Below are 111,702 nucleotides of genomic sequence, written 5' to 3' on the forward strand. Positions count from 1 at the left end.
TGTTCGCGCTGATCTTCTCGATCGGCATCCTGGTCGATGATGCAATTGTCGTCGTCGAGAATATTCACCGCTGGCAGGCCCTGTATCCGGAAAAGACCCTGCTCGAAATCATTCCCGGCGCGGTCGATGAAGTCGGCGGGCCGACCATCCTGGCGACGCTGACCGTCATCGCCGCGCTGCTGCCGATGGCCTTCGTCTCCGGGCTGATGGGGCCGTACATGAGCCCGATCCCGATCAACTCGTCGATGGGCATGGCCATTTCGCTGGCCATCGCCTTCGTCGTCACGCCCTGGCTGGCGGTGCGGCTGATGAAATCGCACGGCGCCGGTCATGGTGCGGCGCCGGTGTCGAAGCTGGATGCAAAACTCGACAGCACTTTCCGCAAGTTGCTGACGCCCTTCCTCGATCCGCTCAAGGGCGCCGCGGCGCGGGTGAAACTGGCCATCGTTGTCGTTCTGCTGATCCTCGGTTCGGTGTCGCTGGCGTATTTTCAGCTCGTTGTACTGAAGATGCTGCCGTTCGACAACAAGAGCGAATTCCAGATCATCGTCGACATGCCGGTCGGCACACCGGTAGAAGAAACGGCGCGAGTGCTGCAGGAAATCGGCGCCGAGCTGGCCAGGGTCGAGGAGGTGACGAATTACCAGGCCTACGCCGGCACTGCCAGTCCGATCAATTTCAACGGTCTGGTCCGCCAGTATTACCTGCGGGCCGCCCCGGAAAAGGGCGACATCCAGGTCAATCTGGTCGACAAGGCCCATCGTTCACGGAAAAGTCATGAAATCGCCGCCGGCGTGCGCGCGGCGGTCGAAGCCGTGGGCCAGCGCAACGGCGGCGTCGCCAAGGTCGTCGAAGTGCCGCCCGGGCCGCCGGTGATGTCGCCCATCGTCGCCGAGATCTACGGCCCCGACTACGCCGGCCAGATCGCCGTCGGCAAACAGGTGCGCCAGGCGTTTACAGAAACCGACGACATCGTCGCCATCGATGATTACATCGACGCCGATTCACGCAAGTTCGTGCTCCATGTGCTGCAGTCCAAGGCCGCGCAACTGGGTGTGGCGCAGAGCGACATCGTCGAGGTGGTCGGCATGGGCCTGGCCGGCATGGACGTGACGCCGGTACGCAATGCCGATTCCAAGTTCGCTGTGCCGGTGCGCGTGCTGCTGCCGGCCGAGCAGAAATCGACCCTCGATGCCCTGCTCAAGCTGCGCGTGCGCTCGCGCGACGGGGCGCTGGTGCCGGTCTCGGAACTGGTCGAGGTGCGCGACACGGCGCGCGAGAAGACGATTTACCACAAGGACCTGCTGCCGGTGGTCTATGTCGTCGGCGACATGGGCGGCAAGCTCGATTCGCCGCTCTACGGCATGTTCGACATCCGCTCGAAGATCAACGGTATGGCACTCAAGGAAGGTGGCACGCTTGGCGAATGGTTCATCCGCCAGCCGACCGATCCCTACGCCGGCTACAGCGTCAAATGGGACGGCGAGTGGCAGGTCACCTACGAAACTTTCCGCGACATGGGCCTGGCCTACGCGGTCGGGCTGATATTGATTTATCTGCTGGTGGTCGCTCACTTCGGCAGCTATCTCGTGCCACTGATCATCATGGCCCCGATCCCGCTGACCATCATCGGCGTGATGCCCGGCCACGCCTTGTTTGGCGCGCAATTCACGGCGACTTCGATGATCGGCATGATCGCGCTGGCCGGCATCATCGTCCGCAACTCGATCCTGCTCGTCGATTTCATCAAGCAGCAGGTCGCCGCCGGCATGGATTTCCACGACGCGGTGATCCAGTCGGCGGCGGTGCGCGCCAAGCCGATTGCGCTGACTGCATTGGCTGCCATGCTCGGCGCCATGTTTATCCTCGACGACCCGATCTTCAACGGCCTGGCGCTGGCGCTGATCTTCGGCATCCTGGTGTCCACGCTGCTGACCCTGGTCGTCATCCCCGTGCTGTATTACGCCGCTTTCAGAAAGGAACACGCATGACCATCGAACGCATCATCCGCATCATGGCCGGCTTCTTCGTCATGCTCTCGCTGGCGCTCGGCTGGCAGGGCAGCCCGGTCTTCGTCTCTGAATGGTTCCTGGCATTCACCGCCTTCGTCGGCTTCAACCTGTTCCAGAGCGGCTTCACCGGCTTCTGCCCGCCGGAGAAGCTGCTAAAGAAGCTTGGCGTCAAATCCAGCGGTGGTTCCTGCGGGGGGTGAGGCGGCGCTTCAGTGCGCCGTGTATTCAGCCTCGAAACCGGCATCGACGATAGCCTGGAGAATTTCTTCCGGGCTGACGAAATTGCCGTGCTCGACATCGACTTCGCTGTTTCCCGCTGAAATATCGATGTGCGTGACACTGGGCAGGTCCTGGATGGCATTGGCGAGCGCGCGCACGCATTGGGCATCGTTCAGGCCACTGATCTTGAATAGTTGTCTGTGCATGATCTGACCTCCTTTGTTTACTGCATGATCATTGGTCAGCATGTTGCCCGGGAAGTTTCGCTGAAATTCGCCTGTCGGTTGTCAAATCGAGGCGGCGTTGCTCGTTGGCGGGTAATATCCCCCCTTTCCCGCCACCGAGAAGCCGTTGCATGCAAACTGAAGTCAAAGAGAAGCCCGTTTACGCCGTCGTTGCCGCCGTGCAGTTGCCCAGTGTCAGCGACATCGAGTTCGAGGCATCGCTGACGGAGTTGCGCGAACTGGCCAAGACCCTGGGTTTCCAGGTGGTTGAAACCTTCATCCAGAAACGTGCCGGTTTCGATACGACCGCTTATCTCGGGGTCGGCAAGCGGCAGGAAATCCATGATTTCGTCAGCCACATCGCCGACGAGGAAATCGGTGTCATCCTCGTCGATCATGAGATTTCGCCATCGCAGGCGCGCAATCTGGAAAAGGAAACCGGCTGCGAGGTGATGGACCGGACCATGGTCATCCTCGAGATTTTCCATCGCAATGCCCGTTCGCGCGCGGCCAGGGCGCAGGTCGAAATCGCCCGTCTCGGCTACATGGCGCCGCGTTTGCGCGAGGCCGCCAAGCTGGCCGGGCCGCAGGGGCGGCAGCGCAGTGGCGTCGGTGGTCGCGGTGCCGGTGAATCGCATACCGAACTGGACCGGCGCAAGATCCGCGACCGGATCGCCGAACTGCAACTGGAAATCGTTGCCATGGAGGCCGAGCGCCGCACCCAGCGGGCGCGCCGTCAGGAGCGCCAGGGGCTGGCCAGCGTCGCGCTGGTTGGCTACACCAACGCCGGCAAATCGACGCTGATGCGGGCGCTGACCGGCAGCGAAGTGCTGGTCGCCAACAAGCTGTTTGCCACGCTCGACACGACGGTGCGCACGCTTTATCCGGAAAGCGTGCCGCGCGTGCTGGTCAGCGATACCGTCGGTTTCATCAAGAACCTGCCGCACGGCCTGGTCGCGTCGTTCAAGTCGACCCTCGACGAAGCACTCGACGCGTCGCTGTTGCTGCATGTCATCGACGCCAGCGATCCCGGTTTCGAACGCCAGCTGGCGGTGACCGATCACGTGCTGGCCGAAATCAACGCCGATACCGTGCCGCGCCTGCGCATCTTCAACAAGATCGACCATGTCGGCGACGAGGCGGCGCAGGCGGAATGCACGGCCAGATTGCGCGAACAGTATCCGGATTGCGTGGTGATGAGCGCCCGTCGGCCGGATGATGTGGCGCGCCTGCACCAGACCATCGTCGGGTTTTTCCAGGCGGCGCTGGTCGAGGCCGAACTGTTTCTGCCCTGGTCGGCGCAGCAGTTGCGCGGCGAGCTTTTTGCCACCTGCCAGGTACTGGCCGAGCGGGCGGACGAGAACGGCGCCTTTTTCAGCATCCGTGGCGAGCAGGCGGCAATCGAAAGCTTGCGCGAGCGTTTGTCGCCGGCTGGCTGAAAATGGGTGAATTCTGCGGTCGACCGCAGAATTCACCCAAATTTCAAACGCTGGTGCCGCGCATCGCCTGGTAGGCGGCCAGCGCCCGGGCGACTTCGCCGCTCGGGCGGGCGGTGTCGCCGAGGCCGAACTCCATTTGCAGCGATGCCTTGTTGGTGTCGATGTAATCGATGACACGGGCCAGGTTGTTCATCCGGTTGGGAATGAAATTGCCTTCCGAATTGAGCAGCTCGGCCGATTTGGCGAAGTTGCCGCTGAACTCCTGGATCGCATTGACTGCGCCGTTCATGTTGCCGGCCAGCACCGCGTCCAGGCGGGTCGTATCGATACTCGCCATGTTCGTCACCGGGTCGATTTCCAGACCCAGCGCACCCATGCCGCGGACGCCGCTGCCGGCGCCGTTGAAAATGCTCTCGATGCTCTTTTCCAGTTCCCACTGCGATACGGTTGCGGCGTGCGTGCCGGCAAGCAGGCCGCCGTTGGCCAGCACCTCGTCGAAGCGGTCGATCCAGCCGTTATAGGCATCGGCAAAGGCCTGCAGGCGGCTGCGGATGTCGTCGGCGCTGCTGCTGTCGTCGATCGTGCCCAGTTTTCCGGCTTCCTGCTGCATCGCCGCGACGTATTCCTTCATGTCCGTCATCTCGGCAAACTCGGCCTTGTAGAGCACATCCTTGCGGTTGATGTCGGTCATCATCGAATAGGCCGACTCCGGATCGAACAAGGCCGTATTGCGCCCGCCGGCAGACAGGCCGGCATTCGCCAGCAAGGCGTCGAATGTCCCGGATGTATTGTTGCCCTTGCCGAACAGCGACGAAATATCTGATCCGCCAGTGCCGCTCGTGCCGTTCAGCAGGACATCCATGGCCTGCGACTTGAAGTCGGCCAGGCGCTCTTTCAGGAATGACAGGAAATCACCGCCCAGTGCCTGCGTCGAAAACGCTTGCCCGGTCTTGATACCCGACAGCGTGGAAAAATCAAAACCTGTACTGTTGACGCCATTGATCGACATGTTGCCTCCAACCGGTAACGACGGCTGATTGCCGTCCTGTTGCCCTTGCCTCATTCATCGCAACAAGCGTGCCTGTTGTTTGGCGAAATTTCGTCATCCGGCCTGTCGGCTTGCCGCACAAGCCATTCCGGAAATCGGCGGGAGCGCGGGAGGGGCGGGCGGCAAGCCTGCCCGCGCTGCGGCGGCAAATTTCGCCGCGGCCCGCCGGTTGTCATTCCTCCGCGTGGTGTTTGCCGCCGAGCTTGTCCATGACGGCGAACAGCACGCCGGAAACGACGAACGTCATGTGGATGCCGACTTTCCACGCCAACTGTTCGTTGGTGTAGATCTCGACGTGCATGAAGGCCTTCAGCAGCTCGATGCCGGAGATGGCCACGATCGAGCCGATCAGTTTCATCTTGAGGTCGGCGAAGCCGACATGGCCCATCCAGGATGGACGATCTTCACTTTCGCCGGTGTTGATCTTCGAGACAAAGTTCTCGTAGCCGGCAAAAATGATGATGATCAGGAGGTTGGCGATCATCACGACATCGATCAGCGTCAGGATGCCGATGATGATCTCGCTGCCATCGGCTGTGAATGCTTTTGCTGCCAGCACGACAAATTCCTTGGCGAACTTGATCAGCAGGATGACGATGCCGAGGATCAGGCCGACATAGAACGGTGCCAGCAGCCAGCGGCTGTTGAACATCAGCCGTTCGAGTTTGTGCTCCAGTGATTTCATGCGGTGACTCCATTGGGTTGGTCGCATTATTGTGCAGTGCGCAAAAGCAAAAAACCATCTGCCTGAACGCCATCAGGCCTCTCCGGACAGAGAAATATCCGCTAGAAAACATCGGATAAATCGAAGGATGTTCAGTTCTGATTCAGTTGAAACCTGTTGGAAACCTTGCCGGGCCGGCCTTTTGCCGCTTTTCGGGCCGGACGGGTGGCGATGCCCGGCGGCAGGCCCAGCGGTGACAAGGCAGGCGGCTTCATGCATCATCGCGGCCATCTCCATTGATGAAAGGCCAAGCGGGGTTTGCTGCCCCGCCATATGAACGACCGCCATTGCTTGCCAGCCACCGACAAACCGGCACCGTCCGCTGTCGAATTTCCTATCCACGCTTCCGCTACGGTGAGCTGATATGGAAATACTTGTTCTTGTTGCCCTGATTGTCATCAATGGTCTGTTTGCCATGTCCGAAATCGCGCTGGTTACCGCGCGCCGGGCACGCCTCGCCAAACTGGCCGAGGATGGCGATGGTTCCGCAGCGGTTGCCATGACCCTGGGCGAAGATCCCACCCGTTTCCTGTCGACGATACAGATCGGCATAACCTCCATCGGCATCCTCAACGGTATCGTCGGCGAGGCCGCGCTGGCCGGGCCGCTGGCCGAGTGGTTGCAAGGCTACGGCATGGAGCAGGGGGTCAGCGAAATCGGTGCAACGGTATTGGTCGTCGTGGTCATCACCTACGTTTCCATCGTCGTTGGGGAACTGGTTCCCAAACGGATAGGCCAGATCAATCCGGAAGGTATTGCCCGCCTCGTCGCCCGGCCGATGAACATGCTGTCGATTGCCTCCCGTCCTTTCGTTCATCTGCTGTCGAGTTCGACGATGCTGATCCTGCGCCTGATGGGGCAGCGCGAGAGCAGGGGACCGAGCGTCACCGAGGAAGAAATTCACGCGATGCTGGTGGAAGGTTCCGAAGCCGGGGTCATCGAGAAGAACGAACACGACATGGTGCGCAATGTCTTCCGGCTGGATGACCGGCAGATCTCCTCGCTGATGGTGCCGCGTTCGGAAATCGTCTGGCTGGACGTCGCCCGGCCGCTGGAAGAAAACCTGGTGCTGATGACCGAGTCCGAACATGCCCGGTTTCCGGTGTGCAGTGCTGGTCTCGAGGAAATCATCGGCGTTCTCAACGCTCGCCAGTTGCTCGGCAAGACCTTGCGCGGTGCCGAGCCCAGCCTGACCGACAAATTGCAGCCGGCGGTTTACGTGCCGGAGTCGCTGACCGGCATGGAACTGCTGAACCAGTTCCGGACGACCGGAACCCAGGTGGTTTTCGTTGTCGACGAGTACGGTGAAGTCCAGGGCATGGTGACGCTGCAGGATCTGATCGAATCGGTGACCGGCGAATTCCTGCCGAAAAACAAGGAAGACGCCTGGACGGTTCAGCGCGAAGACGGCTCCTGGCTGCTCGATGGCCTGATTCCGCTGCTCGAACTGAAGGACACGCTCTGTCTGAAGTCCGTGCCGGAAGAGGAAAAGGGTCGCTATCACACGCTTTCCGGCATGGTCATGCTGCTGCTGGGGCGCCTGGCAAACACCGGTGACAAGGTAAGTTGGGAAGGCTGGTCGCTGGAAGTCGTCGATCTCGACGGCAAGCGCATCGACAAGGTGCTGGCGAGCCGGCTGCCGGAACTGGAAACCGTGGCGGCAACGACGGATGCGGAGAGGCCGGCATGAGTGAAATCGCCGCAGCCATTCCCGCCAGCAAGGAACCAGGTTTTTTCCGCCAGCGCTGGCAGGGCCAGGTGGCCCTGCACCAGCTTTTCTGGTGGGATCTGCTGGCGGTCGGAACGCTGGTCAACGCGGGGTTCGTGGTTTTTTCCCTGATCCTGCTGGCGCAGGGAATGGCCGGCGGATTCTGGTTCACGCTGCAAGCCCTGATCCTGCCCTACAACCTTTTCCTGGTGGCGGCCGTCTGGCGCCATCGCCACACCACCCTCCTGCAGCGTTCGCTGGCGGTGGTCTGGCTGGGTATTTTCCTGTTGCTCTGACGCCTCACTCGTGGCGCAGCGCCTCGATCGGGTCGAGGCGCGCTGCCCGGCGGGCCGGGAAATAGCCGAAGACGACACCGATCGCCGCCGAGAACGCGAAAGCGGTCAGGTTGATGCCGGGGTTGAACAGGAAGGGCATGCCCAGCAGCGCCGACAGGCCGAGGCAGGCGAGCAGCGCCAGGACGACGCCGACGATGCCGCCGAAACCGGACAGCACCACCGCTTCGATCAGGAACTGCAGCAGCACCTCCTTTTCCAGCGCGCCGATGGCCAGCCGGATGCCGATCTCGCGGGTCCGTTCGGTGACCGAAACGAGCATGATGTTCATGATGCCGATGCCGCCGACGAGCAGGCTGACCGCCGCCACTGCGCCGAGCAGCGCGGTCATCGTGCCGATTGTTCCGGACAGCGTTTCGGCGATCTGCTTGGTGTCCATCACATTGAAGTTGTCGTCGGCGTTCTCGGCCAGCTTGCGCCGTTCGCGCAGCAGGCTGCGCAGTTGCCCGACGACCGTTGCCGTGTCGGCGCCATCGCGCATCGAGACCATGATACTGCCGATGTCGAGGCTGCCGGTCAGTCGCCGCTGCACGGTATTGAGCGGCATCAGCACGCTGTCGTCCTGATCCTGGCCCATGCCGCCCTGACCCTTGGCGGCGAGCAGGCCGATCACTTCGCAGTCGAATGACTTGACGCGGATGCTGTTGCCGAGCGGGCTGGCGCTGCCGAACAGTTCCTTGCGCACGGTCTGGCCGATGATGCAGACAGCCTTGCCGGCTTGCTCCTCGTCGTCGGCGAAGCGCCGGCCGGCGGCCAGCGTCCAGTTGCCGGTGGTGAAATATTCGTTGCTGGTGCCGTTGACCGTAGATGACCAGTTCTGCGTCCCGGCGACCAGCGTCACCGCGCTGCCGATAACCGGCGCCACCGCCTGCAGGCCGCCGACCTGCTGGCGGATGGCCTCGATGTCGGCGATCCGGAATTTCGGCGCGCCGGCACTGTCGCGGCCGGGGCCAAGGCGCTGGCCGGGCATCACCATCAGCAGGTTGCTGCCGAGGCTGGCGATCTGGTCGGCGACCATCCGCGTCGCGCCGTTGCCCAGCGTCACCATGGTGATCACCGCGGCGACGCCGATGACGATCCCGAGCACGGTCAGGAAGGAGCGTAGCAGGTTGCGGCGGATTTCGCGCAGGGCGAGCAGCAGGGCGTTCAGCAGCATGGTGTCTGACTCGTGTCGTGGTCGACGCGGCCGTCGACGAAATGTACGTTGCGGCTGGCATAGGCCGCCATGTCGGCTTCGTGGGTGACCATGACGATGGTGATGCCCTGTTCGCGGTTGAGCGCCACCAGCAGTTCCATGATCTCGTGGCTGCGCTGGCTGTCGAGGTTGCCGGTCGGTTCGTCGGCGAGCAGCAGCAGCGGGTTGGTGACGATGGCGCGGGCGATCGCCACACGCTGCTGCTGGCCGCCCGACAGCTCGGCCGGCGTGTGGTGCTCGCGCCCGGCCAGGCCGACCCGCTGCAGCGCCGCCTGCGCCGCTGCGTGGCGCTCGGCAGCCGGGGTGCCGCGATAGAGCAGCGGCAGCTCGACGTTTTCCAGCGCAGTGGTGCGGGCGAGCAGGTTGAAGCCCTGGAAGACGAAGCCCAGGCAGGTCCGGCGCAGCAGTGTGCGCTGGTTGCGGTCAAGGTCTTCGACCGCGATGCCCTGGAAGCGGTAGGAGCCGCTGGTCGGCGTGTCGAGGCAGCCGAGCAGGTTCATCGCCGTCGATTTGCCGGAGCCGCTCGGGCCCATCACCGCAACAAATTCGCCGGCGTTGATGTCGAGGTCGATGCCGCTCAGCGCCTGAAAGGCGATGTCGCCCTGACCGTAGGTCCGGGTGATGCCGCGCAGTTCGATCAGCGGCGTGGTACTCACGGCTTGATCGCCTGGTACTCGGTGATCACCGCCATGCCGGCTTGCAGTTCGCCGCCGGTGATCTCGGTGAAGCGGCCGTTGCTGACGCCGGTGACGACGTCCACGGCGCGGGGGGCACCGTTGTCGAGTACCCAGACCTGTTGCGATTTGCCGTTGGCTGCTGCCGCTGTCGGGCGAGTTTTCGGCTGGTCGGGCGGGCGCGGCACCAGGCGGCTGAGCAGGCTGCCGCCAGTGGTCGGCGCGGTTTCGGCCGGGGTGTAGCGCAGCGCGGCGTTGGCGACCAGCAATGCGTCGCTGCGTTCGGCGGTGACGATGGTGGCGGTCGCTGTCATGCCCGGGCGCAGCGCCAGATCGTCGTTGGTGACGTCGAGCACGGTCTTGTAAGTGACGACATTGTCGGTCGTCGTCGCGCCCAGGCCGACGCGCCGGATGTTCGCCGGGAACTTGCGCCCCGGCCAGGCCGAGACGGTGAAGCTGGCCGGCTGGCCGGGCTTGACGGCGGCGACATCGGCTTCATCGACCTTGACCTGCAGTTCCATCCGGGTCAGGTCTTCGGCCAGCACGAACAGCACCGGCGTCGTCATCTGCGCGGCGACCGTCTGCCCGGGTTCGACCTTGCGCGTCAGCACGACACCGTCGACCGGCGAACGGACCGTTGCCTTGGTCAGGTTGGTTTCGTTGGTCTTCAGCGTGGCCTGGGCCTGCGTCACTTTCGCCTGGGCGCTGGCCTCGGCGGCTTCGGCGCGCAGTACGGCGGCCTCGGCGGCTTCGAGTTCGGTGCGCGCCGGCACCTTGCCGCCGGAGAGTTCGGCGACGCGCTGCATGCGCGCCAGCGCCGCCCGGTTTTCGGCTTGCGTCGCCCGCGCCTCGGCGACGCCGGCCGTCGCGGCGGCGACCGCGGCACGCGATTCGATGACTGCGTCCTCGAGCTTGGCGGTGTCGAGTCGGGCCAGTACCTGGCCTTTCTTGACGAGGTCGTTTTCCTGGACAAGGACCTCGGCCAATGTGCCCGACAGTTCGCTGCCGACATCGACCGACTTGGTCGGCTGCAGCGTGCCGCTGGCGCTGGCGCTGACGAGCAGCGCGCCGCGGGCGGCCGTTTCGGTCAGGTAGCGGCCGGTGGGGGCCGTGCTGCCGCCGAGAAATAGCGCTGCGGCGATCAGCACGAGCGCAACGCCGGCGATGATGTACCAGCGCCGGTATCCGGCCGGGGCGGTGGCGTGGCGGGCACCGTCGAGCAATTGGCGCAGGCTGTCGGTGGCTGGGGGGATTTTTGTCGTCATCAGTTTTCCGTTCCGGTGTTGTTCCAGCCGCCGCCGAGGGCCTTGTAAAGTTTGATCAGCGAACTCAACTGGGTGGCCTCGGCCAGGGCCTGGTTGTCTTCGGCCGACAGCCGGGTGCGTTCGGTGTCGAGCACGTCGCGGAAATCGCTGAGCCCGGATTCGTAGAGTTGCCGGGACAGCAGCGCCGCATTACGGGCAGCAGTCGCCGCCAGGCGCCGGGCGGCCAGCCGGTCGCGGGCGGCGGCATGGGCGAAGAGCGCGTTCTCGACTTCCTCGATCGCCGTCAGCACGCTGCCTTCATAGGCCGCCAGTGCTTCTTCCTGGACTGCCTGCTGGGCATCGACGGCGGCGCGCAGCCGGCCGCCGTCGAACAGCGTTGCCGCCAGCGTGCCGCCGAGCACACGCAGCAGGGTATCGCTGCCGCCGAGGGCGGCGAGGCTGTAGGCCTGCCAGCCGAAACTGGCGTTCAGCGTCAGGCTGGGAAAACGCGCCGCCAGTTTCTGGCCGGTGCGGGCGGTTTCCGCAGCGAGCTTGCGTTCGGCGGCGATCAGGTCGGGGCGCCGGGTCAGCACCTGCGCCGGGATGCCGGTTGCCAGATCGGCCGGTACGTCGGGCAGTGGCGCTGCTTCGGCCAGCGCCGCGGCGACTGTTCCGGGCATATCGCCGCTGAGTACTGCCAGCCGGTTGCGGGCCGCGGCCAGCCCGATTTCCAGGTCGGGCAGGCTGGCGCGCGTCTGTTCGCGGCTGCTGATTGCCTGCTCGACATCGCTGCTGCCGCCGAGCCCGGCCTGCAGTCGCCATTCGGCAATCTGTGCGGTTTCGCTCTGGGTTTCCAGATTGTCGTGGGCGATCGCCAGACGTTGCTGGTAGCTGCGCAGCTCGACGTAGTTCTGCGCGACCTCGGCGAGCAGCGAAACGCGGGTGTTTTCCAGTTGGGCAGCGACCGTCGCCGCATCGGCGTCGGCCGCTTCCAGGCCACGGCGGGTGCCGCCGAACAGGTCGATTTCCCAGGTTGCGTCGAAGCCGGCGTCGTACAGCGTCTGCGTGCTGTCGGCGGTGCGCTGGCGGTTGGCGCCGGTGCCTGCCGTCAGGCTCGGGAAGAAGGCGCCGACGGCCTGTCTGCGCGCCGCCCGCGCCTGGCGCAGACGGGCTTCGGCCTGTTTCAGATCGTGGTTGGCAGCGAGCGTCCGGGCGATCAGGCGGTCGAGTTCGGCATCGTCGAGCTGTTGCCACCAGGTGCGCAGCGTCGTCTGCTCGTCGTTCGCCGCCGGTGGCGCCGACTGCCAGGCGGTCGGCAGTGAAAATGGCGGCACCCGGTAGGCCGGGCCGATCGATGGTAGCGAGGTACAACTGGCGAGCACGGCACAGGCCAGCGCGGCGAGACCGCGGCTGAACCCGGGGGCGGTGGAATGGTTGGTCATGGGTGGGTGGTGATCCTGGCGTACGGCATGCCGGATGATCGCCCGCTGCTTCGTTAAGTGCGGTTAAGAAGCTGTATTTGTTTGCATCGCTGCGGCCAACGCCGACGTGGCGGTGATTGTGGAACTTCTGCTGGCGCCGACGATCATCTGTCTAGCGAGGGGGCACGGACAAGGAGGCGACAATGAGCACTGGTAACGGGGAAACCGGGCAACTGCTGCTGTTGGTGGCGACACGCAAGGGGGCCTGGATCTATCACGGCGATGGCGAGCGCCAGTCCTGGCGGGTCGATGGCCCGCATTTTCTTGGTCACATCATCCATCACCTGGTACTCGACCCGCGCGACGGGCGCACGCTGCTCGCAGCGGCATCGACCGGGCACCTCGGGCCGACCATTTTTCGCTCGACCGATTTCGGCCGGACCTGGCAGGAGGCCGCGCGGCCGCCGGCTTTCGGGCCGGCGATCAACGGGCTGCCAGCACGCGCCGTCGATCACACCTTCTGGCTGACGCCGGGTCATGTCGAGCAGCCGGGCGTCTGGTACGCCGGCACTTCGCCACAGGGCCTGTTCCGTTCCGAGGATGGCGGCACCAACTGGGCACCGTTCTCGTGCATCAACGACGATGCGCAGTACCGCCAGTGGTTCGGCACGGTGCAGGACGGCACGCCGGACGGGCCGAAGCTGCATTCGATCATCGTCGATCCACGCGATGCGCAGCACCTGTATTTCGCCATGTCGGGCGGTGGCGTCCATGAGTCGCTGGATGGTGGTCGGACTTTTGCGCCGCTGGTCGACGGCATGGAAGTGGTCGAAGGCTTCGCCGTGGGTGATGTGACTTTCCACGATCCGCACTGCCTGCGCCTGTGCCCGTCGAACCCGGACCGGCTGTACCAGCAGAATCACTGCGGCATCTACCGGCTGGACCGGCCGGGGCGGCGCTGGCAGCGGATCGGCCGCAACATGCCGGCGGCAGTTGGCGACGTCGGCTTCCCGCTGGTCCTGCATCCGCGCGACGACAAGCGGCTGTGGGTGTTGCCGATGGACGGTTCCGACGTCTGGCCGCGTACCAGTCCGGGCGGTCAGCCGGCCGTCTATGGTTCGGGCGATGGTGGCGCCAGCTGGCAACGCTACGACAGCGGCCTGCCGGCCAGCCAGGCATGGTGGACGGTGAAGCGCCAGGCGATGAGCGGCGACCGAGAGGAGAGCGTCGGCCTCTATTTCGGCACGACCAGCGGTGAGTTGTGGCACAGCCGCGACGAAGGCCGGCAATGGGCGTGCCTGGCACGCCATTTGCCGGAAGTCTACGCGGTCGAAACGGCTTATCCGACGTAGCGCAGGCCCGCACCATGCGCGTGCTGATTCCGAGTGCCTTACAGTCCTACACCGGTCGGCCCTGGGTTGAGGCTGAGGGCGCCAGTGTCGATCAGGTGTTGCTTGATCTCGACCGGCAGTTTCCCGGCATCCGCTTCCGCATGCTCGACGAGCAGCGGCGCATCCGCCGGCACATCCGGCTGTTCTTCGCTGGCGAGATGTTGTTCGACCCGGATCAGCCGCTGCCGGCCGATGGCGAACTGCATATCGTCCAGGCGCTGAGCGGCGGTTAGCGCATCGGCGTGTGTGCGCGCGCTGGCAGGGCGGCGGCAAGCGGTTAAAATCGCCGCTTACCTCTTGAGGAGTCGGACATGAAGATCGGATTTATCGGCCTCGGCATCATGGGGCGCCCGATGGCGCTGAATTTGTTGAAAGGCGGCCATCAGGTCAGCGTCTGGGCGCGCCGCGCCGAATCGATGCAGCCGCTGCTTGATGCTGGTGCGACCGGTGCCGCGTCGCCGGCCGATGTCGCGCGCGGCCAGGATCTGGTGATCTCGATGGTTGCCGATGCGCCCGACGTCGCCGAGGTGATGCGCGGCGTTGGCAGCGCCGGCGTGCCGGGACTGGTGGCTGTCGACATGAGCACCATCGCGCCGGCGGCGGCACGGGCGATTCACGCCGACCTGGCAGCGGCCGGTGTCGATTTTGTCGATGCGCCGGTGTCCGGTGGCGAGGTCGGCGCGATTGCCGGCACGCTGTCGATCATGGCCGGCGGCTCCGACGCCGCCTTTGCCCGCGCCCAGCCGGCGTTCGAATGCATGGGCAAGAACATCGTCCACGTCGGTGGGCCGGGTGCCGGTCAGGTGACCAAGTCAGCGAACCAGATCGTCACCGGCATGGGCGTGCTGGCGGTCGCCGAGGCGATGGCTTTTGCGTCGAAAAACGGTGTCGACCGTAGCAAGGTGCGCGAGGCGCTGCTCGGTGGTTTCGCTTACTCGAAGATCCTGGAAAATCACGGTCAACGCATGCTCGACCGCAATTTCAAGCCGGGCTTCAAGAGCTGGATGCACGAAAAGGATCTGAACATCGTCATGCAGACGGCGCATGAACTCGGGCTGTGCTTGCCCGGTTCGGCAGCGACGGCGCAGATGTTCAATGCGATGGTCGGGTCGGGCATGGGCGAAGAGGATTCGATTGCCGTGCTGAAGCTGCTGGAAAGCTTGTCGGGGCAAGAATGAAAATTGGTTTCATCGGCCTGGGCGCGATGGGGCGCCCAATGGCCCTGCATCTGCAGGCAGCCGGTCACGAATTGCACGTCTGGGCGCGTCGACCGCAAAGTTGTGCCGGCTTGCCGGCGACGGTGCACGCAACGCCGGCCGAACTCGGCGCCGTCTGCTCGGTGGTGTTTACGATCATTACCTCAAGCGCCGACGTCGAAGGCGTCGCCCTCGGCGAGCAGGGTTTGATCCACGGCATGGCGGCAGATTCGGTGCTGGTCGATTGCTCGACCATTGCGCCCGATGTCGCCCGCCGGATCGCCGGCAAACTCGCGGAAAAGGGTATCCACATGCTCGACGCACCGGTGTCCGGTGGCGAGCAGGGCGCGATCAGCGCCACACTGGCGATCATGGCCGGCGGTGACGCAGCGGTACTGGAGCGAGTGCGGCCCTTGCTGGAAAAGCTCGGCCAGCGCATCGTTCATGTCGGCCCGAACGGCGCCGGGCAGGTGGCCAAGGCCTGCAACCAGATGATCATGGTTGCGGCGATCCAGGCGGTGGCCGAGGCGCTGCGTCTGGCTGACGCTGCCGGCGTCGATCCGGCCAAGGTGAAACAGGCGCTGGCTGGCGGTTCGGCGGCGTCGCGCGTGCTGGAAATCATGGGCCAACGGATGGTCGACCGCAACTTTTCGGCCGGCATCGAAGCCCGGTTGCATCACAAGGATTTCGGCCTGGTGCTCGAAGCGGCGCGCAAAAGTGGCGTGCCGGTGGCGTTGACCGCAAGCGTTGCGCAGCAACTGAATGCACTGATGGCGCTGGGCATGGGGCGCGATGACACTTCGTCGCTGCTGCGTGTTCTGGAGGCCCGGTGAGCCAGATCGCCCAGCTTTCGGAAGCGGAGATCGAGGAGCGTTTCCATATCGCCGGAACCCGTGCCATCGCCTTCACGCTGGCCGGCCTGGCGCGCGAGGGCGACCAGTTTTCCGTGCATTTCGCTGACACGCTGTTCCTGACCACGCTGCTTGCCGCGAATCCGGAATCCGGGACGCTGATTTTTGACTGCAGCGGTGCCGAAGCGCTGAACCGGCGCCTGCTGATGATCGGTCAGTGCAGTTTCGCCGGCCGGCCGGAAGGGGTGCATGTGCAGTTTTCCTGCACCCGGGTACGCGAAACGAAGTTTGCCGGCCGGCCGGCTTTCGTCGCCGATCTGCCGAAGTACATCGTCCGCCTGCAGCGGCGCGAGAGTTTCCGGATCGAAACGCCGCGCGGGCGTCCGCTGGAATTTGCCGGCCGTCAGGCCGACGGCAGCCTGTTGCAGATGCCGGTGCATGACATCTCGGTCGATGGCATCGGCCTGACCGCGACACAGCTGCCGGACGGGCTGGCCCGGGGCGAGCGCCTGCATCTCTGTCATTTTCATCTGGCCGACGAGGCGCACGAACTTTCCTGCAGCGCCGACGCATGTCACGTCACCGAACTGACCGGGCGCAGCGGCCAGCGTCTGTGGCGTATCGGCCTGCGCTTCGACGACCTGCCGCCGGCCGGGCAGAACTATGTCCAGCGCTACATCATCCGCGTCGAACGCGAGCGTAATGGCCTGATCTGAATCAGGCCGCCGCGCACTGCGGGCAAATGGCGCTGATCTCGACTTCCGGGCTGTCCAGGCGGTGGCCGGTGGCGGCGAGGCTGGCGTAGAGGCTGCTGACCACGGCGGCATCTTCCAGTTCGGTGACGCCGTTGCATTTCGGGCAGACGAGGAAGAGGCTGGGCGCCGAATGCTTGCCGTGGCGACAGGCGACGAACAGGTTCATGCGGCCGATCCGGTGCGCCAGACCTTGCTCGATCAGGAAGTCGAGGGCGCGATAGACCGTTGGTGGTGAAGCGTTGCCGCGCGTATGGCGGATCTGCTCGAGCAGGTCGTAGGCCTTGATGCCCTTCGGTGCGCGATGGAGCAGTGCGAGCACTTCGCGCCGGATCGCCGTCAGGCTGGCACCGCGTTGCCGGCAACTGGCTTCGGCGCGGTCCAGCACCGCAGTTTCATCGCAAGAGTCGGGAATCATCAATGTCGACTTGGTGGAGGAAATGCGATGTTATAACATGGCCGCCTTGTGATCGATACCGCCACGCTTTGGCGCGCACCGCCATGCCGGTGATTGCCCCGTGCCGGCTTCCTTCATGCCGCATTTGACCCATGACGAACAAGGAACGATCGATGACCCGATCCACCAAATCCGCCGCCTTGCTCAGCGAAGCTGAAATCCTGGCAGCGTCGCCCGATGAATACATGTCGCCGGCCCAGCTGGCGTTTTTCCGTCAGCGTCTGCTCGACGAGGAAAAGGCCCTGCGCGGCGCTGCTGAGGAAACCACGCACCATCTGCAGGACAACGCTGCCGAACCCGATCCCAACGACCGCGCCAGCGCCGAGGAAGAGCACACGCTGGAACTGCGCGTGCGCGACCGCGAGCGCAAGCTGCTGAAGAAGATCGGTCAGTCGCTGCAGCGCATCGAGGATGGCAGCTATGGCTGGTGCGAGGACACCGGCGAACCGATCGGCATTCCGCGCCTGCTGGCCAGGCCGACCGCCAGTCTGTGCCTGGAAGCCCAGGAGCGTCACGAGCAGAAGCGTCGCCAGTTCGGCGGCTGAGTTGATGAGCGCAGTTCCCGACTTGCCCGACGACGACCGGCGGATTCCGGTCATCATCCTCACCGGCTTTCTCGGCGCGGGCAAGACGACGCTGCTCAATCATCTGCTGCGGCAAACGGAGATGGCCGAAACGGCCGTGCTCATCAACGAATTCGGCTCGGTTGCGGTCGACCATCACCTGGTCGAGAAAATCGACGACGACGTGATCCTGCTCGACTCCGGCTGCATCTGCTGCACCGTCCGCGGCGACCTGACGCGCAGCCTGACCGACCTGTTCATGCGCTGCCTGCGCCGCGAGATCAAGCCGATCCGCCGCGTTGTCATCGAAACCACCGGGCTGGCCGATCCATCGCCGGTGATCTATACGCTGATGGAAGACTTCTTCCTCGCTGAACGTTACCGCATCGACGGCGTCGTCACTGCCGTTGACGCGACGCACGGCGAAGGCCAGCTGGCGGTGCATGGCGAGGCGATCAAGCAGGTGGCGATGGCCGACCGTCTGTTGCTGACCAAGACCGACCTGGCATCGGCGGAGCAACTGGCCTCGCTGTCGGCACGGCTGACGGCGATGAACCCGTCGGCGCCGCAGATCCGCATCGAGCGCGGTGAAATGCCGGCGACGGCGATCCTCGGTTGCGGCCTCTACGATCCGGCCGGCAAGTCGCCGGATGTCGCCGGCTGGCTGGCCGAGGAAAAGGTCCGCGACGAACGGCGCAAGGCACACGGCCATCACCATCATCATGATGTCGACCGGCACGATGCCCACGTTTACAGCTTCGCGTTGACCTTCACCGAACCGCTGCAGTGGCCGAGCTTTGCCGACGCCGTCGGCGTCCTGCTGGAAAGCATGGGCGAGCGCATCCTGCGCATCAAGGGCCTGCTCAACGTCGTCGGCGACCACAAGCCGCGCGTCGTCCAGTGCGTCCAGCACGTCCTCTATCCCTACACCCGGCTCGACGACTGGCCGGCGCAAGCGCCGTACAACGACCAGCGCAGCCGGCTGGTTTTCATTGTTCGCGATATCGACCAGTCGCTGGTCGAGCAGGCCTTCGCGATGTTCTGTGGCGCGCGTGACCAATGCTGATCCGTAAACTGTTCAAATTCGAGAATGCCCACATCGTCCGCGGCTGCAGCACGCGCCGCTGCTCGCATTCGATCCATGGCCATTCGTACAAGGTCGAGCTGATCCTCGAGGCGCACGCCTTCGACAACGGCCAGATGCTCTACGATTTCGGCCTGCTCAAGGGCGGCCCGCGCGACCTGATCGATGCCTTCGATCACGCCGTCGCCATCTGGGACGGCGACGACGCCGACTACGTCGCCGCCTGCAAGCGCTTTTCCGAACGCTGGATCAGCCTGCCGGTGTCGCCCAGCGCCGAGCAGTTCTCGCGCCTGTTCTTCCGCCTGGTCGATACCCTGCTGGGCCTGACCGACACCGTCAACGGCGAGCAGGACGTGCGCCTGCACTCGGTCATCGTGCACGAGACCGAGACCGGCTACGCCCAGTGCTTCCGCGAGGACGCCGACAACCCGCGCATGGGGCTGATTGCGCTCGATCGCATCGTCTTTTCCGACGCCATCACGCAAGCCTGGCGCGACCCGCAACTGTTCGAGAAGCTCAAGCGCGGCGAGCGCCTGAGCAATCCCGCCAGCGTCTGAGCACTGCGGCCGCCCGCTGGCCCCGATGCGTCGCGTGTTCAATTGTCATAAATGGAGATCGCCATGAAAAAACTGCCCGTTTTGCTGCTTGCCCTGTTGCCGGCTGTAGTTCCGGCTCACGCCCAGCACGCCCACAGCCACGGCGCCGGTCAGCTCGGCATTGTGGTTGAAGGCGCGCAATTGACCCTGCTGCTGGAACTGCCGCAGCAGGACGTGGTCGGTTTCGAGCGGGCGCCGAAGAGCGCGCGCGAACAGGTCACGGTGCAGGCGGCGCTGGAAAAGCTGAAGGCGCCGGCGAAGCTGTTTGCGCCGACCGCGGCCGCCCAGTGTGAACTGAGCGAGCACAAGATCGACGCACCGCTGCTCGAAGGCACCAAGGGCGATCATGGGCACGGCGATGTCGAGGCGCGCTATGTTTACCGCTGCACCAGGCCGGAAGCCCTGAATGACCTGAAGTCGATGGTCTCGGCCGAGTTCCCGCGCGTGCGTTCGCTCAGCGTCAGTTTCGCCGGGCCGAAGGGACAGAAGGCCGGCAAGGTCGATGCGAAGAATCCGACCTTTGCCTGGTAAGCGATGAACGCAGCGGCCATCCGCATCGATGATCTGGCGTTTCGCTGGCGGCCCGACGGCCCGCTGTGCCTGACGCTCGATCATCTTGCGGTCGACGCCGGCAAAAGCCTGTTTTTGCACGGCCCGAGCGGCGCCGGCAAAAGTACCTTGCTGAACCTGATCGGCGGCGTGCTGTTGCCCGAACGTGGCCGCATCGAAGTCTTCGGTCAGCCGCTGGGTCAGTTGTCGGGCGCCGGGCGCGATGCTTTTCGCGCCGATCATCTCGGCTTCGTCTTTCAGCAGTTCAATCTGTTGCCCTGGCTGTCGGTGCTCGACAACGTCCTGCTGCCGTGCCGTTTTTCCCGGCGCCGTGCCGACCGGGCCGGTGATCCGGCGGTTGCGGCGAAGCGTCTGCTGGCCGCGCTCGACCTCGACGCGACGCTTGCCGGCGTGCCTGCCGCCGAACTGTCGGTTGGTCAGCAGCAGCGCGTGGCGGCGGCGCGGGCGCTGATCGGCCGGCCGGAAATCCTGATTGCCGACGAGCCGACTTCGGCGCTCGACACGGCCCGTCAGGACGCCTTCATCGACCTGCTGCTGGCCGAGGCGAAAGCCGCCGGCAGCACGGTTGTTTTCGTCAGTCACGATGAGCGGCTGGCGGTGCATTTTGACCAGAAATTCGCGTTGACCGCAGGAGTCCAGCCATGAGCGCGCTGCTGCGCCTGGCCCTGGCCAGCGCCTGGAACCGGCGTCTCAGCCTCGGCCTGACGCTGCTGGCGGTGATGCTGGCGGCAACGCTGCTGCTGTCGGTCGAGCGCGTGCGTCAGGCGGCACGCGACGGTTTCGCGCAATCGGTGTCGGGCAGCGACCTGATCGTCGGTGCGCGGACCAGCCCGGTGCAACTGGTGCTGTATTCGGTTTTCCGCCTCGGCGAAGCGACCAACAACCTCGGCTGGGACAGTTATCAGAAAATCGCCGCCGACCCGGCGATCGCCTGGAGCGTGCCGCTGTCGCTCGGCGATTCGCATCGGGGTTATCCGGTACTCGGGACGACGCCCGGGTATTTCGTTCATTTCCACTACGGCGACCGCCAGCCGCTGCGCTTTGCCGCCGGCACCGCCTTCGCCGGCATTTTCGACGCCGTGCTCGGCGCCGAGGTCGCGCAGCGTCTCGGCTACCGCGTCGGCGACAAGATCACGCTGAGCCATGGCGACGGCGGCCTGCCCGGCATGGAACACGAAGACAAGCCGTTCACCGTCACCGGCGTTCTGGCGCCGACCGGCACGCCGGTCGACCGCACCGTGCATGTCGGCCTCGCCGCCATCGAGGCGATTCACCTGGACTGGATCGGCGGCGCGCCGGTGCCCGGGTTTGCCATCGGCGCCGAGGTCGTGCAGAAATTCGACCTGACGCCGAAAACGATCACCGCCTTCATGGTCGGCCTGCACCAGCGTGGCGAAGTCTTCCGCATTCAGCGCCGGATCAACCAGTTTGCCGACGAGCCGCTGCTGGCGGTGCTCCCCGGCGTTGCGCTGGACCAGTTGTGGCAGACCGTCGGCGTCGTCGAGCAGGCCTTGCAGACGGTCTCCTGGCTGGTGCTGGCGGTCGGCCTGGCCGGGCTGATGGCGACGATGCTCGCCGGCCTCAACGAGCGCCGGCGCGAGATGGCCATCCTGCGCTCGCTCGGCGCCGGGCCGCGCCACATCCTGTTTCTGCTGATGCTGGAGAGCGGCGTCATCAGCCTGCTCGGCTGCCTGCTCGGGCTGGCGACGGTGACGTTGTTTGCTGCCTTCGGCGGTGGTCTGCTCGCCGACTTCGGGCTGGCTGCGCTGCCGCTTGCGGTCGACGCCGCAGAAATGAAACTTCTCGGCGGCGTGCTGGTCTGCGGGCTGCTGGTCAGCCTGCTGCCGGCCTGGCGCGCCTATCGCCTGTCGCTGGCCGACGGGCTGATTCCCCGTTCATGAAGGAAGAAACATGTTGAGACGATGCCTGCTGTTGCTCGCGCTGCTCGTGCCGCTGGTCGTGACCGCCGCCAAGGGCTACAGGGAAATCCAGTGGGACGACCTGATGCCCAAGGGCTGGGACCCGATGGCCGCGTTCAAGGGCGTCGACCTCAACCGTCTCCAGGACAGTGACCCGAAGGCCGCCGAATTGCTCGCCAAGGTCCGCATCGAGTGGGACAAGGCGCCGGTCGAACCAGCGATCAACGGGCAGCGGGTGAAGATTCCCGGCTTTGTCGTGCCGCTTGAACGCAAGGGCGACGAGGTCATCGAGTTCCTGCTGGTGCCGTATTTCGGCGCCTGCGTGCATGTGCCGCCGCCGCCGTCGAACCAGGTCATCCATGTCGTCCCGAGTAAACCGGTAAAGGGCATGCGCACCATGGAAACCTTCTGGATCAGCGGTACGCTGACGCTGCAGGGCGGCGACAGCGGCATGGGCGTTTACGCCTACCGGATGAACGCCGAGCGCGTCGAACCCTACGAAGTGAAACAAGGAAAGAAACGATGAGTACCTTGAGCATGATCCTGCTGGCCTGTTTGGCTGGCGGATTGATCAGCATGGCCGCAGCGGCGGCGGTGGTTTTCCGGTTTTCCCGGCAGTCGACCGCAATATTGGTCGCCTTTGCCGCCGGGGTGATGCTGTCGTCGGCTTTCCTGCACATCCTGCCGGAAGCCTTCAACTCGCTGCCGCCGGTCGACATCCACGCCGGTCACGACCATGGACCGGACGACCAGGCGGCGATTGCCGCCGAGGAAGATGCGCATGCCGGCCACAACCACGGCGGCCCGGCGGCGACGCTGTTTGCCGTGATGCTGACTACCTTGTTCGTCTTCTTCGCTCTCGAGCGCCTGGCGCTGTGGCGCCACTCGCATGGCGATTGCAGCGCCCACGACGGGCATCACGCGACGGTGACGGCGCCGCCGTTGATCCTGATCGGCGACGCCTTCCACAATTTCGTCGACGGCGTGCTGATTGCCGCTGCCTTCATCGCCGATCCGATGCTTGGCATGACGACGACGGTGGCGATCATCGCCCACGAAGTGCCGCAGGAAATGGGCGATTTCGTGCTGCTGCGCAACGCCGGCTGGAGCAACAGCAAGGCTTTCATCGCCAACGCCGGCTCCAGCCTGAGTTCGCTGCTCGGCGGCGCGCTCGGCTTCTTCGCGCTGTCCACGGCCGATTTCGTGCTCCCCTACGTGCTGGTGATCGCGGCATCCAGCTTCATCTACGTCGCCCTGGCCGATATCTTTCCGTTGCTGCACAAGCAGGGCGACAGCTTCGTCCGGCAGAGCCTGCTGATCGCCGCAGGCGTCGCCGTGGTGCCGGTGGTGGGGTGGTTCACGCACTGAGCGGCGGCATTTCCAGCAACAGCAGATCGCCTGAGTTGCCGGCACAGATCAGCCGGCGATCGCCAAGCAGCGTGACGAAGGGCCGGACCGGTTCCGGCAGTTTCAAGTCGGCCAGCGCGCGACCGTCGTCGCGCGCCAGCACGTGCAGCACATTGTTCAGGTCGAGGGCGTGGACTTCCTTGTCGTTGCTGACCAGCTCGGCCATCAGGGCGCCCCAGTTGTGGACGCCGCCGCGATAGTCGTTGGTGCGATGCCGCCAGCGGATTTTTCCGGAAGCCGTATCAATGGCGTAAACCCAGCCGGTCGGTGACCAGAGGCAGGCGAGGCCGTTGGCCACATGCTGCGAATTGATGAAGTTGCCGGCACTGAATTCCCAGCGCTGCTGCCCGTTGCCGGTGTCGAGGCCATACAGCTTTTCTTTGTAGCTGCCGGCGACCAGTGTTGTGCCGTCAACGTGCAACTGGCGCAGGTATTGCCATTCCTGCATGCGATCCACGTGCCAGCGCAGCTGGCCGTCGGCGAGCGAAAGTGCGTACAGGCGTCCGTCACCGGGGCCGACGAAAAGCGTGTCGCCCGCGACGACCGGGGCATAGCTGATACGGGTATCGGCGATGGCGGCGAAATACCACAGAATCCTGCCGCTTTCGAGGTCGACCGCAAGCAGCTTGTGGCCGTCGCCAAAACAGGCCAGCCGTCCGGCAAGGCAAGGCGTACCGATCTGATCGACTGCCCGGTAGCGCCACAGCGCCTGCTGTTCGCCGGGGCGCCAGGCGGCAATTTCAGTCCGCCCGCCGCAGAGAACGATGCCGTCGTGCCCGCGTGGCCGGAATCTGGCGCCACCGGCAATACTATGGGCCACTTGCCAGGGCAGGGTCGATGCTGCCGGATCGAGCAGGCCGAGCGTCCGTTCGCCGGCAAACAGCAGCTTGCCTTCACTCAGGCTGACCGGCACCAGATTCCGGTCGCCACTGGCCCAGCGGGCCAGCGTGGTGAGTTGCCCGGGGGCCTTGCCAGCGGCCAGCGCCCGCGGCGCCAGTCCAAGCGCCAGCGCGCCGGCTAGCAGTTGGCGGCGGGCCGGGTTCAATTGCAGCGCGCGCCCTGTTCGATCCAGCGCAGCAGGATGCGCGTGTTCGGGTGATCGCGGTCCTCGGTCGGCGAAATGCCAGGCGGCATGCGGTCTTCGACCAGGTGCTGGAACAGGCTGCTGGCATCCGGATTGCCGGGAATGACGATCTTGGTCGCATTGTTCACGCCCTTGGCTACCGAGTCGGCGCCGAGCATGATGCCCTCGTAGGTGCTCAGGTCCAGCTCGTGGAAGCTTGGCGGCTCCTGGTTCGACATGTGGCAGGTCGTGCAGGCGGGGGTGTCGGGGGCGAAGGCGCCATCCCTGGCAAACAGCGGCAGGACGTTTTTCCGGAAATGAGCGCTGTTGACCGCACCATCGGCAATCCACCGGCGAACCGTGGCGTAAGCCGGGTTGTCGCCGGAAATCGAGAAGGAAACGCCGAGCGGCATGCGGTTGTTGCGCAGGCGACGGCCGAGAATGTGCTTCGAACCTTTCTCGCCGGGCTGGAAGATGGGCCGTGAAGGCGCCTCGCGCGAGCCGGCGCGGATGCCTTCGCAAGTCGACAGGTTGAGGCCGCGATAGCTGTGCGCCGGATTGCCCGACGAATGGCAGACGATGCATGCAGGCCCCTGGCCGAAAGCGTTCGGCGTGCGCATCAGCGTGGCGACGTAATCGTAGGGAATCGGAATGTCGCGGCCGAGAATCAGTGCGCCGACCGCCGCGTGGTCGCCCTCCAGCTTCACCTTGCCGTCGCGCAGATCTTGCAGCCATTTGTGATTGAGCGTAGTCGGCAGCGTCGTGTCCGCCAAGGCCAGCATGCTGCCCAGAGCGAGCAGGCCGGCCAGCAGTGTTCGGGTACAGCGTGAAAGGATTGCAGTGTTCATGATGAGTCCCCCTGATTGAATTCCGTATCCTTGCCCGCCGGCAGCCAGAGGCGGGCGCGCAGGCCGCCGAGCGGCGAGTCGAGCAATTCCAGGTGACCACCATACAGGCTGGCGAGTTCGTCGACAATCGACAGGCCGAGGCCGGAGCCGGCCACTTTCTCGTCGCCGCGCCGGCCGCGTTGCAAAAGGTTCGGCCGATCTTCCGGGGCGATTCCCGCGCCGTCGTCGTCAATGTCGATACGCAGCCGGGTGTCTTCCCGGACGGCGCTGACGTGGATGCGTGAGCCGGCCCATTTGCAGGCGTTGTCGAGCAGGTTGCCGAGCATTTCCTGGAGGTCCTGCGCCTCGCCGCGAAAAACCAGCGGCTCGCTGCCGTCGGCCAGCGTCAGCGTAAGGTCGCGCTCGGCGTGAACCCGCTGCATGACCCGGAGCAAACCTTCGGTCGCCGGGCGGACCGCACACAGCCGGCCCTGGACCTGGGCGGCAGCGGCGCTGCGCGCGCGCGCCAGGTGATGGTCGATCTGCTGGCGGGCGATGGCGACCTGGCTGCCGACCAGTTCGGCCAGCTCGCCGGTTTCGCTGGCGGCAGCGTTGGCCATCACCGCCAGCGGCGTCTTCACGGCGTGGGCCAGGTTGCCGGCCTGGCCACGGGCGCGTTCGACAAATTCCGCATTGCGCGCCAGCAGCGAGTTGAGTTCATCGACCAATGGCTGAATTTCGGCTGGATGCCGGCCGGCCAGCGTTGCCTGTTCGCCGTCGCGCAGCCGGGTCAGTTCATCGCGCAGGCGATTGAGCGGACGCAGCCCGGCCACCACCTGGACCACGGCGGCCAGGGCCAGGCCGCCGGCGAGCAGCCCGAGCGCCGCCAGCAGCAGGCCGCGGAAACGCGCCAGGGGCTCTGCCAGCAGGGTTTCGTCGGCAGCGACGATCAGGCGCAGCGTCAATCCAGGCTGTTCTGCCGGGTGCATGACCTGTTCGATCATGCGCAGCGATTCCCCTTTCGGTCCGCTGACGCGATGCTCGTGGCGCTCGCCATCGGCCAGTCGGTCGCGGGGCACGACCAGTTCGCCGTCCCACAGCGAGCGTGAGCGCAGCAGCGCGACCTGTGCCGTTCCGTCGCCGGTCGTCATGCGGTCGACCTGCCAGTACAGGCCGGAATAGGGGCGCTCCAGCCGGGGATCGCTGAGGATATGGCTGATTTCCGGCTCGCCGGCTGCGTTCAGCTCCAGGTTGGCGGCCAGCTGGTTGAGATGGGTGGCCAGTTCGGCATGGAACTGACGCGACAGATGCTGCTCGAACATCGCCTGCAGCATCCAGCCGGCGATGCCGACGGTCGCCACGATCCACACCAGCGTACCGGCCAGCAGCCGGAAGCGTAGCGAGGTGCCGCCGTCTTTCATGACGGACAGCACATGCGGTAGCCGAAGCCGCGCACGGTTTCGATCAGGCCGGCGGGCAGTTTCTTGCGCAGGCGACCGACGAAGACCTCGATGGTGTTCGAGTCGCGGTCGCCGTCCTGCGGGTAGATGTGCTCGGACAGTTCGCTGCGCGAAACGACCTCGCCGCGCCGCTGCAGCAGGTAGGTCAAGACCTTGAATTCGTGACTGGTCAGCGTCAGCGTCTGGCCGTCGACGCTCGCCTGGGCGCGGCGGATATCCACGCGCAGCGGGCCGCAGGCCAGTTCGTTGCCGGCCTGGCCGGCACTGCGCCGGATCAGCGCGCGCAACCTGGCCAGCAGTTCTTCCATGTGGAAAGGCTTGACCAGGTAATCGTCGGCACCGGCATCGATGCCGGCCACCCGCTCATGCCAGTCGCCACGGGCAGTCAGGATCAGCACCGGCATGCCGCGGCCGGCGGCCCGCCAGCGGGTCAGTACCGACAGCCCGTCGAGCAGCGGCAGGCCGAGATCGAGGACAACCGCGTCGAAATCGGTTTCCATGCCCAGATGCAAGGCATCCTGGCCATTCACCGCCACTTCAACGACATGGCCTTCGGCGCGCAGCTTGCGGGCGATTTGCAGGTTCAGCGTCGGTTCGTCTTCAACCAGCAATATGCGCATCAGTCCGTCCTCCCGCGCCGGCCGCCATGGCGACCCTTGATTTCGAGCACGCGACCATCGCGCGCATCGATCAGCAACTTGTTGATGCCGCCATCCCGGCGCAGCATTTTCACTTCGTAGAGCCAGCGGCTGTCTTCGTGTTCCAGTTCAACCTCCAGCACCTCGCCGCGATGCTCGCGCTCGATCCGTTCCAGGACCTGGCGCAATGGCAGGATTTCCCCGGCCATCAGCGCCTGGCGGGCGACTTCATGATCCTGGCGGCCGTCGGCCTGCACCGGTGACAGGCCGATGCAGGCGAGCAGCAATACTGCGCTCAGGAGGTGTTGGCGGTAACGCATCAGCAACTTATTGACGACCGCGGCCGCCACCCATGCCTTGGCCCTGGCCCATACCCATACCCTGACCACCGCCGCTCATGCCGGGGCCCATGCCGCGTCGCGGCGGCTGTTCCGGCGGTACGGCCGGTAGCGTGACGCCACGCTCCTTGGCGCGCAGCACCATCTGTTCGTGATGATTGGCACGCACCGTGGCGCGCTCTTCGTCGGTACGGGCCGCACGCATGGCGTTGCGGTGTTCGACGCGTTCCTGTTCGGTCATCAACTGGCTGCCGAAAATCGGCTCCGCCGGGGTGTCGACCGCAAAAGCGCTGCCACTGGCCAGGATCAGGCCGGCGGTGACGAAGCTGAGCAACAGATTACGTTGGGACATGATGGACTCCTTCTCAAATTGAATGATGTCACAGGCTTGTTCATTCCCCGATTCCTGTTTTACGCCGGTCAACATGAACGGCACCTGAATTCCTGCCGCTTCGATTTCGTGCATAAGCTCAGCAGTTTTTCTCGCTTCGTTGCGGCCGGGGCGGCGGCTAAATTTCTTCCACTGCCAAACAACTTGAGGAAACGATCATGAATTTTCAACCCCTTCGCCGCCTGCTGGCGCTGGCCCTGTTTTCCACCATCACCGGCGTCCACGCCCAATCCGGCGAGATTTCGCTGCTCAACGTGTCCTACGATCCGACGCGTGAGCTCTATCAGGCCTTCAATCCCGAGTTCTCGCGTTACTGGAAGGAAAAGACCGGTCAGGTGGTCAGTGTCAAACAGTCGCATGGCGGCGCCGGCAAGCAGGCGCGGGCGGTCATCGATGGTCTGGAGGCCGATGTCGTCACGCTGGCCCTGGCCTACGACATCGATGCGATCGCCGAAAAATCCGGGAAGCTGCCGGCAGACTGGCAGAAGCGCCTGCCGCACAATGCTTCGCCCTATACGTCGACCATCGTCTTCCTGGTGCGCAAGGGCAATCCGAAGGCGATCCGGGATTGGGGTGATCTGGTCAAGCCGGGCGTCGAGGTCATCACGCCGAATCCGAAGACTTCCGGCGGCGCCCGCTGGAACTACCTGGCGGCCTGGGGTTATGCGCTGAAACAGGGCGGAGGCGAGGCGGCGGCCCGCGATTTCGTCGGTCGGCTGCTGAAGAACGTGCCGGTGCTCGACACCGGCGCCCGCGGGGCGACCAACACCTTTGTCCAGCGTGGCATCGGTGACGTGCTGCTGGCCTGGGAGAACGAGGCTTTCCTGTCGATCAACGAACTCGGGCCGGACAAGTTCGAAATCGTCGTCCCGTCGGTCTCGATCCTGGCCGAACCGCCGGTTGCCGTGGTCGACGCCGTGGCGAAAAAGCACGGGACCGAGCAGGTCGCCAGGGCCTATCTGGAATACCTGTATTCGCCGGTCGGCCAGCAACTTGCCGCGCGCCACTACTATCGTCCGATCAAGCCGGAACTGGCCGATCCACGCGATGTGGCGCGTTTTCCCAAGGTGAATTTCATCCGCATCGATGATCTGGGCGGCTGGCAGGCGGCGCAGAAGAAGCATTTTGCCGATGGCGGCACCTTCGATCACCTGAACCGCCGCTGAACCATGAAGCAGCCTGTCCTGATCGTGCCCGGTTACCTCGGCAGCGGCCCGGCGCACTGGCAAAGCTGGCTGGAGCGGCAATTGCCGGAAGCCCGGCGGGTTGCCGGCATCGACTGGCAGCGTCCCGAACTGGGGCGCTGGGCCGGTCTGGTCGGCGAGGCCATTGACCGGGCCGATGCGCCGGTCTGGCTGGTCGCCCACAGTTTCGGCTGCCTGGCCGGGATCATCGCGGCATCGATTCGTCCCGAACGGGTCGCCGGTGCGCTGCTGGTTGCCCCGGCCGATCCCGAGCGCTTTGCCGACGAGGGCTTTCGTCGTCGCGATGAAGGCAGTGTTGCCCGCTGGTTCCATGACATCCGTTTGCCGTGTCCCAGCCTGCTGCTCGCCAGTACCAACGATCCATGGATGAACTTCGCCAGCGCAGCCTATTGGGCCGAGCGCTGGGGCAGTCGTCTGCACTGTCTGGGGGCCGCCGGGCACGTCAATGTCGATTCCGGCTTTGGCCCGTGGCCTGACGGTCTGGCCATGCTGCGGGCGATGCAGGCGGCGCAGGGCAGTTTCCTGGTCGGCGAACTGGGTAGTCCGATTTAGCTGTTTCGGGAATATCAAAATCGTTTTTAATTGGTTTGGATGCTAAAGGCGCTTGCCTACACTGCGTCATCCACTCAATCGGGAGATTTGCATGTCGAATTCCAACGCACCCGGCGCGATCCTGCGCCGTACCTTCGCCGCACTGTCCTTCCTCGCGGCCGGCACGGCCTTTGCCCAGAGCACCCTCCTCAACGTCTCCTACGACGTCTCGCGCGAGCTGTACAAGGAAATCAATCCGGCCTTCGTTGCCGCCTGGAAGAAGCAGGGCGGGGCCGACATCACCGTCAACCAGTCGCACGGCGGCTCGTCGAAGCAGGCCGGTTCGGTGATCGGCGGACTGGAAGCCGATGTGATCACGATGAACCAGTCGCCGGACATCGACATCCTGGTCGAGCGCGGTGGCCTGGTGGCTGCCAACTGGCGCAAGCAGTTCCCGCATGACGCGACGCCGTACACGACCACCACCGTGTTCCTCGTGCGCAAAGGCAATCCGAAGAACATCAAGGACTGGGACGACCTGGTCAAGCCGGGTTACCAGGTCATCGTGCCGAACCCGAAGACTTCGGGCAACGGCCGCTACACCTATATTGCTGCCTGGGGCTTCGCCCTCGACAAGACCGGTTCCGAGGCCGGCGCCAAGGACTTCGTCACCCGGCTGTTCGCCAACGTGCCGGTGCTCGACGGCGGCGGTCGCGGCGCGACGACGACCTTCACCCAGCGCGATGTCGGCGACGTGCTGGTGACCTTCGAGAACGAAGCCATCCTGATCGCCCAGGAACTGGGTAGCAGCAAGTTCGACATTGTCTATCCGTCGCTGTCGATCGAAGCCGCCGCGCCGGTGGCCGTGGTCCAGAAGGTTGCCGCCAAGCGCGGCACGGAGAAGGTCGCCAAGGCCTACCTCGACTTCCTGTACACCCCGGCCGGCCAGGAAATCATCGCCAAGCATGATTTCCGTCCGCGTGACCCGGCGGTGCTGAAGAAGCATGCCGCCAAGTACCCGAACATCCGCACTTTCACCGTCGAACAGAAACTCGGTGGCTGGGCGGCGGTGCAGAAGGCGCACTTCGCCGACGGCGCCCTGTATGACCAGATCGTCGCGAGGAAGTAATGACCGCAACAAGAACCTTCCGCGTGTTGCCGGGCTTCAATCTGACGCTCGGTTACACGCTGGGCTACCTGTCGCTGCTGATCCTGATCCCGCTGTCGGCGGTCTTCCTGAAGACCTTCGAAATGGATTGGGCGCGCTTCGTCGAGGTGGTCACGGCGCCGCAGGTCGTCGCCACCTACAAGCTGTCGTTCGGCGCCTCCCTGCTGGCGGCAGCCATCAACGCGGTGTTCGGCCTGATGCTGGCGTGGGCGCTGGTGCGTTACAGCTTTCCCGGCAAGAAGATCGTCGATGCCCTGGTCGATCTGCCGTTCGCCTTGCCCACGGCAGTCGCCGGTATCGCACTGACCGCGCTGTATGCCAAGAACGGCTGGCTCGGTCAGTATCTCGAACCGCTCGGCATCAAGGTCGCCTTCACGCCGCTTGGTGTTTTGGTCGCGCTGGTCTTCATCGGCCTGCCGTTTGTCGTGCGTACCGTGCAGCCGATCCTGGAAGATCTCGATACCGAACTCGAAGAGGCCGCCGCCAGTCTCGGCGCGCAACGCTGGCAGACCTTCCGCCACGTCATCTTCCCGATCCTGCTGCCGGCGCTGATGACCGGTTTCGCGCTGGCCTTTGCCCGCGCGGTCGGTGAGTACGGCTCGGTCATCTTCATCGCCGGCAACCTGCCTTTCGTCTCCGAAATCACGCCGCTGATGATCATCACCAAGCTCGAACAGTACGACTACCAGGGGGCGACGGCCATTGCCTCGGTGATGCTGATCTTCTCCTTCATCCTGCTGCTGATCATCAACGGCCTGCAGGCTTGGACCGCCAAACGCACCGGGAGGGATCGGTAATGGCCGGCGCAACTACCATGCACCTGGGCGGCCAGGGTTTTGCCAACGACAGCGCTGCCCGCTTCGAGAACAAGGCAGCGACCAGCGAAACGCCGCTGGTCAAATGGACCATCCTGGCCATTGCCCTGACCTTCTTCACCATCTTCCTGCTGATGCCGTTGATCGCGGTGTTTGTTGAAGCCTTCCGCAAGGGCTGGGAAACCTACGTCACCGCGCTGGTCGATCCGGACGCCCTGTCGGCGATCAAGCTGACCCTGCTGGCGGCGGCCGTTTCGGTGCCGCTCAACCTGGTCTTCGGTGTCGCGGCAGCCTGGGCGATCGCCAAGTTCGAGTTCCGCGGCAAGCAGTTCCTGATCACCCTGATCGACCTGCCATTCTCGGTCTCGCCGGTCATCGCCGGTCTGGTCTTCGTGCTGATCTTCGGCGCGCAGGGCTGGTTCGGTAGCTGGCTGATCGACAACGACATCAAGATCATCTTTGCCGTGCCGGGCATCGTGCTGGCCACCGTCTTCGTCACCTTCCCCTTCATCGCCCGCGAACTGATCCCGCTGATGCAGGCGCAAGGCAAGGAAGAGGAAGAGGCGGCCGTGGTCCTCGGCGCCAAAGGCTGGCAGGTGTTCTGGCATGTCACGCTGCCCAACATCAAGTGGGGCCTGATGTATGGCGTGATCCTGACCAACGCCCGGGCGATGGGCGAATTCGGCGCGGTCAGCGTCGTTTCCGGCCACATCCGCGGGCAGACCAACACGCTGCCGTTGCACGTCGAAATCCTCTACAACGAATACATGTTCTCGGCGGCCTTCGCCGTGGCCTCGCTGCTGGCCTTGCTGGCACTGGTCACGCTGGTCATCAAGAACTGGGTCGAGCATCAGGCGGCCCGCTCCTATCGAGACACCCAGGAATCCGCATCATGAGCATCCAGGTCAAGAACATCCACAAGCAGTTCGGCGCTTTCACCGCGCTGGACGACATCACCCTCGACTTCCCGACCGGCGAGTTGGTCGCCCTGCTGGGGCCTTCGGGCTGCGGCAAGACCACGCTGCTGCGCATCATCGCCGGGCTGGAACAGGCCGATTCCGGCCAGGTCCTGCTCGACGGCGACGATGCTTCCAGCACCCATGCGCGCGAGCGCCAGGTCGGTTTCGTCTTCCAGCACTACGCCTTGTTCAAGCACATGACCGTGTTCGACAACGTCGCCTTCGGCATGCGCATGAAACCGCGCGGTCAACGGCCGTCGGAAGCAAAAATCCGCGACAAGGTGCATGAACTGCTCAATCTCGTCCAGCTCGACTGGCTGGCCGACCGCTTCCCGTCGCAGTTGTCCGGCGGCCAGCGCCAGCGTATTGCCCTGGCCCGGGCGCTGGCGGTCGAACCGCGGGTGCTGCTGCTCGACGAACCGTTCGGCGCACTCGACGCCAAGGTGCGCAAGGAACTGCGCCGCTGGCTGCGCAAACTACACGACGAGCTGCACATCACCTCGATCTTCGTCACCCACGACCAGGAAGAAGCGCTCGAAGTCGCCGACCGCGTGGTGCTGATGGACCACGGCAAGGTCGAGCAGATCGGCTCGCCGGAAGAGGTTTACCGTCATCCGGCGACGCCCTTCGTCTATGGTTTCCTCGGCTCGGTCAATTTTTTCCATGGCCGGGTCGATGGTGAGTCGGTTCTGGTGGGCGAGGATACGCTGCAGCACGAAGCGCATGATTTCGAACACGGTGCCGAGGTGGTCGCCTTTGCCCGGCCGCATGAGCTGGAAATCGACACAAATCCGGCGTCGACCGCAGGAATTTCCGCCCGCATCAACCGCATCCTCGCCTTCGGCGTCACCGCGCGGGTCGAGCTCGACGGCATCAACGGCTCAACCGGCCAGCATTTCGAAGTCGAGATCACGCGTGAACGCGTGCTCGAACTGGCTTTGCAGGACGGACAGGCGGTCCGTCTCGTACCATCCCGCCTGAAGGTATTTGAACGCCAAGGAGCGTCCGCATGAATTTCCAGCAACTGCGCATCATCCGCGAGACGGTGCGTCGCAACTTCAACCTGACTGAGGTCGGCAATGCGCTGTTCACGTCGCAGTCGGGCGTCTCCAAGCACATCAAGGATCTCGAGGATGAACTCGGCGTCGAGCTCTTCGTGCGCAAGGGCAAGCGTCTGCTCGGCCTGACTGACCCCGGCAAGGACCTGCTGGTGCTGGTCGAGCGCATGCTGCATGACGCGCGCAACATCAAGACGCTGGCTGAGCAATACAGCCAACGCGATGTCGGCCAGCTGACCGTGGCCGCAACGCATACCCAGGCCCGCTATGCGCTGCCGCGGGTGATCGCCGAGTTCAAGAAGGCTTTCCCGCGCGTGCATCTGAAATTGCACCAGGGCAGCCCGCAGGAAATTGTCGATCTGCTGCTTGAGGGCGAAGCCGACATCGGCATCGCCACCGAGGCCGTCGCCGAGCATCCGGAACTGGCGTCGTTTCCGTTCTATCGCTGGCACCACGCGCTGGTTGTGCCGAGCGGGCATCCGCTGCTCGCCGGCGGCCGACCGACGCTGGAAGCCATCGGCGAACATCCGGTGATTACCTACCACGAGGGGTTTACCGGTCGTGCCCGCCTCGACCGCGTCTTCGCCGATGCCGGTGTGGCGCCGGATGTCGTGATGTCGGCCCTCGATGCCGACGTGATCAAGACTTACGTCGAACTCGGTCTTGGCATCGGCATCGTCGCTTCGATGGCTTTCCATCCGAAGCGCGATGCCGGTCTGGAACTGATCGACTGCCGCCACCTGTTTCCGGAAAACACCACGCACATCGGCGTGCGCAAGGGCCATTACCTGCGTGGTTACGCCTATCGCTTCATCGAGTTGTGCTCGGTCGAACTGGGTGAGAGCGTGGTACGCGCCGCGACCAGTCCGGGGCGCGGCGGTGAGGAGCTTTGAGATGATGAACCGGCGAGGCGGCAGGAACATGCGGTCCGATTTGTTCAATCAATCGTCATCCTCCTCGTGATGTTCACGTTCGCGCCGCGGTTCGTGCGGTGCCGGCGGGCGCTCACCGAAAGCTGCCCGATAGGCTTCCGGGGTAGTGAAGGCGCAGTCGCTGCGGGCGCCGATCTTCTTCAGCAGTTCGGTGTCAGGTTTTTCCAGGGGGCCGGTTTGGGCCTGAATCTGTTCCCTGATCTGCGCACAGGATTGCCTGGCCGGTTCCTGTGCCTGAGCCTGCATGGCCAGCGCGGCGAGTAGCCCCAACAACAGTGGCGGTCTGATATTCATGGTGTTCTCCGGGTGAGTGATGGCGGCCATGCTGGCGGTGTGTCGATGAATCAGGCCTGAATACGCCCTTCAGGTTCTGTTCAGGCAGCTGGCGGCATAGTTCGCTCCATTGCTTAATCGATGGATGAACGCCATGAAATTCCGCCTCGCTTTTTCCCTTGTCTTTGCCTCGCTGCATTCACTTGCTGCCAGTGCCGGTCCGCTTGAGGATCAACTGGCCCGTTACGCCACAGCCGCCAAGGCTGCGAGCCCCGCCTTCGCCGGTTTCTCCGCCGCCCGTGGCGAGAAGCTGCATGTCACCAGCTTTGCCCTTGGCAAGCCGGATACCCCGGCGTGCACCAGTTGCCATGGCCTGGACCCGAAAGCGGCGGGCAAGACCTTGACCGGCAAGCGTATCGAGCCGGTGGCCCTGTCGGTATCGCCGACGCGTTACGCCGATCCGGCGAAGGTGGAGAAGTGGTTCAAGCGCAATTGCAATGAAGTGCTTGGCCGCGAATGTACCGCCCTGGAAAAGGGTGACTGGCTGACTTTTGTCAGCAGCCGCTGAAATCCGCAGAAGGAAAACCCATGAAATTCCCGACCCGACCCGTCACCCTCGGCCTGCTGGCGCTGGCCTTTTCCGCCCTGGTCTTCAGCCGTGCCCAGGCCGGTGGCGGCCATTACTATCCGCCGGTTGCCGATCCGGTGGTCAAGGAAGAATGCGGCAGTTGTCACCTGGCCTTTCCGGCGTCGATGCTGCCGGCCTCGTCGTGGAAACGCATGATGGGCGAGCTCGACAATCACTTTGGCGACAATGCTGCGGTCGACCCCGCCGTGGCGAAAAAAATCACCGCCTATCTGGTCGCCAATGCCGGCGATGCCGCCGGTCAGCGCTACAGCGCGAAATTGCTGCGCGGAGTTGATCCAGCGACGGCGCCGCAGCGCATCACTGCGTTGCCGAAATGGGTACGCGAACACCGCGAGGTCCCGGATTGGGAGTGGCGGCACAAGGACGTGCGCAGCAAGGCCAATTGCACCGCCTGCCATGCCGATGCCGAACTCGGTTACTACGAAGACTGAGGCTGCCGATCCATGCTTGAACGATCTGAACAAAATCAAGGAGTTGTTGCCATGCGTCTGTCGACCCGGATGTTTTCTGCCGCATTGCTCGCCGGCCTGCTGGCCACTGCGTTGATGCTTTCCCAACCGGCCCGCGCCGATGATGACCGTGGCGGCTCGTGGCTGCCGATTCCGCGCCTGATCGACAAGCTGGAGGCGGCCGGTTATCGCAACATCGAAAAGATCGAGCGCGAACACGGGCGCTACGAGGTGCGCGCGACCAACCGCCAGGGGGCTCGCAGCAAGTTGCTGCTGGATGCCCGTACCGGCGAGTTTGTCGGTGAGCAGCGCTCGTATGAGCGGCGGGATGTGCGGGAGGGGCGAAACGACCGGAACGCGGGTAATGGCGCCGAGTGCAACAAGCGCCGCTGCCGTGATGACATGCCGGCCGCCCCGGCTGCGCCGGCAGGGAGTCGCTGATGGTCAAGGTCGTACTTGCCTTTGTCGCGGTTGCGCTCGGTCTGGCCTGGGGTTTGGATGTGCTGCAGGCGCCGCCGTTGGCACCTGAATCGCCGGTGCATCCGCTATGGCTTGCCCGTCAGGAAGCGATGTACCTGAGCGGTCTGCTGTCGATCGGCCTGATGTCGCTGGCGATGTACCTGGCGACGCGCCCGGCCTGGCTGGAAACGCCGCTCGGCGGCATGGACCGCGTTTATCGCACGCACAAGTGGGCGGGCATTCTCGGCGGCAGTTTCGCGATCATGCACTGGCTGGTCGAGATGTCCGACGACATCCTAAAATCGACCATCGGTCGCGCCGGTCGCCTGCCCAAGGAAAAGGCCACCGGCCTGCTCGACAGCATGCAGGACCTGGCCGAGGATTTCGGCGAATGGGGTTTCTACATCCTGCTGGTGCTGCTGGCGATCACGCTGTGGCAGCGTTTTCCCTATCGTCCGTGGCGCTTCCTGCACCGCGCGATGCCGGTCATCTACCTGCTGCTGGCTTTTCATGCGGCGCTGCTGTCACCGCTCGATTACTGGTTGCAGCCGGTGGGCTGGTTGCTCGGCCTGCTCATCGCAGCTGGCGTCTATGGCGCGCTGCGGGCCTTGCTCGGCAATATCGGGCAGGCGCGCCGGTCGACCGGAGAAATCCTTGCCGTGACCCAGCCGGCCGCCGATATTGTCGCCGTGCGCTGCCGGCTGACCGGCAGCTGGCCAGGGCACCGGCCGGGGCAGTTTGCGCTGGTGACCTTCGATGCTGACGAGGGCGCGCACCCCTTCACCATCGCCAGTGCCGATCAGGGCGACCGGACCATCGAGTTCCGCATCAAGGCGCTCGGCGATCATACCCGGCAACTGGCCGGACTGTTGCAGGTCGGCCAGTCGGTCGACATCGAAGGGCCTTACGGACGCTTCGACATCGCCCGCATCAATCGTCGGGCGCGGCAGTTGTGGGTGGCCGGCGGCATCGGCGTGACGCCTTTCCTGGCCTGGCTGGGGTCGCTGCAGGGTAAGGCGGCGAACCTGCCCGAGGCCGACCTGCATTACTGCACGCGGGATCGCGACAACGACCCGTTTGTCGACGAACTGACCCGTCTGTGCGCGGCGCTGCCGGCGATCCGCCTGCATGTGCATGGCGCGCAGCAGGGCGAAAAACTCGATGCGGCAAGGTTGCTCAAGGATGTGCCGGCGGGACAGGCGGCCGAAGTCTGGTTCTGCGGTCCCGGCGGGCTGGCGCAGGCCTTGCGCGGCGGTCTCGACAAACTGGGCTGGCGGCGCCTGCGCTTCCATCAGGAAGCCTTCGTCATGCGCTGAATTCCGGCGTTTTTTGCGAATTCCTGCGGTCGACCGCAGGAATTCGTCATTTTTCATTTTCATCCTGTACCCTGATATTCCATGCGTCTGCTGATCATTGAAGACAATCCCGACATCCTCGCCAACATCGTCGATTATTTCGAGGCTGCCGGCCATGTCGTCGATTGCGCCCGCAACGGCCCGGGCGGCCTGCATCTGGCGCTGACCGAGCGCTTCGACCTGATCGTTCTGGATATCATGCTGCCCGGCATGGACGGCTACCAGTTGTGCGCCAGCCTGCGCGGCGCCGGCAATATCGTGCCGATCATCATGCTGACCGCCCGCGATGCGCTGGACGATCGCTTGCAGGGACTGCGCGCCGGTGCCGACGATTACCTGGTCAAGCCGTTCGCGCTGGCCGAACTGCAGGCCCGTATCGATGCCATCCTGCGGCGTACGCAGGGTCGGCAGCAACAGCGTCTGCAGGTCGGCGACCTGGTCTTCGACCTCGATGATTTCACGGTCTCCCGTGCCGGCCAGCCGCTGCGCCTCAATCCGGCCTGCCTCAAACTGCTCGAAGTGCTGATGCGCAAGAGTCCGGCGGTGGTCCGCCGCGAAGTCCTTGAAGAAGCACTGTGGGGCGACGACCCACCGGCCAGCGACGGCTTGCGCAGCCACCTGCACCTGCTGCGCCAGGTCATCGATAAGCCCTTCGCCCATCCCCTGCTGCAGACCATCCATGGTGTCGGCTATCGCCTGAGCGAGGTTGAGCATGCTTGAAAAACAGCCGCTGGCACGGCGTATCGTGCTCTCCTTTGCGCTGCTGACCGCGCTGACCTGCGGCATCTTCGCCTGGGGCGTCATTGCCGTCGTGCATCTGGTCGAGGATGACCTGATCGGTGAAGAACTGCGGGCGGAAATGGCCGAGGTCGAGACGGTTTTCGTCAAGGAGGGGCGGGTGCCCGATCTGGCCGGTGGCAGCACGCTGTACGTGCCGTCGCTGCAGGCGCGTGCTTTGCCGCCGGCGCTGGCCGGGGTGCATGCCGGTTATCAGGAAGTTACCGGCGAGGCCGGGGCGTGGTACGTCCTGGTCAGCGAGATCGCCGGCCAGCGCTTCATCCTGGCACGTAACCAGGATGCCTTCGAAGCGCGCGAACAATTGCTGTACCGGGTGGTCATTGCCGGCTTTTTCCTCGCCGTTGCGCTGGCGCTGCTGATCGGCCGGCTGACGGCGCGCCGGGTGATCGACCCGGTGGTCCGGCTGGCCAGCCAGGTGCGCAACCGCAACCAGTTGCTGCCGCTGGCCCCATCGCTTGCCTCCGATTACGGCGACGACGAACTCGGCCAGCTGGCCCGTGCCTTTGATCAAGCAATGGACCAGTTGCGGGCAGCGGTCGAGCGCGAGCGCTTGTTCACCAGCGATGTCAGCCACGAGTTGCGGACACCGCTGATGATCATCGGCACCTCCGGCGAACTGCTGGCCCGCGCCGAACTCGGGCCGCGCGAACGGCGCCAGGTTGAACGCATTGGCAAGGCGGCCGACGACATGCGCGGTCTGGTCGATACCTTCCTGCAACTGGCGCGCGCCCAGTCGGCCGGCGGCAACGCCGGTGAGGCGGTGACGCTGGCTGAAGTGGCTGCCGAGCAGGCGGCCTACTGGGGCGAGGAAATCCGCAACCGCGGCCTGGCGTTCCACTGGCAGGTCGATGGCGAAAGCCAGCGCTGCTGGCATCCGACGCTGTTGCGCGTGGTCATGGGCAACCTGCTGCGTAACGCCCTGCATTACACCGAGCATGGAGAAATCCGCCTGATCGTCGAGGCCGACGGTTTTCGCGTCGAGGACACCGGCCCGGGCATTCCGGAAACCGAGCGGGAGACGCTGTTCCAGCCGTTCGTGCGGGGCAGCCGGGCGCGCGGTGAAGGGCTCGGCCTCGGCCTGTCGCTGGTCAAGCGGGTGTGCGAGCAGCAGGGCTGGACGATCAGTGCGAGCAATCTGACGAGCGGTGGCAGTCGCTTCGAGATCCTTCTCGGGCAATGATTTGACGAATTTTTGACAGGCTTTTGACGGGCTGTTGACGGCCGGTTGGCTATCGTTGCGGACATGCTTTCCAGAAAGGTCCGCAATGTCCGCTCAACAATCAATTCAGCTTGAATTCTCGCGCAAGTACGACAGCGCGCACGCCTGGCAGTATTTCCGCAAACACCAGGACGGAATCGCCCGCCGCCTGTCCAATCTGCGCGACCAGCAGCTTGCCCGGCGGGCGCTGGCCATCGCCGGCGAACCTGGCCTGGTGCTCGATCTACCCTGCGGTGCCGGCCGTTTCTGGCCGCTGCTGGCGGAAAAGGCGAACCGGGTCATTCTCGCCGCCGACAATTCACCGCACATGATCGATGTCGCCAGACGCTCGCAACCGCCTGAAGTCGTTGCCCGCGTTCATGCCTTTCAGGCTTCGGCGTTCAACATTGATCTTGGCGATGCTGCGGTCGACAGCATTTTCTGCATGCGTTTGCTGCATCACATCGCCGAGCCGGCACATCGTCTGGCCATGTTGCGCGAATTCCATCGCGTCACCCGCGACACCCTGATCGTTTCGCTGTGGGTTGATGGCAATTTCAAGTCGTGGCGGCGCAAGCGCCTGGAAACGCAGCGCGCCGCACGTGGCGGCAGCAGCGCCAATCAGAACCGTTTCGTCGTTGCCCGTAGCGTGATCGAAGGCGAATTCGCCGAAGCCGGTTTCAACATCATCGGTGCCCAGGATTTCCTGCCCGGATACGCCATGTGGCGGGTTTGCACCTTGCGCAAAGCATCATGATCCTGTCGAATCGCGGCGTTCTGCAACGCTATTTCGTTCTCCTGTATCTCGCGCTGTTCGCCATGATCGGCCTGTTCTGGCCGCTGGTCTCCTTCGACGGCAGTGCCGCCTGGGGATTTGCTGCACTGGCCAGCGCCGCCTATGCCGGTTTGTACCTGTTGCCGGTGGTGCTCGTCAGCGCCCTGACGGCCTTCCTCTTGCCGAAAGACTGGGCGCCCCGTCATGCGCTGGTCGCCACGCTGGCTTTCATCGGCGGCAGCCTGGCGCTGCTGGCGGTCTATGCCGACTACCGGCTGTACGCGCTGTATCAATACCATTTCAATGGTTTCGTCTGGAACCTGCTGACCACCCCCGGCGGGATTTCAGCGCTGGGCGCGACCGCCGAGACCGAGCGGACGATTGCCATCCAGGTGGCGATGTTCGTTGCCGGCAATGCGGCGGTGCTGCTGTCGCTGCATCATTTCCGGGCGCACGGTCCGGTTTTCCGGCGGCGTGCCGTGGCCTTCGCGATGGTGGCCATGGTCGGTCTGCTGACGGTCGAGGAAGGTGTCTATGCCTACAGTGTGCATACCGGTCAGGAGGCCTTGCTCGAGGCCGCCGATGTCGTCCCTTTCCATCTGCGTAGCGGCGCCAAGCGGCTGCTGACCCGTCTCGGCGTCGAGCGGCGGGCGCTGCAGGAACTGCGTCTGGCCGGCGGCACCGTCGATTACCCGGGCGGCACCCTGACGACCGGGCAGGTCAAGCAGGACATGAACGTCATCGTGCTGGTTGCCGAATCCTTTCGCTGGGATCTGCTCGACCCGGAAATCACGCCGAACCTGTGGAAATTTTCGCAGCGGGCGACGCGTTACGAAAACCACTACAGCGGTGGCAACCGGACGCGGATGGGGCTGTTCTCGATGTTCTACGGCATCTATGCGCCGTACTGGTACAGCTTCGAGCAACAGCGCGTGGCGCCGGCGCTGATGAACTACATGCGCCAGCACGATTACCAGCTGGCGCTGCACACCAGCCAGAGCTTCGACTACCCGGAACTGCGCAATACGCTGTTTGCCGGCGTGCCGGAAGCCAACATGCAGGAACTGCGGACCGGCGAACCCTGGCAGCGCGACATCCAGAACATCGACGACCTGAAGGTCAAACTGGACCAGCGAGCGCACGACAAGCCCTTTTTCGGCTTCATGTTCTTCGAATCCACGCATGCGCCGTACACCTTTCCCGAGGAGACGGCGCTGCGCAGCGACTACCTGCGCGAGCTGAACTACGTGAAGCTCAATCTGCGCGACAACATCGAGGGTATCCACGCCCGCTACATCAACGCCGCCCACCATGTTGACAGCCAGGTCGGGCGCCTGATCGAACACCTGGAAAGCACCGGCATGCTCGACAAGACCGTCGTCTTGTTCAGCGGCGATCACGGTGAGGAGTTCATGGAAAAGGGCCACTGGGGCCACGGCCACAGCAACACCTTCCCCGAAGAGCAGGTCCGTGTGCCGCTGGTGCTCTGGCTGCCGGGCCAGGCGCCGGCTGTGGTCACGCATCGCACTTCGCACCTGCAGATCGCGCCGACGCTGCTCACTTACCTTGGCGTGACGCAGCCGGCCCGCAGCTACAGCTCGGCCGATACCCTGGATCAGACCATGCCCTACTTCGTCTTCGGCGAATACGACCACATGGGCATTTTCGACGGTGCGCACAAGATCACCTTCCCTTACACCGGCAGCGATTTTTTCCGCTACAGCGTGTTCGACGCCGCCGACCAGCCGCTTCCCCGGATGGAGCGCGAGGCGGTGCTGGCAGGCGCGACCGGGCTGATCGACGAAGTCACCCGGGAAAGCCGGCGCTTTGTCCGCTGAACCCCGGTCAACCTGCATTACGGATCACTTTTTCATGCTTCCCCAGTTCATCCGGCGGCATTTGCCGCACCATGCCCAGAGCCGTTATCTGGCGCTTCTCCTCGCCAGCTGGTGGCTGGTGTTCACCCTGACCCGGGGCGCACTGCTGCTGAAAAGCGGCAGCACCGCCGGCATCACGCCGCTGCTGGCGCTGGAGGTCTTTGCCACCGGGCTGCTCTACGACCTGGCTTTCCTTGTTTATGCCGCAGTGGTCCTGGGCTGCCTCCTGCTCATCGTTCCCTGGCGCTGGCGCGAGCGCCGCTGGCATGGCGTCGGGCGGCAGGTCGTGCTGGTCGGCAGCCTCTTTGCGATGTTGTTCGTGGCTGTTGCCGAGTGGCTGTTCTGGGACGAGTTCGGGGTGCGCTTCAACTTTATTGCGGTCGACTACCTGATTTACTCAAAAGAGGTCATCGACAACATCCTCCAGTCCTATCCCGTTTTTTCAATACTTGGCGTCATTGCCGTGCTGGCGCTGGCTGCTGGTGCGCTGGCAGCGCCGGCGCTGGAAGCGGTGCAGCGAGCGCCGCTGGCCAGCCGCAAGCGCTCGGCCGGGCTGCTGGTGTCGTTGTTGCTGGTGGCGGTGGTGGTCATGTTGCTGCTCGGCCAGGACGGACCGGGACGCAACAGCGGCAACGCCTGGCAACGGGAGCTGGCCGGCAACGGCCCGTACCAGTTCTTTGCTGCCTTCCGCAACAACGAAATCGCCTACGGGCAGTTTTATGCCGAACTGCCGGCGGAGGAAGTCGGCCGTCTGGTGCGCGCCGAACTCGCCGAACCGAATGCCCGTTTCATCGGCCGGCAAGCGCAGGACATCCGCCGCGTCATCGACAATCCGGGGGCGCCGCGCCGCCTGAACGTCGTCCTGGTGACCATCGAAAGCCTGAGCGCGAAATATCTCGGCAGCTTCGGCGATACCCGCGGGCTGACACCGAATCTTGATCGCCTGCGCAGCGAAAGCCTGTTCTTCAGCAATTTTTACGCGACCGGCACGCGCACCGACCGTGGCCTGGAGGCGATCACCCTGTCGATTCCGCCGACGCCGGGGCGCTCCATCGTCAAGCGCATCGGCCGGGAAAGCGGTTATGCCAGCCTGGGCTACCAGTTCCGCCGCCAGGGTTACGACACGGTCTTTGTTTATGGCGGTCGCGGCTATTTCGACAACATGAATGCCTTTTTCTCCGGCAACGGCTACCGGATTGTCGATCAGGCCCGGGTGCCCAAGTCCGAAATGGCCTTCGAGAACGCCTGGGGCATGGCCGACGAGGATCTTTACCGGCAGGCACTGAAGCTTGCCGATGCCGATCATGCGACAGGCCAGCCGTTTTTCCTGCAACTGATGACGACCTCCAACCATCGACCCTACACCTACCCGGATGGCCGCATCGACATACCTTCCGGCAGCGGTCGCGAGGGCGCGGTCAAATACACCGATTACGCGATCGGGAAGTTTCTCGCCGAGGCGCGGCAAAAACCGTGGTTTGCGCAGACTGTCTTCGTCTTCGTCGCCGATCATAACGCCGGCAGTGCCGGTCAGCAGGATCTGCCAACGGAAAACTACCGGATTCCGCTGTTCATCCATTCGCCGGGCAACGTGCCGGCGCGCGAGGTGGCGACGCTGGCCAGCCAGATCGACCTGGCGCCGACGCTGCTCGGTCTGCTCAATATCGATTACACCTCGTCGTTCTTCGGTCGCAACCTGCTGCTCGATCCGGCGCGGCCCGGGCGGGCGTTGATCGGCAACTACCAGCATCTCGGGCTGTTCGACGGTGAGCAGCTTGGCATTCTCAGCCCGCGCCGCGTGTTGCGCCTGGCCGGGGGCGACGGCGAGCAGCCAGCAGCCGGGGACGAGCCGCTGATCCGTCGTGCCGTGGCCTATTACCAGGCCGCCAGCCACCTCTTTGGCGAGCACCTGCTCGGGCCGCCGGCGTGGGAAATCAGTCGCTGACCAGCGGCAATTCGAGGTCGACGCGGAAGCCGCCGTCGGCCAGGTTTTTTGCCCTGATCGTGCCGTCGACCGCAGTCATTACCCGACGGGCGATGGCCAGGCCGAGGCCGTGACCGTTGCCGATGGCGTTGCTGGTGCGGCGGAAGGGTTCGAAGATGAACGGCAGTTCGTCTTCCGGCACGCCGGGGCCGTGGTCGAGGACGCTGATCCGGCAGCGCCGGTCGGGCGTGATGGCGCTGACGATGCGAACCCTGCCGCCGGCCGGGGAATGCTTGAGGGCGTTGCGTACGACATTTTCGACCGCCCGGTGCAGCAGCTCGGGATTGGCGCGGACGCGCAGGCCGGGGGTTTCGTCGATATCGATGATGAGGTGACGGGGGGCCGCTTCCAGACGGGCGTCTTCCAGCAGGTCGGCGATCAGTTCGTCCAGTTCGATGGTCTCGATGGCGCCGCCGACGCCGGCTTCCAGCCGCGACAGCGTCAGCAGTTCGCCGACCAGGTGGTTCATCCGCTCGCCTTCACGTTCGAGGCGGTTCATCGTTTCGTCGAAGCGTTCCGGTTCCTGGCGTGCCAGGCCAATGGCCGCATGCAGGCGGGCCAGCGGCGAGCGCAGTTCATGCGAGACATCGTGAAGCAGCCGGGTTTGTGCGTCGAGCAGGCTGCGCAGGCGTTCGCTCATGCGGTCGAAGTCGTGGCCAAGATCGGCCAGTTCGTCGCGGCGACGCCCCATCGCCGGGGCGATGCGCAGGCTCAGGTCGCCCTCGGCGGCGGCAGCGAAGGCAGCCTTGAGCCGGCGCACCGGGCGGGCGACGTACCACGCGATGGCGCCGGCTGCGGCCAGGCTGGCGAGCAGGCCGGTCAGGATCGGCAACAGCGGCAGCGGCGGCGGTTTGCCGGGAAATCCCGGTGGTGGTGGACGCATCTCGTCGTTCGCTGCCCGGGGTGGTGGTGGTCGGTGTTGCTCGAAACGGCTCCGCAGCTCGTCGCGTTCGATCCAGAAAATCGCCGCCGTGCCGAGGATTGCGCTCAGTTGCGCCAGCCAGACGATGAGGAAGAACTTCCAGAACAGGCGTCCCATGTTCAGCCCGGAATCATCTGGTAGCCCTGGCGGAACACCGTCTGGATCGGCGAGCGGCCGTCGTCGAGCAGGCCGAGCTTCTGGCGGATGCTCGACAGGTGCACGTCGATGCTGCGATCGTAGCGGGCCAGCGGTCGGCCGAGTGCCTGGGCGGACAGTTCATCCTTGCCGACGATGTGGCCGGCGTTGCGGGCCAGCACTTCGAGCAGGTTGAATTCGGTGCTGGTCAGTTCGAGCAGTTGTCCCCGCCATTCTGCCCGGCGCTGCGCGGCATGCAGGCGCAGCGGGCCGACGGCCAGTTCGCCGTTGTCCTGCGGTGCGCTGGCACTGCGCCGCAGGATGGCGCGCAGGCGGGCGGCCAGCTCGCGCGGCAGGCAGGGTTTGGGGACATAGTCGTCGGCACCGAGTTCGAGGCCGACGATGCGATCCATGTCGTCGCCGCGCGCCGTCAGCATCAGCACCGGCATCCGGCTGCCGGCGCGGATGCGGCGCAACGCTTCGATGCCGGAAATCCCCGGCATCATCACGTCGAGCACGGCGATGGCGAAATTGCCGGACAGCGCCGCCTGCACGCCGCTTTCACCGTCGTGCGCGAGATCGACGGCAAAGCCGTCGCGCCTGAGGTAATCGGCAAGCATGCCGGCCAGTTCCACATCGTCGTCGATCAGCAGCACGGCTGCCATGTCCTGCACTCCATCATTTCCGGATTCAAGTCGGCATCATAGCCAAGGGGGCGCCGCCAGAGCGCTGTTTTTACAGACTTTTACCCCGGCGTGCCGGTGGGGCGGCAATTTTGGCCGCAGGCAGGTTTTGCCGGTTTGTCCGTCGTTTTTCGCTGTTTTTTGCGGTCGACCGCAGTAATTAACCGATTTCTTGACGAGTTTTTACTCCGTTTAACGTCGATCGCCGCCAATTATTGGGCCAAATGGCCGATAACTTGCTCAGAAGGCGATGCCGGAACGTATTTCCGGGTTTTTTACCGTTAAAAGGAGTCGATCATGATCAGTGGTGTCGGTAGTTCGTCACAAATGAGCCAGCTGTTTTCCCGGCTGGACAGCAAGAGCCAGGGTTACCTGGAAAAAAGCGACCTGGTGTCGGCTTTCAGTGCCATTTCCGGGACCGAAGACAGTGCCGCCGAAGAGCTGTTCGCGGCGCTGGATGCTGACAGCGATGGCAAGGTCACGGAAAGCGAGTTTGCCTCGACGCTGAGCAAGCTGCAGGAGGAACTCGACAGCCAGTTCGCCCAGATGCGCATGCAGGGCATGGCCGGGCAGGGCCCGCAAGGCATGGGTGGCATGCCGCCGCCGCCACCACCAAACGATGAGGGTTTCACGCAGGAAGAACTGGAAGCGCAACTGACGGAAATCGGCGATTCGGATAGCGAACGCAGCAGCCTGATTACCGACATCGTCTCCAACTTCGAGGCGGCCGACAGCGATGGCGACGGCAAGGTCAGCTTCCAGGAAGCGATGGCCTACAAGGATGAGCAGCAGTCAGCCAGTGGTACCGAGGAAAGTTCGACGACACAGGCCAGCAGCAGCGAATCGCAGGTGTTGAAGCAGATCATGCAGTTGATGCACGCCTATGGCCGTCCGGACCAGGATGAGGCCACCAGCCTGCTGTCGACGCTGGCCTGATTCAGGGGTCAGGCCGGGGCCGGGCACTCGTCGCAGCGGTGAATCTCCACGGTGACGTGGACGATTTCCTCGTGGATGGCGAGTGCTTGGCGTACGGCCAGTGGTGTCAGCGCCGGGTCGTGCGTCAGCAGCGAGACGGCGCAGGCATAGGCGCCGTTGCCGACGCGCCAGACATGCAGGTCGGTGATTTGGGTGCCGGGCGGCAGTTCGCCGATGACCTCGCGGATTTCCGCGACCACGGGATGATCCATCTCGCGGTCGAGCAGCACGCGGCCGGTGTCGCGCAGCAGGTTCTTCGCCCATAGCGCAACCAGCACGGCGCCGACCAGCGCGCACGCCGGATCGAGCCAGTCCCAGCCGTAAAACCAGCCGCCGGCCAGCGCGCCGATGGCCAGCACCGAGGTCAGCGCATCGGTGATGACGTGGATGTAGGCGGCCTTCAGGTTGAGGTCGTCGTGCTGATGGCCGTGACCATGATCGTGGCCGTGGTGATGGTCGTCACCGCCGGCGCGGTGCAAAATTGCCGCGCAACCGAGGTTGACCGCAAGACCGAGGACGGCGACGACCAGGGCTTCGGCGTAGCGGATCGGCTGCGGTTCGAGCAGCCGGTCGACGGCGCCGAGCACCATCAGCGCGGCGACGGCGATCAGGAACAGCGCGCTGGTATAGCCGCCGAGCACTTCGATCTTCCAGGTGCCGAAGGCGAAACGCGGGTCGTTGGCGTACTTGCGGGCGGCAGCGTAGGCAAACACCGAGAGGCCGATGGCCAGCGCGTGCGAACTCATGTGCCAGCCGTCGGCGAGCACGGCCATCGAGTTGAACCACCAGCCGGCGGTGATTTCGACGACCATCGTCACCAGCGTGATCCACAGCACGATCCGCGTGCCTTTTTCGGCGCGGGTGTTGCCGGTGCCGAAATCGTGAGTCTGTTCCCAGCGGGAAATGTCGTGATGGGCGTTCATTGCTGGCCGTAACTCCCGAATTTTTCGCTGACAGCGGCCATTTCGTCGGCGCTCAGCAATACCGGCTGGCCGAGCTGGCAGGCGCGCCAGTATTGTTCGCACAGTTCCTCGAGTTCGATCGCCAGCGCCAGTGCCTCGTCCAGATCGCGGCCGGCGACCAGCAGGCCGTGGTTGGCGAGCAGGCAGGCCTTGCGCTTTTCCATCGCCGCCAATGCTGCGGTCGACAGTGCCTGCGAGCCAAAAATGGCGTAGTCGGCGCAACGGACGGTATCGCCACCGAAGCGCGCGATCATGTAATGGAAGGGCGGGATGTCCAGACGCAGGCAGGCCAGGCTGACGGCGAACGGCGAATGGGCGTGCAGCACGGCGCCGACGTCCGGCCGGGCGGCATAGAGGTCGCGGTGGAAACGCCATTCCGACGAAGGCTTGCGCCGGCCGATGGCGGCGCCGTCGAGCGTCATGTGCGGGATGTCGTCGGGCGTCAGCGTTTCGTAGGCCATGCCGGTCGGCGTGATCAGGAAGCCGGCGCCGTCGCGCACGCTGACGTTGCCGGCGGTGCCACGGTTCAGTCCGGCCGGACGCATGGCGCGGGCGGTGGCGATCAGGGCGGCGCGCGGATCAGTCATCGGCTTCTTCCGGGTACAGGCCGAGCAGGCCGTCGCGGCTGGCCGGGCAGGCGCCGCGTTCGGTGATGATGGCCTTGACCAGCCAGTTCGGCGTGACGTCGAAGGCCGGATTGGCGACATCCTCGTCGGCCGGCAACTGGCGCAGCGCGGCCGGCTGGGCATGGTGGTCGAGGCCATGCACGAAGCGGAATTCGTCGCCGTCGCGTTCCTCGATGGGAATGTCGGCGCCTTCGCTGCAGGCGAAATCCAGCGTCGAGCGCGGCGCGGCGACGTAGAAGGGCACGCCGTTGTCGGCGCAGGCCAGCGCCTTCAGGTAAGTGCCCACTTTGTTGGCAACGTCGCCGTTGGCGGCAATGCGGTCGGCGCCGACGATCACCGCATCGACCTTGCCCTGGCGCAGCAGCAGGCCGGCGGCGTTGTCCGCGATCAGCGTATGCGGCACGCCGTGCTGCGCCAGTTCCCAGGCGGTGAGCAGACCCTGGTTGCGCGGCCGGGTTTCCGACACCCACACATGCACCGGCACGCCGGCGTCGTGCGCGGCATAGACCGGCGACAGCGCCGTGCCATGATCGACGGTGGCCAGCCAGCCGGCGTTGCAGTGGGTCATGATGTTCAGCACCTGGCCGTCGGCGACGATCAGGTCCTGCCAAAGCTTGAGGCCATGCTGGCCGATGGCGGCGTTCTGCACGACATCTTCCTCGGCGATCGCCGCGGCCTCGGCCCAGGCGGCAGCGCAGCGTGCTGCGGTCGACAGCGGCTGCAGGACATTTTCCATGCGCGCCAGCGCCCAGTGCAGATTGACTGCCGTTGGCCGCGTCGACCGCAACAGAGCGGCGGCTTCGCTCAGCCGGGCGTCGCTGGCGTCGTCGCCGAGCGCGATGGCCAGCCCGTAAGCGGCAGTGGCGCCGATCAGCGGCGCGCCGCGTACCTGCATGGCGCGGATCGCGTGTGCCGCTTCCGTCAGCGTGGCGACGCGGACCCAGTGCAGCGCATGTGGCAGCCGGGTCTGGTCGATGATGTCGATAAGGCGCTGCTCCGGATGGGCGCGCAGGGTGCGAGTGGGGATGCCGTCGATGTTCATGGCGACATTGTGGCATAGTGACCCGCTTCCGAACCACCCGCCATTGCCATGGAAACGCCTGTCCGCATCGATTCCCGCTTCCCGAACATGGGCACCACGATCTTCACCGTGATGTCGAAACTGGCCGCCGAGTGCGGCGCCGTCAACCTGTCGCAGGGCTTTCCCGATTTCCAGGCCGAACCGGCGCTGTTCGACGCCATGCACCGCCACATGCTGGCCGGGCGCAACCAGTACGCGCCGATGGCCGGACTGCCGGAACTGCGCCAGGCCATCGTCGACAAGGTCGCGGCGCTGTACGGCGCGACCTACGACGTCGAGTCGGAGGTGACCGTCACCGCCGGCGCGACGCAGGCGATATTCACTGCGATTGCCGCCTTCGTCCGGCCTGGCGACGAGGTGCTGGTCTTCGAGCCGGTGTACGACAGTTATGTGCCGGCGATCGAGACGGTCGGCGGCACGGCGGTCTTTGCACAATTGAAGTTCCCGGATTACGCGCCGGACTGGGAACAGGTGAAAAAGCTGATTTCGCCGAAGACGCGGATGATCGTCGTCAATTCGCCGCACAACCCGACCGGCAGCCTGCTTTCTGCGGTCGACCTGGAAAAACTGGCGGAAATGGTTCGCGGCACCGACATCGTCATCCTGTCCGACGAGGTCTACGAGCACATCCTGTTCGACGGCGAACAGCATGCCAGCCTGTCCGGCCATCCGGAACTGGCGGCGCGCAGCATCGTCGTTTCCAGCTTCGGCAAGACCTACCACATCACCGGCTGGAAGATCGGTTACGTGGTCGGCCCGGCGGCGCTGATGGCCGAATTCCGCAAAGTGCATCAATTCAACGTGTTCACCGTGCACGCGCCGTCGCAACTGGCCATTGCCGAGTACATGCAGGACGCTTCGCGCCACCTCGGCCTGGCTGCCTTCTACCAGGAAAAGCGCGATTTCTTCCGCGAACTGATGGCGCCGACGCCGTTCCGCCTGTTGCCCTGCCGCGGTACCTATTTTCAGCTGGCCAGCTATGCCGGCCTGTCCGAGCTCGGCGACCGCGCCTTTGCCGAGTGGCTGACGCGCGAAGTCGGCGTCGCCGTGATCCCGGTCTCGGTGTTCAATGCCGACGGTCGCGACGACAAGGTCGTCCGCTTCTGTTTCGCCAAGCGCGAGGAAACGCTGGTGGCGGCCAGCCAGCGCTTGCTCAAGGCGTTTGTAAAGAGCGCTTGACGCGATTTCGCGCCAGCCAGAATAATTCGTTCGTCAAACAACTTTCAGAGAGGGAATGCACATGGGAATGCTCCAGGAATTCAGGGAATTCGCCGTCAAGGGCAACGCGATGGACCTCGCGGTCGGCGTCATCATCGGCGCTGCCTTTGGCAAGATTGTTGATTCCATCGTTGCCGACCTGATCATGCCGCTGGTGGGCAAGGTTGTCGGCAATCTGGATTTTTCCAACCTGTTCTTCGTCCTTGGCGACAACCCGGACAATCTGACGACGCTGGCCGAACTGAAGAAAGCCGGCATCTCGGTTTTTGCCTACGGTAATTTCCTGACCATTCTGGTGAATTTCATCATCCTGGCCTTCATCATCTTCATGATGGTCAAGCAGATGAACCGTCTGCGCAAGGAAGAAGCTGCGCCGGCACCGGCGGAGCCGCCGCCGACCCCGGAAGATGTCGTGCTGCTGCGTGAGATCCGCGATGCGCTGAAGCGCTGAGCGTTTTCCTCACCGCCTCGGGCCGCCTGCGGGCGGCTTTTTTCATGGCTGTTCGTCAGCCAGTTGCAAGCATTCGTAACAAGTCGTGAAACCGGTCGGCCGCTTGTCCTGGCGGGGCGTTACTCGCTCACCACAACGGAGAGAGAAGGAACGACCATGAACAAGAAACTGCTGATCATTACCCTGTTGAGCGCCGCGCTCAGCGCCTGTGTCGTCGTGCCACCGACGACACATCATGGCCGGACGGTGATCGTTACGCCGCATCGACAGGCGCACGACCACCATGCCGAACGCCGGTACGAATCCCGTCACCATGAATCACGGCAGGAAAGTCGGCGTGACAGCCGGCGTGACAGGTACGACGACGACCGTCGCGACCCGTACCGCCGTTGAGGTTCAGTCTCGACTGCCGAAAACTGCCGTCCAGAGCGTGTTGACCGCAAGAATGTGACGCTCGACCTCGTCGCGTGGGACCGGTGCCTTGGGCGTCGCCGACAGGCGTTTCGCGTGCTGCAGGCGCCGGTATTCGCGGTAGGCGTTGCCGGCGGCGACCGCCTGCTGCGGGTCGATCAGGCCGAGTTCGCCAGCGATGCGCAGCAGCGCTATGTTGCCGAGGTTGCCGGTGAGTTCGGGGTGGCGGTGAGCGTGGCCGAGGACCAGGTACTGGACGATGAATTCGACGTCGACGATGCCGCCCGGATCGTGTTTCAGACCGAACACCGTGTCGCTGTTCGAGGCGTGCGCGTCGGTCATCTTCTTGCGCATGGCGACGACCTCGTCGCGCAGCTTGGTCAGGTCGCGCTGCTGGCACAGGATTTCGCAACGGATGGCTTCGAAGCGAGCGCCCACTTTTGCGTCGCCGGCGCAGAACCTGGCCCGGGTCAGTGCCTGATGTTCCCAGACCCAGGCATGGTTCAGCTGGTAGTCGCGGAAGGCGTCGACGGTCACTGCCAGCAGTCCGGCGTCGCCGTTCGGGCGCAGGCGCAGGTCGGTCTCGAACAGGATGCCGGCCGGCGTCTGACTGGACAGCCAGGTGTTCAGGCGCTGACTGAGTCGGGTGTAGTTTTCCTGGGCGTCCTGGTCCTCGTCGTCGTAGAGATAGACCATGTCGAGGTCCGAGGCGTAGCCGAGTTCCTTGCCACCCATCTTGCCGTAGCCGATGACGGCAAATTTCGGTGTTTCGCAGTGACGTTTCTTGATCTTGCTCCAGACCAGCGGCAGGGTTTCCTGGACGATGCTGTCGGCCAGTTCGGTCAGGTGGTCGGACAGGCTCTCGATCGTCTGCAGCCCGGCCAGATCCTGTGCCAGCAGGCGGAAAACCTGGCCGTGGTGCATTTCGCGCAGGATGTCCATCTCGCGCTCGGTGTCGTCGGCGTGATCGGCCAGGTTGCGCCGCAGCTGCTCGCGGAAGCCGTTCCAGTCGGTGGCGATTTCGTAGAGTCGAGGGTCGAGCAGTTCGTCGAGCAACAGCGGGTGGCGGTTCAGGTAGTCGGTCGCCCAGGTCGAGGCGCAGACCATGTCGGCGACGCGTTTCAGCGCCATCGGGTATTGCTGCAGCAAGGCCAGGTAGGCGCCGCGGCGGGCGATGCTTTCGAGGAAGGCAATGCCGCGCACCAGCGTCGTGTCCGGGTCCGGCGTCGCACCGGCGGCTTCGATCAGGCGCGGGCCAACGGCGTCGAGGCGCTGCCGGTTGGTCGCCGGCAACTGCTGGTAGCGGCTGGAGGCGCGCAGTTCGGCGAGGCGGGCGATGGCGTCCTTCGGGCGGCGGAAGCCGAGATTGCCGAAGGCTTCGATCGCGGTGTCCTCGTCGAGCTGGTTCATCCACAGACCGGTCAGCGGGTGTTCGCCGGCCTCCGGGTCGGAGAAGACGGCGTCGAAGTGCCGGCTGACCTTGCCGCGATGTTCGTCGAGCACGGCCAGCATTGCCGGCCAGTCGGCGAAGTCCATGCTGCGGGCGATTTTTGCCCGTTCTGCGGCGTCGACCGGAAGCATGTGCGTCTGCTTGTCCTCGACGTACTGCAGCCGGTGTTCGAGGCGACGCAGGAAAACGTAGGCTTCGCGCAATTCGCGCTCGCCGTCGGCCGGGATCAGCTGGCGTTCGGCCAGCAGCTTCAGTACCGACAGCGTCGGCCGGATCTGCAGCGCCGGATCGCGGCCGCCGCGGATCAGCTGGAACACCTGGGCCATGAACTCGATTTCGCGGATGCCGCCGGGGCCGAGCTTGACGTGGTCGGCCATGTCCTTGCGCGCGACCTCGCGGCGGATCTGCGCGTGCAGGTCGCGCATCGCGTTGATCGCGCCGAAGTCGAGGTACTTGCGGAAGACGAAGGGGCGGGAGGTCTTGCGCAGGGCATCCATCCACTGCCCGATGGCGGCGCCGTCGGCATTCGGGCCGGTGTTCATGACGCGGGCCTTGATCCAGGCGTAACGCTCCCACTCGCGGCCCTGGGTGATGAAATAGTTTTCCAGCGAATCGAGCGAGCAGACCAGCGGTCCGGAATCGCCGTTCGGGCGCAGCCGCATGTCGACGCGGAACACCTGGCCGTCGGCGGTCAGGTCACCGAGCGCCTGGATCACGCGTTTGCCGACGCGGGTGAAGAAATCGTAGTTCTCGATCGACTTCGGTCCGGCGGTGTCACCTTCTTCCGGGTAGATGAAGATGTAATCGACGTCGGACGAAACGTTCAGTTCGCGGCCGCCGAGCTTGCCCATGCCGATGATCAGCAGGCGCTGCGGCTGGCCGTTGGCATCCAGCGGTTCGCCATAGGTCGCGGCCAGTTGTCGGTGATAGTGGTCGAGGGCGAAGTTGGTCGTGACGTCGGCCAGCATGGTCATGCTTTCGACCACTTCGGCCAGCGGCGCCAGGCCGCACAGGTCACGCAGCGCGATGTGCGCCATCGCCCGGTGGCGCAACCGGCGCAATGCCGATTTCAAGGCGTCGTCGTCGGTGAAGGGCTGGCGCAGCGGGTTGAGCAGCAGGTCTTCGCTCAACGGCTGAAGCCAGGTGGCGGCCAGTTCCGGTATCAACCCGGGGTGGGCCTGCAGCAAATTGTTCAGGTAGCGGCTGTGGTCCAGCGCCGATTGCCAGCGGGGGTCGATCTTGGTGTCCATGAGATTCTGTCGGCTCCCGGCCGAAGGGGTAAAATACGCACTTGATTTTCAGTTCCCCGATTGTAGTGACCTCAGACCGTATCTGGCAAAGCGACGCGACGCTTGAGTAATCCGTCCGGCCACCATTCCCCCGAAATTTCCCAGGAAGTTCACCGGGCCCTTTACTACCGGCTGCATGGCTTGCGCGCCCTGCTGGGCCGGCCTTTTGTCGCCTCCGCATTGCGTTTTGCCGGCTGGGCCGCATTCGCCGGCTGGCTGCTTTTTGTCGCGCTGGTGCTGGTGTTGCGTTTTGCCATGTTGCCGGCGATTGCCGACTACCGCGACGAGATCGAGACGGCGGCGAGCAAGGCGATTGGCCAGGAAGTGCGGATCGGGCGCATCGAGGCCTACTGGCGTGGCCTGAATCCGGAGCTGGTGCTGGATGATATTTCCCTGCTCGATGCCGCCGGACAGCCCGCGTTCACGTTGTCCCGGGTCGATGCCGTGCTTTCGTGGCACAGCCTGTGGCGCCTGCGCCCGGTGCTGGCGCTGCTGTCCTTCGAGCAGCCGGTGCTGCACATCCGGCGCGGTACCGACGGGCGCTTCAGCATCGCCGGCATGCGTTCAAGCGATGACAGCGACCCGGCTTTCAGCGAATGGGTACTGGAGCAGAAGCGCATCCGCATTCACGATGCCACCATTGTCTGGGAAGACGAACTCCGGCAGGCGCCGCCGCTGATTCTCGAAGATCTGCAATTGGCGCTGGACAACAGCGGCCGGCGGCATCGCTTCGGGCTGTCGGCTGTGCCGCCGGCCGAACTGGCGGCGCGTATCGAATTGCGTGGCGAAGTGCACGGCGATCTGAACGACGCACTCGACAGTTTTTCCGGCCAACTCTATGTCGAACTGGACTACGCCGATCTTGCCGGCTGGAAGCCCTGGATCGATTACCCGGTCGATCTGCCGCGCGGTCGTGGTGCGCTGCGCCTGTGGGGTGATCTCGAGGACGGCGCCGGGCGTCTGACCACCGATCTGGCGCTGGAGGCACTGCGCATCCGCCTTGGCGACAAGTTGCCGGCGCTCGATCTGACCAGCCTGCGCGGCCGTCTCAGCGGTGAGTACAAGGCCGATGCCTGGACGCTGGCAGCACGTCAGCTCGAATTGCTGACCACTGACGGCATTCGCCTGGTGCCGACTGATTTCCAGCTGGACTGGCGGCAGGCGGATGCTGCGGTCAACGGCAATGTCCGGGCAAATCTGCTCGATCTCGACGTGCTCGCCCGGCTGGCCGCCCATCTGCCGCTCGATGCGCGCAGCCGGCAGTTGCTGCAGGCCTACGCGCCGCAGGGACAGATTGCCGAGCTGAAAGCCAGTTGGGGTCTGCAGGGTGAAGCGCTGTCACGTTATGCCCTGGCGGCGAAATTTTCCGGGCTTGGTGTCCGGGCCGAAAGTTATTTTCCCGGCGCCAGCGGCCTGGCCGGCAGCATCGACCTGAGCGAGAAGGGCGGGCGCCTGCTGATCGATGCCGGCGCGTCGGGTCTGTCGCTGCCCGCCGTCTTTCCCGAGCCGGACATCGCCTTCGATGCGCTCAAGGCCAGCATCGGCTGGACCAGCAGCAGTGAAGGTGTCGACATCGCGATCGAACGTGTCGGCTTTTCCGGCCCCGATGCCACCGGTCAGGCGCACGGCAGCTATCGCTATACCGGTGACGGCCCGGGCGTGATCGACTTGCAGGCGAGCATCGAGCGGGCCAACGGCAATGCCGTCTGGCGCTACATGCCGCACGCCGTGAATGCCGACGCACGGGACTGGCTGAGGCGCGGCATCACCGGCGGCACGGCGCATGAAGGAAAACTGGTGCTCAAGGGCAACCTGCGCGATTTTCCCTTCCGCGACCCGTCGACCGGAAAATTTCTGGTCACCGCCAAGGCGCGCGACGCCCGGGTGGATTATGCCGCCGGCTGGCCGACCATCGAGGGGATCGCCGCCGACATGAGTTTTGACTACGGCATGCGGATCAAGGCCAGCGCCGGTACCATCCTGGGCGCCAGCATCAAGGATGTGTCGGTGGTCATTCCCGATTTCGACGTCAATGACGAAATGTTGCTGGTGCGTGGTGCTGCCGAAGGGCCGACCGGCGAATTCCTGAGTTTCATCGAGCGCAGCCCGGTGGCCGAGACGATCGATCACTTCACCGAAGGCATGCGCGCAGTCGGCAACGGCCGGCTTGACCTGGAACTGGATATCCCGCTGCGTCGTCCGCTGGAAACGCGGATGCGCGGCAATTACCATTTCCGCGACAACCAGCTGCACCTGGTGGACGGTCTGCCGATGATCGCCCAGGTCAACGGCCGGCTTGATCTGACCGACACCTCGGTGGCCGCCAGCGACATCACCGGTCGTGGTTTTGGCGGGCCCTTGCGGGTCAAGGTCGGCAGTGCCGGCGGCAAGGTTGCCGTCACGGCGACCGGGACGGCCAGCATTGCCGAAGTCAGCCGGCATTTCGGCTGGCCGCTGGTCAATCATCTGACCGGTTCGACGCCGTGGAAGGCCGATATCGCCATCCAGAAACGCAATGCTGATGTTGTCGTGACCTCCGATCTCCTCGGCATCACTTCGCCCTTGCCTGACGTGCTCAACAAGTCAGCGACCAGCCGCCTGCCGTTGCGGGTGGAACGTTCGGCCCCGGCGGCCGGTACGGAGCAGTACCGGATCACGCTGGGCAACGTGGCGCGCGGGCTGGTCCTGCGGCGCGACGGCAAGTGGTCGCAAGGCGTGTTTGCCGTCGGCGATGCGGATGCAAGCCTGCCGGACAAGGGGCTGGTCGTCCGGGTCGCGATGCCGCGCATCGACGCCGATGCCTGGCGCAACTATCTGCCGGGTGAGGCGCAGGGGGCGCCGGGCGTGGCGGCCGAAAGCGATGGCCTGGCGCTGACCCAGGTCCAGTTGAAGACACCGGTGCTGCATCTGTTCGGTCGCGACTATAGCGAGGTCGAGGTGGTCCTGGCACCGCAGGCCGCCGACTGGCAGATTGCGCTGAAAACGCGCGAGGCCGATGGTGAGTTGTTGTGGCGTGGCGCCGACGACGGCTGGATCGAGGGGCGCTTCCGGCGTCTGCATCTGACGCAGGCCGCTGCCGCCGGTCAGGCTTCGAGTTCGGTGATCGACAGTCTGCCGGGGATGAGCCTGGTGGTTGATGATCTGTGGCTGGACAAGAAGGCACTGGGGCGCCTCGAATTGCGGGCGCGCAACCTGCGGGGTTCCTGGTTGCTGGAGAAGCTGAATCTGCGCAATTCCGATGGCGAGTTGTCCGGCAGCGGCCGCTGGACGCGCGGGGCACGGCAGCGCACCGATCTGGATTTCGAACTGCTTGCCAGGGACAGCGGCAAGTTGCTGACGCGGCTCGGCTACGATGACGCGGTGCGTCAGGGGAAAGCCCGGCTGGCCGGCAGTTTGCGCTGGAACGGACCGTTGACCGAAATCCACTACCCGTCGCTGACGGGGGAACTGGCGGTCAAAGCGGAAAAGGGCCAGTTCAACAAACTGGAACCCGGCGTCGGTCGCCTGCTTGGCCTGATTTCGCTGCAGTCGCTGCCACGTCGGCTGACGCTGGATTTTCGTGACCTGTTCAGTGACGGCCTGGCCTTCGACAGCATCGAAGGCAAACTGTCGGTTGAAGGTGGAATCATGAAGACGCTTTCCGGTCTCACCATCAATGGTCCGGCGGTGCAGGTGGTGATCGACGGTCAGACCGATCTGCAGCAGGAAACTCAGGATCTGATGGTCGCCGTCCGTCCGGAGGTCAGCAGCCTGGCCATCGGCGCGGCGGCCCTGGTCAATCCGGTGGCCGGTGCGGCGGCCTTGGTCGCCAACACGGTTCTGAAGAGTCCGCTGAACCAGATTTTCAGCTACCGCTATCATGTGACCGGCAGCTGGGCCGACCCGATGGTCGCCAAGGCCGGGAAAGACGAAGAAAAGCCGCCGCAAGACAAGGATGGAGCGAAATGACGAACAAGCAGAACTGCCGCATGGCGGCATTGCAGATGGTGTCCGGACCGCGGGTCGCCGACAACCTCGCGGAAGCCGGGCGGCTGGTTGCCGAGGCCGTCGATCAGGGGGCCCAGCTGGTTGTCCTGCCTGAATATTTCCCCATCATCGGCGCCGCCGATGCCGATCGGGTGCGTGCCCGCGAAACCTTTGGCAACGGCCCGGTTCAGGACTGGCTGGCGGCTACGGCGGCACGCCACGACGTCTGGCTGGTCGCCGGGTCGATTCCGCTGGCTACTGCCATGCCGCACCAGATGCGCAACAGCTGCCTGGTCTTCAACGACGGTGGTGATTGCGTTGCCCGCTACGACAAGATCCACCTGTTCGGTTTCAGGAAGGGTGAGGAATCGTACGACGAAGCTGCCTTCATCGAGCCCGGCGATGTGCCGGTCGCCGTCGATACGCCGTTTGGCCGGATTGCGCTGTCGATCTGCTACGACCTGCGTTTTCCCGAACTTTACCGCTCGCTGGCGCCGGTCGATCTGATCCTGGTGCCGGCCGCCTTCACCGAAACGACTGGTCGGGCACACTGGGAAATCCTGCTGCGCGCCCGCGCCATCGAGAACCAGTGCTACCTGCTCGCGGTTGGTCAGGGTGGCAGGCATGAAAACGGGCGCCTGACGCACGGCAACAGCATGATCGTCGATCCCTGGGGGGAAATCCTCGACCGCAAGCTGAAGGGGCCGGGCGTCGTCATCGCCGATCTTGACCATCAACGCATTGCCGAAATTCGCGAGAGCCTGCCGGCGCTCGCCCACAGAAAACTCTAAGGACGTTCCATGACCCCATCTGGCGCACTGGCGCAAGCCGAATCCCTGTTGCTGGCCCCCTTCTCGCTGAGCGAGCGCGACCTGTCGCGGATCTTCGGCCAGATCATGACGCACCAGGTCGATTACGCCGACCTCTATTTCCAGTATTCGCGCTCCGAAGCCTGGAGCCTGGACGAGGGCATCGTCAAATCCGGCAGCTTCAACATCGATCAGGGTGTTGGTGTACGCGCTATCTCCGGCGAGAAGACTGCCTTCGCCTATTCCGACGACATCAGTGCCCAGGCGCTGGGCGATGCCGCCGCCGCCGTGCGCGCCATCGCCGCCGTCGGCCAGAACGGCATTTTGCCGGCTTTGCAGGCGTCGACCGCAACACGCGCGTTGTACCTGCCGAACGATCCGCTGGCGTCGCTGCCGGCCGATGCCAAGGTCCGGCTGCTGGAGCGTTTCGAAGGCTTCGCCCGGGCCATCGATCCGCGCGTGCTGCAGGTCAATGCGTCGCTGGCCGGCGAGTATGAAGTGATCCTGGTCGCCGGTTCCGACGGCCGTCTGGCTGCTGACATCCGGCCGCTGGTGCGCTGTTCGATCTCGGTCATCGTCGAGGAAAACGGCAAGCGCGAGCAGGGCGCTTCGGGTGGCGGCGGTCGTTTCGATTTCGCCTACTTCACCGACGAGGTACTGCAGCGCTACGCCAGCGAAGCCGTCCATCAGGCCGTCACCAACCTCCACGCCGAAGCCGCACCGGCCGGTCAGATGACCGTCGTGCTCGGCGCCGGCTGGCCCGGCATCCTGCTGCACGAAGCGGTCGGGCACGGGCTGGAAGGCGATTTCAACCGTAAAGGCAGCTCGGCATTCTCCGGGCGGATCGGCGAGCGCGTCGCCGCCAAGGGCGTCACCGTCATCGACGACGGCACGATCAGCGACCGGCGCGGTTCGCTGAACATTGACGACGAAGGCAATCCGACCCAGCGCAACGTGCTGATCGAGGACGGCATTCTCAAGGGCTACATGCAGGACAGCCTGAACGCCCGCCTGAGCGGTGTCGCGCCGACCGGCAACGGCCGCCGCGAATCGTTCGCCCACCTGCCGCTGCCGCGCATGACCAACACCATGATGCTGGCCGGCGAGCACGATCCGCAGGAAATCATCCAGTCGGTGAAGAAGGGCATCTACGCCGCCAATTTCGGTGGCGGCCAGGTCGACATCACCAGCGGCAAGTTCGTCTTCTCGATGAGCGAGGCTTACCTGATCGAGGACGGCAAGGTGACGCGACCGATCAAGGGGGCGACGCTGATCGGCAACGGCCCGGACGCGCTGACCCGGGTGTCGATGATCGGCAACGACCTGAAACTCGATCCCGGTGTCGGGACCTGCGGCAAGGAAGGGCAGAGCGTGCCGGTCGGCGTCGGTCAACCCACCTTGCGTATCGATGGACTGACGGTGGGCGGAACGGCATAATTCCATATTGCTAATTTTCGGAGCCAAGTCATGCGCGCTTTCCTGTTTCTGGCCGGTCTTCTGGCAAGTACCCAGGTGTTTGCCCAGTCGGTCGCCCATGAGCGCATGAAGGCCTTGCAGGCCGACCCGGTGACCTTGCAGGCAGCGGTCGATGCCGGCAGGAAGGCCAGCTTTTTCTGCGCCAATTGTCATGGCGAAGGCGGCGTTGCCAAGACCAGCGATGTCCCCAATCTGGCCGGCCAGCATCCGGCCTACCTGCTCGAACAGATCCGCAAGTTCGGCGCCGGCGAGCGCAAGGACCAGTTCATGCAGGGGCTGATCAAGGTGCTGAATGACGAGGAGCGCGCACAGATCGCGTTGTATTACGCCAGCGTCAAGGTTCCGCCGTCGAAGGCGGATGCCGCCCAGGTCGCCCACGGCAAGGTCATGTTCGACAAGCTGTGTGCCCGTTGCCACGGTGCGAACGCGCGTGGCAACGAACTCTATCCGCGGCTGGCGGGGCAGCAGCAGCCGTATCTGAAAAAATCCATCACCCACTATCGCGACGGAACCGGGGTGCGCAACAACCAGTTGATGTCCATCGCTACGGCGCCGCTGAAGAACGAGGATATCGTTTCGCTGTCCCATTATCTGGCGCAACTGCCCTGATCGTGGCAGGCGCTGGAGCGGAATCTGCTGCCGGCTTCCGGTAGAATGACCGGTTTTCGGCAATCACTGAATGGTTCTGGACATGGCAGCGAACAGCACGGCAGCAGGTAAACCGGTCACCGACGACGTACGGATCAGGGAAATCAAGGAATTGGTGCCACCGGCCCACGTCTTTCGCGAATATCCGGCATCCAGCCGGGCTGCGCAGACCACCTATGTTGCCCGCCAGGCCATTCACCGAGTGCTGCACGGTGCCGACGACCGACTGCTGGTGGTCATCGGTCCCTGCTCGATCCATGATTACGATGCCGCGATGGAGTACGCCAGGCGTCTCGCCCGCGAGGCCGACAAGCATGCCGACGATCTCATTGTCGTCATGCGCGTCTATTTCGAAAAACCGCGGACGACGGTCGGCTGGAAAGGCCTGATCAACGATCCGCGCATGGACAACACCTTCCGCATCAACGAAGGCATCCGTCTGGCCCGGCGCATCCTGCTCGAGATCAACGAACTCGGCCTGCCTTGCGCGACTGAATTCCTCGACACGATAACGCCGCAATACACCGCCGACCTGATCGCCTGGGGCGCCATCGGCGCCCGCACCACCGAATCGCAGGTGCACCGCGAGCTGGCTTCCGGGCTGTCCTGCCCGGTCGGTTTCAAGAATGGTACCGATGGCAACATGCGTATTGCGGTCGACGCCATCCGTTCGGCAAATTCGCCGCACCATTTCCTGTCGGTGACCAAGTCCGGTCACACCGCCATCGTATCGACGATGGGCAACGAGGATTGTCACGTCATCCTGCGCGGTGGCAAGGAACCCAATTTCGATGCGCCGAGCGTTGACGCGGCCAGCCAGGAAATCGCCAAGGCTGGCCTGGCGGCGCGGCTGATGGTCGATTTCTCGCACGGCAACAGCCGCAAGCAGTACAAGCTGCAGATGGAAGTCTGCGACAGCGTTGCCGGGCAGTTGACTGCCGGTGAGGAACGCATCATGGGCGTCATGGTCGAGTCGCATCTGGTCGAAGGCCGTCAGGACCTGTCGCCGGACCAGCCCCTGACCTATGGTCAGAGCGTCACCGATGCCTGCATCAACTGGGACGACAGCCTGCTCGTTCTCGAACGCCTGGCCGCCGCCGTGCGTGCCCGGCGTCTGGCGGAAGCCGTCAAGTAAGCTAGAGTTTCAGGAAATCGCCGACTTCGCTGGAACGTGCCAGCGTGTCGGCGTAGCCGAGATCGATCAGCTTGCGCGTGAACGGCTTTTCGAACAGCAGGTAGCTGGTCAGCGCGCCGCCATGGCGGTTCATCGCGCCGATGCCGCCGAGCAGCAGCTTGATCGCCCACGGCAGCGCGTCCGCATGTTCGGCGGCGATCCGGTCGATGCGCTCGGAAGGCGAGATCACCAGGGTTTCGATCGGGCGCAGCTTGATGCCCGATTCCTGGCGCAACTCTTCCGGAATTGCCGAGACCGTCTTGTTGATGCGCTGGATGCGCTCGATATCTACGGCCAGTCCGTCAAGGAAGATGCTCGACAGCGCATGGCCGGCGATCTGGGCAAGCGACGGGTAGTCGTCGACCTGCGTCCGTTCGTTGCGCTCGTAGCGTCGTGGTGCGCCGACGACAAGCAGGCGTTCGGCACCGAGATGAATGGCCGGCGACAGCGGCGCCACCTGGCGCATCGAACCATCGCCGAAATACTCGCGATTGATCCGGGTAGCCGGAAAAATGAACGGGATGGCGCTTGATGCCAGCAGGTGGTCGACCGACAGTTCGGTGCGCATGCCGATACGCTGGAAACGATGCCAGGGCTGCGCATCCGGATGGGCCTGAAAGAAATTGATGTTCTCGCCCGATTCGTAGCCGGAAGCCGAGATGCTGATGGCGTGCAGCGCCCCCTTGGTGATCGAACGCTCGATCCCGGCAAAGTCCATGTTCCTGCTCAGCAGTGACTGCAGTGGTGCATTGTCGAGCAGGGAACGTGGCGGCTGGCCGACCAGCCAGCCCAGCGCCAGCGCGGACAGCCAGCGGGCGCCGGAAGCGCCGACACCGAGTGGATCGGAACGATAGATGTCGGCGGCCCGCATGTTGCGCCAGAAGCTGGCCAGGATGCTGACCGCCTTGCCGAAATTGTCCGCCTGGCAAGCCAGTCCGACGGCATTGATGGCGCCGGCCGAAGTGCCGCAGATGATCGGGAAGGGGTTGTGTCGCCGTTTGCCCGACAGTTTGGCAATCGCGATCAGGACGCCGACCTGGTAAGCGGCACGGGCACCGCCGCCGGTCAGGACAAGGGCTGTCCCGACCTGTCTTTCGGCTGTCGGCGCTACTGTCATTCGTGGCGCTGCCGGTTGTTGCGGTAAGCCGCTTCCAGACGGGAAAAAGCCAGGCGGCAGGTGGTGGGCATGTCGGGAATCATTCGCCAGGACGGTGGCTGATTATACAATGCAGCCATGCTTCGAACCGACGATCACAGCCGCGACAGTGCCGGCCTCCGCTACGTTTATCCGGTCATATCCCGTCGGGCTGGTGGGGTTTCGGTCGGCATCAACCTGAATCCCAACAATGCCTGCAACTGGGCCTGCGTTTATTGCCAGGTCGAGGGGCTGACCCGGGGTGGCCCGCCGCCCATCGACCTCGTCTTGCTGGAAAGCGAGTTGACCGGATTTCTCCATGACGTTGTTGACGGCGATTTCATGCAGCGCCATGTTCCGACCGCAGCGCGCCAGCTGATGGATGTCGCCTTTTCCGGTAATGGCGAGCCGACTTCCGCGGCCGAGTTTCCTGCTGCAGTGGCCTGTGTCGGTCGTGTGCTGGCCCGTTTCGATCTTGCCCTGCCGCTGCGCCTGATCACCAATGGCAGCCTGATGCACCGTCCGGATGTCCAGGGCGGCATACGTCACCTGGCCGAACTGGGCGGCGAAGTCTGGTTCAAGATGGATCGGGCGACAAATGAAGATGTTGCTGAAATCAACGGTGTTCCCTGGTCGACCGACAAGGCAGTACGCAATCTGGCGATCTGCGCCGGACTCGCCACGACCTGGGTACAGACCTGCTGGTTCGCACTGGATGGGAAAGCGCCTTCCCCCACAGCGGTGGCGGCCTATTGTGATGCACTGCGGCCGCTGGTGTCGCAGTTGGCCGGGGTTCATCTGTACGGACTGGCGCGCCCGTCAATGCAACCTGCCGCGCCGCGCCTGACTGCGCTGCCTGCCGAGGAAATGCAGCGTTTCGCTGCCCATCTTGCCAATGAAACGGGCCTCAAGGTGATCGTCTCACCCTGAGGCCCGCTGGTGTGTTGCTGTTGTCGCCCCGTGTGGGGCAAGCAATCAGGCTGCCTTCTTGGCGTGGTTGCGTGCCGACTTCTTCAGCGACTTGAACAGTTCCGGTTCCTGTTGCTTCAGGTACTCGACCACTTCCATGTCTTCGCGCTTGATGGTCTTGATGTCGAGTTGCTCGACATGCACCAGACGCAGCAGTTCGCGAACCGGCTTCGGCATGTTGCGGCCGCTTTCGTAACGGGAGCCGCCGCTCTGGGTCACGCCAAGAGCGGACCAGAATTGTTGCTGGTTCAGGCCGAGCTTGCGGCGGATTTCACGAGCGTCGAATTTTTCGATGGTTTTGACCGATGTCATGGTTAATCTCTCCTATGCAATAAATGTATTCGTATCTGACTGTCTTAAGAGTTTATTACTTAAGTCATATGCCAAAGTCTATATGCAACTATGACGTTCGGCAAGTGGCAAAGCCATAAATTTTGTTAAAGACGCCGATAGTGTGTTTCTTTTGGCATCCGTTCTTGTTGCTGCGGAAATGACCCGGTTGAGCGTCATGTCTGCCGGGTCTTTGCGAATCCGTCGGCTTAATCTAAGATCACCCGGACAATGACAATGCTGCATCAAGGAGAGAAACATGCTGGTCAAGGAAATACTGCGCGTGAAAGGCGGTGCGCTCTACACGGCAGCGCCGGGGCAGTCGCTGGCTTCGGCCATTGCGACTATGGCTGATCTCGATGTCGGCTCGCTGGTTGTCATGGACGAAGGAAAGATGGCCGGCATCGTCACCTTCCGCGAGGTTCTCAAGGCGCTCAAGGCGGCCGGGGGCAAGGGTACTGATCTGCTGATCGGCGAGGTCATGGTGGCCAATCCGGTGATCGCCTACCCCGACATGGAGGCCAACGACCTGCGTCGCCTGATGATCGAGAAACACTCGCGCTATCTGCCGGTGGTGGAAGATGGTCAACTGCTCGGTGTGATTTCCTTCCTCGATGTGGCCAAGGCGGTGCTTGAAGAGCAAAGCCTGGAAAATGCGTTGCTGAAAAACTACATCAAGAACTGGCCCGAGGAGTCGGCTGCCTGAATCTGCAGCGGAGCGAGGCGGGGGCTGCATGATAAACTCCGCCCTCCTCAAATCGGTGTGATCTCATGTCCGGCAATACCTTTGGCACCCTGTTTACGGTTACTTCGTTCGGCGAGTCGCACGGTCCGGCGATCGGTTGTGTGGTTGATGGTTGCCCGCCTGGGCTGGCACTGAGCGAGGCCGACATCCAGGCCGAACTGGACCGGCGCAAGCCGGGTACCTCGCGTCACGTGACTCAGCGCCGGGAGCCGGATACCGTTGAAATCCTGTCCGGTGTCTTCGAGGGGCGAACCACCGGTACGCCGATCGCGTTGCTGATCCGCAATCAGGATCAGCGCAGCAAGGATTACGGCAACATCGCGACGACCTTCCGTCCCGGTCATGCCGATTACACCTATACCCAGAAATACGGTTTCCGCGACTATCGCGGCGGCGGTCGTTCGTCGGCGCGCGAAACGGCGGTGCGGGTGGCTGCCGGTGCGATCGCCCGGAAGTGGCTGCATGAACGTTATGGTGTGAGCATTCGTGGCTGGATGAGCGCTCTCGGGCCGATCGAAATCCCCTTCGTGTCGGTTGATGACATCGATGGCAACGCGTTCTTTGCGCCCAATGCCGCGATCGTTCCCGAGTTGGAAAGCTACATGGACGACCTGCGCAAGTCGCTTGATTCTGTCGGGGCGAAGATCACGGTCACGGCCAATGGTGTTCCGCCGGGCTGGGGCGAGCCGGTGTTCGATCGCCTGGATGCGGAAATTGCCTATGCAATGATGAGCATCAACGCCGTCAAGGGTGTCGAGATCGGCGCCGGGTTTGCTTCGGTTGCCCAGAAAGGCAGTGAACACGGCGATGAAATGACGCCGCAGGGCTTTGCCAGCAACCATGCAGGCGGGATTCTGGGTGGGATTTCCTCGGGCCAGGAGATCGTCGTCAACATGGCAATCAAGCCGACCTCGTCGATCGCCCAGGCGCGGCGTTCGGTCGATGTGGACGGGCAGGCGGTCGAAGTGGCGACCCAGGGCCGTCACGATCCGTGTGTCGGCATCCGGGCGACGCCGATTGCCGAGGCCATGCTGGCGCTGGTGCTGATCGATCACGCGCTGCGTCACCGGGCTCAGTGTGCTGATGTTGATTGCGCGACGCCGCGCATCCCGGGCGCGATTGCCTGATATTTTCAGCTGTCCGTCGCCTTGGCGGCAGCAAGTTTACAAGGGAGAAAAACATGCAAGTTGATCATCACGATCTGCACCACGAGTTTCCGGAGCTGAAAGACGCCATTGATGTACTGAAGGCCGGCAATACCCATTTTTCGCGGCTGTACGACAGTTATCACCGTCTTACCGGCAAGGTCGAGAATCTGGAGGAGCACGACATGCCGGTGGCTGATTTCACGCTGGAAGACATGAAGAAGCAGCGCGTCAAGCTCAAGGATGAGCTGTATCACATGCTGCTGGCCTACCGGGCCGGTCAGCAGGCTGCCAGGTAAGGTGTTGCCTGCCCGGCGGCGTCGGCGTCAGGATTTCTGAATGCATCGCCTGCCGCACTGGCGCCTGTCGGGCTATTACTTCTTTTATTTCGCCTTCATTGGTGCGTTTTCACCGTATTTCGGCCTATATCTCCAGTCGCTGAGCTTTTCTGCCTGGGATATCGGCCTGCTGATGTCGCAGATGCAGTTGATGCGTCTGTTCGGCCCCAACCTGTGGGGCTGGCTGGTCGATCGCTTCGGCCACCGTGTTGCAGTCATCCGTCTTGCCGGTGTCATCGGGTTGGCCGGTTTTCTGGCCTTTTTCTGGCTTGATCGCCTGTCCGGCATGCTGGTGGCAATGGCGGTGCTGGCGCTGTTCTGGAGCGCGGCGCTGCCGTTGGTTGAAACCCTGACCTTCGATCATCTGCGCGAGGAGCGCGGGCGTTACGGCAAGATCCGGCTGTGGGGCTCGGTCGGCTTCATCGTCGCGGTCATGGGGACTGGCGCATTGCTCGACTGGGTCGAGCCAGTCGGCGTGCTCTGGGTGTGCGTCTTCATTCTGGCCGGCATCCTCGGTTTTGCCATGGTCCTGCCGGAAGCGCCGCAACATGCCTCGAGCGCCAACGAAACGCCGATTGGCCGGATACTCCGCCAGCCCCGGGTGCTGGCGCTGATGGCGGCGTGTTTCGCCATGTCGGCGGCGCACGGCGGTTTCTACGTTTTCTATTCCATCCATCTGAGCGGCAATGGCTATGCGAAGACGGCGGTCGGCCTGCTGTGGTCGCTGGGCGTGCTCGCCGAGATCGGCGTGTTCCTGCTGATGGCGCGGATCGCCAGGCGTTACAGCTTGCGCGACATCCTGCTGGCCAGTTTTGCCGCCGCCGTGCTGCGTTTCCTGTTGATGGGCTGGATGGTCGATTCGGTGGCGGCAATGGTATTCGTCCAGTTGCTGCACGGACTGACCTTTGGTGCTTACCACGCTTCGGCAATTGCTGCGGTCAACCGGTGGTTTCCAGGGAAATCGCAAGGCCGGGGGCAGGCGCTTTACTCCAGTTTGTCGTTCGGGGCCGGTGGTCTGGTCGGTGCGCTGGTCAGCGGCTGGACCTGGGATGACTGGGGCGCCGGCTGGACTTTCTCGCTCGGTTCGGCCTTCGCCCTGGCCGGGTGGTTGCTGGTCTGGCGCTGGGTGGTGGCCGATGCTGCGGTCGAGCCGGCAAAAATGCCCGATCCTGTGCAATAATTCAAGGCTTTACCGCACACGTCCAGGTCCCATGTCGAAGACACTTTACGACAAGCTTTGGGAGAACCATGTCGTCCATCAGGAAGCGGACGGCACGGCACTCCTCTATATCGATCGCCACCTCGTACACGAAGTGACCAGCCCGCAGGCCTTCGAAGGGCTGAAACTCGCCGGCCGCAAGCTGTGGCGGGTTTCCTCGGTGGTTGCCACGGCCGATCACAATACGCCGACCGACCACTGGGAGGAGGGGATCAAGGATCCGGTTTCCCGCCAGCAGGTCGAGACGCTGGATGCCAACATCCGTGAATCCGGCGCACTCGCCTATTTCCCGTTCAAGGACCCGAAGCAGGGCATCGTCCATGTCGTCGGTCCGGAAAACGGCGCAACGCTGCCCGGCATGACCGTCGTCTGTGGCGACTCGCACACTTCGACGCACGGCGCGTTCGCCTGTCTGGCGCACGGCATCGGTACCTCCGAGGTCGAGCATGTGATGGCGACGCAGTGCCTGCTGCAGAAGAAGTCGAAGAGCATGCTGATTGCCGTCGAAGGCCGGCTTGGCAAGGGCGTTACCGCCAAGGACGTGGCGCTGGCGATCATCGGCACCATCGGCACCGCTGGCGGCAATGGCTACGCCATCGAGTTTGGTGGCAGCGCCATCCGCAGTCTGTCGATGGAAGGCCGCATGACGCTGTGCAACATGGCCATTGAAGGTGGTGCACGCATGGGTTTTGTTGCGGTCGACGACAAGACCATCGAATATCTCAAGGGTCGTCCGTTCTCGCCCAAGGGCGATGTCTGGGAGAAGGCCGTGGCCTACTGGCGCACACTGCATTCCGATGCCGGTGCCCAGTTTGACCGCGTCGTCACGCTGAAGGCCGAGGATATCCGGCCGCAGGTGACCTGGGGCACCTCGCCGGAGATGGTGGTGTCGGTTGATGCGCTTGTTCCTGATCCGGCAAGGGAAAGCGACCCGGTGAAGCGCGAAGGCATGGAGCGCGCCCTGCAGTACATGGGGTTGAATCCGAATACGCCGATCCAGAACATCGCCATCGACAAGGTATTCATCGGCTCCTGCACCAATTCACGCATCGAGGATCTGCGCGAAGCCGCTTCGGTGCTCAAAGGCCGGCACGTTGCCGCCAGCGTAAAGCTGGCGCTGGCCGTGCCGGGTTCCGGGCTGGTCAAGCGCCAGGCCGAAGCCGAAGGGCTGGACAAGGTTTTTGTTGCGGCGGGGTTTGAATGGCGTGAGCCGGGCTGTTCGATGTGTCTGGCGATGAACGCCGATCGTCTGGAACCGGGCGAGCGTTGCGCGTCGACGTCGAACCGCAACTTCGAAGGTCGGCAGGGGCCGGGCGGACGTACGCACCTGGTCAGTCCGGCGATGGCGGCAGCGGCGGCGATCGCCGGCCGTTTTGCCGACGTCCGTGACGTCCTGTGAAGGAGGCGCGATGCGTTCGATTCCGGTCCTGTTGCTGGCAATCTTCATCGTCGGGTGCAATACCGCCCAAGGCGTGAAGAAGGATGTTGCAATCGGCGCCGAGAAAACCGGCGAGGTGCTCCAGAAAAGCGGCGAAGCGGTTGGCAGCGCATTGAACAAGACAGGTGAAGTGGTCGGCGAAACCCTGAAGAAGGGTGGCGAGGCCGTGCAGAAGGTGGTGGAATAATGGATAAATTTGTTCGTCTCGAAGGCTTGGTGGCGCCACTCGATCGCAGTAATGTCGATACCGATGCGATCATTCCCAAGCAATTCCTGAAGTCGATCAAGCGCTCCGGCTTTGGCCCGAACGCCTTCGACGAATGGCGTTACATGGATGTCGGTCAGCCCGGACAGGATAATTCCGGCCGTCCGAAAAACCCGAATTTCGTGCTCAACCAGCCGCGCTACCTGGGCGCCGAGGTGTTGATCACCCGTGCCAATTTCGGTTGCGGCAGTTCGCGCGAACACGCGCCGTGGGCGCTGCTTGATTTCGGTTTCAAGGCGATCATCGCCGAAAGCTTCGCCGACATCTTCTTCAACAACTGCTTCAAGAACGGCATCCTGCCGATCGTGCTGCCGGCCGCTGAAGTCGAGGCGCTGTTCCAGCAGGTCGAGGCAACGCCCGGCTACAAGCTGGTCGTCGATCTGCCGGCGCAGGCGGTGATCCGTCCGGACGGCCATGCCATCCCGTTCCAGATCGATGCCTTCCGCAAGGAATGCCTGATCAACGGCTGGGACGACATTGGCCTGACCTTGCGTCACGCCGAAAAAATCAGGGAATTCGAGGAAAAGCGCCGGATCAGCCAGCCCTGGCTGTTTGCATAACAAGGAAAAGCGATGAAGATCTGTGTTTTGCCGGGGGACGGCATTGGTCCCGAAATCACGGCTGAGGCTGTGCGTGTTCTGAATGCCCTCGATCTCCAGTTCGAGATGGAAGAAGCGCTGCTCGGCGGTTCTGCGGTCGACGCCACTGGTGAGCCATATCCTGAAGCCACCCGCAAGCTGGCGCGTGAAGCCGACGCCGTGCTGCTCGGTGCCGTCGGCGGCCCGCAGTGGGACAGCCTGCCACGCGAGAAGCGTCCGGAGCGCGGCCTGCTCGGCATCCGCAAGGATCTGAATCTGTTCGCCAATCTGCGTCCGGCGATCCTTTACCCGGAACTGGCCAACGCGTCGACGCTGAAACCGGAAGTGGTTGCCGGCCTCGATATCCTGATCGTCCGCGAACTGACCGGCGACATCTACTTCGGCCAGCCGCGCGGCATCCGCGAGGAGAACGGCGAGCGCGTCGGCTTCAACACTATGGTCTATAGCGAATCGGAAATCCGCCGCATCGGCCACGTCGCCTTCCAGGCGGCGCAGAAGCGCAACAAGAAGCTGTGTTCGGTGGACAAGATGAACGTACTCGAGTGCACGCAGCTGTGGCGCGATGTGATGATCGAGATCGCGCACGACTACCCGGACGTCGAACTCCGCCACATGCTGGTCGACAATGCGGCGATGCAGTTGGTCAAGGCGCCGAAGCAGTTCGACGTGATGGTCACCGGCAACATGTTCGGCGACATCCTGTCCGACGAAGCGTCGATGCTGACCGGTTCGATCGGCATGCTGCCGTCGGCTTCGCTCGACGACAAGAACAAGGGCCTGTACGAGCCGTCGCATGGTTCGGCACCGGACATCGCCGGCCAGGGCGTGGCCAATCCGTTGGCCACCATCCTGTCGGCGGCGATGATGCTACGCTACACCTTTGCCCTGGAAGAGCAGGCACTGCGGGTGGAAAACGCGGTCAAAAAGGTTCTGGCCCAGGGCTATCGCACCGGCGATATCTACGAGCGCGGGACCAACAAGGTCGGTACGAAGGAAATGGGCGACGCCGTGCTGGCGGCGCTGGCGTAAACCGAAGCTGCGGTTCGCGCGTTAAACAAAGCTTGTATTCGGAGAGAAAGTCATGAAGAAGGTTGGTCTGGTCGGTTGGCGTGGCATGGTTGGTTCCGTGCTGATGCAGCGCATGGTCGAAGAGGGCGATTTCGCCCACATCGACCCGGTTTATTTTTCGACCTCCGCCGCCGGCGGCAAGGCGCCGGTCTTCGGCGGCAAGGAAGCCTCGCTGCCGCTGCAGGACGCGTCCAATATCGACGCGCTGAAGGCCTGCGAGATCATCATCACCTGCCAGGGTGGCGACTACACCAAGGAAGTCTTCGCCAAGCTGCGCGCTGCCGGCTGGAATGGTCACTGGATCGATGCCGCCTCGTCACTGCGCATGGCCGATGACGCCGTGATCATCCTCGACCCGGTCAACATGCACGTGATCAAGGACGCGCTGGCCAAGGGCGGCAAGAACTGGATCGGTGGCAACTGCACTGTTTCGCTGATGCTGATGGGCTTGGGCGGTCTGTTCCAGAACGACCTGATCGAATGGGCAACGTCGATGACCTACCAGGCGGCGTCCGGCGCCGGTGCGCAGAACATGCGCGAACTGATCAGCCAGATGGGCGTCATCCATGACTCAGTCAAGGACCTGCTGGCCGATCCGGCTTCAGCCATCCTCGATATCGACCGCAAGGTTGCCGAGACCATTCGTTCCGACGGTTTCCCGAAGAAGAACTTCCGCAATACGCCGCTCGCCGGTTCGTTGATCCCGTGGATCGACGTGCCCTACGAGAACGGTCAGTCGAAGGAAGAGTGGAAGGGCGGCGCCGAGTGCAACAAGATCCTCGGCAAGCCGGCTTTCCGCACCGCGGGTTCGATTCCCATCGACGGCCTGTGCGTGCGCATCGGCGCCATGCGCTGCCACAGCCAGGCGCTGACCATCAAGCTGAAGAAGGACGTGCCGCTGGACGAAATTTCCGACATGCTCGCCAAGGCCAACCCGTGGGCCAAGGTCGTGCCGAATGATCGCGAGATTTCCGAGCGCGAGCTGACCCCGGCTGCCGTCACCGGCACGCTGACCGTGCCGGTCGGCCGTCTGCACAAGATGGCGATGGGGCCGGAGTACCTGGCCGCCTTCACCTGCGGCGACCAGTTGCTGTGGGGCGCTGCCGAGCCGTTGCGTCGGATGCTGCGTATCCTGCTCGAGGCCTGATTGCTGGCTTTCCCAGAAAAACGGGGCTTTTGCCCCGTTTTTTATTTGTTGGGTATATGCAAAAAGGCCATAACTGAGAAGCGGGTTTAGCTTGCATTGCTAAGTCCATGATGTTAATTTGATTCTCCCAAGTTAGACGCTCAGGGCATGGCCGTGACCGAGAACAATTCTTCCAAATTCAAGAAATGTGCGCTGGCAATCGCCATCGCCTCCTGTATGTCGCTTGCGACCTCTGCCGCCGAAGCTGCCGGCTTGGGAAAACTGACGATTTTATCGAGCCTTGGTCAGCCCCTGAAGGCGGAAGTCGAGATATCCGCGACGGGTGAGGAGCTGGTTGGCATGACTGCCCGCCTAGCACCTCAGGATGTATTCAAACAGGCTGGTGTGGATTACGCATCGTCGCTTCAGGACTTGCGTTTTGCGGTCGAAAGACGGGCGAACGGTAAATCAGTTCTCAAGCTGAGTTCGGCGCGTCCGGTCAACGAGCCATTTCTTGATTTTCTGGTTGAACTGACCTGGCCGTCCGGTCGTCTGGTTCGTGAATACACCTTCCTGCTTGATCCGCCGGAGTTCGCTTCAGGTCAGGGCATGCGCAGCAGCGTTGATGCCAAGATCGTGGAAACGGTGCGGGGTGGTGGTGCCATGCCGGAGCCGCGGGTCCAGCGGCAGCCGCCAGCGCCGCAGAAGCCGCCGGTTGTCACTGCTGATGCCTCGCCAGCCAGATCTGCGGCGGAAAAGCCGGCGACCGCAGACAAGGCTGGCTCGGCAACCCGTATGGTTGAACGTGGCGACACCTTGCGCAAGATCGCAGCCGAAAGCCAATATGCAAATGTTTCGCTTGAGCAGATGCTGGTTGGCTTGTACCGGAACAACCGCGATGCCTTCATTGGTAACGACATCAATCGGCTGAAGGCCGGTGTCATCCTGAATATTCCCGATCAGGCGAGTGTCGCTGCGGTATCGGAAAAGGATGCCCGTCATGTTTATGTGGCCTCTGGCGACTTTGCCGCGTACCGACGCAAGCTCGCAGCTGCAGCGGCAACTGGTACTCGCAGCGATGCGCCGGCAACGCAGAGCGCCGGCGGTCGAATTACACCGAAAGTTGAAGAAAAAACGCCAGCCGTTGATCCTGCCAAGGATCAGGTCAAGGTTGCGCGGGCCGATGCACCTGCAGCCGCTGATGTGGAGAGGGTTGCCGCGGAGAAGGCATTGCAGGAAGCCCAGGCACGTCTGGCTTCGCTCGAGCGCAATGTCGGCGAGTTGCAGAAGCTGCTGGAAATGAAGAACCAGCGCCTGGCCGAACTTGAGAAGCCGGTTGCCCCTGTTCCTGAAGTCAAGCCGCCAGAAGTGCCTGCCCAGCAGGCAGCCCCCGAAGGTGGTGCACGTATTGTCGATGCCCAGGTACCCGCTGCCGCGGCAGAAGCTACGGTTTCGCCGTTACCTGCAACGCCGCAGGAGGCGCCTGTCATCGAGAAGAAGCCCCCTGTGCCGCCGCCAGTGGTAGCCGACGTACCACTGCCAGAAGAGCCTGGGCTGCTTGATTCCCTGATGGAAAATCCCCTGCCGCTGGCTGGCGGGGCTGCGGCCATTGCGTTGTTGACAGGCTTGCTGCTGTATCGCCGGCGCAAGGTCGACAACTCATCGATGCAGACCACGGCAGCACCTTCGCCTTCGAGTCTTGGTCCCAATTCAGTCTTCCGGATGACCGGTGGGCAGAGCGTGGATACTGGCAGTACGCCGCCGCATACCGGCGAGTTCAGTCAGGCCGGACCGGGGACGATCGATACGGACGAAGTTGACCCGGTCGCAGAAGCCGATGTGTACATGGCGTATGGGCGGGATGCCCAAGCGGAAGAAATCCTTCTTGAAGCAATGCAGAAGGACCCGAATCGCCTTGCCATTCATGCCAAACTTCTGGAGATTTACGCCAATCGGCGCAGCCTGAAGCAGTTCGAGACGCTGGCGGGGGAACTTTACGCGCAGACCGCTGGCCTGGGACCCGAATGGGAAAAAGTCGCAGCACTTGGTGCTGAAATTGATCCGGAGAATCCCCTGTACGGTGGAGTTTCACAGGCAGCAAAGCCGGTTCAGGCCAGGGCATTCGATCCCGATGCGACCCTGGTGGTCAAGCCGGGGCAGGTCGCAGCATCGGCTGCTGCGGGCTTGATGGTCGGTGATCTCGCCGAGCCTTTCCCCGTCGCTGCAGCTGTTGCCGAAGATGAGCTTGTCAGCCTTGTATCCGGGGCGCCGGATGAACCGGTTGATGAGCCATCGCCACTCGGCGATACGCAGATTCGCGAGACGCCAATCCTTGATCAAGTGCCTAGCGAAGATGAGCAGCTTCAGGTCGATGATGGAATGAGTCTGGACTTCGATCTGGGTGACCCCGTTCAGCCAGCAGCCGAAATTGTCGAAGAGCCCTATGTGGATACCGTGGTGACCGCGGATAGTTCGCCGGATGCGCTAGATTTTGACCTCGGTGGCATGGCCGGGGTTGCGCCGGAACTGGCGGGGCTCGATAACGCGCCGGTGGCAGCCGACTCGTTTCAGGCGCCAGTGGCGGATCTGCCGTCGCTCGATCTGCCGGTTGCCGATGCCTTGGCCGAGCCGGATGATTTCGGTGGTCTGGATGCGACGCCGGATTTTTCGCCGGAAGGCACGTTGGTCATTTCTTCCGGTCCTGGGTTTGGTCAGTCGGTAAATACGGATTTCGAGCTTGATGACGTGCCGGCCACTGCCGGGTTTGCCGTCTCCGAAGATGTGTTGTCGGAACCAGCAGCAGAGGACGAACCGTCGATTGCCGAGGAAGTCGAGGATTTGTCGGAACTCGTTCCGGTGGAGCCGCCAGCTGCGGCCGCGCCTCTCCCGGTTGGCAAGCATGATGACGAGGATCTGGTCATGGACGCGCCAGATCTGGTCAATACCGTGGTCAACCCGGTTGCCGGCAACATTGATGATATGGATTTCGATGTCAAGCTGAGCGACTCGGTGTTCCTCGGTCAGCCGATGATGGCTTCCGAATTCGATATCGGCTCGATCAATCTCGATCTTGCCGCAGAGCCGGTGGCTGACGCGGCGCCTGCGCCAGTGGCGGATTTGCCGGAGCCCAAGGCTGCGCCTGCAGCTGAAGTGCATGATGCCCAGTGGGAAGAGGTCAATACCAAACTCGATCTGGCCAAGGCCTACGAAGAAATGGGTGATCTCGAAGGCGCTCGCGAGTTGCTGCAGGAAGTGCTTGGTGAAGGTTCTGCCGATCTCGTTGCAGAAGCCGAGACGATACTTGGTCGTTTAGGCGGGTAAAATCGCATTCCTGCGAATGGCAAACGGCCCCGCGCGGGGCCGTTTGTGTTTCTGGAGCCATTTTTTGCATCCTTCTGCTGCTCTTGCCCTGTGGTTCGCCGCCGTTGTTGCCGTCCAGTACCTTGACTATCCGGGGCTGGCCGTTGTCGCCATCGTGCTGCTGGCTGTCCCCGGCGTGCTTCGCCCGTGGCTGGGATTTGTCCGGCGTGCCCGCTGGCTGCTGCTGACGCTGTGGTTGATCCTGGCCTACAACACTCCCGGCGAAGCCTATGCGGACTTGGCCTGGGCGCCGACCTACGAAGGGCTGGCCGAAGCCAGTCTGCATGCGGTCCGGCTCGTCGTCATGCTGGGCTGTCTGGCCTGGCTGTTCGCCCGTCTCGGCCGGGCTGGCCTGCTGGCCGGGTTGTGGGGTCTGTTGCGGCCGTGTCGGCGTCTGGGGCTGGATAGCGAACGCTTGGTGGTTCGCCTGTCGCTGGTCCTGGAGAATCTGCAGCGCGAGCAGGAAAAGGGTGCCTGGCGGCGCGTGCTGGCGGCGGCGCCGGACTTTGAACAGGGGCCGGAGGTCGTGCATCTGACGGTGGCTGCCTGGCAGGGGCGGGACACTCTGCTGCTTGCCCTGTCCCTCTGTTGCTTGATTGCTGTGGTGATATCTTGAGAGTTGCGCTAGGCGTCGAATACTTCGGCTCACCGTTCCGCGGCTGGCAAAGCCAGACCGGTGGCGGCACCGTGCAGGACGTACTGGAAGCGGCACTGGCGCAGATTGCCGGTCAGCCGGTGGCGACCCTGTGCGCTGGCCGCACCGATGCCGGCGTGCATGCGATCCAGCAGGTCGTGCATTTCGATGCGCCGGTGGCGCGGCCGCTGACGGCCTGGGTGCGCGGTGTCAATTCGCATCTGCCGGATGGTGTGGCGGTACGCTGGGCGCAGCCGGTCGGCGACGAATTTCATGCCCGTTTCAGCGCCCACGGCCGGCGTTACCGCTACCTGCTGCTCAACCGGCCGCAACGGCCAGGTCTGTGGCAGGGGCGGGTGGGCTGGTTTCATCTGCCGCTGAATCTGGCGGCAATGCAGGACGCTTGCTGTCGACTGCCCGGCGAACATGATTTCTCCGCCTTCCGTGCCGCGCAATGCCAGGCAAAATCGCCGGTAAAGCTGATGACTGCTGCCTCGGTGCGCCAGTGCGGGGCGATGTTCATTTTCGATTTCGCCGCCTCGGCCTTTCTGCATCATATGGTGCGCAACCTGGTCGGTACGCTGGTGCATGTCGGCAAGGGCGCGCAGTCGCCGGAGTGGGTCGATGCGCTGCTGCAGATGCGCGACCGCACGCAGGCGGCGCCGACCTTTTCGCCGGACGGCTTGTACTTCCGTGGTCCGGTTTATGAAGCGCACTGGGGCCTGCCCGAGCCGGCCGATGATTTTCTCGATGGAATGCTGACATGAAAACCCGCATCAAGATCTGCGGCCTGACCCGCGAAGCCGATGTCGACGCTGCCGTCGAGGCCGGTGCCGACGCCGTTGGCTTCGTCTTCTACCCGCCCAGCCCTCGTTACGTGACGCCGGAGCGGGCCGCCGAACTGGCGCGCCGGGTGCCGCCCTTTGTCGATGTCGTCGGCCTGTTCGTCAATGCTTCGGCCGAGGAAATCGCGGCGGCCTGCGCGACGGTGCCGCTCAACCTGCTGCAATTCCATGGCGACGAGACGCCGGCGTTCTGCCGCAGCTTCGCCAGACCCTGGCTGCGCGCGGCACGCGTGAGGCCGGGGCTCGATCTGGTAGAATTCGCGTGCTCGTATTCCGATGCGCGCGGTTTGTTGCTCGATGCTTTTGTCGAAGGCTACGGCGGCGGCGGTCACGTTTTCGACTGGACGCTGATTCCGGCGGGTTTGCCGGGGCATCTGGTGCTCTCCGGCGGGCTGCACGCAGACAATGTCGGCGACGCGATCCGTCGGGTGCGACCGGCGGCGGTCGATGTCTCGTCGGGGGTCGAAGCGGGCAAGGGCATCAAGGATCACGAGAAGGTCGCCGCTTTTGTTGCTGCCGTGCGGGCAGCCGATGCGGCGATTGGCGGAGTTTAGGAAAGTTATGCGGAAATCGGTGGGCGGTATCACCCGAACCTGTTGGCGGCGTCATCTGGCGAACCATCCCTGAGACGGGACGGCTGCATTTTCCCGTTCACCCATTTTCCAGGAGTTTCGCCATGTCCCAATCGCATTACAATTTTCCCGACGCCAGCGGTCATTTCGGTCCCTATGGCGGCGTCTTTGTCGCCGAAACGCTGTTCGGCGCGCTTGACGAACTGAAGGCTGCCTATGCTGCCGCCCAGGCCGATCCGGCCTTCCGTGCCGAGTACGAATACGAGCTCAAGCATTTTGTCGGCCGGCCGTCGCCGATCTACCACGCCAAGCGCTGGTCCGAGATGCTCGGCGGGGCCCAGATCTATCTGAAGCGCGAAGACCTGAATCACACCGGCGCGCACAAGGTGAACAACTGCATCGGCCAGGCCATGCTTGCCCGCCGCATGGGCAAGCCGCGGGTCATCGCCGAAACCGGCGCCGGCCAGCACGGTGTCGCCACGGCGACCGTTGCCGCCCGCTACGGCATGGAGTGCGTTGTTTACATGGGTAGCGAGGACGTCAAGCGTCAGGCAGCCAATGTCTATCGGATGAAGCTGTTGGGGGCGACTGTGGTGCCGGTCGAATCCGGCTCGAAGACGCTGAAGGATGCGCTCAACGAAGCGATGCGTGACTGGGTCACCAACATCCACAACACCTTCTACATCATCGGCACGGTTGCCGGCCCGCACCCGTACCCGATGCTGGTCCGCGACTTCCAGAAGATCATCGGTGAGGAATGCCTGGAGCAGATGCCGGAAATGACCGGGCGCCAGCCGGATGCGGTGATCGCCTGTGTTGGCGGTGGCTCCAACGCGATGGGCATCTTTTACCCGTACATCAACGTCGACGGCGTGCGCCTGATCGGTGTCGAAGCCGCCGGCGACGGCATGGAAACCGGCCGCCATTCGGCGTCGCTGACCGCCGGTGTGCCCGGCGTGCTGCACGGCAACCGCACCTACCTGCTGCAGGACGAAGACGGTCAGATCATAGAAACCCATTCGGTGTCGGCCGGTCTCGACTATCCCGGCGTCGGCCCGGAACACGCCTGGCTGAAGGATATCGGCCGCGCCGAATACCAGCCGGTGACCGACAGCGAAGCGCTGGAGGCTTTTCACACGCTGTGTCGCATCGAAGGCATCATTCCGGCGCTGGAATCCAGTCACGCGCTGGCCTATGCCGCCAAACTGGCGCCGACGCTGGCCAAGGACAAGATTCTGCTGGTCAACCTCTCCGGTCGGGGTGACAAGGACATGCACACCGTGGCCGAAAAATCCGGGATCGTATTCTAAAATGTCGCGCATAAAGACCGCTTTTGACCGGCTAAACACCGAAGGCCGCAAGGCGCTGATTCCCTTCATCACGGCGGGTGATCCTGATGCCGAACTGACGCTGCCGCTGATGCACGCGCTGGTCGAGGCCGGTGCCGACGTGATCGAACTCGGCGTGCCTTTTTCCGACCCGATGGCCGATGGACCGACCATCCAGCGCGCTTCCGAGCGTGCCCTGGCCAGGGGCATGAGCCTGCGCAAGGTGCTGCAACTGGTCAGCGCCTTCCGCACCGAGGACGACCGGACGCCGGTCGTGCTGATGGGCTACGCTAACCCGATCGAAGCCATGGGGCTCGAGCGCTTTGCCGAGAAGGCAGCGCAATCGGGCGTCGACGGTGTGCTGGTCGTCGATTACCCGCCGGAAGAAGCGGAAAACTTCGGTGCCGCGATGAAGGCGAACGGCATGGATCCGATTTTCCTGATCGCACCGACGTCGACCGCAGAACGCATCGCTCAGGTCGCAAAGATTGCCAGCGGCTATGTCTATTACGTGTCGCTGGCCGGGGTTACCGGTTCCGGCGCACTCAACGTCGAGGCGGTCGCCGAGCGTCTGCCGGCGATCCGCGAGAAGACCGGCCTGCCGGTCGGTGTCGGCTTCGGCATCCGCGATGCGGCCACTGCCGCGCGCATCGCTGCCTTTGCCGACGCCGTCGTCGTCGGCAGCCGGATTATTGAAGAAATCGAGAAGTCGACCGCAGAAACCGCTTGTGCCAACGTCAAGGCGTTGGTCGCGGACATTCGTCGCGGTGTGGATGAGGTGAAGAAATGAGCTGGCTGACCAAACTGCTACCCCCGAAAATCAAGCGTGAACAAGGCGCCCAGCAGCGCCGCGGCAACCTGCCGGAAGGCCTGTGGAGCAAATGCCCGGCCTGCGAAGCGGTGCTTTACGCAACCGACCTGGCGAGCAACCTGCAGGTCTGCCCGAAGTGCGGCCATCATCACCGGATCAATGCCCGCCAGCGTATCGACGTGCTGCTCGATCCGGAAGGCCGTTTCGAGATCGGCGCCGAGGTGCTGCCGGTCGATAGCCTGAAATTCAAGGATTCCAAGAAATATCCGGATCGTCTGATGGAAGCCAACCGCGACACCGGCGAGAGCGATTCGCTGGTGGTCATGCAGGGGGCCATCAATACGATTCCCGTCGTTGCCGCTGCCTTCGAGTTCGACTTCATGGGCGGTTCGATGGGTTCGGTGCTCGGCGAGCGCTTCGTCCGCGGGGTCAATGCCGCGCTCGAACAGAATTCGCCGTTCATCTGCATCACCGCTTCCGGCGGTGCGCGCATGCAGGAAGGCCTGTTCTCGCTGATGCAGATGGCCAAGACGACGGCGGCGCTGACCAAGCTGTCACAGGCTGGCCTGCCGTTCATCTCGATCCTGACCGACCCGACCATGGGTGGCGTTTCGGCCTCGTTCGCCTTCGTCGGCGACGTCGTCATCGCCGAACCGAACGCGCTGATCGGCTTTGCCGGCCCGCGCGTCATCGAACAGACGGTGCGCGAGAAGCTGCCGGAAGGTTTCCAGCGTGCCGAGTTCCTGCTCGACAAGGGCGCCATCGACATGATCGTCGATCGTCGCGAAATGCGTGATCAGGTCGCGCGGACGCTGGCGTTGCTGCTCAACCAGCCGGCCGCCGCTTGAAGACTCTCGCCGACTGGCTGGCACATCTCGAAGGCCTGCATCCGAAGGGGCAGGCTGGCATCGAGCTGGGCCTGGAGCGCATCCGCCAGGTCAAGGCGGCGCTCGGCCAGATTCAGCACTGCCCGGTGATCGTCGTCGGCGGCACCAACGGCAAGGGCTCGACCTGCGCCTACCTCGAGAACATCATCGACCGCGCCGGCTACAAGGTCGGCTGTTACACCTCGCCGCACATCCTCGCCTACAACGAGCGCGTCCGTCTGAACGGCGTGCCGGTCGACGATGCGGCGCTGTGCGCGGCTTTCGCCAAAGTCGAGGCAGCGCGGCTGGCAACTGGTGTAGCGCTGACCTATTTTGAATTCGGTACGCTCGCTGCCTGGGAAGTCTTTGCTGCTGCCGGTGTCGAGGCGGCGGTACTCGAAGTCGGTCTCGGTGGGCGTCTTGATGCGGTCAACGCCTATGAACCGGATGTTTCCATCGTCACCACGGTGGCGCTCGACCATACCGACTGGCTGGGACCGGATCGCGAATCCATCGGCTTCGAGAAGGCCGGCATCTTCCGCGGCGGCAAACCGGCGCTGTGCGCCGACCCGCAGCCGCCGCAGCGCCTGCTCGACCATGCCGCGACAATCGGCGCCGACCTGCGCCTGATCGGTCGCGACTTCGGTTTCGAGCGCCCTGGTGCCGAAGCTGCTGAAAACCGGTTGCAGTGGCGCTGGTGGTGTCGCAGCGGTGACCAGTTGATCCGCCGCTCACTGGCCTATCCCGGCCTGCGCGGACCGACGCAGCTGCTCAATGCGGCGGTTGCGCTGGCCGCGCTGGATGCCATTGCCGACAAGCTGCCGGTGACCATGCAGGCGATCCGTCCCGGCCTGATCGAAACCGAACTGAGTGGCCGTTTCCAGGTCGTTCCGGGCAAGCCGGCGATCGTCCTCGATGTCGGCCACAATCCGCAGGCGGTCAAGGTATTGGCCGACAACCTGTCGAACATGGGCTTTTTCGACCGCACGTACGCTGTCGTCGGCATGCTCTCGGACAAGGATATTGCCGGGGCGCTGGCGCCGCTCAGGGGCCGCGTCGATTACTGGTATCTGGCCACCCTGTCAGGTCCGCGCGGCACCCCGGCCGAAACCCTGGCCGGGATCGTCCGGGCGTCCGGGCTGGGTGGCGAGATTCTTTGTCACGACACACCAGCAGCGGCGATGCAGGCGGCGCGGGGTCGGGCCGGGGAAAGTGATAGAATTCTGGCCTTCGGATCGTTCTACACGGTGGCCGGCGCGCTCGAAGTGCTTGGCAGGAAAGCCTGATTGATGGAAGACAACGACGCTCAGCTGCAACTCAAGAAACGCGCCCGCCGCCGCCTGGTCGGTGCCGTCTTCTTCGTCTCGCTTGTCGCCCTGGTGCTGCCGATGCTGATGGACCACGATCCGCGCCCGCCGGTGCAGGATGTCGAAATCCGCATTCCCGGCCAGGACGAGAAATCTTTCGCCCCGGCCATGGTCGCCGTGCCGCAGGAAAGCGCACCGGAAAAAGCCCCGGTAGCGCCGCCGCCGGTGCCGCAAAAGCCTGTTGAGCCGCCGCCGGTTGTCGAAAAGCCGGTGATCAAGGCGCCGGAAAAAACTGCAGAAAAGGTGCCGGAGAAAGCTCCGGAAAAACCGGCGAAGCCGGTCGAGAAAAAACCGGAGCCGGCCAAGCCTGTTGTCAGTGATGAAGCCAGACGGGCAGCGGCGATCCTGGCCGGCCAGTCGGCAACGCCGCCTGCGGCGACCGGTGGGGCGCACGTGATCCTGATCGGCGCCTTCTCCAATGAGGCGAACGTCGTCAATCTGCGCAAGAAACTGGGCGAGCAGGGGATCAAGACTTTCACCGAGCCGCTGGCTTCGCCGCAGGGTACGAAAACGCGGGTGCGGGCCGGCCCCTTCCCCAGCCGTGAAGCGGCCGACAAGGCACTCGACAAGATGAAGCGCATCGGGGTTTCCGGTGTGGTCACGCCGAAACCATGACGCTGTTCGATTACATTGCCGTCACCATTGTCGTGCTGTCTCTCGGATTTGGGTTGTGGCGCGGCATGGTCAGCGAGATCATTGCACTGGTCGCCTGGGGACTGGGCATCTTTGCCGCCTTCGAATTTGGCGCCGAAGTCGGCGCCATGCTGCCCTTCGGCATCGAGGACCCGACGGTGCGTGCGCTGATCGGCTGCACGCTGGTGTTTGTCGGTGTGCTCGTCGTCATGGCGCTCATCCGCATCCTCATCCTCAAGGCCGTCAAGGCGCTCGGGCTGTCAGTCTCAGATCGGGTGCTCGGCATGTTCTTCGGACTGGCGCGCGGCCTGCTGGTGACGCTGCTGCTGGTCGCCCTGGGCGGCATGACCGCGGCGCCGACGCAGCCCTGGTGGCGCGGCGCGACGCTGGCGCCGCCGCTTGAAACAGCCGTGCTGGCGATGAAGCCGATATTGCCGCACGATTTGGCCAAACGAATTCGATTCAGTTAGTCAGGAAAAAACACTATGTGCGGGATTCTCGGAGTCTTGGCGACCACGCCGGTCAACCAGTTGCTTTACGATGGCCTGATGGTGCTGCAGCACCGCGGCCAGGATGCGGCGGGCATTGCCACGGCGGAAGGCAACACCTTTCACCTGCACAAGGGGCCGGGGCTGGTGCGCGATGTTTTCCGCACGCGCAACATGCGTGCGCTGCCGGGCAACTGCGGTATCGGCCACGTCCGCTACCCGACTGCCGGCTCGGCCTACAATTTTGCCGAGGCTCAGCCCTTCTACGTCAATTCGCCGTTCGGCATCGTGCTCGGTCACAACGGCAACCTGACCAACGCCGAGCAGTTGAAGGGCGAGATGTTCCGCATGGATCGCCGGCACATCAATACCAATTCCGATTCCGAAGTCCTGCTCAACGTGCTGGCGCATGAACTGCAATCGGCTGCCCATGGTTACGAGCTGGACGTCGACAGCATTTTCCAGGCGGTCGCCGGCGTTCATCGCCGCTGTCGTGGCGCTTATGCCGTGGTTGCCATCATCGCCGGTTACGGCCTGCTGGCTTTCCGCGACCCGCACGGTATCCGGCCGTTGATCTACGGCCAGAACGAGACACCGGAAGGCACCGAGTACCTGGTGGCCTCCGAATCGGTGGCGCTCGACACGCTGGGTTTCCAGGTGGTGCGCGACATCGAGCCGGGCGAGGCGGTGTTCATCGACCTCAACCATCAATTGCACAGCCGTCAGTGCGCGCAGCAGCCGATGTACGCGCCGTGCATCTTCGAATACGTCTATCTTGCCCGGCCGGACACCGTCATCGATCGCGTGCCGGTGTACGAGGCACGGCTGGCGATGGGCGAGCTGCTGGCGGAAAAGGTCAGGAAGACGATTCCGGTCGACGAAATCGATGTGGTCATTCCCATTCCGGACTCCAGCCGTCCGTCGGCGATGCAGCTGGCGCACGTGCTGAACATTCCGTTCCGCGAAGGCTTCGTCAAGAATCGCTATGTCGGCCGCACCTTCATCATGCCCGGTCAGGCAATGCGCAAGAAGTCGGTGCGCCAGAAGCTGAACACCGTCGGCCAGGAATTCAAGGGCAAGCGGGTGCTGCTGGTCGATGATTCGATCGTCCGCGGTACGACCAGCCACGAGATTGTCGAGATGGCGCGGGCGGCCGGTGCGACCAAGGTGTATTTCGCCTCGGCGGCGCCGCCGGTGCGTTTCCCCAACGTCTACGGCATTGACATGCCGACGCGCGCCGAGCTGATCGCCACCGGCCGCACCGATGCCCAGATCGCCGCCGAAATCGGCGCCGACGCGCTGGTCTACCAGGATATTGAGGCGCTCAAGGAGTCGATCACCCGTCTGCGCAGCGACCTGACGGTATTCGATGCCTCCTGTTTCGACGGCTGCTACATCACCGGCGATATCGACGATTACTACCTCGACGCGGTTGAAGGCAAGCGCAGCGGCAAGCCGGCGAAAAACGACGACAAGAACGACGACGCCGACGACGGGCGCGCATCGCAGCAGATGGTGCTCGGTCTGGCCAATGGTGAACAGGACTGATGGCGGATCATTCAAACTACCGTCCGGAGACGCTGGCGGTTCGCGCCGGCCAGGAACGCAGCCAGTTCGGCGAGCATTCCGAGGCTCTGTACCTGACTTCCAGCTTCGTCTTCGGCAGCGCGGCGCAGGCCGCCAAGCGTTTTTCCGGCGAGGAGGAAGGCAACGTTTACGCCCGCTTCTCGAATCCGACCGTGACCATGTTCGAGGAACGCCTCGCCGCGCTTGAAGGCGCCGAGGATTGCGTGGCCACGGCCAGCGGCATGGCGGCGATCATGGCGCTGTGTCTGGCGCACCTGAAGCAGGGCGACCACATCGTCGCCTCGAACAGCCTGTTCGGCGCCACCGTGCAGCTGTTCAACAACATCCTGTCGCGCACCGGCATCACCACGACCTTCGTCTCACACACCGATCCGGCGGCCTGGGAAGCGGCGATCCGGCCGGAGACGAAGCTGTTCTTCCTCGAAACGCCGTCGAATCCGCTGACCGAAATTGCCGATATCCGGGCGTTGACCGCAATCGCCCATGCCCGCGGCATCCTGGTCGCCGTCGACAACTGTTTCTGCACGCCGATCCTGCAGCAGCCGCTGGCAATGGGCGCCGATCTCGTCGTCCATTCGGCGACCAAGTACATCGACGGCCAGGGCCGCGTGCTCGGTGGCGCTGTCTGCGGTCCGAAGAAACTGACCGAGGAAGTTTTCAAATACCTGCGCACCGCCGGGCCGACCTTGTCGGCCTTCAATGCCTGGGTGTTGCTGAAGGGCCTGGAAACCCTGAAGATCCGCATCGAGGCGCAGGCGTCCAGTGCCCTGCGTCTGGCGACCTGGCTGGAAAGCCATCCCAAGGTCGCGCGCGTGTTCTATCCCGGCCTGGCGTCGCATCCGCAGCACGCACTGGCCCAAACCCAGCAGAAATCCGGCGGCGCCATCGTCTCCTTCGAAGTCAAGGGCGCGCGCGAGCAGGCCTGGGCTGTTGTCGATCACTGCCAGCTGCTGTCCATCACCGCCAATCTCGGCGACACCAAGACCACCATCACCCATCCCGCCTCGACCACGCACGGCCGCATTTCCCCGGAAGCCCGGGCCGCAGCCGGCATCAGCGAAGGCCTGCTGCGCATTGCGGTCGGCCTGGAAGCGGTCGAAGACCTGCAAGCCGACCTCGAACGCGGCTTTTCCCTCATCTGATTATTGTGCGGATACCCGGCTGCGGCCGGGCGTTTGCCTTTGGAGTTTTCCATGCATTTTTCCGAACTCGGCCTCAAGGCCGAAATCCAGCGTGCCGTCGCCGAACAGGGCTACGACACGCCGACGCCGATCCAGCAGCAGGCGATTCCTGCCGTGCTCGCCGGCCATGACCTGATGGCTTCGGCCCAGACCGGCACCGGCAAGACTGCCGGCTTCACGCTGCCCATCCTGCACCTGCTCGCCTCCGGCCCGAACGACCGCCTGGCGCGCGTCGCCAAGACGCCGCGCGTGCTGGTGCTGACGCCGACCCGCGAACTGGCGATCCAGGTCGAGGAAAGCGTCCGTACTTACGGCAAGCACCTGCCGATCAACTCGCTGGCGGTATTCGGCGGCGTCGGCATCAATCCGCAGATCGCCAACCTGCGTCGCGGCATCGACATCCTGGTGGCGACGCCGGGGCGTTTGCTCGACCATGTGCAGCAGCGTACGGTCGACCTGTCGGCGATCGAGATTTTCGTCCTCGACGAAGCCGACCGCATGCTCGACATGGGCTTCATCCGCGACATCCGCAAGATCATCGCGCTGCTGCCGAAGCAGCGCCAGAACCTGATGTTCTCCGCTACCTTCTCGCCGGAAATCCGCGAGCTGGCCGGCGGCCTGCTGCATCAGCCGGTGTCGGTCGATGTCGCGCCGCGCAACACCGCGGCCGAGACGGTGACGCAGAAAGTCATCGAGACCGACCGCGAAAAGAAGAAGGAACTGCTCTGTCACCTGTTCCAGACGCGCGGCTGGCACCAGGTGCTGGTCTTCGCCCGGACCAAGCACGGTGCCGACGCACTGGCGCGTACGCTGGACAAGGCCGGCATCAAGTCCGCAGCGATCCACGGCGACAAGTCGCAGGGCGCCCGTACCCGTGCGCTGACCGATTTCAAGGACGGCAAGCTGGTCGCCCTGGTGGCGACCGACATTGCCGCCCGCGGCATCGATATCGATGCGCTGCCCTACGTGATCAACTACGAATTGCCCAACATGCCCGAAGACTACGTCCACCGCATCGGCCGTACCGGCCGTGCCGGCATGGAAGGCGAGGCGATTTCTCTGGTCTGCCACGACGAACGGCCGCAGTTGAAGGACATCGAGAAGCTGATCAAGCGCACGCTGGAGCGTGTCGTCATCGAAGGTTTCGAGCAGTCGGCGCATGCCATACCGCGGCCGGCGCAACCGCCGCGTGGCCCGCGCAAGCCGCAAGCAGGGCGGGCGCCGGCGGCAAAAACGGCACAAAAACCGGGTGGACCGCAACAACACCGCAGCGGCAGCCGCCACCGCTGAGTCATTTCTGCGACAAGGGGCATGGCCGGGTGACTTGTGACCTCGGCTAAAAGCGTCTAAGGTTCGGACTATTGCTGTAAGTTCATGGCCTTGTGAGGCTTTCTTGAGCCGTTTTGGAGGTTGGGATGCCCCCCCCGCAAAAAATCCGTCTGGGTGACCTGCTGATCGAGCAGGGGCTGTTGACCGCGGAGCAGTTGAAGATTGCGCTCGATGAGCAAAAACGCACCGGGCGCAAGCTCGGGCGGGTTTTTGTCGAGAGCGGCTACGTGACCGAGGAAGGCATTTCCCAGGCACTGGCAAGACAGTTGCGCATTCCCTTCATCGACCTGCGTAATTTCGATACCAAGCCGGACCTGGTCAGGCTGCTGCCGGAATCGCCTGCCCGGCGTTTCCGCGCGCTGGTTCTCGACCGCACGCCGGACGGCCGCCTGCTCATCGGCATGTCGGATCCGACCGATCTGCAAGCCTATGACGAAATCAGCCGGGTCGTCCGCAGTGACATCGAACAGGCGGTTGTTACCGAGAGCCAGTTGCTGGCCCTGATCGAGCGTGTTTATCACCGCGGCGAACAGATTACCGGGCTGGCCAAGGAGTTGACCGCAGAACTTGGCGATACGCCTGTCGAGTTCGGCGACCTGCTCGGGCTGACGCCAGGCGCCGAAGATGCGCCGGTCGTCAAGCTGCTGCAAACCGTGTTCGAGGAAGCCATGCGCTTGCGCGCTTCCGACATTCACTTCGAACCGCAGGAAAAACTGCTGCGCATCCGCTTCCGGATCGACGGCGTCCTGCACATCCAGACCGAGGCTGACGGCAAGGTCTCGTCGGCAGTGGCGCTGCGCCTGAAGCTGATGTCCGGGCTCGATATTTCCGAAAAACGCCTGCCGCAGGATGGGCGTTTCAACATCAAGGTCCGGGCCAATCCGGTTGACGTGCGGATTTCGACGCTGCCGACCCAGTACGGCGAATCCATCGTGATGCGTCTGCTCAGCCAGAACAACGGTCTGCTCGGGCTGGACAAGATGCACATGCCACCGCACATGCTCGATCGTTTCCGGCATGCGCTGAAACGACCCAGTGGCATGGTGCTGGTCACCGGTCCGACCGGTTCCGGCAAGACGACGACGCTGTACGCAGCACTCAATGAGCTGAACAATCCGGAAAAGAAGCTGATCACCGTCGAGGATCCGGTCGAATACCGCTTGCCTGGCCTGAATCAGGTGCAGGTTCACGAAAAGATCGACCTGTCCTTCTCGCGAGTCCTGCGTACCGTGCTGCGTCAGGATCCGGATATCGTGCTGATCGGCGAAATGCGCGACCAGGAGACGGCGGAAATCGGCATGCGTGCCGCCATGACCGGCCACCTGGTGCTGTCCACGCTGCACACCAATGATGCGATTTCGACACCGATCCGGCTGCTCGACATGGGCGTGCCGCGCTACATGGTGGCCCTGTCGGTACACATGATCGTTGCCCAGCGACTGGTCCGGGTGATCTGTCATAACTGTTCGGAGGCGTACTCGCTGACGCCGAGCGAACGGGAATGGTTGCGCTACGAACTCGGCGAGACCGTGGATCAGCAGAACTACCGCCATGGCCGTGGCTGTTCGCATTGTGCCAACACCGGTTACCAGGGGCGTAGCGGCGTCTATGAATTCCTCGAAATGAGCGATGCCCTGGTCGAGGCGATGAACCACGACGATCCCGCCGAATTCATGCGTGTCGCGCGGGCGCAGATGGCTGGCCAGACATTGCGCAGCGACGCCGTTCGCCTGGTGCTCAGTGGCAAGACGACCGTTGCCGAGGCGATGCGCATCAGCAACCAGTTCGAGGAATAAGCGGTGTCCCATTTTGCCTACCGTGGGCGCGATGGCAGCGGCAAGCTGATCGAAGGCGTGCTCGAAGGCGTCTCCTCCGGCGCGGTTGCCGACATCCTGCTGGGGCGCGGCATCACGCCGGTATCGATCCGGGAGACCAAGGCGCAGTCGGCAGGCAAGGGCGGCGCCGGAACTGAAATCAAGTTGTTTGCACCGCGGGTGCAGCATGTCGACATCCTGCTGTTCTCGCGGCAACTGCACACGCTGCTCAAGGCCGGCGTACCGATCATGCGTGCGCTTGCGGGGCTGCAGGAGTCGGCCACCAATCCGGCGATGAAGGAAGTCATCCGCGACGTCCGCGAAAGCCTGGAGGGCGGGCGCGAATTGTCGGTATCGCTGGCGCGTCATCCCAAGGTGTTTGGCCCCTTCTATATTTCCATGGTCCGGGTCGGCGAAGCCACCGGCATGCTCGACGAGATATTCCTGCGGCTTTTCGAGCATCTGGAATTCGATCGCTTCATGCGCGAGCAGGTGAAGTCGGCACTGCGCTATCCGATGTTCGTGGTTCTGGCCATGGCGGCCGCCATCGTCGTCGTCAACATTTTCGTCATTCCGGCCTTTGCCAAGGTTTTTGCCGGCTTCGGCGCCGAACTGCCGTTGATGACCCGGGCGCTGCTGGCCTTTTCCAATTTCATGGTCAGTTGGTGGCCGCTGATGCTGCTCGGCGCGATTGCCGCGATATTCGCGTTTCGTGCTTGGGTCGCCACGCCGGCCGGGCGCATGCAATGGGAGGCCATTGCGCTGCGCATCCCGATTGCCGGGAAGATCGTGCGCAAGGCAGCCATGGCCCGCTTTGCCCGCAGCTTCGCCTTGGGAACCCGCAGCGGCGTGCCGCTGATGCAGGCGCTGAGCAATTCGGCCCAGACGGTCGACAACAGTTTCATCGCCAGCAAGATCGAGGGTATGCGCGACACTGTCGAACGCGGCGAAAGCGTCCTGCGTGCGGCCATCGCCTCCGGCTTCTTTTCCCCGGTCGTGCTGCAGATGGTGGCTGTCGGCGAGGAGTCCGGTGCGCTCGACGACATGATGGAAGAAGTCGGCCAGATGTACCAGCGTGAAGTCGAATACGAACTGAAGACCCTGGGCCAGCAGATCGAGCCCATCCTCATCGTCTGTCTCGGGGCCATGGTGCTGGTGCTGGCACTGGGTATCTTCCTGCCGATGTGGGACCTGGGCAAGGTAGCCGTGAAGAAATGAGCTAGTCATGCGCCGCCAGTTCGAGTTCGCCATCGTCGTCATGGTTGTCGCCGTCCTGGCGCTGCTCGTCATGCAGGCACTCGAACGCGTCCGTACGCAGATGGAGGAAGCCGGGGTCCAGACGGAGGCAGCGGCGATCCGGGCGCAGTTGATGGAAGTCGTTGCCCATCGCGAGGTTTTTGGCGGCCAGTTGCCGGCCAGCGAAAATCCGTTCGACTGGGTACGCGGACGGCCGGCGAACTACATTGGTGCGGTCGACCGGGTGCCAACGCAGGAATCTGTCTGGTATTACGACAGTGTCAGCAAGGAACTGGTTTATCGTTTTCGCAACGGCGAACTGGCTCGTTTCCGCTTGAGCCGGATGGCCGGAGACAGCGGGGTTCGTGGCGTGATCGGCGGGGTCGGTCTGCTCCGTCTGGATAATCCGTGATCATGCAACTTGATATGAGGCGCATCTATGACTAAAGTAACAACTCCTTCGCTCGCAAGCCCCACCATGATCCGTGCAAACGATCTTTCGGCCCGTCGTCATTTTCAGACCGGTTTCACCCTGATTGAACTGATCGTCGTCGTGATCATTCTCGGCATTCTCGCTGCCGTTGCCTTGCCGCGTTTCATCGATCTCCAGCGCGATGCCCGCATCGCCAAGCTGCAAGCTGCCCGAGGCAGCGTTTCCGCCGCCTCGGCGCTGGTCCATGCAGCCGTCCTGTCGCGTTCCGGTGTCGCCGACCCGGCCGCCTGTCCGGGCGGTGGTGGCACGGCCAGCAACAGCACAGCGGCGACCGGTACCGTGTGTACGGAAAACGGTCTGATCAACATGGTTTTCGGCTATCCGGCGGTTACCGACTTTGGTGGCAATCCGGGGATTCTTTCGATGGCCGGCCTGACCGGGATCTTCAATCCCAGCCAGGCGCAGCTTGAAGCGGAAGGCTATACCTACAGCCAGGGGGGCGGTGTCGCCCGTTTCGGCGTGGTCGGCGCGACCGATGCAAATACTTGTTTCTTCACCTACACCCAGCCTGCGGCCGCCAATTCGGCAGCCGTCATCAGCGGCCTGACGGTGTCCGGGTGCTGATTGTCAATTTTCCAAGGGAGCTAAAAGCAATGAAAACGATGCAAAAGGGTTTCACCCTGATCGAACTGGTGGTGGTGATCGTGATTCTGGGGATACTGGCAGCGACCGCCCTGCCCAAGTTCGTTGACTTGAGTACCGAGGCATCGACGTCCGCCGCAGCAGGCATCGCCGGTGGCATTTCCTCTGCCGCAGCATTGAACTACGCGGCGCGCAAGGCCAACTCGGCCAAGGGCGTTGCGTATCGCTCCGCGACGCCGTGTGAAGATGATGCGATCAATACCATCATGCAGACGCCATTGCCGACTAGCGGCTACACCTTTGCGCCAGCGACGGCCGGTAGCTCCTGCGCTACCGGTGATGGAACCACCGTCACCTGCACTGTTACGCCAACCACTGGAACTGCCGCCACGGCTACCGTGATTTGTGTTCCGTAGGCATCGCAGCCAGTCAGTCTGCAGCCAGAGGCGAGCCGGCAACTGCCGCCTCGCCTCTGCTGTTTTTGCGGCTGCGTGGCGATGACCACTTGTTGAACGGTGCTCCTGAATGAAGAAAGCCTCCCTGTTCCCCTCCATTACCTTGTCGCTGCAGACCCGCTTCGCTCTCATTCTCGGCTTGCTGTTCATGTCGCTGTCCCAGCCACAGGCCGGGACGGTAACGCTGACGGCCAATGGAAACTGGACGGCGCCGGCCTGGGTGACTTCGGCGACGGTCGAAGCCTGGGGCGGCGGTGGTGCGGGTGGTGGCGCGAGGGGTAATCCGGCCAAGGGCGGCGGCGGTGCCGGCGGGCAATATGCGCGCAAGGTTGTTGCCGTGGCGCCGAATGCTACCTATGCGGTTGTTGTCGGTGCCGGCGGTAGCGGCAGCACGGGTGCCGGTGGAACTGGTGGCGACTCGACCTTTGCCAGCAATGTCGTGGTGGCGAAGGGCGGTGCTGGTGGTGCTGACGCCGCCACGAATAGTTCCGGGGGCGCGGGCGGGCAAGGTTCTGTGGCGGGCGCGGTTGGCGATGTAGTGTTTGCCGGCGGCGATGGTTCCTCTGGTACGACCGCCAGTGGCGCGGCCGGGGGGGCTGGCGGCGGCGGTGCCGGCAGCACCGGGACGGGGGGCAATGCCAGTGGCAATACGGCGGGCAGTGGTACTGCTACCGGCGGTGGGACTGGTGGCGCCGGGCTGAGCTCCCGGAACACTGGCAATCCCGGCAGTACCTACGGTGGTGGCGGAGGGGCGGGCTATGCCACAAACGGTACTGACCAATCGGGGGGGGCTGGCGCAGCCGGCCGGGTCGTCATTACCTGGGAAGACTTGCCGACGGTGCTTTCCATCAACCGTGCCAACGCCAATCCGGCCACGGCAAATGCCAGTGTTTCGTGGACCGTGACTTTCAGCGCCAGCGTCACCGGGGTCGACAGCAACGATTTTGCGCTGGTGGAAAGCGGCGGCACCACCGGCAGCAGCATTGTCTCGGTGAGCGGGGCGGGCGCGAGCTGGACGGTTACCGCCAATACCGGGGCAGTCAACGCCGGGACGCTTGGCCTGAACCTGCTCGACAACGACACGATCGCCACTGCCAGTGGGCTGGTACTGGGCGGGGTTGGGGCCGGTAATGGCAATTTCATCGGTCAGACCTATTCGATCCTGCCGCCGGTACCCCGGCTGGGCAAGGTAGCCAGTACCGCAGCGGCGGTGGTGGGCGATGTGCTGACCTTCGCCGTATCCGCCGAAAATACCTACAGCATCGACCTGACCGATGTCGTGCTGACCGATGTGTTGCCAGCCGGCATGAGTTACGTGACGCATGTACTGACGCACGGCGCGCTGGTCGTTAGCGGGCAAACGCTGACCTGGACGATCCCGACCCTACCGGCCGGTGTCAAGGCGCAGATGACGCTGGCGGTGTCGTTGTCACAGGCAGGTTCGCTGACCAATACGGTGACGTCGCCCGGGGCAACATCGGCCAGTGCCATGGTGCGGGTGTTGTCGAGTGCGGTGACGCATTTCCGGCTTGATGAGCCGACCGGTAGCTGGGGCGGTGTTGCCGGCGAGGTCATCGATAGCGGTGGTACTGCGTTGCACGGGCGGCGCCTGACAACCTCGTCGCCAACCACGACCAATGCCATCGAGCCCAATCCGACCATTGCTTCCCAGCATGCGGCGGTGGTCGGGGATTTCTGCAACGCCGGGAGCTTCGATGGCCGGGCCGTGGTCGAAGTCGCCGACAGTCCGAACTTCGATTACACCACCCAGTTGTCGGCAACGGCCTGGGTCTATCCGACAGCGTATCCCAGCGAGCTTTCGTCGATCCTGTCCAACGATACCAATTACGAATTCCACCTCGATCCGAATGGCAAGCTGTACTGGTGGTGGGGGGCTTCGAGTTTCCGTTCGGCAACCACGGTGCCGTTGAACCAGTGGTCGCATATCGCCATCACCTTCAACTCTGTCGCCGGCGCGCGCCGGCAACGTATCTACATCAACGGCGTGCTGGATGCCAATACCAACAACTGGCAGGGAACGCTGCAGGCCAACAATTGCAACTTCTACATTGGCGGTGACGTGGCAACGGGAAGCTGTGCGCTGATTTCCGGGCGAAATTTCCGTGGCCGGATTGACGAGGTCAAGCTCTATAACTACGAACTGGACAATGCCGAGGTTGAGGCCGACATGACCCTGGGGCGGCAGTGTTCCGGTTCATTCGATCACATCCGGATCGAACATGATGCGGTGGCTTCGGTGTGTGCGCCCGAGCAGGTGACGGTCAAGGCCTGTCTGGATTCGGCCTGTTCGATGCTGTATCCGGGCTCGGTCACGGTACGTCTTTCGCCAAGTGGCTGGGTTGGCGGTGATACCTTCACGTTCAGCGGCGGGATCACCAGTCGCAAGCTGAGCCAGGCCAGTGCAGGTAACGTGACGCTGGGTGTCGCCAGTTCGACGCCTTCGGCGAGCAATCCGGGGCGTTGTTTCAACGGCGGGACGGAGAGCTGCGCAGTGAATTTTGCCGCCAATTCCTGCGCTTTCGATGCCGTGGAAAGCGGCAAAGCGCCACAGAACCCGATTTTCACCAAGCTCGCCGGAGTCGCCTTCAATCTGGATGTGCTGGCCTTGAACAGTCCGACCACCGTCAATTCAACCTACACCGGCACGGTCGCCGTCGATCTCGTCGATGCTTCAGCTTCCGCCTGTCCGACGGGCAGCGCTCTGACTTCGGCGGGCAACATCACTTTTGTTTCGGGTAACAGTGGTCGCAAGAGCGTCTCCTTCAATTACCCCAACGCCGCCGCCAACGTGAAGGTCCGGATGCGGGTGGGCAGCGCTGCGCCGGCCTGTTCTTCCGACAACTTCGCCATCCGGCCGCAGCAGTTTGCCGTCAGCTCGACGATGAGCAATACCGGATTGACCGGCACGCCGGTGGCGGTAGCCGGCTCGCCATTCGATCTGACGGCCGCCGCCGGGGTCGCCGGCGGCTATGCGGGTACGCCGTTGCTGCAAGCCGCCAAGGTCAATGATCACAATGGTGACGACATCTCTGCCGCGCTGAACGGCGTTTTCGGCAGTGGCGACGGAACAAAGGCGGTTGGCAATGCGTTCCGCTATCAGGATGTGGGGAACATCCAGCTGGAGGCGGATGCTGTGGTGGATAGCAGCTTTACTGCGGTCGACCAGCCGAATGAGTGCATTTCCGGCAGTACCTCGAATGACCTGAGTGCGGGCAAGTACGGTTGCAACATCGGCAGTACGGCGACTGGCAAGCTGGGACGCTGGCGTCCCAGCCACTTCTCGTTTGCCGGCACGCTGACTCCGGGTTGCAGCAGTGGCTTCACCTATATGGGAGACGATCATCTCGGCGTCGCCCTGGCGGTCAAGGCGCATGCGCAGGGCGCCGGCGCCGCCGGTGCCGGCGACCCGGTCACCCGGCGCTACAAGGCTGGTATCGGGGGCTTGCCGAACAGCGTGCTGGCCGATGTGACGATCAGCGGTGACAGCGGCGGGGTTGCGGTTTCCACCACTAAACTGAAGACGCCTGACTTCCCCGCGATGCCGGATGACAGCCTGTGGTCCGAAGGCATCTTCACGATCAACGATACCTACAGCTTCGAGCGTGCTGCCGTACCGGCTGCGGGTGACTACTACCCGGCTTTCCGCTTCAAGGCGGCGCTGGCCGATCCTGACGGTGCCAGCCTGATTGAGCCTAAGGAAAGCGGCAGCACGCGGATACTGCACGGTCGACTTCGGCTGTCCAACGTTTTCGGGGCGAAGCTCGGCATGCTCGAAATGCCGGTGCAGGCGCAGTACTGGACCGGCAACTCCTGGTTGCTGAACGGTCTGGACAACTGCACGTCGGTTCCTTACAGCGCCATTCACATTTCCGATACCACCACCGCGACTGCTGCGAATGCACCGCTGACGATGGTTGCCGGCAAATCGGTGATCAAGCTGACGCCGAGTAAACTGGGCAGCGTCGATGTCGGTCTCAATCTTTCCGGATGCACTCCGGCGCTGGCCGGCGGCACCGGTGCAGACCTGCCCTGGCTGCGCAGCGGCACGACCGGACTGGTCTGTCCGACGGCACGGGCGACATTTGGTATTTACGAAGCCGAGAAGAAAAAGGCCGTGCATGTGCGGGAACTGTTCTGACGTATGCCGATGATCTTGCCTCGTGCCTTTTCCGTGCTGCGCAGACAGGCTGGTTTCACGCTGGTGGAGCTGGTCGTGGTGATGGTTTTGCTGGGTATCCTGGCGGTGGTTGTCCTGCCGCGCCTGGCAAGCACCAATGCGTTCGGAGACGCTGCCTTTCATGCGGAAGTCGTCGCAGGCCTGCGTTATGCGCAGAAATCGGCAGTGAGCCATCGCCGTCTGGTCTGCGCCGAACTGACGGCGACAACACTGACATTGCGCATTGCTGCCAGCAATCCGGCAGCCGCTTGCGGGGCAGCGCTGTTGCGGGCGCTGGACGGTGCCGAGGCTTTTGCCAGTACAACCCGGGCCAGCATGGCGCTGGCTGCGGGCAATTTGCCGCTTACCCTGCATTTTCAGCCGGACGGCCGGATAAGCAGCGATGTCGCAGGTACGGCGGTGTGGACGGGAACGCTTGTGATTGACGACATGCCAGGCATCTCCATCGCGGGGGCGACAGGCTATGTCAAGTAAGCAAGCTCAGTCCGGCATGACCCTGGTTGAATTGATCGTCGCCATCGTCATCATTTCGGTCGGCCTTGCCGGCGTGCTGGCGGTTTTTCAGACCGTGGTCAGAGGCAGTGCCGATCCCCTGGTGAGCAAGCAGATGCTGGCCATCGCCGAAGGCATGATGGAGGAAATCACCCTGAAGCCGTATGCCGGCAGCGCCGTCGTGCCAGCGGGTTGCGCGCGCGCCGGGTTTGCCGATGTGGACGATTACAACGGATACAGCAGTACCGGCGTCTGCGATCTGGACGGCGGGGCTGTTGCCGGCCTGGCGGGCTATAACGTGGCAGTGGCGGTGACAGAAACGGGCTTGAACGGGGTGGCGCAGGCCAAGCGGATCAGCGTCACGGTGACTCGGGGAACGGAAACCCTTAATCTGGTCAGCTGGCGGACGGACTGGGCATGTACCGCCAGGAATGCTGCCGGGGAGTGTCTGGATTGATGAACGAACAGCGTGGTTTCAGCCTCGTGGAACTGATCGTGGTCATCGTGCTGACCGGTGTCATCGGTGGTTCCATCATGATTTTCTTCAAGCCGACGATAGATGCTTATTTCGATGCGCAGCGTCGTGCCGAACTGACCGATCTTGCCGATACCGCGCTGCAGCGCATCAGTCGCGATGTGCGCTCGGCGGTGCCCAATTCGATCCGTACCGTGGGCAGTGCCTGTTTCGAATTCCTGCCCACCAGCACCGGCGGCCGTTACCGCATGGGGGCGGATATCGTCTCGGCGGTTGCCGATCAGCCGCTGGAGATTACTCAGCCTGTCAGTGCGTTCGATGTCCTCTCGCCGTTATCCGTGCAACCCGCAGTCGGAGACTGGGTCGTGATCGGCAACCAGAATACCGGCGATGTCTATGCCGGAGACACGCGTGCGCAGATCACGGCAAGCGCGGGAGGCAACGCAGTCCGCGAAGCGTCGCTGGAAATCGTGGCGCATCAGTTCCCGCCCGGCTACGACGGCGGACGTTTCGTGGTTGTACCCGACAATGGCGGGGCGCCTGCCGTCGTCTATGTCTGCAGTGGTGTCGGGGTCGATGCCGCCGGTAACGGCACCGGTTCGCTGCGCCGGGTGAGACGCGCTTTCAATGGAACGCTGGCCGCCTGTCCGGCGGGCGGGGATGTGCTGGCGACGCGGGTGAGTGCCTGCAACTTCATTTACGATCCCAATCTTGGCGCCACCCAGCAGAGCGGCTTCGTCTGGCTGCAGCTCGAGCTGCAGGAGGCGAGCGAACGCGTTTCCATGGCCTACGGCGCCCATGTGAGCAACGTCCCATGAGACATCGGCAACAGGGTTTTGGCGCCATCATGGCCATTGTCGTGCTGGTCATCCTGGCCGGGCTGGCGGCCGCGATGCTGCGCTTTGGCACGGTCCAGCAACTGACATCGGCCCAGGATGTCCAGTCAGCAAGGGCATGGGCAGCCGCCAAGGCGGGAACTGAATGGGGCCTGTTCCAGGCGCTGAGAAACACCTGGTGCGACGCCGCCAGCCCAAGCCAGACGCTGGATCTGACTGAGGCAACCGGCTTCCGGGTGACGGTCCGATGCTCATCCAGCGCATTCAACGAGGGCGAGAGCGCGCCCGGCGTGGCTACCGTGGTGCGGGTGTACACCATCGATGCCGTGGCATGCAATGCCGCCGTTGCTTGCCCGGATGATGCTGCGGCAACTTCGCCGGGCTATGTCGAGCGCAGACGCCAGGTTATTGCAACAAATTGATCAGGCCTGCCTGTCATTTTTGAGCGATCGGATTTATTCGGCATAACCCGTTGGTTTATTTGCTGTGTCTTCCTGGTTTTTTATCAATCCTGAATTTCTGGTTAAGTAAAAAACCATTGAAAAATAGATGCTTACCCGATATCCTTCGAAAAACACTTTAGATATGTGTGCAATGTGGACAAAGTTTGGGGCTAAGTATTCAGCGGGTTGGGGGGCGGTCGTCCGGCAGGGCGGGCGCCTCGACCTCGTGCACGCCACTGCATTGTCCGGCCAGCGCCCTGTTGTTCACGCCTTCGATTCCTTCCGCATCGAAACCGATGAAGAGAATGTGCTGAGCCGTCTGGCGGCAGCGCGCAACATGAAACGCCTGCGCTGCGTCACTTTGCTGGATGAGGGCGAGTACAGCCTGGTGCAGCTGGACGCCGCCGCCGTGCCTGCCGAAGAGCGCGTCGAGGCCATGCGCTGGCGGCTGAAGGATGTGGTCGATTTTGCGGTCGACGATGCTGCGCTGGCAATTATCGATATTCCCGGCGACGGCGTCCGTCAGCCGGGCATCTTTGCCGTGGCGGCCAAGGCGGCCGTGATCGGTGCGCGCATGGCGGCTTTCCGTAAGGCCCATGTGCCGCTTGAAGCCATCGACATTCCGGAACTGGCCATCCGCAACGTGGCCTGCCTGTTTGAGGAAGCCAACCGCGGTCTCGCCTTTCTTGCGCTGACCGAAACGGGGTGCATGCTGGTGATCAGTTTCCGTGGCGAACTGATCCTCGCCCGGCGCATCGACCTGACATCCACAACCGTCGCCGGTGCCGATGTGGAGCGGCGGCAGCAATTGCTGGAAAGACTGGCCCTGGAGTTGCAGCGGACGCTGGACAACTTCGATCGCCAGTACGGTTACGTTTCGATTTCGCGACTGGTCGTGGCCAGTGAGCACGATGCCGAGGGGCTGGTTGCAGCCCTGGCGCAGAGTCTTTACCTGCCGGTGCTGGCCATGGACCTGGCCGAGGTCGCGGACTTCCCCGATCTGCCCGAGTTGCGCAGCGTCGAGCGGCAAGCCCAGGGGCTGGCGGCACTGGGCGCGGCATTCAGGACATGAGCCGATGAGCCAGCAGATCAACCTGATCCTGCCCGAACTGCGGCCACGTTTCGACTGGCTGGGTTTTCCCGTCGTCGTGATTGCCTCACTGCTGGCGCTGTTGCTCGTGGCCTGCGTGTTCTCCTGGCAACAACTGCAAGTCGCGCGCTTGCAGGCCGAGGAAGTTGCCATCAAGGGGCAACTGGGCAGTTTGCAGGTGCAACTGCAGGCCCTCGGGCAGGCGATTGGCGCACGGCGGGGTGATCCGAAGCTCCCCGAGGCGATTGCCGAGCAGCGTACCGGCAACGCCGAGCGGAAGAATGTGCTCGATCTGCTGGTCAAGGGCGCAGCAGGAAATGAATCGGGTTATGTCGGGGCATTCCAGGGCTTTTCCCGGCAAACGCTGGACGGCCTCTGGCTGACCGGTTTTGCGCTGGCCAGCGATGGCTTTGAAATTCACGGTGCGCTGCTCGAGCCGTCGCTGCTCCCCCGTTACATCGACAGGCTCAACAAGGAACCGGCTTTTGCCGGCCGCCGTTTTGCGGCGCTGGACATGACCGGGGTTGATCCGGCCAAGCCAGCCCTGCCGGTCGCGGGGGCGCAACCAGTGGTTGCCGCTACCGCCACGGGAGCGCCGCAGCGTCATACCCTGTTCGTGCTGCGCAGCAGTCTGCAAAAATCCGGGGAGGCCGCACAATGAGCGCGCTATCCAGGTCATGGCAGCAAATGGGCAGCCGCTACGCGGCACTGAGCCGGCGTGAGCGAGTCCTGGTGGCCGTGGCCTTGCTGCTCGGCCCGTTGCTGATCGCCAATTCGCTGTTGCTCGATCCGCTTGCTGCGCGCCAGAAAAGCCTGCAGTCGTCGGTTGCCGCGCAGCGGACGATGCTTGCCGAAATGCAGGGGCAGGTCACGTTGCTGCAACAACAATTGCAGGTCGATCCGGATGCTCCGGGGCGTACCGAACTGAAAACCCTGCAGGCAGAGCGCGTTTATCTCGACGATCAGATCAGGCAGATCGGTGGCTCGTTCGTCCGGCCGGACGAAATGAACGGATTGCTGGAAAGCCTGTTGTCACGCCAGCCTGGCTTGCGTCTGGTCAGCCTGAAGACCCTGGTGCCGCAAAGCCTCCGCCCGCAAGTCGATGGCGATGCGGCAGTTGAGGCCAAGGCCCCCGGCTTTGATCTGTTCCGCCATGGTGTCGAGATCCGCATCGAAGGCAGTTATGACGATCTGCAGGCTTATCTGGCGCATCTCGAAAAATTGAACGCAAAGGTGCTCTGGGGCGGCCTGAAGTACCAGGTGCTTGCCTATCCCAAGGCAGAAATGACGCTGACCCTGTATACCCTGAGCACGGACAGTGCGTGGTTGAGCCTATGAAAATGCTCTTCTGCTCCCTGGTGATGCTGGCCGGCCTGGCTCAGGCCGCCGATCCGACGCGGCCACCGGAGGCCTGGCTGAATGCGCAGCCGGGGGACGGTGCGGCCGAGGTCGATCATTCACGTCTGCAATCGATACTGCGGCCGAAAAATGGCCGTCCGGTCGCCATCATCGGCGGCAGGACGGTGCTTCTCGGGCAGCGTTACGGGGACGCGACACTGGTCAGGGTCAATGAGACCGACGTGCTGCTGCAAGGCGCGGATGGCGTTACGCGCCTTTATCTGACGCCCCAGGTCGATAAACGGATGGTTAAAAACGGGTCCGGCAAACCCGGCAAAAAGAAGGATGCGCCATGAGCAATAACTGGATTGTCGTCTTGTCCTGCGTGACGCTCGCCGCGTGTAGCGGAAGTGAAGTGGTGCGGCGTGGCGATACCTTTGATTCGATCAGCCAGGAAGTTGCTGCCGCGGCCGCCAGTAACCGGGCGACGACGGCGGCGCAGAGCGCGGCCGTGGCCCAGGCCATGCTGCCGCCGCTGCAGCCGGAGTCGTTGCCGGCCGCCAGGGTCGAGCCGCGTTTCGATCTGGCCGTCAGCAATGCGCCGGTGACCCAGGTGTTGACGGCACTGGTTGCGGGAACGCCCTACAGCATGCTGTTTCCGCCGGAAGTCAGCGGCAGTGTCAGTCTCAACCTGAAAAGCGTGACCGTGCGTGAGGCGCTGGATACCCTGCGCGACGTCTATGGCTATGACTACCGTATCCAGGGCAAACGTATCGTGGTTCAGCCGAATACCGTGCAGACCAGGATCTTTCGCATCAATTACCTGGCCAACCGCCGCCAAGGGATGAGCGAGATGCGCGTGACCGGCAGTTCGCCGACAACGTCGGGGGGCACGACCACCACCGGTTCGACGCAGCAATCGGCGACGTCGGGAACGAACGGCAACACGAACTCTGGCCAGAGCGACAACGATAGTGCCCGCGTACGCACGACATCGGACTACGATTTCTGGAAGGACATCGAGCGCTCGCTGTCCTCCATTGTCGGCAAGGAGGACGGGCGCAGCGTGATCGTCAATTCGGGCTCCGGGGTCGTGCTGGTCAAGGCGCCGCCAAACGAACTGCGTTCGGTCGAGGAATACCTCAAGGCGACGCAACTGGTGGTCGAGCGTCAGGTGATGCTGGAAGCGAAGATCATCGAGGTTTCCCTCAGCGATTCGTATCAGAGCGGGATCAACTGGAGCAAGTTTGGCGGCGTCGCCAATCGCTTTGCCTTCGGTGTCATGTCGCCGGGCAGCAGCCTGTCGGGCTCTGCCGCACTGCTGGCGTCGGCCACCGGCATAACCGAAGGTTCGACGGTAACGGCCCAACCGGGTGCCAATGGTGCCCTCGGAACTTCCTCGTCGGGGCGTGGCTTCTTTGGCCTGGCCTTCCAGTCCGGTGATTTTGCGGCGCTCATCTCCTTCCTGGAAGGGCAGGGCGATGTCCAGGTGCTGTCCAGTCCGCGCATCGCCACAACCAACAACCAGAAGGCCGTTCTCAAGGTCGGCAGCGACGATTACTTCGTCACCGGCATCAGTACCAATACCACGACCAGTGCAGCCGGCAATGTCGTCACGCCGAACATCACGCTGCAGCCGTTCTTTTCCGGCATCGCACTGGACGTGACGCCGCAGATTGACGATGCGGGCAACATCATCCTGCACGTTCATCCATCGGTGAGCGTGGTCGAGGAAAAGACCAAGAACGTCAATCTGGGCGATCTTGGCACCTTCACGTTGCCGCTGGCGTCCAGCAGCATCAATGAAACCGACAGCGTCGTCCGCGTTTCCGACGGCAGCATCGTTGCCATTGGCGGCCTGATGAGCCAGGAACAGGCGTCGAGCCGCTACGGCCTGCCCGGGATCAGCGCGACTCCCGGTATCGGTACCCTGTTCGGACAAAAGGCCCGGGCGCACCGGAAGCGCGAGTTGATCATCCTGATGCGGTCGACGGTGATTCACGATGAAAATTCATGGCGCGAAGTGGCGGCCGAGAGCCAGACCCGCATGCAGGGTCTGGATCCGCGCACGCAGCGACGCCTGGAGTGGCAGTAAACGGATGGAAAGCGTGCGGTGTATCTCGACCATTTCGGCTTGAATGAACTGCCGTTCGGCATCACACCAGACACGGCTTTCACCGTTCTGACACGTGGTCATCAGGAAGCGCTGAATACCTTGCTGGTCGCCCTGGGTAGCGGCGAGGGCTTCATCAAGATCACCGGCGAGGTCGGCAGCGGCAAGAGCCTGCTCTGCCGGCGCCTGCTGCAATCCCTGCAGGGCGATGTCGTTTCCGCCTATCTGCCCAATCCCTATCTTGCGCCGCGTACGCTGTTCCTGGCACTGGCCGAGGAACTAGGCCTGAGCATCGCCAGCAGCGACGACGACTATCATGTGCTGAAGCAGCTGAATACCGGCCTGCTCGATTTTGCCGCCGCCGGCTATCAGGTCGTCGTTTGCATCGACGAAGCCCAGGCGATGCCGCTGGAAACGCTCGAGTCGCTGCGTCTGCTCTCCAATCTGGAGACCGAGAAGCGCAAGCTGCTGCAGATTGTCCTGTTCGGCCAGCCTGAACTTGACCGCAAGCTTGCCGAGCCGTCGGTACGTCAGTTGCGTCAGCGCATTGCCTTCCACTACGAGCTTCCCGGGCTGGGCCATGAGGAAGTTGCGACGTATCTGGTGCATCGCCTGCGCGTGGCCGGTTACCGTGGCGAAGGGATCTTCGGCAAGCGTGCGGTGCGTTGCCTGCACCGTGCCAGTCGCGGTACCCCGAGGCTGCTCAACATTCTCGCCCACAAGTCGTTGCTGGCGACGTTTGGCGATGGCCGGCATCTGGTCAGGGCGAGTCACGTCCGGCGTGCTGCCGCCGATACCGAGGGCGCATCGGCGCCGGGATGGTGGTGAAATGAGCCTGATCAACGAAGTCCTGCGCAAGCTGGAAGAAGACCGTCCCGATGATCCGGCGCGGCAGAACCTGCAGCGGGAAATCCGCAGCCTGCCAGCGCTGCCGAAGTCGCGCCCGCGGCTGTTGCGTTTGTTCATCCTGGCCGGATTGCCGGCCATGGGCATTGCCGCAGCCGTCCTGCACAGCGATGGACGCCTGTTGCCCCTGCTCGGCCTGGCCGGCGAAGTTGCCGTCGTTGCGCCGCCACCCGCGCCGGTGCCGGCGCCCCCCCCGGAACCGATAGCCGAACCGCCGGCGCCGGTTGTTGCGGTCGACGTCCAGCCGGCACTGATTTCCGACAACCTGCGCCTGGCGCTCGATCTTGCCGTCTTGCCCCCGCCGGCGACGCCCGCAGACGCGCCGCCGGCAAATCTGCTGCGGATTGCAGAACCGGCAGTCGCGGCCTCGGTGCCCGAAAAACCGGCGCTGGCGGACAGCAGCAGTGCCCCATCCAGCATCGAAAAGCGGCCGGTCCTGGCAACGCCGCGCGATCGTGCCGATGCCGAATACCGGCGTGCCGACAAGGCATTCGCCGCCGGCCATCCGGCCGAGGCTGCCGAGGCCCTGAAGGCAGCACTGAAGCACGACCCGACCCATCTCCAGGTGCGTCAGGCGCTGTTGCGGCAATTGCTCGAAAGTCGAAAATACACCGAAGCACTTGGCGTTCTCCAAGATGGCCTGGAGATTCAGCCGGCCCAGATCGGCTGGGCGATGTCGCTGGCGCGTTTGCAGCTGGAGCAGGGCGACTTCGCCGCCGCGGATCGAACCATGCTGCGTTCGCAGGCGTACGCGGAGCGTAATGCGGATTACGCGGGTTTCCAGGGGCATCTGAAAACCCGCCTGGGCGAACACCGCCTGGCGGCCAGCCATTACCAGCGGGCAACCCGGCTGGCGCCGAACGAAGGGCGCTGGTGGCTGGGCTTGGGCCTGGCGCAGGAAGCCGATGGTCAGTTGCCGGAAGCCCGGGAGGCCTTGCGCCGGGCGCTGGCGACGGGCAACTTGTCGGCTGAACTGGTCGCAGTTGCGGAGCAGCATTTGCGCTGAAAACCGGCTATAGGCTTTTTCTGGCGAGTAAAATTGTTGCGCCGGCTTCGGCCGGCACGACAACAAACACAATGTCCAGGGAGAACCACATGCCGGTAAGGATCGTCCAGTCGACGGCGTCAGCCTATTCATATCCCCTGCTGATCAAGCAGCTCTTGTTGACGCCGCTGAGCATTGCGCCCGATCAGGAAATTACCTACCAGGGGAAGTTGCGCTACAACTACCGCAAGCTGCGTGAACGCATCGGCCGGCTTGCCGGCGGGCTTGCCGCGCTCGGTGTCGAGTCCGGGCAGACGGTGGCGATGATGGACTGGGACAGCCATCGCTACCTCGAAAGCTTCTTCGCGGTGCCGATGATGGGCGCCATCCTGCAGACGGTGAATGTCCGTCTCAGTCCCGAGCAGATCCTGTACACGTTGAACCATGCCGGCGCCGACGTGCTGATGGTCAACAGCGAGTTCTTCCCCATCCTCGCCGAGATCGCCGGCAAGCTGGAGACGGTGAAGACCTTCGTGCTGATTTCCGACGAGCCGGCAATGCCGACGTCGCCGGTCGCCGCCGTCGCCGAGTACGAGGCGATGCTGGCGGCGGCGTCGCCCGATTACGACTTCCCGGATTTCGACGAGAACGCCCAGGCGACGACCTTCTACACCACCGGCACGACCGGCAATCCGAAGGGCGTCTATTTCAGCCACCGCCAGCTCGTCCTGCATACCCTCGGCGTCGCCTCGGTCCTCGGCGGCGCGCACCGCCAGGGGCACATCCACCGCGACGACGTGTACATGCCGATGACGCCGATGTTCCACGTGCACGCCTGGGGCTTTCCCTACCTGGCGACGATGATGGGCCTGAAGCAGGTCTATCCCGGGCGCTACCAGCCCGACGTGATCTGCCGCCTGATCCACGAGGAGGGCGTCAGTTTCTCGCATTGCGTGCCGACCATTCTGCACATGATCCTCAGCCACGCCAAAGCCCGCGAGACCGATTTCTCCAAGCTCAAGATCCTGATCGGCGGTGCCGCCTTGCCCGAGGCGATGGCGGTCGCTGCGCAGAAACTCGGCATGGACCTGTTCTCCGGCTACGGCATGTCGGAAACCTGCCCGGTGCTGTCGATCGCCCATCTCGATACCAGCGATCTCGCGCTCGACACCGAGGCGCAGGCGGTGATCCGCGCCAAGACCGGGCGGCCGCTGCCGCTGGTCGACCTGCGCGTGGTCGATCCGCAACTTCGCGACGTTGCCCATGACGGCAAGGCCACTGGCGAGGTCGTCGTCCGCGCGCCCTGGCTGACCCAGGGCTATGTCGGCGCGCCGGAAGCCTCCGAGGAACTGTGGGCCGGCGGCTACCTGCACACCGCCGACATCGGCAACATCAACCCGGCCGGCTACCTCAAGGTCACCGACCGGATCAAGGACGTGATCAAGACCGGCGGCGAATGGACCTCGTCGCTGCAACTCGAGGACATCATCGCCAAGCACGAGGCGGTGCACGAGGTGGCGGTGATCGGCGTGCCCGACGACAAGTGGGGCGAGCGGCCGCTGGCGCTGGTGTTGCTCAAGCCGGAATTGCTTGGTCAGGTCAGTGAGCACGCACTACGCAATTTTGCCGCGCATGCGATCGAGGCCCAGGGTGTGTCCCGCTACGGCGTGTTGCTCCAGGTGCGCTTCGTCAAGACGCTGGTCAAGACCAGTGTCGGCAAGATGAACAAGCGCCTGATGCGGGCCGACCCGGAGGCACTCTGTCTCTGATTTTTGCCGGAAAATGAGGGTCGACCGCAAAATGTTGCGGTCGACCGCCTCAAACAGCGTTTTTCCGCAGTTCGGCCAGTTGCCGGTCGTGCCGGCGGGAGAGCAGAAGCAGCGCGCTGCTGGCGCCGATCAGCGCCATGAACATGTCCGACTGCGTATCCCACTGGTCGCCCTGGGTGCCGAGGAATTCGTCGGCGCCCTGGCCCATCGCCAATGCCGCCGCCCATTCGATCAGCTCGTAGCAGGCGCTGATCGCCAGCGCGACGCAGATGCAGAGGAAGGCGGTCATCCTGGCGCCGCGGACCCAGTCGCCGCGCAGCAGGATTTCGCGGGCGACCAGCGCCGGCACGAAGCCCTGCAGCAGGTGGCCGATCTTGTCGTAGGGATTGCGCGCCGTGCCAAGCAGCTCCTGCAGCCAGAAACCGAACGGCACCCGGGCGTAGGTATAGGCACCGCCGCCGATCAGCACCAGCGCGTGGATGGCGATCAGCACGTAGAGCAGCGCAGTCAGCGGGTAGCTGCGCCGGGTCACGTAGAGCAGCGGCAGCGCGATCAGCACCGGCGCCACTTCCATCAGCCAGGTCAGGCGGTCGTAGGGCGCGATGCCGGAGGCAATCAGCGCCGCGATGACGATGCCGGCAAGTGCGGTATTGATGAAATCCTGTCGGCTCATGGCTCAACCCTCGTTGCGGATCAGTTGCAGCAGTTCTTCGCCGTAGTGCTCGATCTTGGCGCTGCCCATGCCGGTGATGCCGGCGAGCAGGCCGTGGCTGACCGGGCGTGTTTCGGCGAGTTCGCGCAGCGTCTTGTCGTGCAGGATGACGTAGGCCGGCACGCTTTGCTCGCGGGCGGTGTCGGCGCGCCATTGGCGCAGCAACTGGAACAGCGCCTCGTCGGCCGGCGCCAGGTCGCTGACTACCGTGCTGCTCGAGCGCGACGGTGCCGACTTGCGCTTCAGCGGTCGCCGCAACTGCACCTGACGCTGGCCCTTGAGCACTTCGCGGGCGGCTTCGGTCAACTGCAGCGCGCCGTGCTCGGCCATGTCTACATGGACCAGACCGGCCGCCGCCAGCTGGCGGAAGACGCTCTTCCACGCATGTTCGTCGAGATCGGTGCCGACGCCAAAGGTCGGCAAGCGGTCGTGGCCCCATTGCTTGATCTTGTCGTTGTGCTTGCCGCGCAGTACGTCGGTCAGGTGGCTGACGCCAAAGCGCATGCCGGTGCGGAAGATCGCCGACAGTGCTTTCTGCGCCGCCTGCGTGCCGTCCCACAGTTCCGGCGGCTCGGCACAGACGTCGCAGTTGCCGCAGGGCTGGCGTTCCTCACCGAAATAATTCAACAGCACCTGGCGCCGGCAGCGCGGCGCTTCACAGTAGGCCAGCAGTGCGGTCAGGCGTTGCGATTCGAGGATTTTCTGGCCCTCACCGGCGCCCGATTCAGCGATGCGCGCGTGTTGCAGTGCGACGTCCTGCATGCCGTAGGCCATCCAGGCTTCCGACGGTTCGCCGTCGCGGCCGGCGCGACCGGTTTCCTGATAGTAGGCTTCGATGCTCTTCGGCAGGTCGAGATGGGCGACGAAGCGTACGTCGGGCTTGTCGATGCCCATGCCGAAGGCGATTGTCGCGCACATCACCAGGCCTTCCTCGCGCAGGAAGCGGCGTTGGTTGGCGGCGCGTTCCTGGGCCGGCAGGCCGGCATGGTAGGCCAGCGCCGGGTAGCCCTGGGCCGACAGCCATTCGGCGGTTTCCTCGACCTTCTTGCGCGACAGGCAATAGACGATGCCGGCCTGGCCTTTGCGCCCGGCCAGGAAAGTGAGCAGTTGCTTCTTCGCGTTGTCCTTTTCCACCACGGTGTAGCGGATGTTCGGCCGGTCGAAGCTGGACAGGAAGACGCGCGCTTCTCCCAGGCCCAGGCGTTGCAGGATTTCGTTGCGCGTCGCCTGGTCGGCGGTGGCGGTCAGCGCGATCCGTGGCACGCGCGGGTAGCGTTCGTGCAGCGCTGACAACTGCAGGTATTCCGGGCGGAAATCGTGGCCCCATTGCGATACGCAGTGGGCTTCGTCGATGGCGAACAGCGCCAGCTTGCCGGCCTCGTCGAGGGCGTCGAGCATGGCCAGCGTGCGGTCGAGCAGCAGGCGCTCGGGGGCGATGTAGACGAGGTCGAGATTGCCGCTGAAGATCGCCTGTTCGACCGCCTGCGCCTCGCGCCAGTCGAGCGTCGAGTTGAGGACGGCGGCCTTGACGCCGAGCTGGATCAGCGCATCGACCTGGTCCTGCATCAGCGCGATCAGCGGCGAGACGACGACGGCGCAGCCGGGGCGCAGCAGCGCTGGAATCTGGTAGCACAGGCTCTTGCCGCCGCCGGTCGGCATCAGCACCAGGGCGTCACCACCGCCGGCGACGTGGCCGATGATCTCGGCCTGGGCGCCGCGGAAGGCCGGGTAGCCGAAGACGTCGCGCAGGAGGTCGAGGGCGGTTCTTGCGGTCGACATCGTTTCAGCCACGATTTTCAGGGAGCACGGCTTCGCGGCGCAGGGCTTCGCCATCCCAGACCAGGCATTCGCCCCGGTCTTCGTGCCAGTCGGCGAGCACCCAGCGTTCGACGTGGATGCCGTCGACGATGTGATCGTGCTTTGCCGGTTGATGCGTATGGCCGTGAATGAACGTGGCGTAGCCGTGTTCGCGCAGGAAATCGTCGGTCGCTGCCGGTTGCAGGTCGGTGTAGGGCTGTTCCCGCGCGCGCTGGCTGGATTCGCTGACCTGGCGCATGTGCGCGGCAATGGTCCGGCGTTCGGCCAGCGGCTTGGCGAGCAGCGCGGCCTGCCAGGCGGGGTCGCGCACCTGGGCGCGGAAGCGCATGTAATCGGCGTCGTCGAGACAGAGCGCGTCGCCGTGCGCGAGCACGAACTGCCATTCGGCAGTGGACAGGATGTAAGGGTCGGCGATCAGGCGGACGCCGCTGGCCGCGGCGAAATCATCGCCGAGCAGGAAATCGCGGTTGCCGTGCATGACGGCGATACTGACGCCGGCTGTTGCGGTCGACCGCAGCGCGGCGACGATTTCTGCGTTATAGCCGTCGCTGATGTCGTCGTCGCCGATCCAGGTTTCGAACAGGTCGCCGAGGATGTACAGCGCCTCGGCCTGGCGGGCGCGGCCGGCGAGAAACTCGAGGAACAAACGCGTCGCCCCGGGTGACCGGGGCGACAGGTGCAGATCGGAAATGAAGAGGATCAAACGACTTCTGCTTTTTCGATGATCACGTCTTCCTTCGGCACATCCTGATGGAAACCCTTGTTGCCGGTGGGGACGGCGCGGATCTTGTCGACCACGTCCAGGCCTTCGACAACCTGGCCGAACACGCAGTAGCCCCAGCCCTGGCCGGACGGTGCCTTGAAGTCGAGGAAGTCGTTGTCGACGGTGTTGATGAAGAACTGGGCGGTGGCCGAATGCGGGTCGCCGGTGCGGGCCATGGCGATGCTGCCGCGGACGTTCTTCAGGCCGTTGCCGGCTTCGTTCTCGATCGGATCGCGGGTTTCCTTCTGGTTCATCCCCGGTTCCATGCCGCCGCCCTGGATCATGAAGTTCTTGATCACGCGGTGGAAGATGGTGTTGTCGTAGTGGCCGGCTTCAACGTAGGCGATGAAGTTGGCGACCGTCTTCGGTGCCTTTTCGGCATCGAGTTCGAGGGTGATGACACCGTGGTTGGTGGTGAGCTTGATCATCGTGGTGTGTCCTTACTTTTCGGAAATGATTTTGACGTTCTGGATGACGACCGGCTTCCGCGGGACATCCGAATGCATGCCGGCGTTGCCGGTCGGCACGTCGGCGATCTTGTCGACGACATCCATGCCGCTGATGACCTTGCCGAACACGGCATAGCCCCAGCCGTCGCGGCTGGGATAGTCGAGCGGCGGGTTGTCGCGATGGTTGATGAAGAACTGCGCGGTAGCCGAATGCGGGTCCATCGTGCGGGCCATGGCCAGCGTGCCGCGCTGGTTCTTCAGGCCGTTCTTCGCTTCGTTCTCGATCGGTGCGCGCCCCTTCTTCTGGTTCATCGACGCTTCGAAACCGCCACCCTGGATCATGAAGCCGGGGATCACGCGATGGAAGATGGTGCCGTTGTAGAAGCCATCCTTGGCGTACTGCAGGAAATTGGCGGCGCTTTTCGGTGCCTTCTGGGCGTCGAGTTCGACGACGATGTTGCCCATGCTGGTTTGCAGTTCCAGCGTCGGGGCTGCCCAGGCTGCTGCGGTCGACAGCGTCAGGGCGGCAAAAATGCCGATCAGTTTCTTCATGTCAGGCTGCTCCTTCGTAGATGATCTTCCATTGACCGCCTTCGCGCACCCAGTACTGGCGCTTCTTCATGCGGTTGTTCAGATTGTTGCTGCGGTAATCCTGGTCGAAGGTGACGACGACGACTTCTTCCTTGCCTGGGTTGCGGAATACCGAGAGGTTTTTCAGTTCCAGCTTGATCCAACTCTTGCCGGCGTTGACTTGCTGTTTCTGCGCGGAAAACTGCTGGTAGTCCTGGTCGCCGGCCTTGAACTGGCGCGAGTAATGCCCGAGATAACGCTG

The 111,702-nt window shown here is 63.7% G+C and carries 115 protein-coding genes (2 of these 115 only partly in view); 84 read left to right on the forward strand and 31 right to left on the reverse strand.

What is annotated here, in order from left to right:
- Together BJN45_RS09495 and BJN45_RS09500 are read left to right on the forward strand one after the other, a co-directional pair.
- A protein-coding gene (locus tag BJN45_RS09495; RefSeq protein ID WP_076094575.1) for an efflux RND transporter permease subunit crosses the window boundary here: on the forward strand, positions 1-1,991 show its 3' portion. It extends 1,213 nt beyond the left edge of the window; 1,991 of the gene's 3,204 nt are visible here — the last part of the coding sequence; its start codon lies beyond the left edge, outside the window; the stop codon is at positions 1,989-1,991.
- Positions 1,988-2,212, forward strand: a complete 225-nt coding sequence (locus BJN45_RS09500) for a YgaP family membrane protein (RefSeq protein ID WP_076094577.1) — start codon at positions 1,988-1,990, stop codon at positions 2,210-2,212. The genes BJN45_RS09495 and BJN45_RS09500 overlap by 4 nt, the downstream gene beginning before the upstream one ends.
- 9 nt (positions 2,213-2,221) lie before the next feature.
- Here BJN45_RS09500 and BJN45_RS09505 read toward each other — a convergent pair whose 3' ends face one another.
- Positions 2,222-2,437, reverse strand: a complete 216-nt coding sequence (locus BJN45_RS09505; protein WP_076095241.1) for a heavy-metal-associated domain-containing protein — start codon at positions 2,435-2,437, stop codon at positions 2,222-2,224.
- A 149-nt stretch (positions 2,438-2,586) separates the two neighbouring features.
- Between BJN45_RS09505 and hflX the strand changes: the two genes are divergently transcribed.
- Positions 2,587-3,894, forward strand: a complete 1,308-nt coding sequence (gene hflX / locus BJN45_RS09510; protein ID WP_076094579.1) for a GTPase HflX — start codon at positions 2,587-2,589, stop codon at positions 3,892-3,894.
- A gap of 43 nt (positions 3,895-3,937) precedes the next feature.
- Here hflX and fliD read toward each other — a convergent pair whose 3' ends face one another.
- From fliD to BJN45_RS18160, 3 genes are all read right to left on the reverse strand, one after another.
- A complete protein-coding gene (gene fliD / locus BJN45_RS09515; protein WP_076094581.1) occupies positions 3,938-4,903 on the reverse strand; it encodes a flagellar filament capping protein FliD in 966 nt (321 codons plus the stop codon).
- Between the two features lie 211 nt (positions 4,904-5,114).
- A complete protein-coding gene (locus BJN45_RS09520; RefSeq protein ID WP_076094583.1) occupies positions 5,115-5,627 on the reverse strand; it encodes a TIGR00645 family protein in 513 nt (170 codons plus the stop codon).
- Positions 5,628-5,758: 131 nt separating this feature from the next.
- Positions 5,759-5,881, reverse strand: a complete 123-nt coding sequence (locus BJN45_RS18160) for a hypothetical protein (RefSeq protein ID WP_276205210.1) — start codon at positions 5,879-5,881, stop codon at positions 5,759-5,761.
- A 149-nt stretch (positions 5,882-6,030) separates the two neighbouring features.
- Here BJN45_RS18160 and BJN45_RS09525 point away from each other — a divergent pair, with 149 nt between their 5' ends.
- Together BJN45_RS09525 and BJN45_RS09530 are read left to right on the forward strand one after the other, a co-directional pair.
- The gene (locus BJN45_RS09525) at positions 6,031-7,356 is read left to right on the forward strand and encodes a hemolysin family protein (RefSeq protein ID WP_076094585.1); all 1,326 of its coding nucleotides are present in this window, start codon (positions 6,031-6,033) and stop codon (positions 7,354-7,356) included.
- Positions 7,353-7,670, forward strand: a complete 318-nt coding sequence (locus BJN45_RS09530) for a hypothetical protein (RefSeq protein WP_076094587.1) — start codon at positions 7,353-7,355, stop codon at positions 7,668-7,670. The genes BJN45_RS09525 and BJN45_RS09530 overlap by 4 nt, the downstream gene beginning before the upstream one ends.
- Positions 7,671-7,674: 4 nt before the next feature.
- On the opposite strand, the gene BJN45_RS09535 is transcribed toward BJN45_RS09530, so the two are convergent.
- From BJN45_RS09535 to BJN45_RS09550, 4 genes are read right to left on the reverse strand one after another with little or no spacing between them, the layout of a single operon-like run.
- Positions 7,675-8,883: an ABC transporter permease gene (locus BJN45_RS09535; protein ID WP_076094589.1), complete on the reverse strand. Its 1,209-nt coding sequence runs from the start codon at positions 8,881-8,883 to the stop codon at positions 7,675-7,677.
- A complete protein-coding gene (locus tag BJN45_RS09540) occupies positions 8,874-9,578 on the reverse strand; it encodes an ABC transporter ATP-binding protein (RefSeq protein WP_076094591.1) in 705 nt (234 codons plus the stop codon). The genes BJN45_RS09535 and BJN45_RS09540 overlap by 10 nt, the downstream gene beginning before the upstream one ends.
- On the reverse strand, positions 9,575-10,861 hold the full coding sequence (locus tag BJN45_RS09545) for an efflux RND transporter periplasmic adaptor subunit (protein WP_076094594.1): 1,287 nt from the start codon (positions 10,859-10,861) through the stop codon (positions 9,575-9,577). The genes BJN45_RS09540 and BJN45_RS09545 overlap by 4 nt, the downstream gene beginning before the upstream one ends.
- Entirely contained in the window at positions 10,861-12,282 is a 1,422-nt protein-coding gene (locus BJN45_RS09550) for an efflux transporter outer membrane subunit (RefSeq protein WP_076094596.1), read from the reverse strand. Before BJN45_RS09550 ends, BJN45_RS09545 begins: the two co-directional genes overlap by 1 nt.
- Positions 12,283-12,464: 182 nt before the next feature.
- Here BJN45_RS09550 and BJN45_RS09555 point away from each other — a divergent pair, with 182 nt between their 5' ends.
- From BJN45_RS09555 to BJN45_RS09575, 5 genes are all read left to right on the forward strand, one after another.
- The gene (locus tag BJN45_RS09555; protein WP_076094598.1) at positions 12,465-13,613 is read left to right on the forward strand and encodes a WD40/YVTN/BNR-like repeat-containing protein; all 1,149 of its coding nucleotides are present in this window, start codon (positions 12,465-12,467) and stop codon (positions 13,611-13,613) included.
- A 14-nt stretch (positions 13,614-13,627) separates the two neighbouring features.
- The gene (locus BJN45_RS09560; RefSeq protein WP_076094600.1) at positions 13,628-13,885 is read left to right on the forward strand and encodes a molybdopterin synthase sulfur carrier subunit; all 258 of its coding nucleotides are present in this window, start codon (positions 13,628-13,630) and stop codon (positions 13,883-13,885) included.
- Positions 13,886-13,963: 78 nt separating this feature from the next.
- Positions 13,964-14,830 carry an NAD(P)-dependent oxidoreductase gene (locus BJN45_RS09565; protein WP_076094602.1) on the forward strand — a complete coding sequence of 289 codons (867 nt, stop codon included), beginning with the start codon at positions 13,964-13,966 and terminating at the stop codon, positions 14,828-14,830.
- Positions 14,827-15,681, forward strand: coding sequence for an NAD(P)-dependent oxidoreductase (locus BJN45_RS09570; protein WP_076094604.1), 855 nt, complete (start codon positions 14,827-14,829; stop codon positions 15,679-15,681). Before BJN45_RS09565 ends, BJN45_RS09570 begins: the two co-directional genes overlap by 4 nt.
- Positions 15,678-16,415, forward strand: a complete 738-nt coding sequence (locus BJN45_RS09575) for a flagellar brake protein (RefSeq protein WP_076094607.1) — start codon at positions 15,678-15,680, stop codon at positions 16,413-16,415. The genes BJN45_RS09570 and BJN45_RS09575 overlap by 4 nt, the downstream gene beginning before the upstream one ends.
- A 1-nt stretch (position 16,416) precedes the next feature.
- Here the strand turns inward: BJN45_RS09575 and BJN45_RS09580 are convergent, their stop codons facing one another.
- Positions 16,417-16,869, reverse strand: coding sequence for a transcriptional repressor (locus tag BJN45_RS09580; protein WP_076094609.1), 453 nt, complete (start codon positions 16,867-16,869; stop codon positions 16,417-16,419).
- Positions 16,870-17,021: 152 nt separating this feature from the next.
- Between BJN45_RS09580 and dksA the strand changes: the two genes are divergently transcribed.
- The 8 genes from dksA (at position 17,022) to BJN45_RS09620 (ending at position 23,008) form a co-directional block, all read left to right on the forward strand.
- Positions 17,022-17,453 carry an RNA polymerase-binding protein DksA gene (gene dksA, locus BJN45_RS09585; protein ID WP_076095243.1) on the forward strand — a complete coding sequence of 144 codons (432 nt, stop codon included), beginning with the start codon at positions 17,022-17,024 and terminating at the stop codon, positions 17,451-17,453.
- A gap of 4 nt (positions 17,454-17,457) precedes the next feature.
- On the forward strand, positions 17,458-18,537 hold the full coding sequence (locus BJN45_RS09590; RefSeq protein WP_076094611.1) for a CobW family GTP-binding protein: 1,080 nt from the start codon (positions 17,458-17,460) through the stop codon (positions 18,535-18,537).
- Positions 18,531-19,112 carry a 6-pyruvoyl trahydropterin synthase family protein gene (locus BJN45_RS09595; protein ID WP_076094612.1) on the forward strand — a complete coding sequence of 194 codons (582 nt, stop codon included), beginning with the start codon at positions 18,531-18,533 and terminating at the stop codon, positions 19,110-19,112. The genes BJN45_RS09590 and BJN45_RS09595 overlap by 7 nt, the downstream gene beginning before the upstream one ends.
- Before the next feature lie 63 nt (positions 19,113-19,175).
- A complete protein-coding gene (locus tag BJN45_RS09600; protein ID WP_170873065.1) occupies positions 19,176-19,682 on the forward strand; it encodes a ZrgA family zinc uptake protein in 507 nt (168 codons plus the stop codon).
- Between the two features lie 3 nt (positions 19,683-19,685).
- Entirely contained in the window at positions 19,686-20,366 is a 681-nt protein-coding gene (locus BJN45_RS09605; RefSeq protein WP_076094616.1) for an ABC transporter ATP-binding protein, read from the forward strand.
- Complete coding sequence (locus BJN45_RS09610; RefSeq protein ID WP_076094618.1) at positions 20,363-21,622, forward strand: ABC transporter permease; 1,260 nt, start codon at positions 20,363-20,365, stop codon at positions 21,620-21,622. Before BJN45_RS09605 ends, BJN45_RS09610 begins: the two co-directional genes overlap by 4 nt.
- Positions 21,623-21,632: 10 nt before the next feature.
- Positions 21,633-22,166 carry a DUF3299 domain-containing protein gene (locus BJN45_RS09615; RefSeq protein ID WP_076094620.1) on the forward strand — a complete coding sequence of 178 codons (534 nt, stop codon included), beginning with the start codon at positions 21,633-21,635 and terminating at the stop codon, positions 22,164-22,166.
- On the forward strand, positions 22,163-23,008 hold the full coding sequence (locus BJN45_RS09620) for a ZIP family metal transporter (RefSeq protein ID WP_076094622.1): 846 nt from the start codon (positions 22,163-22,165) through the stop codon (positions 23,006-23,008). Before BJN45_RS09615 ends, BJN45_RS09620 begins: the two co-directional genes overlap by 4 nt.
- Here the strand turns inward: BJN45_RS09620 and BJN45_RS09625 are convergent.
- The 6 genes from BJN45_RS09625 to BJN45_RS09650 are packed head-to-tail and all read right to left on the reverse strand — an operon-like array spanning position 22,998 to position 27,725.
- A complete protein-coding gene (locus tag BJN45_RS09625) occupies positions 22,998-24,092 on the reverse strand; it encodes a PQQ-binding-like beta-propeller repeat protein (protein ID WP_076094624.1) in 1,095 nt (364 codons plus the stop codon). The two genes, BJN45_RS09620 and BJN45_RS09625, sit on opposite strands and share 11 nt — an antisense overlap.
- Positions 24,089-24,958, reverse strand: a complete 870-nt coding sequence (locus BJN45_RS09630; protein ID WP_205750567.1) for a hypothetical protein — start codon at positions 24,956-24,958, stop codon at positions 24,089-24,091. Before BJN45_RS09630 ends, BJN45_RS09625 begins: the two co-directional genes overlap by 4 nt.
- Positions 24,955-26,358: a sensor histidine kinase gene (locus tag BJN45_RS09635; protein ID WP_076094626.1), complete on the reverse strand. Its 1,404-nt coding sequence runs from the start codon at positions 26,356-26,358 to the stop codon at positions 24,955-24,957. The genes BJN45_RS09630 and BJN45_RS09635 overlap by 4 nt, the downstream gene beginning before the upstream one ends.
- The gene (locus tag BJN45_RS09640; protein WP_076094628.1) at positions 26,355-27,017 is read right to left on the reverse strand and encodes a response regulator transcription factor; all 663 of its coding nucleotides are present in this window, start codon (positions 27,015-27,017) and stop codon (positions 26,355-26,357) included. The genes BJN45_RS09635 and BJN45_RS09640 overlap by 4 nt, the downstream gene beginning before the upstream one ends.
- Complete coding sequence (locus tag BJN45_RS09645) at positions 27,017-27,355, reverse strand: PepSY domain-containing protein (protein ID WP_076095247.1); 339 nt, start codon at positions 27,353-27,355, stop codon at positions 27,017-27,019. Before BJN45_RS09645 ends, BJN45_RS09640 begins: the two co-directional genes overlap by 1 nt.
- Positions 27,356-27,362: 7 nt before the next feature.
- On the reverse strand, positions 27,363-27,725 hold the full coding sequence (locus BJN45_RS09650) for a hypothetical protein (protein WP_076095249.1): 363 nt from the start codon (positions 27,723-27,725) through the stop codon (positions 27,363-27,365).
- A gap of 197 nt (positions 27,726-27,922) precedes the next feature.
- On the opposite strand from BJN45_RS09650, the gene BJN45_RS09655 reads away from it, so the two are divergent.
- The 7 genes from BJN45_RS09655 (at position 27,923) to BJN45_RS09685 (ending at position 34,393) form a co-directional block, all read left to right on the forward strand.
- On the forward strand, positions 27,923-28,930 hold the full coding sequence (locus BJN45_RS09655) for a sulfate ABC transporter substrate-binding protein (RefSeq protein WP_076094630.1): 1,008 nt from the start codon (positions 27,923-27,925) through the stop codon (positions 28,928-28,930).
- Positions 28,931-28,933: 3 nt separating this feature from the next.
- Positions 28,934-29,521 carry an RBBP9/YdeN family alpha/beta hydrolase gene (locus BJN45_RS09660; protein ID WP_076094632.1) on the forward strand — a complete coding sequence of 196 codons (588 nt, stop codon included), beginning with the start codon at positions 28,934-28,936 and terminating at the stop codon, positions 29,519-29,521.
- Between the two features lie 91 nt (positions 29,522-29,612).
- A complete protein-coding gene (locus tag BJN45_RS09665; protein ID WP_076094636.1) occupies positions 29,613-30,629 on the forward strand; it encodes a sulfate ABC transporter substrate-binding protein in 1,017 nt (338 codons plus the stop codon).
- A complete protein-coding gene (gene cysT, locus BJN45_RS09670; RefSeq protein WP_076094637.1) occupies positions 30,629-31,465 on the forward strand; it encodes a sulfate ABC transporter permease subunit CysT in 837 nt (278 codons plus the stop codon). The genes BJN45_RS09665 and cysT overlap by 1 nt, the downstream gene beginning before the upstream one ends.
- Positions 31,465-32,379 carry a sulfate ABC transporter permease subunit CysW gene (gene cysW / locus BJN45_RS09675; protein WP_076094640.1) on the forward strand — a complete coding sequence of 305 codons (915 nt, stop codon included), beginning with the start codon at positions 31,465-31,467 and terminating at the stop codon, positions 32,377-32,379. The genes cysT and cysW overlap by 1 nt, the downstream gene beginning before the upstream one ends.
- Positions 32,376-33,455 (forward strand): sulfate/molybdate ABC transporter ATP-binding protein, encoded by a 1,080-nt coding sequence (locus BJN45_RS09680; RefSeq protein WP_076094643.1) that lies wholly within the window; start codon positions 32,376-32,378, stop codon positions 33,453-33,455. Before cysW ends, BJN45_RS09680 begins: the two co-directional genes overlap by 4 nt.
- Positions 33,452-34,393, forward strand: a complete 942-nt coding sequence (locus BJN45_RS09685) for a CysB family HTH-type transcriptional regulator (protein ID WP_076094645.1) — start codon at positions 33,452-33,454, stop codon at positions 34,391-34,393. Before BJN45_RS09680 ends, BJN45_RS09685 begins: the two co-directional genes overlap by 4 nt.
- Positions 34,394-34,441: 48 nt before the next feature.
- Here BJN45_RS09685 and BJN45_RS09690 read toward each other — a convergent pair whose 3' ends face one another.
- On the reverse strand, positions 34,442-34,726 hold the full coding sequence (locus BJN45_RS09690) for a hypothetical protein (RefSeq protein ID WP_139326331.1): 285 nt from the start codon (positions 34,724-34,726) through the stop codon (positions 34,442-34,444).
- Positions 34,727-34,859: 133 nt separating this feature from the next.
- Between BJN45_RS09690 and BJN45_RS09695 the strand changes: the two genes are divergently transcribed.
- From BJN45_RS09695 to BJN45_RS09735, 9 genes are all read left to right on the forward strand, one after another.
- Complete coding sequence (locus BJN45_RS09695) at positions 34,860-35,273, forward strand: DUF1924 domain-containing protein (RefSeq protein ID WP_240494542.1); 414 nt, start codon at positions 34,860-34,862, stop codon at positions 35,271-35,273.
- 20 nt (positions 35,274-35,293) lie between these two features.
- The gene (locus tag BJN45_RS09700; protein WP_076094654.1) at positions 35,294-35,785 is read left to right on the forward strand and encodes a diheme cytochrome c; all 492 of its coding nucleotides are present in this window, start codon (positions 35,294-35,296) and stop codon (positions 35,783-35,785) included.
- Between the two features lie 51 nt (positions 35,786-35,836).
- Positions 35,837-36,244 (forward strand): PepSY domain-containing protein, encoded by a 408-nt coding sequence (locus BJN45_RS09705; RefSeq protein ID WP_076094656.1) that lies wholly within the window; start codon positions 35,837-35,839, stop codon positions 36,242-36,244.
- A complete protein-coding gene (locus BJN45_RS09710) occupies positions 36,244-37,578 on the forward strand; it encodes a ferredoxin reductase family protein (RefSeq protein ID WP_076094658.1) in 1,335 nt (444 codons plus the stop codon). The genes BJN45_RS09705 and BJN45_RS09710 overlap by 1 nt, the downstream gene beginning before the upstream one ends.
- 81 nt (positions 37,579-37,659) lie before the next feature.
- On the forward strand, positions 37,660-38,337 hold the full coding sequence (locus BJN45_RS09715; RefSeq protein ID WP_076094660.1) for a response regulator transcription factor: 678 nt from the start codon (positions 37,660-37,662) through the stop codon (positions 38,335-38,337).
- Positions 38,330-39,595 carry a sensor histidine kinase gene (locus BJN45_RS09720; RefSeq protein ID WP_076094662.1) on the forward strand — a complete coding sequence of 422 codons (1,266 nt, stop codon included), beginning with the start codon at positions 38,330-38,332 and terminating at the stop codon, positions 39,593-39,595. The genes BJN45_RS09715 and BJN45_RS09720 overlap by 8 nt, the downstream gene beginning before the upstream one ends.
- An 85-nt stretch (positions 39,596-39,680) precedes the next feature.
- On the forward strand, positions 39,681-40,370 hold the full coding sequence (locus tag BJN45_RS09725; protein WP_076094665.1) for a class I SAM-dependent methyltransferase: 690 nt from the start codon (positions 39,681-39,683) through the stop codon (positions 40,368-40,370).
- Positions 40,367-42,226: a sulfatase-like hydrolase/transferase gene (locus tag BJN45_RS09730; protein WP_076094667.1), complete on the forward strand. Its 1,860-nt coding sequence runs from the start codon at positions 40,367-40,369 to the stop codon at positions 42,224-42,226. Before BJN45_RS09725 ends, BJN45_RS09730 begins: the two co-directional genes overlap by 4 nt.
- 34 nt (positions 42,227-42,260) lie before the next feature.
- The gene (locus BJN45_RS09735; RefSeq protein ID WP_170873066.1) at positions 42,261-44,210 is read left to right on the forward strand and encodes an LTA synthase family protein; all 1,950 of its coding nucleotides are present in this window, start codon (positions 42,261-42,263) and stop codon (positions 44,208-44,210) included.
- Here the strand turns inward: BJN45_RS09735 and BJN45_RS09740 are convergent.
- Complete coding sequence (locus BJN45_RS09740) at positions 44,200-45,288, reverse strand: HAMP domain-containing histidine kinase (RefSeq protein WP_076094669.1); 1,089 nt, start codon at positions 45,286-45,288, stop codon at positions 44,200-44,202. The two genes, BJN45_RS09735 and BJN45_RS09740, sit on opposite strands and share 11 nt — an antisense overlap.
- Positions 45,289-45,290: 2 nt before the next feature.
- Complete coding sequence (locus tag BJN45_RS09745) at positions 45,291-45,971, reverse strand: response regulator transcription factor (protein ID WP_076094671.1); 681 nt, start codon at positions 45,969-45,971, stop codon at positions 45,291-45,293.
- Between the two features lie 315 nt (positions 45,972-46,286).
- Between BJN45_RS09745 and BJN45_RS09750 the strand changes: the two genes are divergently transcribed.
- Positions 46,287-46,925: an EF-hand domain-containing protein gene (locus tag BJN45_RS09750; protein ID WP_076094674.1), complete on the forward strand. Its 639-nt coding sequence runs from the start codon at positions 46,287-46,289 to the stop codon at positions 46,923-46,925.
- Between the two features lie 8 nt (positions 46,926-46,933).
- On the opposite strand, the gene dmeF is transcribed toward BJN45_RS09750, so the two are convergent.
- From dmeF to mtnA, 3 genes are read right to left on the reverse strand one after another with little or no spacing between them, the layout of a single operon-like run.
- On the reverse strand, positions 46,934-47,887 hold the full coding sequence (dmeF, locus tag BJN45_RS09755; protein WP_076094676.1) for a CDF family Co(II)/Ni(II) efflux transporter DmeF: 954 nt from the start codon (positions 47,885-47,887) through the stop codon (positions 46,934-46,936).
- Positions 47,884-48,513 carry a class II aldolase/adducin family protein gene (locus BJN45_RS09760; protein WP_076094678.1) on the reverse strand — a complete coding sequence of 210 codons (630 nt, stop codon included), beginning with the start codon at positions 48,511-48,513 and terminating at the stop codon, positions 47,884-47,886. Before BJN45_RS09760 ends, dmeF begins: the two co-directional genes overlap by 4 nt.
- Positions 48,506-49,594: an S-methyl-5-thioribose-1-phosphate isomerase gene (gene mtnA, locus BJN45_RS09765; protein WP_076094680.1), complete on the reverse strand. Its 1,089-nt coding sequence runs from the start codon at positions 49,592-49,594 to the stop codon at positions 48,506-48,508. Before mtnA ends, BJN45_RS09760 begins: the two co-directional genes overlap by 8 nt.
- A 48-nt stretch (positions 49,595-49,642) precedes the next feature.
- Here mtnA and BJN45_RS09770 point away from each other — a divergent pair, with 48 nt between their 5' ends.
- From BJN45_RS09770 to BJN45_RS17650, 3 genes are all read left to right on the forward strand, one after another.
- On the forward strand, positions 49,643-50,812 hold the full coding sequence (locus BJN45_RS09770; protein WP_076094682.1) for a pyridoxal phosphate-dependent aminotransferase: 1,170 nt from the start codon (positions 49,643-49,645) through the stop codon (positions 50,810-50,812).
- 61 nt (positions 50,813-50,873) lie between these two features.
- Positions 50,874-51,302, forward strand: a complete 429-nt coding sequence (mscL, locus tag BJN45_RS09775) for a large conductance mechanosensitive channel protein MscL (protein ID WP_076094685.1) — start codon at positions 50,874-50,876, stop codon at positions 51,300-51,302.
- Between the two features lie 156 nt (positions 51,303-51,458).
- Positions 51,459-51,695, forward strand: a complete 237-nt coding sequence (locus BJN45_RS17650; protein WP_139326332.1) for a hypothetical protein — start codon at positions 51,459-51,461, stop codon at positions 51,693-51,695.
- 3 nt (positions 51,696-51,698) lie between these two features.
- Here the strand turns inward: BJN45_RS17650 and glnE are convergent, their stop codons facing one another.
- The gene (glnE, locus tag BJN45_RS09780) at positions 51,699-54,413 is read right to left on the reverse strand and encodes a bifunctional [glutamate--ammonia ligase]-adenylyl-L-tyrosine phosphorylase/[glutamate--ammonia-ligase] adenylyltransferase (protein WP_076094687.1); all 2,715 of its coding nucleotides are present in this window, start codon (positions 54,411-54,413) and stop codon (positions 51,699-51,701) included.
- A gap of 102 nt (positions 54,414-54,515) precedes the next feature.
- On the opposite strand from glnE, the gene BJN45_RS09785 reads away from it, so the two are divergent.
- From BJN45_RS09785 to aroG, 5 genes are all read left to right on the forward strand, one after another.
- Positions 54,516-58,400 carry a YhdP family protein gene (locus BJN45_RS09785; RefSeq protein WP_083651179.1) on the forward strand — a complete coding sequence of 1,295 codons (3,885 nt, stop codon included), beginning with the start codon at positions 54,516-54,518 and terminating at the stop codon, positions 58,398-58,400.
- Complete coding sequence (locus tag BJN45_RS09790; RefSeq protein ID WP_076094689.1) at positions 58,397-59,209, forward strand: carbon-nitrogen hydrolase family protein; 813 nt, start codon at positions 58,397-58,399, stop codon at positions 59,207-59,209. The genes BJN45_RS09785 and BJN45_RS09790 overlap by 4 nt, the downstream gene beginning before the upstream one ends.
- A gap of 9 nt (positions 59,210-59,218) precedes the next feature.
- Positions 59,219-60,664: a metalloprotease TldD gene (gene tldD, locus BJN45_RS09795; RefSeq protein ID WP_076094691.1), complete on the forward strand. Its 1,446-nt coding sequence runs from the start codon at positions 59,219-59,221 to the stop codon at positions 60,662-60,664.
- Between the two features lie 30 nt (positions 60,665-60,694).
- Positions 60,695-61,312, forward strand: a complete 618-nt coding sequence (locus BJN45_RS09800; protein WP_076094693.1) for a c-type cytochrome — start codon at positions 60,695-60,697, stop codon at positions 61,310-61,312.
- 82 nt (positions 61,313-61,394) lie between these two features.
- Complete coding sequence (gene aroG / locus BJN45_RS09805) at positions 61,395-62,486, forward strand: 3-deoxy-7-phosphoheptulonate synthase AroG (RefSeq protein WP_076095255.1); 1,092 nt, start codon at positions 61,395-61,397, stop codon at positions 62,484-62,486.
- Position 62,487: 1 nt separating this feature from the next.
- Here aroG and BJN45_RS09810 read toward each other — a convergent pair whose 3' ends face one another.
- On the reverse strand, positions 62,488-63,642 hold the full coding sequence (locus tag BJN45_RS09810) for a patatin-like phospholipase family protein (protein WP_076094695.1): 1,155 nt from the start codon (positions 63,640-63,642) through the stop codon (positions 62,488-62,490).
- Positions 63,639-63,761 (reverse strand): hypothetical protein, encoded by a 123-nt coding sequence (locus BJN45_RS18165; protein ID WP_276205212.1) that lies wholly within the window; start codon positions 63,759-63,761, stop codon positions 63,639-63,641. Before BJN45_RS18165 ends, BJN45_RS09810 begins: the two co-directional genes overlap by 4 nt.
- Here BJN45_RS18165 and BJN45_RS09815 point away from each other — a divergent pair.
- Positions 63,760-64,590, forward strand: coding sequence for a radical SAM protein (locus BJN45_RS09815; RefSeq protein WP_076094698.1), 831 nt, complete (start codon positions 63,760-63,762; stop codon positions 64,588-64,590). The two genes, BJN45_RS18165 and BJN45_RS09815, sit on opposite strands and share 2 nt — an antisense overlap.
- 45 nt (positions 64,591-64,635) lie before the next feature.
- Here the strand turns inward: BJN45_RS09815 and BJN45_RS09820 are convergent, their stop codons facing one another.
- The gene (locus tag BJN45_RS09820) at positions 64,636-64,941 is read right to left on the reverse strand and encodes a helix-turn-helix domain-containing protein (protein ID WP_076094700.1); all 306 of its coding nucleotides are present in this window, start codon (positions 64,939-64,941) and stop codon (positions 64,636-64,638) included.
- Between the two features lie 277 nt (positions 64,942-65,218).
- Here BJN45_RS09820 and BJN45_RS09825 point away from each other — a divergent pair, with 277 nt between their 5' ends.
- From BJN45_RS09825 to BJN45_RS10020, 40 genes are all read left to right on the forward strand, one after another.
- On the forward strand, positions 65,219-65,665 hold the full coding sequence (locus tag BJN45_RS09825) for a CBS domain-containing protein (protein ID WP_076094702.1): 447 nt from the start codon (positions 65,219-65,221) through the stop codon (positions 65,663-65,665).
- A gap of 65 nt (positions 65,666-65,730) precedes the next feature.
- Positions 65,731-66,831, forward strand: a complete 1,101-nt coding sequence (gene aroC / locus BJN45_RS09830; RefSeq protein ID WP_076094704.1) for a chorismate synthase — start codon at positions 65,731-65,733, stop codon at positions 66,829-66,831.
- A gap of 53 nt (positions 66,832-66,884) precedes the next feature.
- The gene (locus BJN45_RS09835) at positions 66,885-67,148 is read left to right on the forward strand and encodes a YdcH family protein (RefSeq protein ID WP_076094706.1); all 264 of its coding nucleotides are present in this window, start codon (positions 66,885-66,887) and stop codon (positions 67,146-67,148) included.
- A 40-nt stretch (positions 67,149-67,188) separates the two neighbouring features.
- Positions 67,189-68,367 (forward strand): MFS transporter, encoded by a 1,179-nt coding sequence (locus BJN45_RS09840; protein WP_076094708.1) that lies wholly within the window; start codon positions 67,189-67,191, stop codon positions 68,365-68,367.
- A 31-nt stretch (positions 68,368-68,398) separates the two neighbouring features.
- Entirely contained in the window at positions 68,399-69,805 is a 1,407-nt protein-coding gene (leuC, locus tag BJN45_RS09845) for a 3-isopropylmalate dehydratase large subunit (RefSeq protein ID WP_076094710.1), read from the forward strand.
- Between the two features lie 10 nt (positions 69,806-69,815).
- Entirely contained in the window at positions 69,816-70,031 is a 216-nt protein-coding gene (locus BJN45_RS09850; RefSeq protein WP_076094712.1) for an entericidin EcnAB, read from the forward strand.
- On the forward strand, positions 70,031-70,669 hold the full coding sequence (gene leuD / locus BJN45_RS09855; protein WP_076094714.1) for a 3-isopropylmalate dehydratase small subunit: 639 nt from the start codon (positions 70,031-70,033) through the stop codon (positions 70,667-70,669). Before BJN45_RS09850 ends, leuD begins: the two co-directional genes overlap by 1 nt.
- A gap of 12 nt (positions 70,670-70,681) precedes the next feature.
- Positions 70,682-71,737 (forward strand): 3-isopropylmalate dehydrogenase, encoded by a 1,056-nt coding sequence (gene leuB / locus BJN45_RS09860; protein WP_076094716.1) that lies wholly within the window; start codon positions 70,682-70,684, stop codon positions 71,735-71,737.
- A 52-nt stretch (positions 71,738-71,789) separates the two neighbouring features.
- The gene (gene asd / locus BJN45_RS09865) at positions 71,790-72,923 is read left to right on the forward strand and encodes an aspartate-semialdehyde dehydrogenase (protein WP_076094718.1); all 1,134 of its coding nucleotides are present in this window, start codon (positions 71,790-71,792) and stop codon (positions 72,921-72,923) included.
- Positions 72,924-73,262: 339 nt separating this feature from the next.
- Positions 73,263-76,223, forward strand: a complete 2,961-nt coding sequence (locus tag BJN45_RS09870; RefSeq protein ID WP_170873067.1) for a FimV/HubP family polar landmark protein — start codon at positions 73,263-73,265, stop codon at positions 76,221-76,223.
- Between the two features lie 64 nt (positions 76,224-76,287).
- Entirely contained in the window at positions 76,288-76,878 is a 591-nt protein-coding gene (locus tag BJN45_RS09875) for a CbiQ family ECF transporter T component (protein ID WP_170873068.1), read from the forward strand.
- A complete protein-coding gene (truA, locus tag BJN45_RS09880) occupies positions 76,875-77,663 on the forward strand; it encodes a tRNA pseudouridine(38-40) synthase TruA (protein ID WP_076094723.1) in 789 nt (262 codons plus the stop codon). The genes BJN45_RS09875 and truA overlap by 4 nt, the downstream gene beginning before the upstream one ends.
- The gene (locus tag BJN45_RS09885) at positions 77,660-78,295 is read left to right on the forward strand and encodes a phosphoribosylanthranilate isomerase (protein ID WP_076094724.1); all 636 of its coding nucleotides are present in this window, start codon (positions 77,660-77,662) and stop codon (positions 78,293-78,295) included. The genes truA and BJN45_RS09885 overlap by 4 nt, the downstream gene beginning before the upstream one ends.
- A 122-nt stretch (positions 78,296-78,417) precedes the next feature.
- A complete protein-coding gene (gene trpB / locus BJN45_RS09890; protein ID WP_076094726.1) occupies positions 78,418-79,623 on the forward strand; it encodes a tryptophan synthase subunit beta in 1,206 nt (401 codons plus the stop codon).
- 1 nt (position 79,624) lies between these two features.
- The gene (trpA, locus tag BJN45_RS09895; RefSeq protein WP_076094727.1) at positions 79,625-80,431 is read left to right on the forward strand and encodes a tryptophan synthase subunit alpha; all 807 of its coding nucleotides are present in this window, start codon (positions 79,625-79,627) and stop codon (positions 80,429-80,431) included.
- Positions 80,428-81,300, forward strand: coding sequence for an acetyl-CoA carboxylase, carboxyltransferase subunit beta (accD, locus tag BJN45_RS09900; protein WP_076094729.1), 873 nt, complete (start codon positions 80,428-80,430; stop codon positions 81,298-81,300). The genes trpA and accD overlap by 4 nt, the downstream gene beginning before the upstream one ends.
- On the forward strand, positions 81,297-82,604 hold the full coding sequence (gene folC / locus BJN45_RS09905; protein WP_076094731.1) for a bifunctional tetrahydrofolate synthase/dihydrofolate synthase: 1,308 nt from the start codon (positions 81,297-81,299) through the stop codon (positions 82,602-82,604). The genes accD and folC overlap by 4 nt, the downstream gene beginning before the upstream one ends.
- A gap of 3 nt (positions 82,605-82,607) precedes the next feature.
- Positions 82,608-83,300, forward strand: a complete 693-nt coding sequence (locus BJN45_RS09910; RefSeq protein WP_076095257.1) for an SPOR domain-containing protein — start codon at positions 82,608-82,610, stop codon at positions 83,298-83,300.
- On the forward strand, positions 83,297-83,788 hold the full coding sequence (locus tag BJN45_RS09915; RefSeq protein ID WP_076094733.1) for a CvpA family protein: 492 nt from the start codon (positions 83,297-83,299) through the stop codon (positions 83,786-83,788). The genes BJN45_RS09910 and BJN45_RS09915 overlap by 4 nt, the downstream gene beginning before the upstream one ends.
- A gap of 15 nt (positions 83,789-83,803) precedes the next feature.
- Positions 83,804-85,354, forward strand: coding sequence for an amidophosphoribosyltransferase (gene purF, locus BJN45_RS09920; RefSeq protein ID WP_076094735.1), 1,551 nt, complete (start codon positions 83,804-83,806; stop codon positions 85,352-85,354).
- A complete protein-coding gene (locus BJN45_RS09925; protein WP_076094737.1) occupies positions 85,354-86,535 on the forward strand; it encodes an O-succinylhomoserine sulfhydrylase in 1,182 nt (393 codons plus the stop codon). Before purF ends, BJN45_RS09925 begins: the two co-directional genes overlap by 1 nt.
- A gap of 51 nt (positions 86,536-86,586) precedes the next feature.
- Positions 86,587-87,864 (forward strand): DEAD/DEAH box helicase, encoded by a 1,278-nt coding sequence (locus BJN45_RS09930; RefSeq protein ID WP_076094739.1) that lies wholly within the window; start codon positions 86,587-86,589, stop codon positions 87,862-87,864.
- Positions 87,865-87,989: 125 nt separating this feature from the next.
- Entirely contained in the window at positions 87,990-89,699 is a 1,710-nt protein-coding gene (locus BJN45_RS09935; RefSeq protein WP_076094741.1) for a GspE/PulE family protein, read from the forward strand.
- A 3-nt stretch (positions 89,700-89,702) separates the two neighbouring features.
- Entirely contained in the window at positions 89,703-90,935 is a 1,233-nt protein-coding gene (locus BJN45_RS09940; protein ID WP_076094744.1) for a type II secretion system F family protein, read from the forward strand.
- 7 nt (positions 90,936-90,942) lie between these two features.
- Positions 90,943-91,365 (forward strand): hypothetical protein, encoded by a 423-nt coding sequence (locus tag BJN45_RS09945; RefSeq protein ID WP_076094747.1) that lies wholly within the window; start codon positions 90,943-90,945, stop codon positions 91,363-91,365.
- Between the two features lie 66 nt (positions 91,366-91,431).
- Positions 91,432-92,010 (forward strand): type IV pilin protein, encoded by a 579-nt coding sequence (locus BJN45_RS18170; protein WP_076094749.1) that lies wholly within the window; start codon positions 91,432-91,434, stop codon positions 92,008-92,010.
- 29 nt (positions 92,011-92,039) lie between these two features.
- Positions 92,040-92,444, forward strand: a complete 405-nt coding sequence (locus BJN45_RS18175; RefSeq protein WP_076094752.1) for a pilin — start codon at positions 92,040-92,042, stop codon at positions 92,442-92,444.
- A gap of 109 nt (positions 92,445-92,553) precedes the next feature.
- On the forward strand, positions 92,554-96,642 hold the full coding sequence (locus BJN45_RS09960) for a DUF6701 domain-containing protein (protein ID WP_076094754.1): 4,089 nt from the start codon (positions 92,554-92,556) through the stop codon (positions 96,640-96,642).
- 9 nt (positions 96,643-96,651) lie between these two features.
- On the forward strand, positions 96,652-97,155 hold the full coding sequence (locus BJN45_RS09965) for a prepilin-type N-terminal cleavage/methylation domain-containing protein (protein WP_170873069.1): 504 nt from the start codon (positions 96,652-96,654) through the stop codon (positions 97,153-97,155).
- Positions 97,145-97,630, forward strand: a complete 486-nt coding sequence (locus BJN45_RS09970) for a type IV pilus modification PilV family protein (RefSeq protein ID WP_076094756.1) — start codon at positions 97,145-97,147, stop codon at positions 97,628-97,630. Before BJN45_RS09965 ends, BJN45_RS09970 begins: the two co-directional genes overlap by 11 nt.
- Positions 97,630-98,466, forward strand: coding sequence for a prepilin-type N-terminal cleavage/methylation domain-containing protein (locus tag BJN45_RS09975; protein WP_088179058.1), 837 nt, complete (start codon positions 97,630-97,632; stop codon positions 98,464-98,466). Before BJN45_RS09970 ends, BJN45_RS09975 begins: the two co-directional genes overlap by 1 nt.
- Positions 98,463-98,906, forward strand: coding sequence for an MSHA biogenesis protein MshP (locus BJN45_RS09980; protein WP_076094761.1), 444 nt, complete (start codon positions 98,463-98,465; stop codon positions 98,904-98,906). The genes BJN45_RS09975 and BJN45_RS09980 overlap by 4 nt, the downstream gene beginning before the upstream one ends.
- A gap of 247 nt (positions 98,907-99,153) precedes the next feature.
- Entirely contained in the window at positions 99,154-99,999 is an 846-nt protein-coding gene (locus tag BJN45_RS09985; RefSeq protein ID WP_139326333.1) for an agglutinin biogenesis protein MshI, read from the forward strand.
- Between the two features lie 4 nt (positions 100,000-100,003).
- On the forward strand, positions 100,004-100,678 hold the full coding sequence (locus tag BJN45_RS09990; RefSeq protein ID WP_076094766.1) for a hypothetical protein: 675 nt from the start codon (positions 100,004-100,006) through the stop codon (positions 100,676-100,678).
- Positions 100,675-101,355 (forward strand): type II secretion system protein GspM, encoded by a 681-nt coding sequence (gspM, locus tag BJN45_RS09995; protein WP_083651188.1) that lies wholly within the window; start codon positions 100,675-100,677, stop codon positions 101,353-101,355. The genes BJN45_RS09990 and gspM overlap by 4 nt, the downstream gene beginning before the upstream one ends.
- The gene (locus BJN45_RS10000) at positions 101,352-101,711 is read left to right on the forward strand and encodes a hypothetical protein (protein ID WP_076094770.1); all 360 of its coding nucleotides are present in this window, start codon (positions 101,352-101,354) and stop codon (positions 101,709-101,711) included. Before gspM ends, BJN45_RS10000 begins: the two co-directional genes overlap by 4 nt.
- The gene (gene mshL / locus BJN45_RS10005) at positions 101,708-103,450 is read left to right on the forward strand and encodes a pilus (MSHA type) biogenesis protein MshL (RefSeq protein ID WP_076094772.1); all 1,743 of its coding nucleotides are present in this window, start codon (positions 101,708-101,710) and stop codon (positions 103,448-103,450) included. The genes BJN45_RS10000 and mshL overlap by 4 nt, the downstream gene beginning before the upstream one ends.
- 18 nt (positions 103,451-103,468) lie before the next feature.
- Positions 103,469-104,296, forward strand: a complete 828-nt coding sequence (locus BJN45_RS10010; RefSeq protein ID WP_076094775.1) for an ExeA family protein — start codon at positions 103,469-103,471, stop codon at positions 104,294-104,296.
- A 1-nt stretch (position 104,297) separates the two neighbouring features.
- Positions 104,298-105,380 carry a tetratricopeptide repeat protein gene (locus BJN45_RS10015; RefSeq protein WP_076094777.1) on the forward strand — a complete coding sequence of 361 codons (1,083 nt, stop codon included), beginning with the start codon at positions 104,298-104,300 and terminating at the stop codon, positions 105,378-105,380.
- A gap of 89 nt (positions 105,381-105,469) precedes the next feature.
- Entirely contained in the window at positions 105,470-107,128 is a 1,659-nt protein-coding gene (locus BJN45_RS10020; RefSeq protein ID WP_076094780.1) for a fatty acid--CoA ligase, read from the forward strand.
- Between the two features lie 49 nt (positions 107,129-107,177).
- Here the strand turns inward: BJN45_RS10020 and BJN45_RS10025 are convergent, their stop codons facing one another.
- The 6 genes in view from BJN45_RS10025 to BJN45_RS10050 are tightly spaced (at most 12 nt apart) and all read right to left on the reverse strand, a layout consistent with a single transcriptional unit that may run on beyond the window.
- Positions 107,178-107,801 (reverse strand): DUF2238 domain-containing protein, encoded by a 624-nt coding sequence (locus BJN45_RS10025; protein ID WP_076094783.1) that lies wholly within the window; start codon positions 107,799-107,801, stop codon positions 107,178-107,180.
- Between the two features lie 3 nt (positions 107,802-107,804).
- A complete protein-coding gene (gene recQ, locus BJN45_RS10030) occupies positions 107,805-109,619 on the reverse strand; it encodes a DNA helicase RecQ (protein WP_076094785.1) in 1,815 nt (604 codons plus the stop codon).
- Positions 109,620-109,623: 4 nt separating this feature from the next.
- Positions 109,624-110,361: a UDP-2,3-diacylglucosamine diphosphatase gene (locus BJN45_RS10035; RefSeq protein ID WP_076094788.1), complete on the reverse strand. Its 738-nt coding sequence runs from the start codon at positions 110,359-110,361 to the stop codon at positions 109,624-109,626.
- The gene (locus BJN45_RS10040) at positions 110,358-110,849 is read right to left on the reverse strand and encodes a peptidylprolyl isomerase (protein WP_076094790.1); all 492 of its coding nucleotides are present in this window, start codon (positions 110,847-110,849) and stop codon (positions 110,358-110,360) included. The genes BJN45_RS10035 and BJN45_RS10040 overlap by 4 nt, the downstream gene beginning before the upstream one ends.
- A gap of 12 nt (positions 110,850-110,861) precedes the next feature.
- Complete coding sequence (locus BJN45_RS10045) at positions 110,862-111,422, reverse strand: peptidylprolyl isomerase (RefSeq protein ID WP_076094792.1); 561 nt, start codon at positions 111,420-111,422, stop codon at positions 110,862-110,864.
- A 1-nt stretch (position 111,423) separates the two neighbouring features.
- On the reverse strand, positions 111,424-111,702 hold the 3' end of the coding sequence (locus BJN45_RS10050; protein ID WP_083651189.1) for a L,D-transpeptidase family protein. The gene runs 1,026 nt beyond the window's last position; only the last 279 of its 1,305 coding nucleotides appear in the window; its start codon lies beyond the right edge, outside the window; its stop codon occupies positions 111,424-111,426.

It is taken from the genome of Azonexus hydrophilus (assembly GCF_001956855.1).
In the GTDB taxonomy this organism is placed as follows: Bacteria; Pseudomonadota; Gammaproteobacteria; order Burkholderiales; family Rhodocyclaceae; genus Azonexus; species Azonexus hydrophilus_A.

Coding starts and splice junctions, on each gene's coding strand:
- BJN45_RS09500 (WP_076094577.1), top strand. CDS start 1,988: ATGACCATCGAACGCATCATCCGCATCATGGCCGGCTTCTTCGTCATG.
- BJN45_RS09505 (WP_076095241.1), bottom strand. CDS start 2,437: ATGCACAGACAACTATTCAAGATCAGTGGCCTGAACGATGCCCAATGC.
- hflX (WP_076094579.1), top strand. CDS start 2,587: ATGCAAACTGAAGTCAAAGAGAAGCCCGTTTACGCCGTCGTTGCCGCC.
- fliD (WP_076094581.1), bottom strand. CDS start 4,903: ATGTCGATCAATGGCGTCAACAGTACAGGTTTTGATTTTTCCACGCTG.
- BJN45_RS09520 (WP_076094583.1), bottom strand. CDS start 5,627: ATGAAATCACTGGAGCACAAACTCGAACGGCTGATGTTCAACAGCCGC.
- BJN45_RS18160 (WP_276205210.1), bottom strand. CDS start 5,881: ATGAAGCCGCCTGCCTTGTCACCGCTGGGCCTGCCGCCGGGCATCGCC.
- BJN45_RS09525 (WP_076094585.1), top strand. CDS start 6,031: ATGGAAATACTTGTTCTTGTTGCCCTGATTGTCATCAATGGTCTGTTT.
- BJN45_RS09530 (WP_076094587.1), top strand. CDS start 7,353: ATGAGTGAAATCGCCGCAGCCATTCCCGCCAGCAAGGAACCAGGTTTT.
- BJN45_RS09535 (WP_076094589.1), bottom strand. CDS start 8,883: ATGCTGCTGAACGCCCTGCTGCTCGCCCTGCGCGAAATCCGCCGCAAC.
- BJN45_RS09545 (WP_076094594.1), bottom strand. CDS start 10,861: ATGACGACAAAAATCCCCCCAGCCACCGACAGCCTGCGCCAATTGCTC.
- BJN45_RS09550 (WP_076094596.1), bottom strand. CDS start 12,282: ATGACCAACCATTCCACCGCCCCCGGGTTCAGCCGCGGTCTCGCCGCG.
- BJN45_RS09555 (WP_076094598.1), top strand. CDS start 12,465: ATGAGCACTGGTAACGGGGAAACCGGGCAACTGCTGCTGTTGGTGGCG.
- BJN45_RS09560 (WP_076094600.1), top strand. CDS start 13,628: ATGCGCGTGCTGATTCCGAGTGCCTTACAGTCCTACACCGGTCGGCCC.
- BJN45_RS09565 (WP_076094602.1), top strand. CDS start 13,964: ATGAAGATCGGATTTATCGGCCTCGGCATCATGGGGCGCCCGATGGCG.
- BJN45_RS09570 (WP_076094604.1), top strand. CDS start 14,827: ATGAAAATTGGTTTCATCGGCCTGGGCGCGATGGGGCGCCCAATGGCC.
- BJN45_RS09580 (WP_076094609.1), bottom strand. CDS start 16,869: ATGATTCCCGACTCTTGCGATGAAACTGCGGTGCTGGACCGCGCCGAA.
- dksA (WP_076095243.1), top strand. CDS start 17,022: ATGACCCGATCCACCAAATCCGCCGCCTTGCTCAGCGAAGCTGAAATC.
- BJN45_RS09590 (WP_076094611.1), top strand. CDS start 17,458: ATGAGCGCAGTTCCCGACTTGCCCGACGACGACCGGCGGATTCCGGTC.
- BJN45_RS09595 (WP_076094612.1), top strand. CDS start 18,531: ATGCTGATCCGTAAACTGTTCAAATTCGAGAATGCCCACATCGTCCGC.
- BJN45_RS09600 (WP_170873065.1), top strand. CDS start 19,176: ATGAAAAAACTGCCCGTTTTGCTGCTTGCCCTGTTGCCGGCTGTAGTT.
- BJN45_RS09605 (WP_076094616.1), top strand. CDS start 19,686: ATGAACGCAGCGGCCATCCGCATCGATGATCTGGCGTTTCGCTGGCGG.
- BJN45_RS09610 (WP_076094618.1), top strand. CDS start 20,363: ATGAGCGCGCTGCTGCGCCTGGCCCTGGCCAGCGCCTGGAACCGGCGT.
- BJN45_RS09615 (WP_076094620.1), top strand. CDS start 21,633: ATGTTGAGACGATGCCTGCTGTTGCTCGCGCTGCTCGTGCCGCTGGTC.
- BJN45_RS09620 (WP_076094622.1), top strand. CDS start 22,163: ATGAGTACCTTGAGCATGATCCTGCTGGCCTGTTTGGCTGGCGGATTG.
- BJN45_RS09630 (WP_205750567.1), bottom strand. CDS start 24,958: ATGAACACTGCAATCCTTTCACGCTGTACCCGAACACTGCTGGCCGGC.
- BJN45_RS09635 (WP_076094626.1), bottom strand. CDS start 26,358: ATGAAAGACGGCGGCACCTCGCTACGCTTCCGGCTGCTGGCCGGTACG.
- BJN45_RS09640 (WP_076094628.1), bottom strand. CDS start 27,017: ATGCGCATATTGCTGGTTGAAGACGAACCGACGCTGAACCTGCAAATC.
- BJN45_RS09645 (WP_076095247.1), bottom strand. CDS start 27,355: ATGCGTTACCGCCAACACCTCCTGAGCGCAGTATTGCTGCTCGCCTGC.
- BJN45_RS09650 (WP_076095249.1), bottom strand. CDS start 27,725: ATGTCCCAACGTAATCTGTTGCTCAGCTTCGTCACCGCCGGCCTGATC.
- BJN45_RS09655 (WP_076094630.1), top strand. CDS start 27,923: ATGAATTTTCAACCCCTTCGCCGCCTGCTGGCGCTGGCCCTGTTTTCC.
- BJN45_RS09660 (WP_076094632.1), top strand. CDS start 28,934: ATGAAGCAGCCTGTCCTGATCGTGCCCGGTTACCTCGGCAGCGGCCCG.
- BJN45_RS09665 (WP_076094636.1), top strand. CDS start 29,613: ATGTCGAATTCCAACGCACCCGGCGCGATCCTGCGCCGTACCTTCGCC.
- cysT (WP_076094637.1), top strand. CDS start 30,629: ATGACCGCAACAAGAACCTTCCGCGTGTTGCCGGGCTTCAATCTGACG.
- cysW (WP_076094640.1), top strand. CDS start 31,465: ATGGCCGGCGCAACTACCATGCACCTGGGCGGCCAGGGTTTTGCCAAC.
- BJN45_RS09680 (WP_076094643.1), top strand. CDS start 32,376: ATGAGCATCCAGGTCAAGAACATCCACAAGCAGTTCGGCGCTTTCACC.
- BJN45_RS09685 (WP_076094645.1), top strand. CDS start 33,452: ATGAATTTCCAGCAACTGCGCATCATCCGCGAGACGGTGCGTCGCAAC.
- BJN45_RS09690 (WP_139326331.1), bottom strand. CDS start 34,726: ATGAATATCAGACCGCCACTGTTGTTGGGGCTACTCGCCGCGCTGGCC.
- BJN45_RS09695 (WP_240494542.1), top strand. CDS start 34,860: ATGAAATTCCGCCTCGCTTTTTCCCTTGTCTTTGCCTCGCTGCATTCA.
- BJN45_RS09700 (WP_076094654.1), top strand. CDS start 35,294: ATGAAATTCCCGACCCGACCCGTCACCCTCGGCCTGCTGGCGCTGGCC.
- BJN45_RS09705 (WP_076094656.1), top strand. CDS start 35,837: ATGCGTCTGTCGACCCGGATGTTTTCTGCCGCATTGCTCGCCGGCCTG.
- BJN45_RS09710 (WP_076094658.1), top strand. CDS start 36,244: ATGGTCAAGGTCGTACTTGCCTTTGTCGCGGTTGCGCTCGGTCTGGCC.
- BJN45_RS09715 (WP_076094660.1), top strand. CDS start 37,660: ATGCGTCTGCTGATCATTGAAGACAATCCCGACATCCTCGCCAACATC.
- BJN45_RS09720 (WP_076094662.1), top strand. CDS start 38,330: ATGCTTGAAAAACAGCCGCTGGCACGGCGTATCGTGCTCTCCTTTGCG.
- BJN45_RS09725 (WP_076094665.1), top strand. CDS start 39,681: ATGTCCGCTCAACAATCAATTCAGCTTGAATTCTCGCGCAAGTACGAC.
- BJN45_RS09730 (WP_076094667.1), top strand. CDS start 40,367: ATGATCCTGTCGAATCGCGGCGTTCTGCAACGCTATTTCGTTCTCCTG.
- BJN45_RS09735 (WP_170873066.1), top strand. CDS start 42,261: ATGCTTCCCCAGTTCATCCGGCGGCATTTGCCGCACCATGCCCAGAGC.
- BJN45_RS09740 (WP_076094669.1), bottom strand. CDS start 45,288: ATGGGACGCCTGTTCTGGAAGTTCTTCCTCATCGTCTGGCTGGCGCAA.
- BJN45_RS09745 (WP_076094671.1), bottom strand. CDS start 45,971: ATGGCAGCCGTGCTGCTGATCGACGACGATGTGGAACTGGCCGGCATG.
- BJN45_RS09750 (WP_076094674.1), top strand. CDS start 46,287: ATGATCAGTGGTGTCGGTAGTTCGTCACAAATGAGCCAGCTGTTTTCC.
- dmeF (WP_076094676.1), bottom strand. CDS start 47,887: ATGAACGCCCATCACGACATTTCCCGCTGGGAACAGACTCACGATTTC.
- BJN45_RS09760 (WP_076094678.1), bottom strand. CDS start 48,513: ATGACTGATCCGCGCGCCGCCCTGATCGCCACCGCCCGCGCCATGCGT.
- mtnA (WP_076094680.1), bottom strand. CDS start 49,594: ATGAACATCGACGGCATCCCCACTCGCACCCTGCGCGCCCATCCGGAG.
- BJN45_RS09770 (WP_076094682.1), top strand. CDS start 49,643: ATGGAAACGCCTGTCCGCATCGATTCCCGCTTCCCGAACATGGGCACC.
- mscL (WP_076094685.1), top strand. CDS start 50,874: ATGGGAATGCTCCAGGAATTCAGGGAATTCGCCGTCAAGGGCAACGCG.
- BJN45_RS17650 (WP_139326332.1), top strand. CDS start 51,459: ATGAACAAGAAACTGCTGATCATTACCCTGTTGAGCGCCGCGCTCAGC.
- glnE (WP_076094687.1), bottom strand. CDS start 54,413: ATGGACACCAAGATCGACCCCCGCTGGCAATCGGCGCTGGACCACAGC.
- BJN45_RS09790 (WP_076094689.1), top strand. CDS start 58,397: ATGACGAACAAGCAGAACTGCCGCATGGCGGCATTGCAGATGGTGTCC.
- tldD (WP_076094691.1), top strand. CDS start 59,219: ATGACCCCATCTGGCGCACTGGCGCAAGCCGAATCCCTGTTGCTGGCC.
- BJN45_RS09800 (WP_076094693.1), top strand. CDS start 60,695: ATGCGCGCTTTCCTGTTTCTGGCCGGTCTTCTGGCAAGTACCCAGGTG.
- aroG (WP_076095255.1), top strand. CDS start 61,395: ATGGCAGCGAACAGCACGGCAGCAGGTAAACCGGTCACCGACGACGTA.
- BJN45_RS09810 (WP_076094695.1), bottom strand. CDS start 63,642: ATGACAGTAGCGCCGACAGCCGAAAGACAGGTCGGGACAGCCCTTGTC.
- BJN45_RS09815 (WP_076094698.1), top strand. CDS start 63,760: ATGCTTCGAACCGACGATCACAGCCGCGACAGTGCCGGCCTCCGCTAC.
- BJN45_RS18165 (WP_276205212.1), bottom strand. CDS start 63,761: ATGGCTGCATTGTATAATCAGCCACCGTCCTGGCGAATGATTCCCGAC.
- BJN45_RS09820 (WP_076094700.1), bottom strand. CDS start 64,941: ATGACATCGGTCAAAACCATCGAAAAATTCGACGCTCGTGAAATCCGC.
- BJN45_RS09825 (WP_076094702.1), top strand. CDS start 65,219: ATGCTGGTCAAGGAAATACTGCGCGTGAAAGGCGGTGCGCTCTACACG.
- aroC (WP_076094704.1), top strand. CDS start 65,731: ATGTCCGGCAATACCTTTGGCACCCTGTTTACGGTTACTTCGTTCGGC.
- BJN45_RS09835 (WP_076094706.1), top strand. CDS start 66,885: ATGCAAGTTGATCATCACGATCTGCACCACGAGTTTCCGGAGCTGAAA.
- BJN45_RS09840 (WP_076094708.1), top strand. CDS start 67,189: ATGCATCGCCTGCCGCACTGGCGCCTGTCGGGCTATTACTTCTTTTAT.
- leuC (WP_076094710.1), top strand. CDS start 68,399: ATGTCGAAGACACTTTACGACAAGCTTTGGGAGAACCATGTCGTCCAT.
- BJN45_RS09850 (WP_076094712.1), top strand. CDS start 69,816: ATGCGTTCGATTCCGGTCCTGTTGCTGGCAATCTTCATCGTCGGGTGC.
- leuD (WP_076094714.1), top strand. CDS start 70,031: ATGGATAAATTTGTTCGTCTCGAAGGCTTGGTGGCGCCACTCGATCGC.
- leuB (WP_076094716.1), top strand. CDS start 70,682: ATGAAGATCTGTGTTTTGCCGGGGGACGGCATTGGTCCCGAAATCACG.
- asd (WP_076094718.1), top strand. CDS start 71,790: ATGAAGAAGGTTGGTCTGGTCGGTTGGCGTGGCATGGTTGGTTCCGTG.
- BJN45_RS09870 (WP_170873067.1), top strand. CDS start 73,263: ATGACTGCCCGCCTAGCACCTCAGGATGTATTCAAACAGGCTGGTGTG.
- BJN45_RS09885 (WP_076094724.1), top strand. CDS start 77,660: ATGAAAACCCGCATCAAGATCTGCGGCCTGACCCGCGAAGCCGATGTC.
- trpB (WP_076094726.1), top strand. CDS start 78,418: ATGTCCCAATCGCATTACAATTTTCCCGACGCCAGCGGTCATTTCGGT.
- trpA (WP_076094727.1), top strand. CDS start 79,625: ATGTCGCGCATAAAGACCGCTTTTGACCGGCTAAACACCGAAGGCCGC.
- accD (WP_076094729.1), top strand. CDS start 80,428: ATGAGCTGGCTGACCAAACTGCTACCCCCGAAAATCAAGCGTGAACAA.
- BJN45_RS09910 (WP_076095257.1), top strand. CDS start 82,608: ATGGAAGACAACGACGCTCAGCTGCAACTCAAGAAACGCGCCCGCCGC.
- BJN45_RS09915 (WP_076094733.1), top strand. CDS start 83,297: ATGACGCTGTTCGATTACATTGCCGTCACCATTGTCGTGCTGTCTCTC.
- purF (WP_076094735.1), top strand. CDS start 83,804: ATGTGCGGGATTCTCGGAGTCTTGGCGACCACGCCGGTCAACCAGTTG.
- BJN45_RS09925 (WP_076094737.1), top strand. CDS start 85,354: ATGGCGGATCATTCAAACTACCGTCCGGAGACGCTGGCGGTTCGCGCC.
- BJN45_RS09930 (WP_076094739.1), top strand. CDS start 86,587: ATGCATTTTTCCGAACTCGGCCTCAAGGCCGAAATCCAGCGTGCCGTC.
- BJN45_RS09935 (WP_076094741.1), top strand. CDS start 87,990: ATGCCCCCCCCGCAAAAAATCCGTCTGGGTGACCTGCTGATCGAGCAG.
- BJN45_RS09945 (WP_076094747.1), top strand. CDS start 90,943: ATGCGCCGCCAGTTCGAGTTCGCCATCGTCGTCATGGTTGTCGCCGTC.
- BJN45_RS18170 (WP_076094749.1), top strand. CDS start 91,432: ATGATCCGTGCAAACGATCTTTCGGCCCGTCGTCATTTTCAGACCGGT.
- BJN45_RS18175 (WP_076094752.1), top strand. CDS start 92,040: ATGAAAACGATGCAAAAGGGTTTCACCCTGATCGAACTGGTGGTGGTG.
- BJN45_RS09960 (WP_076094754.1), top strand. CDS start 92,554: ATGAAGAAAGCCTCCCTGTTCCCCTCCATTACCTTGTCGCTGCAGACC.
- BJN45_RS09965 (WP_170873069.1), top strand. CDS start 96,652: ATGATCTTGCCTCGTGCCTTTTCCGTGCTGCGCAGACAGGCTGGTTTC.
- BJN45_RS09970 (WP_076094756.1), top strand. CDS start 97,145: ATGTCAAGTAAGCAAGCTCAGTCCGGCATGACCCTGGTTGAATTGATC.
- BJN45_RS09975 (WP_088179058.1), top strand. CDS start 97,630: ATGAACGAACAGCGTGGTTTCAGCCTCGTGGAACTGATCGTGGTCATC.
- BJN45_RS09980 (WP_076094761.1), top strand. CDS start 98,463: ATGAGACATCGGCAACAGGGTTTTGGCGCCATCATGGCCATTGTCGTG.
- BJN45_RS09990 (WP_076094766.1), top strand. CDS start 100,004: ATGAGCCAGCAGATCAACCTGATCCTGCCCGAACTGCGGCCACGTTTC.
- gspM (WP_083651188.1), top strand. CDS start 100,675: ATGAGCGCGCTATCCAGGTCATGGCAGCAAATGGGCAGCCGCTACGCG.
- BJN45_RS10000 (WP_076094770.1), top strand. CDS start 101,352: ATGAAAATGCTCTTCTGCTCCCTGGTGATGCTGGCCGGCCTGGCTCAG.
- mshL (WP_076094772.1), top strand. CDS start 101,708: ATGAGCAATAACTGGATTGTCGTCTTGTCCTGCGTGACGCTCGCCGCG.
- BJN45_RS10015 (WP_076094777.1), top strand. CDS start 104,298: ATGAGCCTGATCAACGAAGTCCTGCGCAAGCTGGAAGAAGACCGTCCC.
- BJN45_RS10020 (WP_076094780.1), top strand. CDS start 105,470: ATGCCGGTAAGGATCGTCCAGTCGACGGCGTCAGCCTATTCATATCCC.
- BJN45_RS10025 (WP_076094783.1), bottom strand. CDS start 107,801: ATGAGCCGACAGGATTTCATCAATACCGCACTTGCCGGCATCGTCATC.
- recQ (WP_076094785.1), bottom strand. CDS start 109,619: ATGTCGACCGCAAGAACCGCCCTCGACCTCCTGCGCGACGTCTTCGGC.
- BJN45_RS10040 (WP_076094790.1), bottom strand. CDS start 110,849: ATGATCAAGCTCACCACCAACCACGGTGTCATCACCCTCGAACTCGAT.
- BJN45_RS10045 (WP_076094792.1), bottom strand. CDS start 111,422: ATGAAGAAACTGATCGGCATTTTTGCCGCCCTGACGCTGTCGACCGCA.